Raw genomic sequence first — 113527 nt, 5'->3', positions numbered from 1 at the left:
CGCGGCCATGAAGAAATCGATCTTGCCGGCGATCAGCAGCATCCGGTTGTTCTCGTTGGGCCCGCCGGGGACGATGGTGACGTCGAGGCCGTATTTCTTGTAAGTGCCGTCGGCGACGGCCTGGAAAAAGCCGCCGTGCTCGGCCTCGGCGACCCAATTGGTGCCGAACATGACCTTGTCCAGGGTCTCGGCGCGCGCCGGGACGACCGAAACGAGAGCGGCCATCAGGCCCGCCGTTAAGGCTCGCCGCAGATGAGAGGGGCTCATGATGGGACTCCGTCGATCGCTGCTGGCCGATGTCTAATCAACGCGATAGAACCGCAAGACATTCGGGGACGCGAGCCGGTCTGGCCCGCGTCCCCTGATAACCTAAATTACGCAACAAATTCGGGCAAAGAAACTTTGATGACGCCTTCCCGCGACTGGACCGAGATCCGCTGGGCCGACGCCAGCCCAGCCGAGGTTTCGCGCTGGATCGCAGTGCTGCCGCTGGCGGCGACCGAGCAGCACGGCCCGCATCTGCCGCTCGAGACTGACGTGCTGATCGCCGACGCCTATCTGGCGCGGGTGCGCGAGCTCCTGCCCGAGAGCGCTCCGGCCAGTTTCCTGCCCGTTGAACCGATCGGGATTTCCACCGAGCATATCGACTATCCGGGCACGCAGACGCTGCCGACCGACATCGCGTTGAAAAAATGGACCGCGATCGGCGAAGACATCGCGCGCCGCGGATTGAAGAAGCTCGTCATCATCACCAGCCATGGCGGCAACAGCGCGGCGATGATGCTGATCGCGCAGGATCTTCGCGCACATCAGAAGCTGTTCGTGGTGACGACGTCGTGGTCGCGGCTGTCGGGGGCGGACAGCCTGTTCCCAGCCGACGAAGTACGGCACGGCATCCACGGCGGTGCAGTCGAGACCTCGATCATGCTGGCCCGCTATCCCGATCAGGTGCGCGTTGATGCGATCGCGGATTTTCCCGCGAGCAGCATCGCGATGGAGCAGCAATATCGCTGGCTGTCGACGCAGCGACCCGCACCGTTCGCCTGGCAGGCGCAGGATCTCAACCCAAGCGGCGCCGTCGGAAATGCGACGCTGGCCGTGGCCGCGAAGGGCGAGCAGCTGATCGACCAGGGCGCCCGCGCCTTTTGCGACCTGCTTGCCGAGGTTGATAACTTCGACGTGAACAGGCTCGCCAAAGGCCCGCTCGGCTAGCGTCTATCCTCCTGGAATCATTCTGAAAAGAGCCAGACTCGACCTCCGCTTTTGCCGGTTTCGAACCGGACGCGCGGAGCCTCCGTCCAACTCGGTACGCGGGCCACAACGGACCGCCTCAACCCGGATGGAGTTTCACATGTCGATCAAGACCAAGATTTTCGCAGTTGCCCTCACCGCGCTCACCCTGACCGGCAGCGTCGTCGCCACCACCTCGCAGGCGCAAGCCAAGCCGCTCGGCTGGGGCGTCGGCGTCGGCCTGGGCATTGCCACCGCTGCCGTCGTCGGCTCCGCGATCGCCGCCAGCAACGACCCCTATTACAACGGCTATCACCGCTGCGGCTGGGCCGCCCAGTACAACGCCTTTGGCCAGTACGTCGGCCGCGTTCGTACCTGCTTCTGATTTGAGTCCCTGAGGCCGATCTCACGTGGATCCTGCGTCCGACACGGGCGCCTCATCCACCCCGTGTCGTGCCCCGACCCCGCCCGGATGTCCCCCCGGGCGGGGTCAACCGTTTTAGCGCCAGGACCGCTCTGCTACGGCTTGGCCCAGACTGCCCTTCCGATTGCACGTTTCGCGTGTCAGAATGTGAATGGGTAGCTGGAGGGCGAGCGTGAATTGGCGGGTCTTGGTTGGATCGATCCTGATTGCGATCCTGACATCGACGCAAGCATCTTCCGAGACGGCGCCGCAGGCGCATGGAGTGCCTCCGGGCGACAGCCGGCCCGCCGTGGACGTCGAACTCGTCATCGCGGTCGATATTTCCTACTCCATGGAAATGGAAGACCTGGCAGCTCAACGGGACGGCTTTTCCAAGGCCATCGCCTCGCGGGAATTTCTTCAGGCGTTGCGGGCCGGCCCAATCGGCAAGATCGCGCTGAGCTATTTCGAATGGTCAGCCACGAACGACCAGAAGATAGTCGTCCCCTGGCGACAGATCGACGGACCGGAAGCGGCCAACGCTTTCGCAGACGAACTGATGAAGGCACCAATCCTCCGCGGGTCGCGCACGTCGATTTCGAGCGCGATCAAGTTCGCCATGCCGCTGTTCGAGCAGAACCCATACCGTGGCTCGCGCCAGATCATCGACATTTCGGGCGACGGTCCCAACAACGTCGGCGATCCCGTCGACACAGCGCGTAAAATAGCGTTGCAGAAGGGCATCTCATCACCGGCTTGCCGATCTTGATCAATGGGACGCCGAACGGGACGACCGATATCAGTCATATCGAGCAAATCGACTGGTACTACGAGGATTGCGTCATCGGCGGACCAGGCTCTTTCGTCGTGCCGATCACCGATCGCGAAAATCTCAACGAGGCGATCCGGACCAAGCTGGCGCTCGAGGTCGCAGGCCTCACTCCGAAACGATCGACTGTCCCGTCTGTCGACAAGGAGCCGCGGGTTCTCTGCACGATCGGCGAGAAGCTTTGGCAGGAGCGGTGGAATACGATCGTTCCGGCAAGCAAGGATACGAGCAGTCCGCCCATCAAGGATGCCTCCTCGCTCGACAAGCAAATGAGCAAGGACGACGCGATGCTCAACAAGAAGATCAAGGGCATCTGCCGCGGCTGCTAGCAGTCTGATCGTTAGCCGGCAAGCGACCGCCGACCTTTCCGGCTTCTCGCATTTGTCTGCCCTGGATATGTCTCCAACCAGGACCCAGCCCCCTATTCCCAGGCCCAGATTTCTCGCCTCCCGGTCAAACCGATGTTGCAGTCCCGTCACACCGAGGTGGGAACCATCCTCTGCGGCAATCCGCATCAGTTGCTATTGCGAATTAATCGCAATAAGGTTCGCAACAGGCTCAGGGGCTTGGGAAGAAGTCGCGCCGGATCGAGATCATCTCGTTCGATCGCGGAGCATCCAAGCCTGATGACAGGGTCGCCGCGAATCGGCAGGGATAGTGCGGCGAGTGGACACATTCGCGTTTGGGGGCGTGCGTTTTGACGTTGAGGGGTCACCGTTACAGGTATTTGCGGACGGCCGCGGCGATTGCCTCGGGCGTATTGGCTTTTCCCGCCGCCAGCCGCGCGGCCGATCTGCCGCTGAAGGCGCCTGCGCTCAAAGCGGTCTACGACTGGACCGGCCTCTATATCGGTGCGCATGCCGGCTACAGCCTCGGCTCGTCGCGCTTTGCGCTGAACGACGGCACGGGAATCAACGACAGCGGCGTCTTCAGCGGCATGATCGGCGGCGTGCAGGCCGGCTACAATTACCGGCTCAATTCCGGTTGGCTTGTCGGCGTCGAAGGCGATTTTTCGTTTCCGAACTACATCGCCTCGAACTCGATCGTTTCCTTCCTGGCGACACCCGCCAACACCGTCACGCAGCAATGGGACTACACCGCGAGCCTGCGCGGCCGAGTCGGCTACACCAGCGGTCCCTGGCTGGTCTATGCCACCGGCGGCTTCGCGTGGATGGGCGAGCGCTATTTCGACACGCCGGCCTCCGGCGCCGAAGTCCCGAAGATCCTGAACACGCGCCCCGGCTGGACCGCGGGCGCCGGCGTCGAATACGGCTTCGCGCCGCATTGGAGCGCACGGGTCGAATATCTCTACAGCCGCTTCGACGGCGCCAATGTCGCCTTCTCCACAGGCGCCGAATACAATTCGTCGTCTCTCGACTTGCAGTCGATTCGGCTCGGCCTCAACCGCAAGGTCGATTGGCCGGGCATGGCGAGCTATAACCCGAAGAGCTCCCTGATCGACACGGAGTCGGATCGCTGGGAGATCCACGGCCAGAGCACGTATCTACCGCAAGGCTACCCGTCGTTCCCCGCCCTCTACACCGGGCCGAATTCGCTCTCGCCATCAAGGCAGGCCAAGGCGACCTGGAGCAACAGTCTGTTCCTGAACGCGCGGCTCTGGGACGGCGGCGAGGTCTATTACAATCCCGAACTGCTGCAGGGATTTGGATTGAACGACACGGTCGGCGCGGCCGGTTTCCCCAACGGCGAAGCGCAGAAGTCGAACTTCCCCTATCCGCACTACAACACATCGCGCCTGTTCGTGCGCCAGACATTCGGCTTTGGCGGCGAGCAGGAAGAGCTTGCGAGCGGCCAGTTGCAGCTCGGACAGAAGGTCGACGTATCCAGGCTCACGGTGCAGGCCGGCAAATTCCCGGTGGTCGACGTGTTCGACGGCAACGCCTACGCCAAGGACACCCGCAAGGACTTCATGAACTGGTCGCTGTGGGCGCCAGGCGCCTTCGACTATTCCGCCGACAAGGTCGGCCTCACCTACGGCGTCACCGCCGAGCTGAACCAGAAGCAGTGGGCGTTGCGCGGCGGCTACTTCCTGATGGTCGCCGAGTCCAATTCGAATCATTTCGACACCAGGGTCGGCGAGCGCGGCCAGTACGTGCTCGAGCTCGAAACGCGCTTCTCGCTGCTCGGCCAACCCGGCAAGCTCAGGACCATAGGCTGGCTCGACAGCGCCAACATGGGCAGCTTCCGCGAGACGCTGGACAATCCCGCGCTCAACCTCGACATCGCACAGACCCGGCGCGGCCGTCTGAAGTATGGCTACGTGCTCAACCTCGAGCAGGCGATCACCGAGGATGTCGGTCTGTTCAGCCGTTGGAGCTGGAACGACGGCAAGACGGAGACGCTAGCCTTCACCGACATTCACCGCAGCCTGTCCGCGGGATTGTCGATCAAGGGCACGAAATGGGGCCGGCCCGATGACGTGATCGGCGTCGGTGGCGCCGTCAACGCCATCTCGCAGGATTATCGCGACTTCCTGGCTGCCGGTGGCCTTGGCGTTCTCATCGGCGATGGCGCGCTCAACTACCGCCGCGAGCGCATCCTCGAAACCTATTACGCCTACGCGCTGAACAAGAGTCTCACCCTCACCGCCGACTACCAGCTCATCGTCAACCCCGCCTACAACGCCGACCGCGGCCCAGTCTCGGTATTCTCCGGCCGGCTCCACGGCGAGTTCTGAGCCCGCTTCAGAACAACAGCGCGACGCCCGAGACGAACAGCAGCGCGAGCACGATCTTGCGGAACGTGGCCTCGTCGATGCGGCCGAACAGTTTCAGCCCGAGCCACGTTCCCGCAAGGAGAAACGGCAGGCCGAGCGCGAACAGCTTTGCGGTCTCCAGCGTGAACGAACCTTTGGCGCCCAGCAGCAGCGCCGCAATGGCAAACACCACGACCGCGACCGGTTGGAACGTGGCGCGCTGAACATCCTTGGGCAGGCCGCGCAGATTGCACCAGATGGTGATGATGATGCCGGCGAGGCCGGTCAGGCCGCCGAGCAGGCCGTTGACGAAACCGATCGTCATGTCGGCGGCCGGCGGCACGATGGTCGCGACCTTGAGCTGCGGCCTAAAGAACGCGTAGAGGCTGTAGACAATCAGGATCGCCCCAACCGCGATGCGGACGCTCTTTGGATCGGCCGAGGTCAGCAGTGACACGCCGAACGGCACGCCCAGGAGGGCACCGATCATGAAGGGCCACAGCCGGCGCCAGTCGAGCGCGCTGCGCAGCTTCCAGACCGAGTAGCCCTGCACCAGGAGGCCGAAGCCGACGATCAGGCTGGCGCTTTGAAGCGGCGTCAGCACGTAAAGCCACAGCGATGCCGCGACGAGGCCGAAGGCAAAGCCGGAGAGGCCGGCGACGAATGCGCCGGCGAAGGTGGCCAACAGGAAAAGCGGTAGCTCGATCGTGATCCCGTCCATTGCTCGCTCCAAACATCAGCGAGCAGCGCTTGCGTGGGATCACCACTTCACGGGGAGGCTGCGACATCCCCGGTGGCGCGAGCCTAGGTGAAGCCGCTTCCCTCCACAATGACCTTGTTACGCGGCCCGGATCGCGTCCAGGAACTTTCCGACCTCGACCTTGAGACGGCTGCTCTCGCCGGACAGCGACTTCGCTGACGCGAGCACGGTGGAGGAGGCCGATCCGGTCTGGCTCGCGCCGCGCTGCACGTCGACGATGCTGGCGGAGACCTGCTGGGTGCCGCGTGCCGCCTGCTGCACGTTGCGGGAAATCTCCCGCGTCGCCGCGCCCTGCTCCTCGACCGCAGACGCGATCGCCGATGCGATCTCCGACATGCGGGTGATGGTGTCGCCGATCGACTTGATGGCGCCGACCGAATCCTCCGTCGCACTCTGGATACCCGTGATCTGCTGGCTGATCTCGCCGGTGGCCTTGGCGGTCTGCTCGGCCAGCGCCTTGACCTCGGAGGCGACCACGGCGAAGCCGCGCCCGGCCTCGCCGGCGCGCCGCCTCGATCGTTGCATTGAGCGCCAGAAGATTGGTTTGACCCGCGATCTGGCTAATGAGCTCGACCACGTCGCCGATCCGGCCAGCAGCCTTGGCGAGCTCGCCGACATAGTCGTTGGTCCGCGCTGCCTGCTGCACCGCTTCGCTAGCCACGCGCGCGGAGTCCTGGACCTGCCGGCCGATCTCGTCGACCGAGGACGCCATTTCCTCCGCGGCCGCGGCAACGGTCTGCACGTTGCTGGAGGCCTGCTCGGAGGCGGCCGCGACGGTCGCGGTGACCTTTTCCGATTGATCGGCGGTGCTCGTCAGCGTTCCCGCCGACACTTCCAGCTCCGACGATGCCGACGACACGGTGTTGATGACGTCGCCGATCAACGCTTCGAAATCGCGCGCGATCTGGTCCATGCGCTGGCTGCGCCGGAGTTTCGCCTCGGCTTCGACCGCGGCGGCCTCGTCGGCGGCCTTCTTGGCAGAGAGCGAGTCCTTGAAGTGCTGGAGCGAGCCCGCCACCTGGCTGATCTCGTCATTGCGGCCCGTCACGGGGATCTCGACCTCGTGCCGTCCGGCGGCAAGCGTTGCGATCACGTCCGCGAGCCGGCTCAGCGGCGTCACCACGCGCCGGCGCAGCATCATGGTCACACCACCGAGCGTCCCCAGCAACGCCAGCACCGCCACGCCCGCGAGCGCGAACATCGCCAGCGCGCCGTCGCGCGCGGCCGAGGCACGCTCGGCCGCTTCGGCCAGCGCGGCATCGCGCACGCCGTAGAACATCTGGATGGCGGGTACGATGACGCTGGCCAGCTCTTCGGCGTTGATGCCGTACTTGCCGTCGCCACGTGCCGCAGGCATTTCCTTGTCCACGACGAGCGCTGCCTTTCCGAAATAGGAATCCGTCGCCGCCTTCAGCGCGCTGGCGATGCGGGGCGGGCTTCCGAGCTGGTCGATGCCGGCCTCGATGCGCTCGCGGTCGGCCTCGACGCGCCCCTGCATACGATCCATCAGCGAGAATTCGGTCGCCGTGAGCGGACGGCGTGCGCTCAGCGCCGGCGACAGCGTGGCGGCGCGGCTGCCGGCCGAGACGCGCAGATCCTGCGCCGTTCGCGCCAGGCCCAACAGCGCCGCAAGCGAGGAATCGGCATTGATGACCTTCGCTTCGAGCCGGTTCATGATCGGCTCGATATTGCCGATGACCTCGGCAACGCCCGGAAGGAAGCCCTTGATCGCAGCGCTGTCGCGTGTTGCCAGCGGAACGCTCATCGCGCGATCTGCCGCCGTGGTGATATCCCTGAGCCGCCGCGCGGTACGGTCCAGGTTTTCGATCATCGCTCCGGAATCATCCAGCACCATGATGGCGCGCCTTGCCCCCTCGAATGCGGCATCGGCCGCTTTCGCGGCCTTCGCGGCGCCTTCGATCTGGGCCTGCGTCGCAGGGTTCTCCTGGAAAATCGGGGAGATGTAGGGGGCACGAAGGCTAGCAATCTGCTGACTGACCATCAGGGTCGCACCAAAGGCGTCGACCGTCTTGATCGCATCGGAGCGGTTCGCGAAGATGCGCGCCTGGGGTATGAGCACCTCGGCGCCAAGGATGACTGCAAAAACCGTCACCGTCAGCATCGACAGCGCCAAAGAGCTTCCCGATCCGCATCTGATCCCCCGAATACATTCCTGCAAATGTCGAGAACCTAGCTGGTTGCCGCTAAGAGCCCATTAAGCAACCGCATGCCCGTAGTTCCGCGGGGTATTTGAGCTTCGGAGCACCTTTCGGGACGGCGTCGCCGAGGTTCCCTCGCGGTGCCGGATGCGACAGAATCATCGGCATTTCTTCCTCGAATACCTATATCAATGCCTGTGCCGCCATCCGGCCACACTCCCTTACCTCGGAACGTCAATGCTCTCCGCCGAACTCGCCATCGTCGTCGTCCTGATCGTCATCAACGGCTTGCTGTCCATGTCCGAGCTGGCCGTGGTCTCGTCACGTCCGGCCCGGCTGTCGATGCTCGCCGCCAAGGGCGTCCGCGGCGCCGAGCGGGCGCTGACGCTCGCGGCCGATCCCGGCAAATTCCTCTCGACGGTGCAGATCGGGATCACGCTGGTCGGCGTCCTCTCCGGCGCGTTCTCGGGCGCGACGCTCGGACAGCGGCTGACGCAATGGCTGCTTGAGCTCGGCCTGTCTGCAGGAATTGCCGACATCGTCGGCGTGGGCCTGGTTGTCACGCTCATCACCTACGCCACCCTGATCGTCGGCGAGCTGGTGCCGAAGCAGGTGGCGCTGCGCGACCCCGAGAGCATCGCGGTCAGGGTTGCACCCGCGATGCACGTGCTTGCGAAGGTCTCGCTGCCGCTGGTCTTCCTGCTCGATCTCTCCGGCAAGCTGATCCTCACGTTGCTCGGCCATGGCGGCAAGTCCGAAGAGAAGGTGTCGGAAGACGAGATCCATCATCTCGTCAGCGAAGCCGAAAGCGCGGGCGTGCTCGAGTCAGGTGAGAAGGAGATGATCGCGGGCGTGATGCGGCTCGGCGACCGGCCGGTCGGCGCGATCATGACGCCGCGCACGGAGGTCAACGAGATCGACCTGAACGATACGCCGGAGAGCATTCAAGCAACCATCGCCAAGAGTCCGCATTCACGCTTTCCGGTGTCCGACGGCGACCGCGACAAGCCGATTGGCGTGCTCCAGGCCAAGGACCTGCTGGTCGCCTTCATGAACGAGCGCACGCCGGATTTGCGCGTGCTGGTTCGCGAGGCGCCTGGCATTCCCGCCTCAGCCGATGCCCGGGACGTATTGGCGATCCTCAAGGCTGCGCCGGTGCATGTCGGCCTCGTCTACGACGAATACGGCGCCTTCGAAGGCATCGTGACGACGGCTGACATTCTGGAATCGATCGTCGGCGCCTTCCATTCCGAGGAAGGCCCGCCGGAACCGGCCTACGTCAAGCGCGCGGACGATTCGCTGCTGGTCTCAGGCTGGATGCCGGTCGACGAATTCGGCGAGCTGCTCGGCATCGAACTGCCGCCGCACCGCTACAACACGGTCGCCGGCCTCGTGCTGCAACAGTTCAACGTGCTGCCCGGTGTCGGCGACGCCTTCGACTTCGGCGGCTGGCACATCGAGGTGGTCGACCTCGACGGGCGGAGGATCGACAAGATTCTCGCGAGCCGGCGGAGCGAAGTAGAGACGGGTTGAGCGAGCGGCGACGTGTTGCGCTAGACCTTCACCCGAACCTCACCCCAATCCGCTTTTCCTTGCGCCATATCACGGTGCAGGCGAGATGCTTTCCGTCGGCCTGGACGAACAGGCTGAAATGGTCGGGAATGCCGACGGGACTGCTGACGTCGAGCGCGGCGCCGGTATCGGACAGGTTGCGGATGGTGCAGTCGATCGCGCCGCCGCCGCCGAACTCGATCGTTCCGGCCTTCAGCACGCGATGCCTTGCCTTGTCGCGCCGCTCGTCCATGGGGACAATCTACACCCAAAGTTGAACCAAGCGTTAAACGCAGCCCGCGTCGCGATGCCTTTACGCGCGGCCTGCGGCCTTGCAAGTGGACCGGCGCCTACAGCGCCGGCTGGAACGTTTCCGTCCGCGCCATCCGCCAGGCATCGCGGAAGCGCGGGTCTTCGGTGCCTTCGAGCAGCTCGCCCGGACGCAGCGACGGATAGAGCTGCGCGAAAGATTTCACGTCCGTCGTCGAGGTGCGTTGCGAGAAGTGGATCGGGCGCAGCTGCTGCGGATGTTCGAGACCGGCCGCGGCGATCAGCTCGGTCAGCGAGTGCAGCGTGGCAAGGTGATAATTGTGCACGCGGTCGATCTTGAGCGGTACGTAAAGCGCGCGCGCCCGCGTCGGGTCCTGGGTCGCGACGCCGGTCGGGCAGCGGTCGGTGTGGCAGCTCAGCGACTGGATACAGCCGAGCGAGAACATGAAGCCGCGTGCCGAATTGCAGTAGTCCGCGCCGATCGACATGGCGCGTGCCATGTCGAACGCGGTCGCGATCTTGCCGGAGGCGCCGATCTTGATGCGATCGCGCGCGTTGATGCCGATCAGCGCGTTGTGGACGAAACTGACGCCCTCCCGCATCGGCATGCCCAGATGGTCCATGAACTCCAACGGCGCGGCGCCGGTGCCGCCCTCGTTGCCGTCGACGACGATGAAGTCGGGATAGATGCCGGTCTCGATCATCGCCTTGCAGATCGCCAAAAATTCCCAGGGATGGCCGATGCACAGCTTGAAGCCGGTCGGCTTGCCGCCGGAGAGCTTTCGCATCTCGCCGATGAACTGCATCATGCCAACAGGCGTCGAGAAGGCGCGATGCGAGGCCGGCGAGATGCAATCCTCGCCCATGGCGACCCCGCGGATCTTGGAAATCTCCTCCGAGACTTTTGCCGCCGGCAGCACGCCGCCATGACCGGGCTTGGCGCCCTGACTGATCTTGAGCTCGACCATCTTGATCTGGTCCTGGCTCGCGACGCGCGCGAAGGCTTCGGGATCGAAGGCGCCGTCGAGATGACGGCAGCCGAAATAGCCCGAGCCGATCTCCCAGATGATGTCGCCACCCATCTCCGCGTGATAGGGGCTGAAGCCGCCCTCGCCGGTGTCGTGCGCGAAGCCGCCCTTCTTGGCGCCGGCATTCAGCGCGCGCACGGCGTTCGGGCTGAGCGCGCCAAAACTCATCGCGGAAATGTTGAACACCGAAGCCGAATACGGCTTGGCGCAATCGGGGCCGCCGATGGTGACGCGGAATTTCTCCTCGGCGTGCGTCTTCGGCGAGACCGAGTGATGCATCCACTCATAACCCTGGCGGTAGACGTCCTCCTGGGTGCCGAACGGACGCTTGTCGAGCTGCATCTTGGCGCGCTGATAGACCACCGCACGGATGTCGCGCGAGAACGGCATGCCGTCCTTCTCGCTCTCGAAGAAGTACTGCCGCATCTCCGGGCGAATCTCTTCGAGCAAAAAACGGATATGCGCCGAGATCGGGTAGTTGCGCAGAACGGCGTGGCCCTTCTGCATGAGGTCGCGGACGCCCAGCAGCGTCAACGCGCCGAAGATCAGGATCGGGATCAGCAGGATGTCGAAGATCTTGCGGTCGGCGATGCCGATGCCGATCAGCAGCGCGGTGACAACCGCGCAGATCGTCAGGACGATGAACCGTGGGGAGAATGGCAGCAGCAGGGTTTCCATGATCCCCTCTTCCGCCAGCGGCAGTCGTTTGGGCGAAACGTTGGGCGATTCCTGCGTCTTATGCTCGTCGGCCACGATTCCCATCCTCTCGCCAGCATGAGGCGGTACGATACGCCCGCGCCTGTCATACGGATATGACGCGGCGGTTGTTTCACGCTAGCGAATTCGGCGGGGATAAATCAATCAGCCCGATGGGCGGGCTTTTGCAGTGCAGCAGAGGCTGGGCCGACGACCACACTCACCGCGGTCATCCCGGCCCCCGTGCGCAATTGCGCACTAGGCCGGAACGACCAGAGAACGCGGCGATTACCGCTCGACGAACGCCTTTTCGATCACGAAATGGCCGGGCTTGTTGCCGGAGCCCTCGACGAAGTCGCGGCCTTCGAACATCAGTTTCAGCTCTTCGAGCATCCCCGGGCTGCCGCACATCATGATGCGGTCGGTCGCGATGTCGAGTGGACCCTGGCCGATGTCGTTGAAGATCTGCTCGGAGCTGATGAGGTCGGTGATGCGGCCGCGGTTCTTGAACGGCTCGCGGGTCACGGTCGGGTAGTAGATGAGCTTGTCCGCGAGCAACTCCCCGAACAGTTCGTCCTCGCGAAGACCGGCGACGAGCTTCTCGCCATAGGCGAGCTCGGAGACCTGACGGCAGCCATGCACCAGCACGATGCTGTCGAACTGGTCGTAGACCTCGGGGTCCTTGATCAGGCTGGCGAAGGGCGCCAGGCCCGTGCCGGTCGAGAGCAGCATCAGCCGCTTGCCGGGAATGAGATTGTCGGTGATCAGCGTGCCGGTCGCCTTGCGGCCGACCAGGATGGTGTCGCCTTCCTTGATCTTCTGGAGACGCGACGTCAGCGGGCCGTCCTGAACCTTGATCGAGAAGAACTCGAGCTCTTCCTCGTGATTGGCGCTCGCCATGCTGTAGGCGCGGAGCAGCGGGCGGCCCTCAACCTCAAGGCCGATCATCGCGAACTGGCCGTTCTGGAAGCGGAAGCCGGAATCGCGGGTGGCGCGAAAGCTGAACAGGGTGTCGGTCCAGTGCTGGACGGAAAGAACCTTCTCTCGGTAAAACGCGCTCATGATTTTCGATATTCCGAATAATTGCGGTTTTAGGGCAAAAGCGTTGCCCGGCCCCTGGAAGCGGAGCGGACACCATTGCCATGGCGGAGGATTTCGCGTGTGTGATCTACGCCATTGAGACCAATAATCAACCTCGTTCCGGATGCAATTGATGCCGGTCAAACCGGCATTTGCGGCGGAAATGGTCACATCATTAATGGATCTGCTGTCCGGCGCATGCGGAGGGCAATTTCTTTTCCCTCGGGAGTTCGAATACAGCACTTAATTTCCGTGGCGCTCGCGAGAATTTCATTAAGAATAGCTCTGATTTCTCGCCGGTCTGGCGCCGTTTCCCGCATTTTTGCGGCTTTTGGCGCCAAGATCAACCGGAACTGGCGACTGCGACTGGCGACTTAGACACATGGCGAGCGGCGAGCGGATCTTCGTCCAGGCGATCAAGCGCTATTGCGCGAAGCATGGCATCGCGCTCGATGTCCGCGCCGATGGCTGGCTGCTCGCGATGCGCCGGGGCGAGCAGCGCCTCTTCGCGTTCGGCTACGACGTCGGCCTCAACAGCGCCATCGCGCACCGCCTGGCCAACGACAAATCGGCCACCGCCGAGGTGCTCGCCCTCGAGGGCGTGCCCTGCATTCCCCATCGCCTGTTCCTCAATCCCAAGTTGGGCGAGAAGGTTGTCGGCGTCGCCTGGCGAGAGGCAATGCTGGCGCTGCTTCACGCCAATCCGCAAGGCGTGGTGGTGAAGCCGAACGAGGGGACATCGGGGCGATCCGTCTTCAGGGTAACGACGGAAACAGAGCTCGATCGTGCAGTTGGCGAAGCCTTTTCGATGAGCGCCGGACTCGTGATCTCGCCTTATGTCGTGATCGAGGACGAAGTTCGCGTGGTACTGCTCGATGATGTGCCACTCGTCGTCTACAGCAAGCAGCGTGGCTCGGATTGGCGGCACAATCTCGATGCGGGTGCAAAGCCCGTGCTGATACAGGACGGCGATCTTCACACAGCCTGCGCAAAGCTCGCCATCGACGCCGCCAATGCCGTCGGCATCACCTTCGCCTCGATCGACCTCGTGCACGTTGACGGCATCTGGCGCGTGCTCGAAATCAACTCCGGCGTGATGATGGAGACGCTGGCGAAGCTGCATCCGCAGCTGGTGCAGACGACGTACGACGCGGCGCTGGATCGGGTGTTTGGGGGAGAACACTGAGCGACACGTGCGCTGGCGGCTTCAACCAACCGCCAACCGATACGCAGCCTTCGCATTCACGCCGAACGCCTTGTCCCGCACCTGCGGCCCGAGCTTCATCAGGCAGGCCTCCAGCGCACTCTTGATCTCACCATAGCTCCCCGCGAGCAAACATACCGGCCAGTCCGAGCCGAAGATCAGGCGATCTTCGCCGAAGCATGTCGCGGCGTGCGCGACGAACGGAAACAGCCGTTCCGCATCCCAATCGCTCCAAACCGCTTCCGTCGCCAGCCCCGAGATCTTGCACCAGACATTGCCACTCGCCGCGAGTGCCGCGATGCCATTGGACCATTCAGTGCTTCCACCGTCGGCGATCGGCGGCTTGGCGGCGTGGTCAAGCACGAAGCGCGCCTGCGGGAAGGCTTGTGCTGTTGCGATCGCGGCCGGCAGCTCGCGGGTGCGGACCAGGAAATCGTAGGCGAGATCGTGGGCAAACACGGCCGTGAGGCCGCGCTGAACGTCCTCGCGCAACAACCAATCCGGGTCCGCCTCGTCATGGACCTGGTGGCGGATGCCGACCAGCTTGTCGCCGCCGGGCGAAGCACGCAACTGCTCCAGCGTTTCGCCAAGTGCAGCATCAGTCAGATCGACCCAGCCGACGACGCCGATCACCGAGGGCGTCGCATGCGCGATCCGCAAGAATTCCTCGGTCTCCGCGAGCTCCGAGCGGCACTGCACCACGATGCTCGCGTCGATGTCGTTCGCGCTCAAAAGCGGCGCGAGATCGGCCGGACCGAAGGCACGCCGGATCGGCGTGAGCTCGGGCGCGTCCATCCAGGGATAGTCGGCGCGCGCAGGATCCCAGAAATGCTGATGTCCGTCGACGATCATGCCTTACGCTCCGCCCGGTAATGGCGCGCGGGCGTCGACGAATTTTCGCGCACGCAGCTCCTGCCAGAACGCCGCGGGCACCGCCGTCTCCGACATCGCGATGTTATCGGCAACTTCCGCGGCGTTGCGCGCGCCCATCACCGCGACCGTGACTGCCGGGTGGGCCATGCAGAACTGCAGCGCGGCGGCCTTCAGCTCGGTGCCGTGCTTGCGGCAGAGCTCGTCGAGCGCGAGCGCGCGGGCGACGAGTGCCGCATCGGCGTCCTGATAGTTGAACTTCGCGCCCGTGTGCGGATTGGCCAGGATGCCGCTGTTGTAGATGCCGCCGAGCAGGATGCCGATGTTCTTGGAGGCGCAGACCGGGAACAGCGCATCCAGCGCGCCCTGGTCGAGCAGCGTGTAGCGGCCGGCGAGCAGGAAGCAGTCGACCGGAACGGCCTCTGCAAACCGGACCAGCATTTCTGACTGGTTCATGCCGGCACCGATCGCCTTGACGGTGCCCTCAGTGCGCAGGCGCTGGAGCGCACGGAAGGCGCCGGCGACGGCGTCGTCGTAATGATCGTCGGGATCATGCACGAGCAGGACATCGACGCGGTCGAGCCCAAGCCGCGCCAGACTTTCCTCCACCGATCGCATCACGCCGTCATAACTGAAATCGAACACCGGCCGCTCGCGCGACGTACCCTTGTAATGCTCGTCCTCCACGGCAGTGCCATCGGGCGCGCGCAGCAGACGGCCGACCTTGGTCGAGATGGCATAGGAGTCACGGGGCTGTCGCCGCAGGAATGCGCCAAGGCGTCGCTCCGCGAGACCAAAGCCGTAGAGCGGCGCGGTATCGAAGAAGCGGATTCCGAGCGACCAGGCGCGGGCGATGCTTGCTTCCGCATCGGCATCGCTGACTGGGGTGAACAAGCCGCCGAGCGGGGCGGAACCGAGGCCAAGTGAGGTGACATCGAGAGAGCCGAGCCGCGACCTTTTCATTCCCATTGCCTCAACAGTCTTCCCAACAGCCAAAATCATCCCTCCCGCTTGCGAAAAGCGCAAGCGGGAGAGGCACGCGAGGAGCGCGGGGCTGGCGACGCTCCTACTTCAACATCTGCGCAACGTTGTCCTTGGTCACGAGGTCGAGGCCGGTATAAACGATCTCCGGCACCTTCTCGCCTTTCTTGATGGCGAGCAGCGTGTCCATCGCCTTCTCGCCCATCTCGAACGGACGCTGGCCGACCAGCGCATTGGCGTAGCCGTCGCGCAACAGCTCGAGCTGCATTTTCAGCGTATCGGCGACGACAAGCGTGAACTTGCCGGAATCGATATCCTTCTTGTACCTGGACGCGAAGGCCTTGAAGCCTTCGGGGGCGAACATCGGCCAGCCGCCGATGGGAACGATCGCGGCGAGATCGGGCGTCGCGGTGCGCATGTCCGTCATCTGTTGAACCGCCAGCGCGGGATCGTCGTTGCAGAACGTCGGAGAGCCCGCGACCTCGGTCCATTTCGAGCCCTTCAGCGCCTCGCGGACGCCGTCGACGCGTTCGGCGAGGTTCTTGGCGCCGGGACCGCCCGAGACCATGGCGTATTTGCCGCCGTCGGGCCGCAGCTTCAGGAGCTGCTTGCCGAGGGCGACGCCGAACTCCTTGTTGTTGGTGCCGATATAGGCGATGCGCTTGGCGCCGGGCGCATCGGCGTCGAAGGTGATGACGGGGATGCCGGCCGCGGTCGCCGCGTCGATCGACTTGGTCATGGCCGCGACGTCGGCAACCGAGATGGCGAGGCCGTCGACCTTCTGGGTGACGAAGTCCTGGATGATCTGGGCCTGCGTCGCCGGCTCGTGCTCGACCGGCCCCTTGTAGATGCACTCGATATTGCCGAGCTCCTTGGCACGCTTCAGGCAGCCATCTCGCGCGAAGTCGAAGAACGGATTGTTCATCGCCTTGGGCACGATCACGAACCGGTAGTTTGCGGCAAACGCCGGGGTAGCCATCATCGCGACGGCGATTCCGGCAAGAACAAATTTCCTCATCGTCTCCTCCACCCTTCTTTGGCGCCTGTCCTCTTGAGATCGTCCGGGAAGCGGACAGGCGGCATTTTCGTTGCCGTCCCGGAACGACGTCGTTTCAGATCATCCGCGAGCGGATGCGGTCGACCAATACGGCCAGGATGATGATCACGCCCACCAGCGTCTGCTGCCAGTAGGAGCTGACCTGGGCGAGCACGAGGCCGTTGCGGATCACCTCAAGCAGCACGCAGCCGACGATGGCGCCGAGCGGACCGCCGATGCCGCCGGCGAGATTGGCACCGCCGATGACGGCCGCAGCGATCACGTTGAGCTCGTAGGACGTCGCCATGTTGGCCGGCGCCGATCCGAGCCAGCCGGAGATGATGATGCCCTGGAGGCCTGCGGCGAGCGCGCAGATCACATAGACCTCGATCTTCACCCGCACGACCGGGATGCCGGTGAGTTCGGCCGCCTTCTCGTTGCCGCCGAGCGCGAACACGTGACGGCCGAACGAGCTGTGATGCAGCACCACGGCCATCGCCAGCGCGAGGACGATCAGATAAATGAACGGCACGGGCACGCCGAGCACGTCGCCCGAGGTAAGCGCGTAAAAATAACCGGCATCCGGCCCGCCCGGAAAGCTGCCGCGTCCGTTGGAGACGACATAGCCGAGCCCGCGCACGATCGAGAGCATGCCGAGCGTGGTGACGAACGGCGACAGGCCGAGCACCGCGATACAGAAGCCGTTGACGAGGCCGGCGAGCAGCGCGACGCCGAGGCCGGCGAGCAGCGAGACCAGCAGGATCAGGCCGGGGACATTGGCGAGCACGGTCTTGCCGTCGGCCGCCATGTGCACGAACAGGGAGCCCGCGGGCGAGCCGGGCGCCGACAGCTCGGTCATCACCATCGAGGTGACCATGGCGGAGAAGCACATCATGGAGCCTACGGACAGATCGATGCCGCCGGTGATGATCACGAAGGTGACGCCGAGGGTGGCAATGGCGATGAAGGAGAAATTCTTCGCCACATTCTGCATGTTGCCTTCGGTGAAGAAGTACGGGCTGGCGAAATGCATGACCACCAGCAGCACGGCGAGTGCGAGCAGGACATAGCCGGTCTGGGACGCGAAGATGCCGCGCTGCCACCATCTGATCTTGCCGACATTCGAGAAGGTGATCGGGGATTCCATGGGCATGGCCATCACGCCGCCTCCTTCGCGCCGGTGATCAGGGCGGTGACTTCCTCGGGGGAGGTCTGGTGGATGGGCTTGTCGGCCCGCTTTTCACCGCGGCGCATGACGATGACGCGATCGCACACCGCGAACACGTCGGGCATGCGGTGCGAGATCAGCATCACGGCAACGCCCTGCTCCTTCAGCCGGTGGATCAGGCCGAGCACCTGCTCGACCTGGCGGACCGAGATCGCGGCCGTGGGCTCGTCCATCATGACCAGCTTCGCGTTGGAGAGCCGCGTCCGCGCGATCGCAACCGCCTGGCGTTGGCCGCCCGACATCTGCTTGACGAGATCGTCGGGGCGCGTCTCCGAGCGCAGCTCGCCGAACAGCTCCAGCGCACGCGCCGCCATCGCCTTGTGGTCGAGCAACGCGAACGGCCCGATCCTGCGCTTCAGCTCGCGGCCTAGAAAGACGTTGGCCGCGGCGGTGAGATTGTCGGCGAGCGCAAGGTCCTGATAGACCACCTCGATGCCGACGCCGCGGGCATCGACGGGCCGGTTGAAATGAACCGCGCTGCCGGCGAAACGGATTTCGCCGTGGCTAGGGCGGAAATTGCCGGCGATGATCTTGACCAGCGTCGACTTGCCCGCGCCGTTGTCGCCCATCAAGCCGACGACCTCGCCGGGGAGGACCTGCATGTCGACATCATGCAGCGCGCGGATCGCGCCGAACTCCTTGCCGATGCCGGTCAGCTCGAGGACCGGTGTCGCTTGTGCATTTGTCATCAGCGGCCTTCCTCAGACGTAGCGGTTGACGAGGGATTCCAGATATTCTTGCCGGCCCGAGCGCGGCTGCGGGTCAAAGCCCGGGCCATGCGCGCGGTCGGCAAGTTCGGCGAGCGAGCGCTGGCCGCCGAGAATGGCGCGGCCCTCGGACCCAGCCCATCCCTCGTAGCGCTCCGCAAGCGGCGCAGTGAGCACGCCGGAATCGAGCATGTCCGCGGCGGCGAGCAACGCCCGCGCGCAGGCATCCATCGAGCCGACATGGGCATGGATCAGATCGTCGGGATCGATCGACTGGCGGCGGATTTTGGCGTCGAAATTCAGCCCTCCGGAGGTGAAGCCGCCGCGGTTCAGGAGCTCGTGGAACACCAAGGCGAGCTCAGGCACGTTCATCGCGAACTGGTCGGTGTCCCAGCCGAGCAGATCATCGCCGCGGTTGATGTCGAGCGAGCCGAAGACACCCAGCGCCTCCGCGAGCGCGACCTCGTGATGGAAGGAGTGGCCGGCGAGGATGGCGTGGTTCTGCTCGATGTTGAGCTTGACGTCCTTCAGCAGGTCGTAGCGCGCGAGGAAGCCGTAGCAGGTGGCGACGTCGAAATCATATTGATGCTTGGTCGGCTCCTTCGGCTTCGGCTCAATCAGGATCGGTCCCTTGAAGCCGATCTTGTGCTTGTGCTCGACGACCAGCGAGACGAAGCGGCCGAGCTGGTCGAGCTCGCGCTTGAGATCGGTGTTGAGCAGCGTCTCGTAGCCCTCGCGTCCGCCCCACAGCACGTAGTTCTGGCCACCGAGACGGTGCGTCACCTCCAGCGCGGCGCGGACCTGGCCGGCGGCATAGGTGAATATCTCGGGGTCCGGATTGGTGGCCGCGCCCGCCATGTAGCGGCGATGCGTGAACAGATTGGCGGTGCCCCAGAGCAGGCGCACCTTGCTGGAGGCCATCTTCGCTTCGAACAGATCGGCGATGGCATTGAGGTTGGCGATGGACTCACCAAGCGAGTTGCCTTCCGGCGCCGCATCGACGTCGTGGAAGGTGAAGAAGGGCACGTCGAGCAGGCGAAACAGCTCGAAGGCGACGTCGGCCTTGGCGCGCGCCTGCGCCATCGCATCGGCGCCGTGGTGCCAGGGCCTTAGGAACGTCTCGCCGCCAAAGGGATCGCCGCCGGGCCAGCACAACGAATGCCAATAGCAGACCGCAAAGCGCAGATGGTCTTCCATCCTGCGACCATGGACGAGACGGTCCTTATCGTACCAGCGGAAGGCGGGCGTGTTTCCCGCATCCTTGCCGGCGAAGGCGACAGGTACGCTTGTATCGAAGAATTTCGCTGACGCATTCACTTAGGCACACTCCTTCAACGCAGGATAAAGCTCGCGCCAGCGGCGATAGGCCTCGTCATAGGCCGCAGCGACGGATGGGCGAGGCATAAAACTCGCGAGCCGCCGCGGACGGGTGCAAACCGCCGCTGCGTCTTCTCCGGTGGCGGCGAGCCGTCCGAGCCTGGAGGCGCCGAGCGCCGCCCCGACCTCGCCCTCCTCGACGCGGTGGACGGGAATGCCGAGCACGTCGGCGCAGATCTGCGCCCACAGCGGTGAGCGCGAGCCGCCACCGACGAGATCGACCTCCGCAAGCGGCCCACTCGCCGCGCTCAGCGCCGCCAGATTGTCGCGCGCGGCGAAGGCGACGCCTTCGAGCACGGCCTGAACGATCTGGGAGCGCCCGGTCGCACCGCGCAGGCCGACGAAGGCACCGCTGGCGGCGGCATCGTTGTGCGGCGTGCGCTCGCCGTCGAGATAAGGCAGGAATTTGACCGGGCTCGGTCCATCGACGCGCTTGCCGAGCGGCGCCAGCAGCGCTGCGGCCGGAACCTCCATCACGCCCGCGAGCCAAGCCAGCGACGCCGCAGCCGACAGCATCACGCCCATCTGATGCCAGCGGCCGGGCAGCGCGTGACAGAATGCATGGACCGCCGAAGCCGGCGCCGGCGCGAACCGATCCGTGACGCGGAACACCACGCCGGATGTGCCAAGCGACAGGAAGGCATCGCCCGGCGCGATGGCGCCGAGCCCGATCGCGCTCGCGGCGTTGTCGCCGGCGCCGCCGGCGACCACGACATCCCTAGCCATGCCCCAGCGTTGCGCGTAGTCCGGCGCGAGCGTCGCGCTGACCTCGCTGCCCTCGACAAGGCGTGGCATGTGGTGGAGATCGAGCCCGGTGGCATGCAGCAGCAGGGCCGACCAGCGGCGCAGACCGACGTCGAGCCACAGCGTGCCGGCCGCGTCCGACATGTCCTCGATCATCTCGCCGGTCAGGCGATAGCGCACATAGGCCTTCGGCAGCAGCACTTTTGCGACGCGCGCGAAGATTTTGGGCTCGTGCCTGGCGACCCAGAGCAGCTTCGGCGCGGTGAAACCGGGCATCGCCAGATTGCCGGCGATCGTGTGCAGCGATGGGCAGCGCCGCTCCAGCGCGACGCATTCGGCATGCGAGCGACCGTCGTTCCAGAGGATCGCGGGACGCAGCGGACGTCCATCCTCGTCCAGCAGCGTCGCGCCATGCATCTGGCCGGATAGTCCGATGCCCCGCACCCGCGCGACCTCGCGCGGATGGCGGGCGGCAAGATCGTCAACCGCGCCGACCGCCGCATCGACCCAGCCATCGGGATCCTGCTCGGACCACAGCGGCGCGGGATGCGACAGCGCAAGCTCGCGCGCCGGTCCCGTCGCGACAACCGCGCCGGCTTCGCTCACGAGCACCGCTTTCACACCTGATGTGCCGATGTCGATACCGAGATACACGCCATCCTCCCTTTCGCCTGTTGCGGTGCGCGAACTCAAAGTCGCCTTATCCGCAACGGGTCGTTTCGAATTCCACCTGACGCTAAGGCAGATTGTCCCGCATCACGATGTCGATCCTGATCTTCTCCTGTTCGCGCAAGATCGGCTCACCACGGGCGAGCGCGAGCAGCACGCGCACGGCGGCGCGCGCTTCATGTCCGGGGTTCTGCGAGATCGCGGCATGCATCACGCCCTGCAGCAGCAGCCGGCGCGTCAGCGCGGTGACGTCGTGCCCGACGAACACCACCTGCCTGTCGCGGCCGGCATCGCTCAACGCCTTCTCGTTCAACGCGTTGGCGACGCCTTGCGTGCCGGCGCCGACATTGTAAAGACCCACTATGTCGGCATGCCGGCTCAACAGCCGCGCCAACAATTGTTCCGAACGCGCGTCCTCGTCGCGTCCTTCGAGCACCGGCAGCACGCCGAGGCCGGGGAATTCCGACGCCATCACCTGGTTGAAGCCAAAAATGCGCTCGGCATGGTCGCGCAGGCCCTGCGAGCCCGCGACGATCGCGACCTTGCCGGACTTTTGTCCGACCAGCCGCCCGACCAGCGCGCCGGCGGTGCGCCCCGCGGCAATGTTGTCGATGCCGACATAATGGTGCCGGCGCGACGACGGCACGTCCGAGACCAGCGTCACGACACTGGTGCCGGCATCGACGAGATCGTCGATCGCGGCGCGGACGCCGGGATGATCCAGCGCCACCACGGCGACGCCGTCGTAATCATCCGAGAGCCCTTCCAGGGAAGCGGCGAGCACGGACGGATCGAACACGTCGGTTGCGACCGTCTCGACGCCGAGGCGGCGGGACGACAGCCAGCCCGACATCTCGCCGAGATAATCCTGGATTTGCTGCATGAACGGGTTCGGCCCCGACGGCATCACGAAGGCGAAACGGCGGGCGCGGCCGCGGGCGAGCTCGGCGGCGGCCACATGCGGCTGGAACGAATTGCGCTCGATCGCCTCCTTGACGCGCCGGACCGTATCCGGCCGCACGCCCGGACGATTGTGCAGGACGCGGTCCACCGTCGCGAGGCTCACGCCGGCCTGGCGGGCGATGTCCTTCAGCGTCAGCGTGGTCGTGGTGAGCGTATCGGCCATAGCTGAAGGCTAGCAGAGGTGTTTTGAGGTACGCAACTCATTTTGAGGGGCGGCAAGCATTTTCCCGCCGCTGTGCCTAGGAACAGCCTCTTCCGTCCGCCGTTGCTGCCGCGTGCATAACGATATCACCCATGATCCCGGCGAGGGATTGAGCCCGACGCTCGAGCGCAACATCCAGGCCCTGGTCGAGCGCCGCCGCCGCGAGCAGCGCGGTGCCAGGGGTCAGGAAAAACTTGCCGATGCGATCACGGCGTTCACCGGCAGCATGGCGTTCGTCTACCTCCATGTCGCGGTGTTCGGCTTCTGGATCATCGCCAATCTGCATTGGCTGCCGGGAATCCCGGCCTGGGACGAAAGCTTCGTGGTGCTGGCGATGATTGCTTCGGTCGAGGCGATCTTCCTGTCCACATTCGTGCTGATCTCGCAGAACCGCATGAGCGCAGCAGCGGACAAGCGCGCCGATCTCGATCTCCAGATCAGCCTTCTCGCCGAGCACGAATTGACCAAGGTAGCCCGCCTCCTCACGCAAATCGCCGAGCGGCTCGACGTCCAGCCCGATGCGAAGCGCGATCTGGAGGAGGCAAGCCGCGACATCGCCCCCGAACGCGTGCTCGACAGGATCGAGGAGACGCGCTCCTGAGCTATCGGCTCGCCGACAGATCCAGGGTCAGGAACAGGCTGTTGGGATCCTCGACATAGCCCTGGAACGGGCCGCAGAGGACAAAGCCATGCGCCTGGTAGAGCGCGAGCGCCGGCTTGAAATAGTCCCACGAGCCCGTCTCGAGGCTGAGCCGCGCCATGCCGCGCGCGCGGGCTTCCGTGATGATGTGGCGGAGCATCTCGCCGCCAAAGCCGCGCCGCCGCGTGTTCTGGAGCGTATGCATCGACTTCACCTCGCCATGCTCGGCTGACAGCGACTTCAGCGCACCGACAGCCACCAGCGTCTCGCCGTCCCAGCCGGTCCAGAACGCGACGTCGGGCGCGCGCAGCCCGGAGAGATCGAGCGCGTGAGCGCTGCCCGGCGCGGTCTGCGCCCGCGCAGCCGCGACGTGATGATCGAGCAGCGCGATGACGCGCGGATCAAAGGTGTCGCCGGTGCGGATCTGCATCGTCAGGGCCTCACATCTTGCCGTAGGACGCGCCGCGGCGCGTGATGATGACGTAGCGCGCGTCCTGTCTGGTCTCGTTCTCGAAGATCACCGCGCGCATCACATCGAAGTCGAGGCAGTCGCCCTCGCGCAGGCGAACTGCCTTGGCGTCGATATGCACGGCGATCGCGCCCTCCAGCATCAGCAGTTGCTGCGTGAAGGCGTTGCGCCCCCAGGGGCTGTACGGCACCCGCGCGCCGGCCGGCAAATCGACGACGATAACCTCGATGCCGCTCGCCGCGTCCGTCGGCGAGGCGTGTCGGCGGCGATAGCCGCTGTCGGGATCGCGCCAGAGCGGCTGGTCGGCGAGCCGCACCAGCCGCTCCGGCGGCTTCTCGGCCAGCGCGACGACATCGCTGAGCGACACGTCGAGCGCGGCGCAAAGTTTTCCCAGCAGCGCAGCCGTCGCACTGCTCTGCGCCCGCTCCACCCGCCCGATCATCGCCCGGCTGACGCCGGACCGCGTCGCAAGCTCATTCAGCGTCATGCCGGCCTGCGTCCGCAGCGTCTTCAAGCGACGACCGATCGCGCGATCGAGCTTTTGCTGGTCCATGATCTCTGATCCAAACGTTGCCCGGCGCAGGGACCGCATCCGCCGGACGAGAAGATTAGGCCGGAGCAGCGGCGTATGCCGGGATCGAGGGGCTAATATATTGGAATCTTTGCGCGCCGGGCAGCAACGTTTAGGATGGGCGCAATCACGATGCAGCGGGAGGTGTGGCATGAACGGACCGACGCAACGGATCATCAAGGCCAACGGAATCAGCCTCAACGTCGCCGAGCAGGGCAAGGGGCCGATGGTACTGCTCTGCCACGGCTTTCCGGAAGGTTGGTACTCCTGGCGTCACCAACTCGAGGCGCTGGCGGCGGCCGGTTTCCACGCGGTCGCCCCTGACATGCGCGGCTACGGCAATAGCGACCGGCCCGAAGCGATCGACCAGTACACGATCCTCCACATGGTCGGCGACCTCGTCGGCGTGCTCGACGCTTTCGGGGCGAAGGACGCCGTCATCGTCGGGCACGACTGGGGCGCGACGATCGCCTGGCACACGGCGCGCCTGCGGCCCGATCGCTTCCGCGCCGCCGCCATTCTCAGCGTGCCCTATCGACCGCGCAGTCCGGTGCGGCCGACGAGTGTGATGCCGCAGACGGCGGATGCGCAGTTCTATCAACTGTATTTCCAGGAGCCGGGTGTCGCCGAAGCAGAATTCGAAGGGGATCCGCGCGCAACACTCGGCGCGATGCTCTATGGCGGTTCCGGCGAAGGCGCGGCGGTGATCCGCGCAAATGCCGGGCGTCAAGGGCGGAGCGCCGGTGTCGGCATGGTCTCTCGCAAGGATGGCATGCTGCCGAAGGTGCAGGTGCCGCTGCCGTCGTGGCTGAGCAGCGCCGACCTCGACTATTACGGCGCCGAATTTGCCCAAAGTGGGTTTCGCGGACCGCTCAACTACTATCGCAACATCGATCGCAACTGGGAGCTGATGGGTGCCTTCGAGGGCGTCAAGGTGGTCGTGCCCGCGCTCTTCATCGCCGGCGACCACGACATGGTCATGGCCTTCCCTGGCGCCGCCGAGCACGTTGCCAACATGAAGCAATGGGTGCCGCAACTGCGCGAGATCAAAATGCTACCTGGGTGCGGACATTGGACGCAGCAGGAACGGCCGGCGGAGGTGAACGCGGCGATCGTGGAATTTCTGCGGAGCCTGCCGAACTAAAGGATGGAGCGGGCGAAGGGAATCGAACCCTCGTATGCAGCTTGGGAAGCTGCCGTTCTACCATTGAACTACGCCCGCGGATGCGCAGCCTGCGCCCGCTCTGATTAGCCGAGACGGCGCATCTCGCCAAGCGCTTTGGCGCAGCCCGCCCGCCCCTTCTTAAGTTTCCGGTAAGATTTTGGGTGCGCGCCGGATTGTGGCGGTGTTATGATCGCCTGTCTGGGGAGACGTGCACTGAGTGGGGCGTGTGCATGGTGTGGCGTGGCTACGCGATATTCGACACGACCATAGGGCGCTGCGGCATCATCTGGAGCAGCACCGGTATCGTCGCCGTGCAATTGCCGGAGGCGCGGGAGATCGACACCCGCCGCCGGATATTCCAGGTCCATCCCGAGGCGCGCGAACAGCGGCCTTCCGCGAACGCCGAGTTCGCGATCGAGGGCATTGTGGGCTTGCTGCAAGGCAGCGATGCTGATTTTTCCGGGGTCAGCCTGGACGCGAGCGGGGTGCCCGGCTTCAACCGGCGGGTCTATGAAGCCGCCTGCGCCATCCCGCGCGGAGAGACGCGCACTTATCACGAGATCGCCAAGACGCTGGGCGCCTCCGGCGCCGCGCATTCGGTGGCCCAGGCGATCGCGAAAAATCCCTATATGCTGATCGTGCCCTGCCACCGGGTGCTGGAGGCCGGCAATTACACCGACCGGCTTTCGCCCTATGGCGGGGTGATCTCCAAGCGGCGGTTGCTGTCGCTGGAGGGCGCCCATCCGATCGCCAGCAAGACGTTGTTCGACGTGCTGCTGCCCGTTGCCCCACCGAGACCCTCCACCTAGATAGGTGGCATGGACGCGACCACGCTGCTGACGACCCCCTCGATGACCGTCTCCGAGTTTCGCTGCGACGCGGGACCGGACGACAGCCCGTTTGCGGAGTGCCGCACCGGCCATTCCATCGCCTATGTCCGCGCGGGCAGCTTTGGCTGTCATTGCCGCGCCGGCTTCTTCGATCTGGTCGCGGGCTCGATGCTGGTCGGTGCGCCGGGCGAGGAATACACCTGCACGCATGAGCATGTCGCCGGCGACGTCTGCCTGTCCTTTTTCCTCAGCGACGATCTGGTCGACGCGCTCGGCGGTCGGCGCGACGTCTGGCAGGTCGGCGCAACGCCGCCGCTGCCCGAGCTGATGGTGCTGGGCGAGCTCGCCCAGACGGCGGCAGATGGCAACAGCGACCTCGGTCTCGACGAGGTCGGCCAGATCCTCGCGGGCCGTTTCGTCGATGTCGTCTCGGGCAAGGCGCGCAAGCCGACGAGGCCGACCGCGCGCGACCGCCGCCGCGCCGTGGAAGCCGCGCTGTGGATCGACGCCAATTCGCATGCCGAGGTCGACCTCGAACAGGCGGCGCGGCAGGCAGGCCTCAGCCCCTTCCACTTCCTGCGGCTGTTCTCCGCCGTGCTCGGCGTCACCCCGCATCAATACCTGGTGCGCTCGCGGCTGCGGCACGCGGCGCGGCTGCTTACCGACGATGACATCGCCGTCACCGACATCGCCTATGACGTCGGGTTCGGCGATCTCTCCAACTTCGTCCGCACCTTCCACCGCGCCGCCGGCGTGTCGCCTACCAAGTTCCGTCAGGCCTCGAAGGGCGAGCGCAAGATTCTCCAAGAACAGCTTGCCCTCAACTGACTAGATTCGTCTCCGGCGCGCGCCGATTGCGGCGCGCTTTGGAAATGGAGACGACCATGTACGACCATATCGGATTGCGCGTAGCCGACCTCGACGCCGCCACGCGCTTCTACACCGCGGTGCTGGCGCCGCTCGGTTATGTCCTGTGCTCGAGCGGTGACGGTTATGCCGGCTTCGGGCCCAAGGGCGAACCCGGGCTATGGCTGCACCTCAACAAGGGACGCAAGGCCGATGGCGCCCATATCGCCTTTCGCGCCGGGGATCATGACGCGGTGAAGGCGTTCCACAGCGAGGGCTTGAAGAGCGGCGGCCGCGACAATGGCGGCGCCGGCCCGCGCAAGGATTACAGCCCGACTTACTACGCGGCATTCTTGATCGATCCCGATGGCAACAATGTCGAGGCGGTCTGCACGTGAGTACGGCAGCCCTCACCACACACATTGTCATGCCCCGGCTTGACCGGGGCATCCAGTACGCCGCAGCTTCTCGATTTCATCACAGCGGCCACTGGAATACTGGATCGCCCGATCAAGTCGGGCGATGACAGCTGAGATGACGGCGCTATCGCTCGCTTCTCTACACAGGACTCAACCAGGATTCAACAATGGCCTCCATCCACAACGACATTCCCCTCTCCGCCCCGGCGCGCGACGTCTGGGATGCGGTGCGCGATTTCGGCGCGCTGCATCGGCGGCTGGCGCCGGGCTTCGTCACGGCCTGCACGCTCGACGGCGACGCGCGCGTCGTCACCTTCGCCAACGGATCGGTGGCGCGCGAGATGCTGGTCGATTGCGACGATGCGCGGCAGCGGCTGGTCTACGCGATCAACAACGAGCGTCTGAAGCACTACAGCGCCTCGGTGCAGGTGATCGCGGAGGGCGAGGCGAGATGCCGCCTGGTCTGGATCATCGACATGCTGCCGAACGAGCTCGCGCCCTATGTGCAGGGACAGACCAAGGACGCCGTCGCCGCGATACACCGAGCGTTCCCGGCAGCTGCTGCGTGATCTTTCTCACAGAGCCCAGCCCTCGTCCGCAATAACCATGGCGGCGTGCGCCCGGTTGGCTCCGCTCTCCCGGCGGCGCCACGCACGCGAGGAGCAGGCCATGAGAGGTGCGGACAAGGTGATCTGCCAGGCAGCCGCCGTGCTGCTGATGTTTTCGATTTCGAGCGCGCCGGCAAAGGCGCAGTTCCTCGGCGGCGGCGGTGCCGGCGGCGAGGACATGATGACGCAGATGGCACCGATGCTGGAGATGATGAAGGCCAAGATGGGCAAGCGCCGCTTCGGCATGATGATGCAGACCATGGGCCCGATGATGAGCCGCATGATGGAGAATGGCGGCGGCGGAATTGGTGGCCTCGGCGGCGGCAATCTCGGCGGCGGTTTCGGTGCACCCAATTACGGTGGCTACGCGCCGATGGGCGCAGGCGGATACATGCCGACCGGAATGGGCGGCATGGGTGGCGGCGATATCATGGGCATGCTCGGCGGCGCCGGTGGCGGCGACATGATGGCGATGATTCCGCAACTGATGCGGCTCACCAACGTCGGTGGCGGCCATCGCCGCCACCGGCACCGCTAGTCCGCAGCGGCCGACAGAGCCGGCCTGATCGCAGGTTTGGTTTGGCGCGGTCCCCAGCGTGTCAGCACCACGCTGGAGGACGAGAGCAGGCCGAGCACGACCATCGAGCTCGCCGCCAGCCAGAAGAAGTTTTGCGCGGTGGCATCATGCGTCGACAGCCACCAGCCGACCGCCGCGATGTAGATCAGCCGCGCGGTCTGCGCCAGCACCGGCCCGATCACCTTCGCAGCGCCCTGCGACGAGAAATACATCGTCGAGGCGAGGCCGATGAAGGCGTAGAACGGCGCCACCGTCGACAGATATTGATGGCTGGTCGCGCGCACGGTCGCGCTGTCGGTGAAGATGTTGACCCAGAGATCGGGGAAGATCGCAACCAGGCACGCCGGTGCACCGACGGCGACGAAGGCGCTCGCCGCCGCGATCCAGGCGATGCGCCGGGCGCGGGCGATGCGGCCGGCGCCGACCGCCATGCCGATCATCGGCACCGAGGCGATGCCGAACGAGAACGCGATCGAGGTCAGCAGGAATTCCAGCCGCGCACCGATGCCGTAGCCGGCGAGGATCGCGGTGCCGAATTTCGCAAGCATGTGGGTGAAGATCGAGATTGTCAGCACCGATTGCAGCGGCGAGAAGCAGGCAACGGCGCCCACTTTGAGGATGTCGAAAAACATCGCCCATTGGATGCGAAGTCCGCGCAGCTTCGGCGTCACGCGGGCGCGGCCGGAGAACAGGTACCAGCCCATCACGCCGATGTTCATGCAATAGGCAATCAGCGCGCCGGCGGCGACGCCGCGCATGCCGAATTGCGGCACCGGACCGAGCCCGAGGCCGAGCGTGCCGCCGAGCACGATCTGCCAGGCCGCAGAATTGAGGATCAACAGCGACGGCAGCTTCATGTTGCCGGTGCCACGCAGGACCCCGGCCATGGTGTTGAGCAGCCAAGGCAGCACGGCGCCGCCGAAAAACACCTGGGTGTACGCGATCGCATGCGTCAGCACCTCGCCGCGGCCGCCGAGCATCTCAAGCACCTTGGGTCCGAAGATCAGCATGCCCAGCATGAAGACGAGGCCGAAGCTGATGCCGATCAGCAGCGCGTGCGCGGCGAGCGTCCCAGCACGCTCGCGATCGCCGGCGCCGAGCGCCCGCGCGATGGCGGAGGCTACCGCGCCGCCCATCGCACCGCCCGACATGGTCATGGTCAGGATCACTGTCGGAAACACCAGCGCCATCGCGGCCAGCGCTTCCACACCAAGACGTCCGATATAGGAGGTCTCCGCAATCACTGTGCAGGTACCGGCGGAGAGCGCGACAACGTTGGGCCACGCCAGTCCGAGCAACGTGCGCAGGATCGGCCCGTCCGTCAGCGCGCTCCTCACGGGGCGCGGGGGCGGCGGCAGCGGACGCTCTTGTTCATCGACCGGGATTTCGGCGATGTCTGACATGTCCTCTCCGGGCGAAGCGCCATTTGCGGCGCAGCAATGCTTAGGTGTGCCAATGAATTGGTTCGCGCGCAGGGCGCAACGAGAGGCTTGTTAGCACGACGCGCAGCGATTCCTCCTGCGCCAGGTGCAGGCGTGCCCTGCGGCAGCGCATTTCGTGGAGGAATTAACCGATGCGCCAGAGCAACGGCGGACGGCCGCCCGGTGTCGGGGACAGGTGCACGCCGATGTGCCGCCCGCATCCGGCGGCAAGCCCCTCGAACAACCCCGCCAGCACCTCGGCGCAAGCTGGGTGGTGATCGGCGACGCCGTCCATCAACTTCCAGCTCTGCTGACGGATTTCAAACGTGCCTTCGGATTGTGTCGTCTCAGCCGCATCGTCCTGCGCGACCAACAGCGCGTTGAGGAACGTCGCGAATTCGCTCGCACCGCCGCGGCCCATCGACAGCGCCGCAGCGACCTCATCGAAATATTGCATCCCGATCAGCTTGCCGGTGAGGTGCAGGAGATAACCCGCATCCTCCGGACCGAACAGCTGCACCATTACGGGCGCGGCAGTGCGCACATATTCCATGGCGTAGTTGCGATAGGCTTTTTCCAGTCGCGGTCTCGGCCAGCTTGCGACCGGCAATGCCGGAGCCGCGGCGGCATCGAACAGCGGCGCTTCGAGATGCCGCGCGAACACGAGGCGCTGGTCGAGTTCGAGCGGCTGGTCATATTGATAATAGTAGCCTTCGAGCCCGTCCTGGCCGTCGACGCTCTGCTTGGTGCAGACGAACCCCAATCTGATATCGCCGAGCGCGACACCGTTGTTGGCGTGCCAACCGCGCAGCATTGCGCGTGAGACTTCGCCCGGCACTCCGCAGATCGCGGTGCCCTTCCAGATCCAGCGCGGCGGCGGATAGCGGATCCAGGCTTTGCGGTCGCTCTCATACATGTATTCGACGTGCACCCCGCCGATCCAGTTCGAGAGGTAGTGATATTGCGCGGCCGCCACAGCGGGCGGCAGATGGCTCAGCCCGAGCTTCTCCAGCCCCGGCAGGAAGCGCTCCTGCTGCTGGCGGCGAAACACGCGAAACACGAACTCCGCAGCATCTGCCGTGCCGCGCCGCGTGACCACGGTGAGGATCAGGCCGGTAAAATAGGCGTGATAGAGATCGGCAACCGCGCGCCAGCGTTTCCATTGAGCTTCCTGCGCGGGGTCTGATGCGGCGGCCATGTTCGCTCCCGATCGTTGTTTTGATCGAGTGTGTCACTGCATCCGGTGAGGGACAAGCTGAGCCGCACGCAGGGCGCCCTGCACACCGGCTCGCCAATTCCGCATCACGAAGTTTGCGCAGGCCTAATTTTGCGCAGCTTTGGCGGCACGCTCGCGCTCGACGCGCTCGGTGACGTCGCGGGCTATCGCCACCGATCCCTGCACCACTCCAGCGGCATCTCGCACCAGCGCGAAGGTCATTTCGATGTAGAGTTTGCGTCCGTCCTTGTGCAGCGCGCGGGTCAGTGTCGGCTTGCCCGCAAGCTTCATCGCGCCGCTGGCAAGCGCGGCTTCAAAACCCTTCCAGTGCGCGGCGCGCAGATGTTCGGGAATGATCAGGTCGAGATTCTGGCCCAGCGCTTCGTCCGCGGAGAAGCCGAACAGTGCGGACGATGCGCGATTCCAGCGCATGATCGTGCCGGAGCGATCCGAATAGATCAGCGCGTCGGCGACATCGTCGAGAATATGTGCGTCCAGTTGGGATTGATCTGTCATTTCGCCACCTCGGACGTAGCCCGGATTTCGCTTCTCATCCTGACACAGATTCGGTGTCATCGCCCGACTTGATCGGGCGATCCAGTATTCCAGAAGCGGATGTCATCGAACGGATAGGTTGCGGCGTACTGGATGCCCCGGTCAAGCCGGGGCATGACAGCGGAGGGTGAGGCTATCGCTACACCCGGAAATGCTTGCTCAGCTTCAGCCCCTGGGCCTGGTAGTTTGAGCCGATGCGCTGGCCGTACATGGCGTCGGGACGGGCCAGCATCTTCTCGTAGACGAGGCGGCCGACGATCTGACCGTGCTCGAGGATGAACGGCACTTCGCGCGAGCGGACTTCGAGCACGGCGCGCGAGCCCAGCCCGCCGGCACCGGCATAGCCGAAGCCGGGATCGAAGAATCCGGCATAATGCACGCGGAACTCGCCGACCAGCGGATCGAACGGCACCATCTCCGCGGCGTAATCGGGCGGCACCTGCACCGCCTCTTTCGACGCCAGGATATAGAACTCGCCGGGATCGAGGATCAGGCTGCCGTCGGGACGGGCCGAGATCGGCTCCCAGAACTCGTCGACGGAATAGCCGGCGCGACGATCGACGTCGATGACGCCGGTGTGGCGCTTGGCGCGGTAGCCGACGAAGCCCCCGCTCTTCTCGCCGGAAAGGTCAACAGAGACGGCGACGCCGCCGGTGAGATCGGCATCGTCGATATCGACGAGACGCTCGGTCGCGTGCAGCGCCTCGAGGTCGTCGATGTTGAGGATGGCGTCGCCGGTGCGGAAGCGCACCTGCGACAGGCGCGAGCCTTCGCTGACCAGCACCGGGAACGTCTTCGGGCTGATCTCGGCATAGAGCGGGCCGTGATAGCCGGCACCGATCATGTCGAAGCGGCGGGTGCCGTCGGCGATCACGCGGGTGAAGACGTCGAGCCGGCCAGTCGAGCTCTTCGGGTTGGCGGCCGCAACGATCTCAGGCGGCAGCGCGAGGCTTTCGAGCAGCGGCACGATGTAGACGCAGTTGGTCTCCAGCACTGCGCCGTCGGCGAGGCTGAACTCGTGCAGCTTCAACCCGTCGATGCGCTCGGCGACGGTGGCGCCGGGACCGGGCAGGAAGCTGGCGCGAACGCGATAGGCGATGTCGCCGAGGCGAAGGTCGAGGCTCGCCGGCTGGATCTGGCTCTCGACGAAATCGTATGCGGGCAGGATGAGACCGCCCTCCGCCATCGCCGCGATCATGCGGTCGGGCAGGATACCATTGGCGTCGGCGGCAACCGTGAACGTCAACCGGGGGTCCTCATAGGGGTCCAATTCATCCCGACATACGGGGAAATAATAGCGTTTTACGGCTATCCGATGGACGTCTTGACGGAAAGGGCATTGCGGAATATGAGCATGACTTATCCCGTGGTGATTTGAGCCGGCCGGCTTGCAGCCACGTTAAATAAGTCGCTAAACAGGCCGGGGACCTCTGTGATCCCGGCCCGTGGAAATATTCCAGGCCGGTTTTTTTGTGACCATTTCGATGGTCACTTCAGGAGGTCCTATGTCGAAGTCCCCGGCGCCCACTGCGTCCTACCGTCCCGAAACCCGCCTGGTCCATTCCGGCACCCTGCGCTCGCAATATGGCGAGACCTCGGAGTCGCTGTTCCTGACCCAGGGCTACGTCTACAACAGCGCCGAGGAGTGCGAGGCCCGGTTCAAGGGCGAGGACCCCGGCTTCATCTATTCACGCTACTCCAATCCGACCATTGCGATGTTCGAGCGCCGCATGATCGAGCTCGAAGGCGCCGAAGCGGCACGTTCGGCCGCGACCGGCATGGCCGCGGTGACGACCGCGATCCTGGCGCCGCTCAAGGCCGGCGATCACGTCGTGGCCTCGCGCGCGCTGTTCGGCTCGTGTCTCTACGTCGTGCAGGATTTGCTGCCGCGCTATGGCATCGAGACCACGCTGGTGGACGGCCTGGATCTCGACCAGTGGCAGCGCGCACTGAAGCCGAACACCAAGACGTTCTTCCTGGAGAGTCCGACCAATCCGACGCTCGACGTGCTCGATATTCCCGGCATTGCCGAGATCGCACACAGCGGCGGCGCGCGGCTCGTCGTCGACAACGTGTTCGCCACCCCGATCTGGCAGAGCCCGCTCGCGCTCGGCGCCGACGTCGTGGTCTATTCCGCGACCAAGCACATTGACGGCCAGGGCCGCTGTCTCGGCGGCATCATCCTGTCCTCGGAAGCGTTCATCGCCGAGCACATCCACAATTTCATGCGCCAGACCGGCCCGTCGATCTCTCCGTTCAACGCCTGGGTCCTGCTCAAGGGCCTGGAGACGCTCGCCGTGCGCGTGCGCGCGCAGACCGAGACGGCGGCGCGCATCGCGGACGTGCTGGCGAGCCATCCGAAGATTTCGCGGCTGGTGTTTCCCGGCCGCGCCGATCATCCGCAGGCTGCATTGGTGAAGAAGCAGATGCGCGGCGGCTCGACGCTGGTCGGTCTCGAGGTCAAGGGCGGCAAGCAGGCGGCGTTCCGCGTGCTCAACGAGCTCAAGCTGGCCAAGATCTCGAACAATCTCGGCGACGCCAAGAGCCTCGTCACGCATCCGGCAACGACGACGCATCAGCGCCTGAAGCCGGAGGATCGCGCCGCGCTCGGCATCAGCGAGGGTTTCATCCGCTTCTCGGCGGGGCTCGAGCACGCGGACGATCTGATCGAGGATCTGACTGCGGCCCTGGAGAAGGCGTGAATTATTGTCGTCCCGGCGAAGGTCGGGACCCATAACCACAGGAAGCAGTTTGGAAGACCCAGAGTTAAGGGGCGCGGTACGAACACCGCGCACCATTGATGGATCACGCGGTATGGGTCCCGGCCTTCGCCGGGACGACAAGTCACATCGGCCGGTACGTCCGCACGTCCCCGGGCACGTTGACGCCGAGCTTGATCTGGCCGACGGAGCGGATGATGTCGTCGCCGAGGAGCTGGGCGAAGCAGGCATAGCCCCAATCGTTCATGTGCAGGCCGTCGGCGATCACAAAGCTCTCGACCGGAATCGATTGCTTCTCATGCCAGTCGCGCATCACCTCAAAGCGCGGGAAGATGCCGACGTGACGGAGCTCGGCGACCTTGCCGAGCAGCTTCACCATCTTGCCGGCGCTGTCCGCGCGCTGGTTGACGGCGGGCGAATATTGCGGATCGACCAGCACGACGTCGGTGCCGCCGGCAGCCTGGATGCTGGCGATGCCGTCCTCCACGAGCTTGGCCGTCTCGCCGGGATCGAGATTGCGCAGCACGGCATTGGTGCCGACCTGCCAGATCACCAGATCCGGATGCACATCGATCACCTCTTTCTGGAGGCGCTTCATCATCTCGGGCGCGTCCTCGCCGCCGACGCCGGCATTGACGACGGTGATGTCCGCGGTCGGATAGTGCCGGTGCAGCTGTGCGGCAAGGCGATTGGGATAGTTGAACTCAGGCGAACTCGCGCCGAATCCCGCGGTCGACGACGAGCCGAATGCGACGATGACGACGGGCTGGCCGGCGACGAGCTTGCCCGCGACATGCGGCAGCGAGCCCATTGCCTTCGAGCCGCCCTTCGGCGACAGGCAGGGGACGCGGCTGAAAATGTCGCCGGCGGATTTCGCGACCTGCTTCACCTTGTCGATGGCGCGCGCCGTAATGCCACGCTGATCGGGGGACGTCGCTGCGACGGTGGTCTGGGACGGCGAAGCGGGAGCCGGATTAGCCGACTGCTGCGGGGCCGGCGTTGCCTGCGCGGCCTGCGTCTGCGCGTGCGACTGCGAGGCCGGACTCAGCACCAGCAGCAGCGCTGCTGCGGGCACAGCCAGCCATGCCGTCAGGCAAAAAGGGCGGAGAGAACTCATTAACGCTAGACCTCAATTTTGCTGCTGGGCCGGCTCCAGATGGGCAGCGTCGATCACGAACTGTGCCAACGCCCGGCCAAGGCAATCATGGACCTGTTTCGCCAGCTCAGGCCCGCGCGACGGGCTGAACAGGTCGAACTGCCCCTGATCATTCCACTGCCGCATGATCGCGAAACGATCGAACAGCGGAATATCGTGCTCCTGCGCCACCACCCGCATATTGTCGAGGTATGGCGGCGCCGAAATCATGGTTTCGGTACGCGGACTGTACTGCAAATTCATCAAGACGACGTCAGCCCCTGCCTTTTGCAACGCAACAACCCCTTCGGTCACCGCGCCACGAAAATCGTCGGGATCAATGGCTCGGATAGCATCCACGGTCCCGGTCTGCCAGATGACCAAAGTAGGCGCTTTTGCTTCCATCAGCTTAACGAAGCTGGCGGCCGCCTCCTCCGCCGTTTTCTTGCTCTGTATTTCTACGGAGACGTGCACCGCCTCGGACGGCGGCAGCTTGTCCTTCAGGATAGCTTGCATCCGCGCGGGATAAGAGGCGTCCTCGGAAGCCGGAATCGTGGTCGAACGGCTGCCGATGACCAGGATTTCGAGCGGCTTGCCGGCCTTGATGGCATCGGCGACCTTGGGAAGCTGGCTTTCGCTGCTGAGCAGATAGGATGGCAATTCACAGGCTGCAGGCGCGGCTGAAGCAGCAGACGCAGCATCGCCCGCGCGCGCCGGAGGCGCGGCGAGACCACCGCACAGCAGGATCAGGCTCAGGAAAACCTTCGCCTTCATCAGCCCCCTCCCGCCATATCGGCGCTGCCGACGGCGCTTTTGGTTTTCGAACCGCTCTTATCAGCCACCCGCTTGTACCACGAAATCAGCCAGGCCATGGCCCACATGATCAGGATTCCGGAGAGACTAATTAGCGCATGCATGACCGGGCCGCCCGAGACCTCGGCCAGGATGAAATGGCCCGCAAAGGCGAGGAAGACGCCGAGACAGAATATCTCCAGGGAATGCGAGCCGCACAGGATCAGCGGCCGCAGCCAGGGCGATTTCAGGCCCGGCCAGTCCCGCGGCAGGACGCGCACGGTGAGCGCGGCCAGCGCCAGGAAATGCGTGAAGCGCAGCACGTCGAGGTCGGCCTTGTCGATCGGATACATCCACTGCTCGAGCCGCTTCGGCATGAAGTGGGAGAGCTGCGGCACATACCAGGTCAGCGTCACGTAGAATGCCGCGACCAGATAGGCGATCGCGATCCACATCGTCACCCGCGAAGCCAGAATGCGCGACATGCGTCGCGCACCTCCAAGCGCGCACCATGCCCCGAACACGAACAGCAATTGCCAGGCGAAGGGATTGAAGGCCCAGAAGCCGTTCGGATAGGCCGACAGATAGAGGTCGTATTCCCAGGTCACCGCGTAGAGCGCGACGGAGAGACCGAGCGTCACATCGGGGCGCCATTTCATCAGCCACAGGATCAAGGGCAGCGCCAGCATCAGCACGATGTAGAGCGGCAGCACGTCCATGTTGACGGGACGGAAGCGCAGCAGCAGCGCCTGCACGATCGTGACGTCGGGCTGCTTGAGGAAATCCATGATGCCCATCTCTTCGGTGTAGAGCGGGTTCTCGAACCTGGTCGCGACGTAGGAGATTTCGGCGAGGAAGATCGTGAACAGGAAGACGTGGGCGACATAGATCTGCCAGACGCGCCGCAGGATGCGCGCGGTGGCGACGACGATGCCGGACTCCAGCATCGCCCGACCGTAGACGAAGGCGGCGGTATAGCCGGAGATGAAGATGAAGATCTCGGTGGCGTCGCTGAAGCCATAATTGCGAATCGTGAACCAGGTCAGAAGGCTCGGCGGCAAATGGTCGATGAAGATCAGCCACAGCGCGAGGCCGCGGAACAGGTCGAGCCGGAGCTCGCGCTCGCCGATGGCGGGCAGCGAAATGGCCGGCGCGGCCGCGCGCCGCTTTGCCCCCGCGGACTTGGCCTCCACAGGCTTAGCAGTTCCCGCGATCGTCGATCCCGTCACTTGGTCGGCAATGGTCATCGGGGGCCTAAAAACCCTTCCGCAAATCGCGATGTGGCAAGGAGTGTACCGGTCCGGCCGTCATCTCGCAAAGCGACCGGATCACATGCAAATACATTTGCAAGTACATTTGGACGTGTACTTCCCTGCGAATTCTGGCGGGACGATGTCGCTAAAGCCGCCTCCGGCGTTTGGTTCCCGGGCGGATTTCGGTATGATGGCAATCATGTACCGCGCCGTGACCCGCCAGATCGAAGTGACCGTCGAGCCGAACTTTGTTCCGGAGCAGTCGTCGGCCGACCGCTCCCGTTATTTCTGGGCCTACACCATCGTCATCACCAATTCCGGCGACGAGACCGTGCAGCTCAAGACGCGACACTGGATCATCACCGACGCCACCGGGCGGCAGCAGGAGGTGAAGGGCGAGGGCGTGGTCGGCGAGCAGCCGACGCTCGCCCCCGGCGAACGCTTCGAATACACCTCCGGCGTACCGCTCACGACCGCCTCGGGCTTCATGACCGGCCGCTACCAGATGGTCAGCGCAACCGGCGAGCGCTTCGAGATCGACGTGCCGACGTTCTCGCTGGACAGCCCGGACAACAAGCGGGTGTTGAATTAGGAGGGATTAGTGGGCACGCTTCGCTTCGCCCGCCCGACGGCAGCGCGCTAAGCGTCCTCGACGCCCGCCTCATCCGGTGTGAACTCGTACACCGAGCTGCAGAACTCGCAGGTGACGACGACCTTGTCGTCCTTGACCATCGCGGCACGGTCGTCGGACGAAAAGCTCTTCAGCATCGATGCGACCGCATCGCGCGAGCAGGAGCATTGCGCCTTCAAGGGCAGCGGATTGAACACGCGCACGCCGCGTTCGTGGAACAGGCGGTAGAGCAGCCGCTCGCCGGAGAGCTCGGGATCGATCAGCTCGACGTCTTCGACGGTTTCGATCAGCGAGCGCGCCTCGACCCAGGCATCGTCTTCAGCGACGGCATGCACCTCGACGCCTTCGGGCGCATCGCCGGGATGCAGGTCGGCCTGCCGCGCGCGCTCGGGCGCCTTCGGCAGGAACTGCATCAGCATGCCGCCGGCGCGCCAGCGATGCTTGCCGCCGTCGTTCGATCGCCACTCCTCGCCCACGGCGAGGCGGACGCGGGTCGGGATCTGCTCGGAGCGCAGGAAATATTCGTGAGCGGCGTCTTCCAGGCTGCCGCCGTCGAGCGCGACCAGGCCCTGGTAGCGGCTCATGTCGGGGCCCTGGTCGATGGTCATGGCGAGATGACCGTGGCCCAGCAGCGCGCCGGAATCTTTTGCATCGCCGAGGCGCGTAGCGTCGTAGCGGGCATAGGCGCGCAGGCGATCCGGCGCCTGATAGTCCACGACCAGGAACGACACCGGACCGTCGGTCTGGGCCTGGAGGATGAAGCGGCCCTCGAATTTCAGCGACGAGCCGAGCAGCGTGGTCAGCACGATGGCCTCGCCGAGCAGCTTGCCGACCGGCGCCGGATAATCGTGCTTGGTCAGGATCTCGTCGAGCGCCGGGCCAAGCCGCACCAGCCGACCTCGCACGTCGAGCGCGTCGACTTCGTAGGGCAGCACGGCGTCATCGATCGGAACCGCCGATGGCGCGCGAACCGGGCCTTCGGGCCCGGTTTTCATGTCAGGGGATTGGGAAACCATGGCGCTTTATCTGGGGTCGGAAGGCGGAATTGGAAGGGGGGCGGGGCTGAGTGTTCCAGGCAACGATTGGATCGCAAACAAGCGCGGCACACTCAGTGTCGTCCTGGCTTTCGCCAGGACGACGATCCAAACCTGCTTCAGCGCCCGCATTACTTCACCGCGTCGAAGCACCAGGCCAGAATGCCCTTCTGTGCGTGCAGGCGGTTTTCGGCCTCGTCGAACACGACGGATTGCGGACCGTCGATCACCTCGTCGGTGACTTCCTCGCCGCGATGGGCGGGCAGGCAGTGCATGAACAGCGCATCGGGCTTGGCCAGCGACATCAGCTGGGCATTGACCTGATAGGGCTTGAGCACGTTATGGCGGTGCTCGCCTTCCTTGTCGCCCATCGACACCCAGGTGTCGGTTACGACACAATCGGCGCCGCGCACGGCGGCTTCGGCATCCGTACCGAGCATGATCGGCGCGCCGGTCGCCTTGATGAAGTCGCGCATCGCCTTTTTCGGCGCGAGCTCCGGCGGCGTCGCGACATTGAGCTGGAACTTGAAGCGCTCGGCGGCGTGCGCCCAGGACGCCAGCACGTTGTTGTCGTCGCCGGTCCAGGCCACGGTCTTGCCCTCGATGGGGCCGCGATGTTCCTCGTAGGTCATGAGGTCGGCCATCACCTGGCAGGGATGCGAGCGCCGCGTCAGGCCGTTGATGACGGGGACGGTCGCGTTCGCCGCAAGCTCCAGCAGCGCATCGTGATTAAGGATGCGGATCATGATGGCATCGACATAGCGCGACAGCACGCGCGCGGTGTCGGCGATGGTCTCGCCGCGGCCGAGCTGCATCTCGGCGCCGGTGAGCATGATGGGCTCACCGCCGAGCTGGCGCATGGCGACATCGAAAGACACCCGCGTCCGCGTCGAGGGGCGCTCGAAGATCATCGCCAGCGTCTTGCCTTCGAGCGGCCTGACCGGCTGATGCGCCTTCTGCTTCGCCTTCATCGCGGTGGACGCGGCCAGCATGCGCTTGAGCTCCGACAGCGGCAGCTCGTTGATATCGAGGAAGTGCTTCGGTGTTTTCTTGGGTGTTTTATCGGGCGACTTGTTCATCAGCTTGCCGCCCGCTTGTTGCCGGACAACGCCGTGCAGGCGCGCTCGAGCCGCCCGACGCTGTCCTCGATCTCAGCTTCGGTGACGATCAAAGGCGGCAGGAAACGCACGACATTGTCGCCGGCGCCGACGGTGAGCAGCTTTTCGGCGCGCAAGGCGGCAACGAGATCGCCTGAAGGCACCACGGCCTTGATGCCGATCAGGAGGCCCTCGCCGCGCACTTCGCTGACGACATCGCCATGACGGTCGATCACGGAGGCGAGCTTCTGCTTGAGCAGCAGCGACATCCTCTGCACGTGGTCGAAGAAGCCGGGCTTGAGCATGACGTCGAGCACGGCGTTTGCCGCCGCGATCGCGAGCGGATTGCCGCCGAAGGTCGAGCCGTGGGAGCCGGGCCCCATGCCGGCAGCCGCGTCCGCAGTCGCGAGCACCGCGCCGATGGGGAAGCCGCCGCCGAGCGCCTTCGCCAGCGACATCACGTCGGGGGTAACGCCGGTGCGGCGATGCGCGAACAGATCGCCGGTGCGGCCCATGCCGGTCTGCACCTCGTCGAAGGCGAGCAGCAGGCCCTTGTCGTCGCAGAGCTGGCGCAACGCCCTGAGGAAGGCGGGCGTTGCCGAACGCACGCCGCCCTCGCCCTGGATCGGCTCGATCAGGATGCCGGCGGTGTGCGGACCGATCGCCTTTTTCACAGCCTCGATATCGCCATGCGCAACCTGGTCGAAGCCCTCCATCGGCGGACCGAAACCTTCGAGGTATTTGGCCGATCCCGTCGCCGCCAGCGTCGCCAGCGTGCGGCCGTGGAAGGCGCCTTCGAAGGTGATGATGCGATAGCGCTCCGGATGCCCGTTGGAGAAGTGATGATGGCGGACCAGCTTGATCACACCTTCCAGCGCCTCGGCGCCGGAATTGCAGAAGAACACGAAGTCCGCAAAACTTTCATTGCACAGGCGCGCGGCGAGCTTTTCACCGTCCGGGCTCTGGAACAGGTTCGACATGTGCCAGAGCTTCGTGGCCTGCTCCTGCAACGCCGCGACCAGCGCCGGATGGGCATGGCCAAGCGCATTCACCGCCACCCCGGAGGTGAAATCGAGATAGCGCTCGCCATTGGTCGCGATCAGCCAGCAGCCATCGCCACGCTCGAAACCGAGGTCGGACCTGGCGAAAACGGGGAGCAAATGCGGCGCGACGCTGTTAGTCATGACGATCACTTGAATGTTGCGGACGGTGTGCGTGCATTGCGCAACGCACCATCGACCGGCCCGGAAAACGAAACGTGCCGCCTCTTGAGGGCGGCACACACGACTATCTTAGGCCCGGTGAAACCGGTGTCAATGCCGCCCGGAAAGCCTCGCGAAACGCTGATCCGTAGTCTTGCGGTGCCGATTTTGCGGGATTTCACCACGGAACATGTGGAAGCGAGTCGGCGGACTCTTGCGCGGGAGTCACGCCATATTGTAGCGTTTGGATTGTCAGATACGACATCTCGTGCAGTGGTTCTGATCTTTAAGTCCTTATGTACCGGCGTAAACGTTCGGGCGTTCTAGTCACGCCCGGCGAGCCTTAAGGGATTCTGGCGGCACGGGTTTTTGAAGGCTTAGGCATTCGCTGCGAGGCCCCAGGATGGCTGGCGCGCAGCGAGGGAAAGGGTGCAATGACGGTTTTGACCTGGTCCGATGATCGCGTCGAGCAGCTGAAAAAGCTCTGGGAGGCCGGACTTTCGGCCAGCCAGATCGCGGCGGAGCTCGGCAATGTGACCCGCAATGCCGTGATCGGCAAAGTGCACAGGCTCGGCCTTTCGGGCCGCGCCAAGAGCCCATCATCGGCAGCGCCCCGGCCGCGCAAGGCGCGCCCCGCGCAGCACATGATGCGGGTGAGCCGCCCGATCTCGCGCGGCAACACCGCGCTGGCGCAGGCCTTCGAGGTCGAGGCTGAGCCCGATCCGGTCACCTACGACAACGTGGTGCCGATGAGCCAGCGGCTGTCGCTGCTGGAATTGAACGAGGCGACCTGCCACTGGCCGGTCGGCGACCCCTCGAGCCCGGACTTCTTCTTCTGCGGTGGCCGGGCGCTGTCCGGCCTGCCCTATTGCGCCCAGCACTCGCGCGTCGCGTATCAGCCCGCGTCGGATCGGCGCCGCGCACCGGTGAAGCCGGGTCCGCGGTAAGTCAGTTTCGATTTCAGGATCGAGCCGTGACGCGATGACGGCTCAAAAATAATGAATGTCGTCCCCGCGAAGGCCGGGACCCATACTCCGAGCACGTAGTTGTTGTGCGAAAGGGTAACTCCGAGTCTTCGCCAAACCGCGCCCTGTGGTTATGGATCCCGGCCTTCGCCGGGACGACATCGGAGATTGTGGCGGCAGCGCGCTAGATCACCTGCCAACATCACACCACAAACTCTCCTACACCTGCTCCGCCTTGGCAAACCGATCATCCAGCGCGTAACCGGCGCCGCGGACGGTTCGGATCGGGTCCTGCTCGCGGCCGAGATTGAGCAGCTTGCGCAGGCGGCCGATATGCACGTCGACCGTACGCTCGTCGATATAGATGTCGCGGCCCCAGACGCTGTCGAGCAGTTGCTCGCGCGAGAACACCCGACCCGGATGCTCCAGGAAGAACTCCAGCAGGCGATATTCGGTCGGACCGAGATCGATCGGCCGGCCCGAGCGCGCGACGCGGCGCTTGTCGCGGTCGAGCTCGATGTCGCCAAAAGCAAGGACGGTGGCGAGCCGCTCGGGACTCGCGCGCCGCAGCAGGCCCTTCACGCGCGCGAGCAGCTCCGGCACCGAGAACGGCTTGACGATGTAATCGTCGGCGCCGGTCGCAAGACCCCGCACCCGCTCGCTCTCCTCGCCACGCGCGGTGAGCATGATGATCGGAAGCTGCTTGGTCTCGGGACGGGTGCGAAGCCGCCGGCACAATTCGATGCCTGACAGGCCCGGCAGCATCCAGTCGAGCACGATCAGATCGGGGATGTGCTCCTTGAGGCGGGTGTCGGCGTCGTCGCCGCGCATCACCGTCTCGACGTCATAGCCATCGCCTTCGAGGTTGTAGCGGAGAAGCTCGGTCAGAGCTTCCTCGTCCTCAACCACCATAATGCGTGCGCCCATCGGGTCGTCGCTCCTTAAGTCTTCAGGTGTTCGGTACCGTGTTGGCGAAGGTCGTCATGTCGCCCTTCGGCCGCTTGTCGGTGATCGCCTGGCCCTCGATCATGTAGAACACGGTCTCGGCGATGTTGGTGGCGTGGTCGCCGATCCGCTCGATGTTCTTGGCGCAGAACATCAGGTGAATACAGAACGAGATGTTGCGCGGATCCTCCATCATGTAGGTGAGGAGCTCGCGGAACAGCGAGGTGCAGATGGCGTCGACCTCCTCGTCGCCCTTCCACACCGCCATCGCCGCCGGCAGATCATGCGCGGCATAGGCGTCCAGCACCGACTTGACCTGCTGCTGCACGAGGTCGGTCATGTGCTCGAGGCCGCGGAACAGCTTGAGCGGATGGAAGTCCGTCTCCAGCGCCGCGACGCGCTTGCCCATGTTCTTGGCGAGGTCGCCGATGCGCTCGAGATCGGTCGCGACGCGCATGGCGCCGACGATCTCGCGCAAATCGACCGCCATCGGCTGACGGCGGGCGATAGTGAGCACCGCACGCTCCTCGATGCGCTTCTGCAGCGCGTCGAGCTCGGTGTCGATGGCGACGACGCGCTGGCCGAGCGGGACGTCGCGGCGGATCAGCGCGTCGACGGACTCGACGATCATGCGCTCGGCGATGCCACCCATCTCGGCGACCAGGCGGGTGAGTTCCTGGAGGTCGGTATCGAAGGCCTTTGCGGTATGTTCAGAACCCATGTCGCGTCTCCTAGCCGAACCGGCCGGTGATGTAATCCTGCGTGCGCCGGTCGGTCGGCGACGTGAATATCTTGCTGGTGTCGTCGAACTCGATCAGCTCGCCGAGATACATGAAGGCGGTCTTGTCGGAGACGCGCGCCGCCTGCTGCATGTTGTGAGTGACGATCGCGATCGTGTAATCCTCGGACAGCTCCTGGATCAGCTCCTCGACCTTGGCGGTCGAGATCGGGTCGAGCGCCGAACAGGGCTCGTCGAACAGGATCACCTCGGGCCGCACCGCGACGGTGCGGGCGATGCAGAGGCGCTGTTGCTGGCCGCCGGAGAGCGACAGGCCGGAGGCGTTGAGCTTGTCCTTAACCTCGTTCCACAGCGCGCCGCCGCGGAGCGCCTTTTCGACGCGGCCGTCCATCTCGGACTTCGAGATCTTCTCATAGAGACGGATGCCGAACGCGATGTTCTCGTAGATCGTCATCGGGAACGGCGTCGGCTTCTGGAACACCATGCCGACGCGGGCGCGCAGCAAATTGAGGTCCAGCTTGCCGTCAAGGATGTTGGTCTGATCGAGCATGAGCTGACCGGTGGCGCGCTGGCCGGGATAGAGGTCGTACATCCGGTTGAAGATGCGCAGCAGGGTCGACTTGCCGCAGCCCGACGGGCCGATGAACGCCGTGACGCGATTGGCGCCGAGCGTCAGGTTGATGTTCTTCAGCGCGTGGTGCTCGCCGTAATAGAAATTCAGGTTGCGCACGGTCACCTTGGGAGGCGCCTCCGGCAGCACCGGCGCGTGGGGCAGCCCACCGGCCGCGCTCATCGATACGGAAAGATCACTCATTTTGCGGTCCTCTCGGCGCCAAGGATGCGCGCGCCAATATTAAGGGCAAGAACGGTCAGGGTGATGAGCAGCGCCCCGCTCCAGGCCAACTGCTTCCAGTAGACATAGGGGCTCTGCACGAAGTTGTTGATGGTGACAGGCAGGTTCGCCATCGTCTTGTTCAGGCCGAGGCTGAAGAACTGGTTCGACAGCGCGGTAAACAGCAGCGGCGCGGTCTCACCGGCGACGCGAGCGGTCGCGAGCAGCACGCCGGTGATGAGACCCGATCGGGCAGCCCGATAAGCGATCCGCTTGATCACCAGCGAACGCGGCAGGCCGAGCGCCGAGGCCGCCTCGCGCAACGCGTTCGGCACCAGCAGCAGCATGTCCTCGGTCGTGCGCAGCACCACCGGGATCACGATGACCGCGAGCGCGAGCGAGCCTGCGATCGCCGAGAAGCCGCGCATCGGCACCACCACCGCGCCGTAGATGAACAGGCCGATGATGATCGAGGGCGCCGAGAGCAGGATGTCGTTGATGAAGCGGATCACCGAGGTGAGCCGGTCGTTGCGGCCATATTCGGCGAGATAGGTGCCGGCGAACATGCCAAGCGGCGCGCCGATGCCGACGCCGATCACGGTCATGATCAGCGAGCCGACGATGGCGTTGAGCAGACCGCCCTCGTTCGATCCCGGTGGCGGCGTGTTCTCGGTGAACAGCTGGACGTTGAGTCCCGCCACTCCGTTGTACAGCAGCGTGATCAGGATCAGCGCGAGCCAGGTGACGCCGAAGGCGGTCGCGGCGATGCAGAGCCCGCGGACGACGATGTCCTTGCGGCGGCGGCTTGAATAAATCGGGTTCATGGCGCTAGTTCCCCGCCTTCTTTTCCAGCCGCATCAGCATCAGCCGCGCCGCTGCGAGCACGAAGAACGTCAGTACGAACAGCAGCAGGCCGAGCAGGATGAGGCCGGACTGGTGCAGGCCGTCGCTCTCCGCGAACTCGGATGCGATCGCCGCCGAGATCGTGGTGCCGGGGGCGAAGATCGACGACGAGATCCGGAACGAGTTGCCGATGATGAAGGTCACCGCCATGGTCTCGCCGAGCGCGCGGCCCAGCGCCAGCATGACGCCGCCGATGACGCCGACGCGGGTGTAGGGGATCACCACGCTGCGGACGACTTCCCAGGTGGTGCAGCCGACGCCGTAGGCGGCTTCCTTCAGGACCGGAGGCACCGTCTTGAACACGTCGACCGAAATCGAGGTGATGAAGGGCAGCACCATGATGGCGAGGATCAGCGCGGCATTGAACAGGCTGAGATAGGATGGGGGACCCGCGAAGATCGCGCCCAGCACGGGCACGCCGTCGAAGATCTTGATCATGAAGGGCTGGAATGTGTTGGCCAGGAACGGACCCAACACGAAGAAGCCCCACATGCCGTAGATGATCGAAGGGATGCCGGCGAGCAGCTCGATCGCCATGCCGATCGGGCGGCGCAGCCATTGCGGGCACAGCTCGGTGAGGAAGATGGCAATGCCGAGACCCACGGGAATGGCGATCAGCATCGCGATGAAGGAGGTGACGAGCGTGCCGTACATCGGTCCGAGCGCGCCGAGCACCGGCGGATCGGCGGACGGCGCCCAGCGCTGCGTCCACAGGAACGAGACCCCGAATTCCTTCATCGCCGGGAAGGCGCCGACGATCAGCGAAATGATGATGCCGCCGAGGATCAGAAGCACCGAGATCGCGGAGAGCCGCGTGATCCAGTAGAAGGTGACGTCGCCGAGCTTGAACGCGCTCAAGGCCTTGGCGCGATCATACGGTCCGGCGTCGTCGATTACATCGCTCTGAACGGCCATCTCTGCCACGCCGATCCCCTGTTCCAAATAGTATACGTTTTTTGTTGGTCCGTGCCCCGGATGCGGCGCAGCGCATCCGGGGCACGAGCGTCGCGAACCTAGCTCTTGATTTCGGCAGCCCAGGTCTTCTCGATCAGCTGAACGACCGGGTCCGGCATCGGGATGTAGTCGAGCTCTTCAGCCGCCTTGCCGCCGCTCTTGAAAGCCCAGCGGAAGAACTTGATCGCTTCCTGCGAGGCCGCCTTGTCGGTGGCATCCTTGTGCATGAGGATGAAGGTCGCCGCCGTGATCGGCCAGGACTTCTCGCCGGGCTGGTCGGTCAGGATGACGTAGTAGCCGGGAGCCTTGGCCCAGTCGGCGTTGGAGGCGGCCGCCTGGAAGGCTTCGACGGTGGGCTGCACCGGCTTGCCGGCCTTGTTGACGAGACCGGTGTAGGTCAGCTTGTTCTGCTTGGCATAGGCGTACTCGACATAGCCGATCGAGTTCTTGGTCTGGCTGATGTTGCCGGACACGCCTTCGTTACCCTTGGCGCCGACGCCGACCGGCCACTCGACGGCAGTACCTTCACCCACCTTGCTCTTCCAGTCCGCGCTGGCCTTGGCGAGGTAGTTGGTGAAGTTGAAGGTGGTGCCCGAACCGTCCGAACGGCGGACCACGGTGATGGCTTCCGAGGGCAGCTTCACGTTCGGGTTCAGCTTCTTGATCGCGGCGTCGTCCCATTTGGTGATCTTGCCGAGATAGATGCTGGCCAGCGTCTCGCCGTCGAACACCATCTCACCGGGCTTCACGCCCTCGATGTTGACGACGGGAACGATGGCGCCCATCACCATCGGCCACTGGACGAGGCCGTCCTTCTCGAGCTGCTCGGCCTTGAGCGGCGCGTCGCTGGCGCCGAAGGTCACGGTCTTGGCCTGGATCTGCTTGATGCCGCCGCCGGAGCCGATCGACTGGTAGTTCAGACCGTTGCCGGTCTCCTTCTTGTAGGCGTCGGCCCATTTGGAATAGATCGGGAACGGGAACGTCGCGCCGGCTCCGGTGATATCGGCAGCAAAGGCCGCCGTCGTCGATGCGGCGACCATGCCAGCAGCGACGAGTGTTTTGAGGAAATTCATGCTGGTCTCCATACAGGGGAGCGAAGCGCCATCCGCGCCCGATCGCGCTCCCCGTGCCGCCCCTTTAGGAGCGGACAGCTGAGCTTTTACGAAGGTTTGGTGACAGTCGGATGACAGTGTTAAGCAGCTGAAATCGCTGGAATTTAGCTCAGAGCCGCGGGCTTGCCCTGGGGAAAACAGGCGGTGAAAATGGCGCCCTGTTTGGGCACGCTTTCGATCAAAAGCCGGCCGCGGTGGCGGTTAAGGATATGTTTCACCAGCGATAATCCGAGGCCCGTGCCGCCCTGCGAGCGGCTGTCGCCGACATCGACCCGGTAGAAGCGCTCGGTCAGCCGCGGCAGGTGCTCCGGCGCGATGCCGGGGCCGAAATCCCGGACCAGGACCCGGATTTCCTGAGTTCCATCAGGGGCGGCGCCTGATATCAGCGACACGATGACGCGACCGCCCGAAGCGCCGTATTTGAGCGCGTTCTCGATCAAATTCTCGAACAGGCGGAGCAGCTCCTCGCGGTCCCCCGCGATCAGCACCGGGCTCTCGGGGAGCTGGGTCTCGACCTCGACCTGGCGTTCCCGCGCCAGCGGCTCGAGCCCATCGGCGACCTGCAAGATGATCGGCAGCAGGTCGACCAGGGTGTCGGGCCGCACATGGGCCGACAGCTCCACCCGCGACAGCGACAGCAGATCGTCGATCAGGCGTGCCATGCGGGTCGCCTGGTTATGCATGATGCCGAGGAAGCGCTCGCGCGCCTTGGGATCGTCCTTGGCTTGGCCCTGGAGCGTGTCGATAAAGCCGGACAGCGCGGCCAGCGGCGTGCGCAACTCGTGGCTGGCATTGGCGACGAAGTCGGCTCGCATCTCCTCGACCCGGCGCAGCGGCGTCTGGTCGTGGAAGGTCATCAGCATGCATTTGTCGGCGCCGCCGAAGGTGGTGGGCACCGGCACCGGCGTGATGGTCAGCTCCATCCAGCGATCGACCGGGACATGGTCGAGGTAGGTCGCGCGCCGCGGCTCGGTGGTCGCGATCGACTCGCGGAGCGCCGTGATGATCTCGGGCGAACGCAGCGCGAACTGCGCGAGCTCATTCCGGCGTAGCGCCGGCGCGAGCTGGGCGGCCGCGGCGTTGAGATGGATGACTCGGCCGGCGCGGTCAAGCAGCACCGCGGGATCGGGCATGCCGGCGACCACCGCGGCCACCGCCGCGCTCTCGACCGGGTTGACGCGGCGGGTCTCTTCGCGGGAGGCGGCGGTATCGTGCAGGCGCCACGGGATCAGCGCCGCGGCCGCGATGCAGAGGAACACAGCAATCGCATGCAGCGCCAGCAATTCGCCCAGCGAGACCACCACCGACAGCGCCAGCGCCGCGGCGATCAGGATGACGGTCGAGTGCCGCAGCCGGTCGGACCAGGGCTGGGAGGAGGGAGAAGATGGGGCGTCGATCGCCATCGGGGCGGGCTTCTCCAAAAGGATCTTGCGCCGGTCAGGCGCCGCTGTCGCTGCGCTTTCTCACGTAAGCGGCTTCAGGCGCGGGGCCGGGGTCAAGCTTGAGCGCGGCCTGCTGCAGGCGTTTCGATCGTGCGCCGATGATAACTTCGCGAAACGTCAGCAAGATTACAGATATGACGAAAGGGGACAGATAATAGAGGACGCGGAACAGCAGCATCCCGCCCAGCAGCTCCTCGCGATCCATCTGCCAGAGACCGACCAGCATGGCCGCGTCGAACACGCCAAGGCCTCCGGGCGAATGGCTGGCAAAGCCGAGCAGCGTGGCCGAGACGAAGATCACCGCGACCACCACGAAGCCGAGATTGGGCTCGTCCGGGACCAGCACGTACATCGCGAGCGCGCAGAAGCCGAGATCGATGATGCCGATCGCGATCTGGAGCAGCGTCAGCGGACCGCCCGGCAGCATCACGGTCCAGGGCCCGCGGCCGACCATCCGCGGCTGGGTCCAGACCCAGACCACGTAAGCGACCAGCCCGACGATGATCATCATCGCCAGCGTCCGGTTCAGCCAGGCCGGAAGCTGGTCAATCGAGGCCGCAGCCTCCGGATGATAGGAGATGCCGAGGCCCAGCACCGCGGCATTGCCGAGCCAGAAGGTCAGGCCGGCGAGGAAGCAGATTTTTGCGACGTCGATCGCGTTCAGGCCGTAAGCAGAATAGATGCGGTAGCGCACCGCGCCGCCGGTGAAGACGCTGGCGCCGACATTGTGGCCGATCGAATAGCTGGTGAAGGCGGCGAGCGCGTTGATCCGATAGGGCACGTGGGCGTGGCCGATCGCGCGCACGGCGAACAGGTCGTAGAAGGTCAGCGTGAAATAGCCCGCGGCGACGAACAGCGCCGCCATCGCAATCTGGCTCGGCTCGGTGCTCTTGATCGCTTCGAGGACTTCGTTGACATCGATGCCGCGCAGCATGTGGTAGAGCACATAGCAAGCGATGCCGATGACCGCGACGCTGATCACAACTCCAAGCTTATGCAGGATTTGCTTCTGGCGCAGAAACGACATCGCCCTGCGTATGGCTTCCAGCATCTAAACCTCGAACAACGCTTCAGCGGCCAGGGTGGCCGGCGAACAGGCGAACGACACGCAGGCACCCGACCAACCCTCGCTGCGGGTCCCGGCATCGCGCATACCTACTATCTCTCCACTAGCGCGTTTCCGGGCGGAGTGGAATTCGGCAATTCGAACAAAAACTCGTGCCTTCAATATTTTAGGCACGGTTGCGGGCTCCTGATGCACGGTTTGGCGCTTTCGGCGGCAAGACTGACGCGAATCTCCATGGCAATCCTGCGCAGTGGCCATGAAGTTTTGATGATTTCGACCGCACAATGTTCCGTCACGACTTAAGCCGACGTCAATCTATGGGCCGGATTCCCCTGTTGAAAGAGGGGCGGCGCGGCGCGAGGCCGCTGCGGCCCGCACGATTACGTGGCCGACGCCTCGCACCCGATCCATCCGGTTGCACTGCGACATCACAGACGTCATCGCGGCCGCCCGCCAGCGGCCGCGATGAGCATGTCGTTCGGAGGTAGCGATCTGCTCAGGCCGCAAGCTGCGGGCGCACCGCCTCGATCCCCGCGATCCAGCCGGCCACGGAGCGCCCGATCGCCTCGGGGTGATCCTCCTGGAGGAAATGCCGGCCGGCGCCGAGACGAACCAGCGCGCAGTGCTTCAGGGAGGCTGCAAACCGTTCGGCAAATTCCGGCGCGACCAGAGCTCCAGGCTCGGCCGTGAACAAGAGTTTTGGATAGGACGACGCGGCCAGCGCCGCATGCGCGGATTGGAGCGCGCCATAGACGTCAGCAGGCTCGCCTGCGATCGGCAGTTCGCGCGGAAGCGCAAGAACGGGCCGGCGGCTCTCCGGTGTCGGGAACGGCGCGCGATAGGGCGCCATCTCGTCGTCGCTGAGCTTGCGGACGATGCCGCCGGGGAGCACGCGCTCGACGAAAGCATTCGCCTTGAGGATCATCGCCTCGCCCTCGCCCGGCGTCCTGAATTTGCGGAAGGCCGCCCGTGCCGCCTCGGCATGCTCCTGCTCTGCGGCAACCTCGGTGTAGTGGAAGTCCTGCCAGGTCGGCATCGGACGGATGAACTCCATGAAGGCGACGCCGCGCACGAAATCCGGTCGGCGCGCCGCAAGATGAAATGCGAGCGCCGTGCCCCAATCCTGCGCGATGAGATAGGCCGACGTGATACCGCGCTGTTCGATGAAGGCATCGAGATAGCGGACGTGGTCAAAGAAGCGGTAGGCGATGTCGGGCTTGTCGGACTGACCGAAGCCGACGTTGTCGGGCGCGAGGCAATGCGCGACCGGTGACACCAAGGGCATGATGTTGCGCCAGATGTGCGAGGAAGTCGGATTGCCGTGCAGGAAGAGCGCGACCGGCGCGTTCTGCGCGCCCGTCTCACGATAAGCCATGCTGCTTCCGAGGACGGACGCTTTGCGAATCTTGATCTCGATCTGCTTGGTCATGTCAGCTCCTTGAACACGGTTTGGAATGCGATAGTCTTGAAACGTTCGAGCGCTTTCGGATTGCGGTCGACCTTCATGCGCAGGATCGCGCCCTGCCAGGACGCGAGCAGGAAGTCGGCGAGCTCCTCAGGCTCGAAATCGGATGCGATCTCGCCGCGGGTCTGCGCCTCGGCGATGCAGGCGGCGAACGGCACGCGCCATTCGGCAAAGATGTCGGCGAGGCGCACGCGCAGCATCTCGCTGCTGCCGGTCGCTTCCAGACTGAGATCGCCGATCAGGCAGCCGCGACCAAAGCCGTCGGCTTCCAGCCTGCCCGTGATGATGTCGAGGTAGCGCTTGAGCCGCGCGCGGGGGCTCAGCGAAACATCCTGCAATGCCTCCGCGACCAAGCCCCTGGTGATGTCGAAATAGCGGTCGAGCACCTCGGAGGCGAACGCCTCCTTGGAGCGGAAATGGTTGGTGAAGGACCCCTGCGGCGCGCCGGCGGCGGTGGTTACATCGCGCACGCTGGTGCCGTGATAGCCGGTGCGGAACATGACATTGAGGCCGGCGTCGATGATGGCGTCTTTGAGCGATGGCTTTGGCATGACTTCATAATACGTACGTACGTATTAATGTCAAACACCACTCGACTCCCTGGCAATCTGATGGTGGCGCAAGTGATGAGCGCGTTTGCCCCTCAGCTCAGCCGCTCAGGCCGGCGGCATGCTGCGCGCAACCACCCGGTCGCGCAGCCAGGCGCCGATGGCGCCGCCGACGAGATAGCAGGCGAACATGATCAGGCCGAGGTCGAGCCAGTAGCCGAAGCGGCCGGGGACCACATGCGCGAACGAGGCCGCGACCAGGCCGGCAGCAAGCACGGCGAGCCAGCGCGCGGTCACCTTCGAGGTGCCGTTGCCGCGTTGGACCACCGAGATCCAGCCCATGCAGAAGCCGAGCAGCAGCGAGCCTATCAGCCAGCCCAGATGGAACGAGACGAGATAGGGCATCGTCACCTCACCAGAAATTCGATGCGGCGGTTCTGCGCCTTGGCGTCTTCGCTGTCATTGGTGGCGACCGGCTGCGTGCTGCCGTAGCCGACAGCGGTGAAGCGACCGGCAGGCAGGCCGGCCTTGACCAGATAGTCGATCACCGCCTGCGCGCGCTTCTCCGAGAGTGCCTGGTTGGAGGAATCCTCGCCGTCGGCATCGGTATGCCCGGCGACCTCGATATTGGTGGTGGGGCATCGCAGTGCCGTCTCGATCAGATGATCGAGAATGCCGGCGGAATCCGGATCGATGTCGGCGCGCTTCGCCGCGAAACGAATCTTGGCCTTGGCCAAGAGCTCCGAGAACAATTGCTGGCACACGGTGCCGTCGACCGGGCCGGCCGCGGGTTTCACCGTGATTTCCGGCTTGTACTGCCAGTTCTTCGGGAAATCCTTGCCGAGGCCTGCGCGGATGTCGTTGGCGGCACCTTCATACAGCGCATCGCCCGACAGCTTCACCTCGCGGTCGGACACGACCAGCGTGCCGGTCGACAGGCGCGACAGCGCGCCGAGCGCTGCGACCACGGCGGGGCTGAAGGAGCCGGGCGCGCCGACGCTGGCCTTGAGATTGTCGACGACCTTTTCGTTGAAGAATTTCCGGGACGCGCTAGTGGCGATGGCCGCGTGGACGTTGTTGTCGGGAACATAGCCGGTCAGCGTCACCGTCGCGGCCACCGGATCCTTGTAGGCCTGGAAGACGTAAGGCGGCGCCTTGACGTCGTTGGCGGCGATCGAAAAGCCCTCGGGCAGGTTTTTCAGCGCAGCTACGACCGCTTCGCGGCCGCCGAGATCGCGCGCCATCCCCGACAGAGTGACCTTGGTGTCTGTGATCGTGATCTTGCCGTCCTTGAGCTTGCCGATCTGGTCGAGCAGCAGCATCGCAGCCGCCTCGAACCGCGGCGGTGCGCCGCGCGCCAGCCCCATCTGATCGGCCACCTCTGTACCGGCGACCTCCTTGCGGGCCGCCTCGGTCAGCCGGCCCTTCATCGATGGCAGGGGCGCGGAGCCCGACAGCGTCACCCGCACCACGTCCCGTTCGGCGTTCCAGACGAAGGGCTTTGCCTCGGGAACGAGGCGGGTCCGGTCGTCGACCAGGCGCACGCCGGGCACGGTCTCGACAGCCACCACAGCGTCGCGGCGACCCTCCTCGGAAAACGCGTCCGCAGCCAGGCTGACGTCGCGGCCGTCCACTGCGATCCGGGTCTTGTCCAGAACGGTATCCTTTAGCGCCGCCGAGCTGCGGGCGGAAAGGTCCGCCTCGACCGGCGAAGTATTATTCCAGGCCGCAAATCCCCACATGACGGCCAGGGGAATCAGCCCTGGCCACCATTTGCTGGCCCACCTGAAAAGCTTCTGCATTCGACGACCCGAACTCTGGAACCGGAGACAAAACAAACCCTTGGCGGGCTGTCAAACCGGAAATGACGCCCTTCCGAAGGCCGGGCGTGGACAATTGGAATAACTTTTTCTTCAAGGGTTCTTCCGTAAGTTGAAGACGGAATGCCAAAGTCCGCCAGCGGGTCATGAAACAACTTCGTAACAACGTCATCCGCGCCGGGCTGGAAGCACTCTATTTCAGCGGCGCCCACCACCTGTTGCGCCCGCTTTTGTCGGGCGTCGGCGCCATTTTCATGCTGCATCACGTGCGGCCGGCCCGCGACGCGGCGTTCCAGCCGAACAGGCATCTCGAAGTCACCCCCGAATTTCTGCGCGCGACACTGTGCCATCTGCGCTCGCGCGAGATCGACATCGTCAGCATGGACGAGCTGCATGAGCGGCTGGTGCGGCGCCGGTTCGACCGGCGCTTCGCCGCCTTCACGCTCGACGATGGCTATCGCGACAATCTCGATTTTGCGCTGCCGATTCTGCGCGAATTTGACGCGCCTCTGGCGGTCTATGTCGCCAGCGATTTCGCGGAGGGCACGGGTCGGCTGTGGTGGGAGGCGCTGGAGGCCGTGATCGCCAAGGCCGAGCAGATCGAGGTGACAATCGGTAATGCCGCGCTGCGGCTCGATGCCACGACGCCAGCCGCCAAGCAGGTGGCGTTCGACCGCCTGCACGACTGGTTGCGCGCACTGCCCGGCGAGCACGATCTCAAGCGCGAGATCGAGGCGCTCTGCACGAAGTACGGCGTCGATATGGCCGCGCTGTGCCGCAGCCTCTGCCTGTCCTGGGACGAGGTGAAGACATTTGCCGCCGATCCCCTTGTCACGATCGGCGCGCATTCCATCAGCCATTGCAATCTCGCCAAGCAAAGCGAAGAGATCGCCACGCAGGAGATGGCCGTAAGCCGCGCGCGAATCGAGCAGGCGCTCGGCCGCAACGTTCAACATCTTGCCTATCCCTATGGCGATCGCGAGGCGGCGGGAGAGCGTGAATTCGTGCTCGCTGCGTCCGCCGGCTTCAAGACTGCGGTGACGACGCGGCCCGGAATGCTGTTCGCCGAAAACGCCGGCCACATGACCGCGCTGCCACGGGTCTCGCTCAACGGCAATTACCAGGACACGCGGATTCTGCCGGTGCTGACCTCGGGCGCCGCGACCGCGATGTGGAACGGCTTCCGCAGGATCGCGGCGGCTTAAATCTCTCCGTCTTCGCTGCCCGAACTCGGACGTCGTCCTGGCGAAAGCCAGGACCCATTACCACCGCTGTCCATTTTGCGACGCGCTCGGGCCGCAGCTCATTCAAACAACTCTTTCTTGGGGTAATGGGTCCTGGCTTTCGCCAGGACGACGATGCAGCGCTTTCCTTGACTCCCCTCCCCGCCCGCGCTCAAAACGTCGCCAACAAAGGGAGGCACCATGTTCGACGATCTGTTCTCGCTCAAAGGCCGTGTCGCGCTGGTGACCGGCGGTTCGCGCGGCATCGGCAAGATGATCGCGGCGGGATTTCTCAGCGCAGGGGCTGCGAAGGTCTACATCACCGCGCGCAAGGCCGGGCCTTGCGAAGCGACCGCGAACGAGCTCTCCGCGCAGTATGACGGCGAATGCATCGCGTTGCCGATCGACATCTCGACGCTGGCCGGCGCCGAGCTGCTTGCGAGCGAATTCGGAAAGCGCGAGCCAAAACTCGACATCCTCGTCAACAATGCGGGCGCGGCCTGGGGCGCGGAGTTCGACGAGTTTCCGGAGAGCGGCTGGGACAAGGTGATGAACCTCAATGTCAAGGCGCCGTTCTTCCTGACCAAGGCGCTGGCGCCCACGCTGCGCGCGGCGGCATCAGCAGAGCGGCCGGCGAAAGTGATCAACATCGCCTCGATCGACGGCATCTTCGTCAATCCGGGCGAGACCTATTCTTACGCGGCAAGCAAGGCGGGGCTGATCCATTTGACGCGGCGCATGGCCGTGAAGCTGATCGGCGACCACGTCGTGGTCACCGCGATCGCGCCGGGCCCGTTCAAATCCGACATGAACCGCGCCGCACGCGATCATGCCGACGAAGTCTCGACCCGCGTGCCTGCGGGCCGCATCGGCACCGACGAGGACATGGCGGGCGCTGCGATCTATCTCGCCTCGCGCGCGGGGGACTATGTGGTTGGCGCGACCATCGCGGTGGATGGTGGCATTGTTTATGCGAACCCGGGGATCAAGGGGAGCGGGTGGGATAGTTGAGGCAACGGCCCGCGCCTCAAATTCCGGCGTCGTCCCGGCGCAGGCCGGGACCCATACCGCGTGATCTATCGGTTGCGGTTGGTAGGAGTACCGAACAACTAGCCCGCCGCCAAACTTCTCCCTGTGGTTATGGGTCCCGGCTTTCGCCGGGACGACATGGGAGGCTTTGCGCTCCCTCGCGTGTATCAGCCGGCAGAGAACCAGCTCCTACGACTCGATCCTCACATACTCGAAATCGCCGGGCTTGTTGTCGATGCCGACTTTCGGCGGCGAGATCCAGGAGGCGAACTGGCCGGTCTCGGTGACGGGCTGCATCAGCGAGGTGATGAAGTCGCCGTCCGCGGTGGAGGGCAGCCATTCGTCCTTGCGCCGGGCCCAATTTGCGTCATCGATCAACAGACCATCCGGCGTCGCGTGGATGCCCTTGAACTCGCCGATATGGCGATGGAAGGCGACGTTGGGCAGCTTGAGCTCAAACTGGTAGCCCGCGGTCGAGATCACCTTGTTCCAGCGCAGCATGCCCTTGACGCAATCCTGGCTGTAATCGTCGCGCAGACGCATGTTGAGCGCGGTCAACGCCGGCTCGTCCACCAGTTTGATCTCGCCGTCGATGAACTTCAGCACCGGATAGGTGGCGTTCTTGAGCTGATGATCGTCGTCGATCTGGGTCTCGTGATAGCGACCCTTGATGCCGGTGTTGAAGGCGTTCGCCGCGTTGGTCGAGACTTCCGAGCCAAACAGATCGAGCGACAGCGTATAGTGCAGGTTCAGCTTCTTCTGGATGGTCGGCAGATCGATCACACCGAGCGCGCGGACCTTTGCGATGTCGGTGGGATCGGTGATACCGGCTTCCCGCATCGCATCGCAGGTGCGCTGCACGACACGGGTGATACCGGTCTCGCCGACGAACATGTGGTGCGCTTCCTCCGTCAGCATGAAGCGGCAGGTGCGCGACAAGGGATCGAAGCCGGACTGCGCCAGCGAGTGCAGCTGCATCTTGCCGTCGCGATCGGTGAAATAGGTGAACATGAAGAAGGACAGCCAGTCCGGCGTCGCCTCGTTGAAGGCGCCCAGCATGCGCGGCGAGTCGGCGTCACCCGAGCGGCGGCGCAACAAATCGTCAGCCTCTTCACGTCCGTCGCGTCCAAAGTACTTTTGCAGCAGGTACACCATCGCCCAGAGGTGACGGCCTTCCTCGACATTGACCTGGAACAGATTGCGCATGTCGTACAGCGAGGGCGCTGTCTTGCCGAGATGGCGCTGCTGCTCGACCGAGGCAGGCTCGGTGTCGCCCTGGATCACGATCAGACGGCGCAGCATGGCGCGATATTCACCGGGGACTTCCTGCCAGGCCGGCTCGCCAAAATGCTCGCCGAACGGCACGACGCGGTTCTCTTCCTGGGGAGCCAGGAGAATGCCCCAGCGATACTCGGGCATCCGCACGTAGTCGAATTTGGCCCAGCCGCGCGGGTCGACCGAATAAGCGGTGCGCAAGTACACCAGCGATTCCTGGAAGCCTTCCGGCCCCATGTCTTTCCACCAGTCCATGTAGCCGGGATGCCAGCCTTCCAGCGCCTTGAGCACCTGGCGGTCTTCGGCCAGATTGACGTTGTTCGGAATCTTGGTCGAGTAGTCGACGTTCATGATGTTCATGGAGGACCTCCCGTGTGGGACTGGCTTACTTGATCGCTGTGATCGAATTGTTCGCTCGCGAATGGCGAATGGAAGTCCCCTATTCGCTATTCGCCACTCCCTATTCGCTACACTCTGGTCATATCGAATTTCGGCTTCTGGCCGCTGCCGTAGCGGCGCAGCGCGCCTTCCTCGCCGACCGCGTTCGGGCGCTGGAAGATCCAGTTCTGCCACGCGGTGAGGCGCGAGAAGATTTTCGATTCCATCGTCTCGGGGCCGACGAAGCGCAAGCTCGCTTCCATGCCGGTGAGGCTGTCGGGCGAGAAACTGGCGCGCTCCTCCAGGAACACGCGGACCTCGTCGTCCCAGTCGATGTCGTCGAGCGCGAAGGTGACGAGACCGAGCTCTTCGGCCTGCTCGGCGTCCAGCGCCGTGCCCATCGTGGCTTCCGCGCGTTCCACATCCGACGGATCAGCCTGGAAGCGCGATTGAAGCCGCGTCAGGCCATGGCTCATCGGATACGGGCCGAAGTTCATGGCGGAGAGTTCGATCGACGGCGGCGGGCGGTTGTCGCCCTGGCGCGTGCCGATCAGCATGTAGGAGCGGTCGGCAGCGAATACGAGCTCGGCGAGCGTGCCGGCGAAGCAGGAGCCGGGCTCGACCAGCGTCACCAGCGTCCGCGAGGTGACGTCGATGCGCTTCAAGACGCGCTTCCAGTAGTGCCTGATTTCGTTGACCAGCCAGTGCGTCTTGTTGGCTTCGAGGAAGGCGTCGCAGGCGAGCACATGCGCGCGGTCGCCATGGCTCTTGAACACCAGCATGGCGATCTCGAGCTCGTTGATGCGCAGATGCAGGATCGCGTCGTCGAGTTCGCGCGCGACCTGGAGCGGCCAGAACGCGACACCCTGCGCCATCATGCTGTCGATGTCGGCGGGCGGCGCGGCTTCAGGCGCCTTGATCGAGATCGTGGCGATGCGCGCGGCGCGATCGATGTCGACGGTGACAAAGCCGTAGCGGATGCTGGTCTCATCGATGATGCGCTTGAGCGGCGTCAGCGCGATGCCCTTGCCGCTGCCCGCGCGCTTCGAGGCCTGGGCGAATTCCCTGGCGCGCTCGGCAACCTTGCCTTCGAGTTTGCTGTTCGGCGCGATCTCGTCGACCAGGCGCCATTGCACGGCGCGCTTGCCCTTCACGCCTTCCTCGATGGTGCAGAAGAAATCGGCGTGATCGCGGCGCACCTTGCGCTTGTCGACCACACGCGTGAGGCCGCCGGTGCCCGGCAGCACCGCGAGCAGCGGCACTTCCGGCAAGGCGACGGCGGAGGCGCCGTCATCGGCGAGCATGATGTAGTCGGTGGCGAGCGCGAGCTCATAGCCGCCGCCCGCGGCCGAGCCGTTCACGACGGTGATGAAGCGCTGGCCGGAATTCTCCGACGAGTCTTCCATGCCGTTGCGCGTCTCGTTGGTGAACTTGCAGAAATTGACCTTGTGGGCATGCGTCGAGCCCGCAAGCATACGGATGTTGGCGCCGGCGCAGAACACGCGGTTCTTGGCCGAGCGCATCACCACGACCTTGACCTCGGGGTGCTCGAAGCGCAGCCGCTGGACGACGTCGGCAAGCTCGATGTCGACGCCGAGATCGTAGGAGTTGAGCTTGAGCAGATAGCCCTCGAACAGGCCGCCGTTCTCATCGACGTCCATGGTCAGCGTCGCGACATCGCCGTCGACCGCGAGCTTCCAGTGCTTGTAGCGGGACGGTTCGGTCTGGAAATCGATGAATGTCGCGCCGCCTGCGAGGCGCCGATCTTCCCCGGCCATGGGCCACCCTTGAGTTCGTCCTGGTTTTACCGTTAGATGCACAATAATGCATATTATTGCGCGCGTCTAGTCCTTAGCGGCTCGTACATGCATTTTGTTGCATGTCATCTCGTAGGGCCGCTGCTGCAAATTGCTCAATCGCATCAAGCGTCGCCGCCGGAGCTTCGCGATGCGGAGAATGCGCCGCGCCTGACATGACTTTCAAATCGACCGGGCAATAGCATTCTTGCTGCGCGATCTCGGCCTGACGCAGCGTCCCGTATTGGTCGTCGACGCCCTGCAGGATCAGGACAGGAACGCGGATATAGGCGAGATATTCCGAGATATCCCAGTCGCGGAACTTTGGATCGAGCCAGGCGCCGTTCCAGCCGTAGAAGGCGTGGTCGACGTCCTTGTGCCAGCGCGCGAGCTTTGCCTTCAGGTCGGTGGTCTCGAAGGTACTCTTGATCGCGGCGATGGATTTCACCGAGATGTCCTCGACGATGAAATGCGGCGCGATCAGCACGAGGCCGTTCAGGCGATGATCCTGATGCGCGCCGGCATAGATGGTCGCGATCGAGGCACCGTCGGAATGGCCGAGCAGCAGGCCGCGCTTGAAGCCGATCGCAGCGAGGATCTTCGGCAGCACGTCCAGCGCCTCGCGCTGCATGTAGTCGAGCGGCCGCGGCAGCGCGACCTTGCTCGACTGGCCGTAGCCCGCGCGCGAATAGACGAAGATGCCGGCGGAGGTCGCCTGGTGCAGCTTCTCGGGGAAGTCACCCCAGAGCCCGACCGAGCCGAGGCCTTCATGCAGCATGACGATGGTGGGTGCATCGGCAGATTGCGGCGCCAGCCATTTGTATTCGAGGCTGGCGCCATCGATGCTGAGAAAGCCGGTGGGGGTGAGATTGGTCATGTTCTGTCGCTCTTCTCTCAGTCGTCATGCCCGGGCTTGACCCGGGCATCCACGTCTTCCCTCAATTGCAGACGCACGTGGATGGCCGGGTCAAGCCCGGCCATGACGACCTGTTGTCAATTCGTCCCGTCCCGCAGCTTGAACCGCTGGATCTTGCCCGTCGCAGTCTTCGGCAGCGAGTCCACCACGTCGATCCAGCGCGGATATTTCCACGGGCCGATCTTCTGCTTGACGTGGTCCTTGAGCATCTCCTGCAGGCCCGTCGTGGTCGCGCCGGGGCGCAGCACGACGAAGGCCTTCGGCTTCAGCAGACCTTCCGGATCGGCTTCGGGCACGACGGCAGCTTCCAGCACGGCGGGATGCGTGATCAGCGCGCTCTCGACCTCGAAGGGCGAGACCCAGATGCCGGAGACCTTGAACATGTCGTCGGCGCGGCCGCAGAAGGTGTAGCGGCCCTCGGCGTCCCTGACATATTTGTCGCCGGTGCGGGTCCAAGGTCCCTCGAACGTGCGGCGGCTCTTGTGGCGCTGATTCCAGTAGCCCTCGCCGGCGGAGGGCGCATCGACCAGGAGCTCGCCGACCTCGCCGTCGGCGACATCCTGTCCGGCCTCGTTGACGAGCCGCACCGCATAGCCCGGCACCGGTTTGCCGGAGGAGCCGTATTTGATGTCGCCGGGCGCGTTCGACAGGAAGATGTGCAACAGCTCGGTCGAGCCGACGCCGTCGAGAATGTCGACGCCGAAGCGCGCCTTCCAGCTGTTGCCGACGGACTCCGGCAGCGCCTCGCCGGCCGAGGTGCAGATGCGCAAAGACTTGCCGCCGCGCTCGCCCTTCATCGCCTCGTCGTTGAGCATCGCCGCGAACAGGGTCGGCACGCCGTAGAAGATCGAGGGATTATAGCGGTTCATCAGATCGAACATGCGCGCCGGCGTCGGCCGTTCGCTGTTGAGAACCACGGTGGCGCCGACCGACATCGGAAAGGTCAACGCATTGCCGAGGCCATAGGCGAAGAACAGCTTTGCCGCAGAAAGACAAACGTCGTTCTCGCGGATGCCGAGCACCTGCTTCGCAAAAGTGTCCGCGGTCGCCTGCATGTTCGAATGGATGTGGCGTACGCCCTTGGGCATGCCGGTCGAGCCTGACGAGTACAGCCAGAACGCTGGCTCGTCCGGATGCGTCGCAGCGGTGGTAAACCGCTCGCTCTCGTCCGCAATCTCCTCGGCGAGCTGCTTATGGCCGTTCTGCTTGGCGCCGGACACCACGACATGCTCGAGGTCCGGCATGCGGCCGACGACGTCCTTGATGACGGGATAGAGCGCTTCCGAAACGAACAGCACGCGCGCGCGGCAATCGGCGAGGATGTAGGCGTATTGATCTGATGTCAGCAGCGTGTTGAGCGGCACCGGCACGATACCGGCGCGGATCGCGCCCAGGAACAGAAGCGGGAAGTCGACAGTATCCAGCATGATCATGGCCACGCGCTCTTCGCGGCGGACACCGAGTCGGCGCAGCATGTTGGCGGCGCGCCGCGTTTCGCGCTGGAGCTCGCCATAGGTGAGCCGTGAGACGGTGTCGTCGAAGGCGAGCTTGTTGCCGCGTCCCTCCTCGACATTCCGGTCGAGCAGCCAGGTCACCGCGTTATAGGATCCCTCGCTCACGGACTTCTCCCCTGAATTTAGAATTATAATTCATAGAAAGACACCGCATCGGCTTGCTGTCAATGCCAGCAGGCACTATGTTTCATTAATACGCGCCGCAGGACACCCCTAAAAGAAGACCTCCGCACAAGAAGCCCGTGATCCGTAGTCCATGACCGACAGTCCCGACGCCGAATCCCGATTTCTCGAACAGCTCGGCCAGCGCGTGCGCACCATGCGCGCGCTGCGCGGCATGTCGCGCAAGGTGCTCGCCAAGGTATCAGGGATTTCGGAGCGCTACATCGCGCAGCTCGAAAGCGGCAAGGGCAATGTCTCCATCGTGCTGCTCCGCCGCGTCTCGGACGCTATGGGCGCGCATCTCGAAGATCTGCTTCCCTCGGTCGATCCGACCCCGGACTGGCAGATGTTTCGCGATCTCTTGCGCAAGGCGACGCCGGCGCAGATCGCGCAAGCCAAGGATTTACTTGCGGGCGGCAGCGCAACCGCGCCGCGGCGCGCGCCGTTCTGCGGCATCGCGCTGATCGGCCTGCGCGGCGCCGGCAAATCGACGCTCGGCAGGATGCTGGCGAAGAAGGTCGGCTGGAGTTTTGTCGAGCTCAACAAGGAGGTCGAACAGCAGAACGGCCTCTCGGTCGCCGAGATCATCGCGCTCTATGGCCAGGAAGGTTTTCGCCGCATGGAGCAGGCGGCGCTGCAGCAGCTGCTCGCGCGCAACGAGCTCATGGTGCTGGCGACCGGCGGCGGCATCGTCTCGGAGCCCTTGACGTTCGACCAGATCCTGTCGTCGTTCTACACGATCTGGCTGAAGGCCGAGCCCGAGGAGCACATGGCCCGCGTCCGCCGGCAGGGCGATCTGCGCCCGATGGCCGACGACCGCTCCGCCATGGCGGAGCTGCGCAACATCCTCTTGAGCCGCGAGCCGCTATATGCGCGCGCGACGGCGGTGGTGGACACGGCGGGACTGTCCGTCGATGCCGCCGCCGCGCGCCTGATCGATGCGGTGCGTCCGGTGCTGCAGAACGAAGCGCGCAGCTTCGGGCTGCGCAGCGTGGCGCTGTAGGTCTGAACGTCCATGGCCGATAGCGACGTCGCACTCTCCATGTTCGAGCGGATCGGCGGCAGCGCCACGATCAATCGACTGGTCGATCGTTTCTATGAGCGGATGGATACGCTGCCGGAGGCGAAGATCATTCGCGCGATGCATGCGGACGACCTCGGCCTCATCAGGGATGTGCTGAAGCGCTATCTCACCGAATGGACCGGTGGCCCGAAACTGTATTCAGTCGAGAAGGGCCACCCGCGGCTGCGCCAGCGCCACATCGGCTTTGCCATTGGCGACGCCGAGCGCGACGCGTGGATGCTTTGCATGCGCGGCGCGCTGGAGGAGACGGTCGTCGGCACTGCCGCGCGGCAGGATCTCGAGCGCGCTCTGACCCGCCTCGCCGATTGGATGCGCAACCGGTAGCGGCGCTGTAGCCCGGATGGAGCGCCAGCGTAATCCGGGAAGGTCTCGCCTGCGATGATATCCCTGGATTTCGCTTCGCTCCATCCAGGCTACAACAGTTGCGACCGCACCGCCTCCGCGCCCTCACGCAACAGCGGCAAAAATCGCTCGATCAACTCCTGCTCCGGCACGCGGTCGACATGGGCGCCCATGTTGATGGCGGCGACGATCACGCCGTCGTAGCGGCGGACGGGGACCGAGATCGAGCGGAAATGCGGCTCGGCCTCGCGATCGACCAGCGCGTAACCCTGCGCGCGGTCGGCGACGATGCGCGCGAGCAATGCCTTGGGGTCGGTCACCGTCTGCGGCGTCAGCGCCTCGCGCTTCATCGCTTTCAGTCGCGCGGCGAGCTCGGCGTCGTCGAGCTGGCCGAGCATGGCGCGACCGACGGAGGTGCAAAAGGCTGGAAGCCGGTAGCCGATGTCCAGCCCACCTGAAAACATCCGCGCCGGACTGCTGCGCGCGATGAACACGACCTCATCGCCGTCGAGTACCGCAAGCGAGGAGATTTCCTTCGCCGCTGTCGCAACGCGGTCGAGCACCGGTTGCAGGACCGTGACGAGCTGGCTCGACCGCAGATAGGACGCGGCGAGTGTCAGCACATGTGGCGTCAGCGAGAACAGCTTGGCGTCGCCACTGACGAAGCCGCCGCGCTGGAGCGTGAACAGCATGCGCCGCGCGGTGGCGCGTGGAAGCTCCGCGGCACGAGCGAGATCGCTCAGCGTCATCGGGCCCGCCGTGGTGCCGAAGCATTGCAGCAGGCGCAGCCCGCGATCGAGGCTCTCGACGAAATCCGTCGCGCGCTCGTCGCTCTCGCTTCGTTTCAGCTTGGGCATGGGTGTCGGGATCCTGCAAAAAAGTGCTTGCTGCCGGATCGAGGCATGTCATAATTCGCCCATTCGTTCAATAGGCGAACAGACGCCACTCCACAAAGGATGCACTCGCCATGATGAGCCAGGAGCAGAACGACCTGATCACCCGCACCGGGCCGAAGGACCCATGCGGCAAGCTGATGCGGAGCTACTGGCAGCCGGCGGCGCTGGTGGACGAGCTCGACGGCGATCGTCCGATCCGTCCCGTCAGATTGCTCGGCGAAAACCTGGTTCTGTTCCGCGACGAGACCGGGCGCTACGGCCTGATCGATCGCCACTGCGCGCATCGCGGCGCCGATCTCGCTTTCGGACGGCTCGGGCACGGCGGCCTGCGCTGCGCCTTTCATGGCTGGCTGTTCGACGCCACCGGCCAATGCATCGAAACCCCGGCCGAGCCGAAGGACTCGAAGCTCTGCCAGAACATCCGTCAGCGCTCTTATCCCGTGGTGGAGAAGAGCGGCATCCTCTGGGCTTATCTCGGCGAAGGCGAGCCGCCGGCATTTCCCGAGCTCGATTGCTTCGTCGCCCCCGGCACGCACACATTCGCGTTCAAGGGGCACATGGCCTGCAACTGGCTCCAGGCGCTCGAAGTCGGCATCGATCCCGCACATGCCTCCTATCTGCATCGCTTCTTCGAGGACGAGGACACCTCGACGGCCTACGGCAAGCAGTTCCGCGGCGCATCGGCAGGCTCCGACTTGCCGATGACGAAGATTTTGCGCGAATACGATCGTCCGATCATCAATGTCGAGCACACCGAATACGGCCTGCGGCTGATCGCGCTGCGCGAAATTGACGAGGAGCGCACCCATGTGCGCGTCACCAACCAGCTCTTCCCGCACGGCTTCGTCATCCCCATGAGCACGGAGATGACGATCACGCAGTGGCACGTGCCGGTCGACGACGAGAACTGCTACTGGTACGCGATCTTCACCAGCTATTCGAATCCGGTCGACAAGAAGAAGATGCGCGACCAGCGGCTCGAGCTCTATGAGCTGCCGGACTACAAATCTCGCAAGAACAGGACCAACGATTACGGCTTCGACCCGCACGAGCAGCAGACGGCGACCTATACCGGCATGGGCACCGACATCAACGTGCACGACCAGTGGGCGGTGGAATCGATGGGCGCGATCCAGGATCGCACCAAGGAGCACCTCGGCACGAGCGACAAGGCGATCGTGCAATACCGCCGCCTGCTGCGGCAGGAGATCGAGAAAGTCGCAGGCGGCGAGAAGCCGATGCTGCATCTCGACGAGGCCACCGCACGTTCGATCCAGGGCCCGGCGACCATGGACGGCATCGGGCCGACACGAGGCTGGGAGATCTACTGGATGGAAGTCGACGTCAAGCGCCGCCGCAGCGCGCCGTGGACGGCGCCGGTGCCGAAGGAGATCGCGGACAACGTGCATCGGCTGACGGCGGCGGAGTAGCACGGAATGCAGGTGCCTCCTTCGTCATTGCGAGCGCAGCGAAGCAATCCAGATTGTTTCCGCGGAGGGAATCTGGATTGCTTCGCTGCGCTCGCAATGACGGAATGTGTTGCAGCAGCGTCGCGCCTAACGACCAAGGAGCAATCAAAGTGACTTTCGTCGCGCGTCATGCGCTGTGGTCGGATGAGCAGACGGACGCTGCATCGCGCATGCGCCGCATCGTCGAGGAGAAGAACCTCGAGGTCATCCGCCTCGCCTTCCCGGACCAGCACGGCATTTTGCGCGGCAAGACCATCGTCGCCGCCGAGGCGATCGCGTCGCTTGAGAGCGGCTGCTCCATCACCACCACCATGCTCGCCAAGGACACCTCGCACCGCACGGTGTTTCCGGTGTTCACCTCGGGCGGCGGCTTCGGCATGAAGGAGATGGAGGGCGCGGCAGACGTGCTGATGGTCGCAGATCCCACCAGTTTTCGCGTTTTGCCATGGGCGCCGACCACGGGCTGGGTGCTGTGCGACCTCTATTTCAATGACGGCCGTCCCGTGCCATTCGCGACGCGCGGGCTGTATCGCAAGGTGCTCGACGAGCTCGGCACGCGCGGCCACGATTTCGTGGCGGGCCTCGAGGTCGAATTCCACATCTTCAAGCTCGAAGACGCGCATATGCGCCCGGAAGATGCCGGCCAGCCCGGCACGCCGCCTTCGGTGAGCCTGCTCAGCCATGGCTATCAATACCTCACCGAGCAGCGCTTCGATCAGATGGAGCCGGTGCTGGAGATCCTGCGGCGTGACATCGTCGCGCTCGGATTGCCTTTGCGCTCGGTCGAGGTCGAATTCGGGCCGAGCCAGTGCGAGTTCACCTTCGCGCCGAAGAAGGGTCTGGAGCCTGCCGACAACATGGTGCTGTTCCGCTCCGCCGTGAAGCAGATCGCGCACCGCCACGGCTATCACGCCACCTTCATGTGCCGGCCGAAGCTGCCGAATTTGTTCGCGAGCGGCTGGCATCTGCACCAATCGGTCGTCTCACGCGCGAGCGGCGAGAACCAGTTCATGGCCAAGGGAACGGCCAAGGAGGGCGGCGAGCCGCTCAGCGCGTTCGGCCGGGCCTGGCTTGCGGGCCTGCTCGACCACGCCCGCGCGTCGACCGCGTTCACCACCCCGACCATCAATGGCTACAAGCGCTACCGCTCCTATTCGCTGGCGCCGGACCGTGCGATCTGGGGCCGCGACAATCGCGGCGTGATGATCCGCGTGCTCGGCGCTGCCGGCGATGCGGCCACGCGCCTGGAAAACCGCATCGGCGAGCCCGCCGCCAATCCCTATCTCTACATGGCCTCGCAGATTCTCTCCGGCCTCGACGGTGTCGACCGCAAGCTCGATCCCGGCCCGTCGGCCGACACACCCTACGAAACCAAGGCGCCGCTCTTGCCGAAGTCGCTGCGCGACGCGGTCAGCGCGCTGAAGGACGATCCGTTTTTCCGCGAAAAGCTCGGTGCAGAGTTCGTCGATTACTACACCCACATCAAGAATGCCGAGATCGACCGCTTCCTGTCCGAGGTGACCGACTGGGAGCACCGCGAATATTTCGAGGTGTTTTGAGCCGCCGCCAACCGGCCGCTGATCCCCGCAACACGGCCGGATTTTCCAGGAGTACCATGATGCGGTTGCGCCCGGCGGTCCTGCTATTTTCCCTGACCCTGTCCGCGCCAGCCCTGTCCGCGCCAGCCCTGGCCGACTGGCAGGCGGGCACCGTGCGCGCCCCCGGCCGCGTCAGCGAAATTGACTTAGCGGATAGCGACGTCCGAATTGCAATCGGCACGAATTGGTACCAGTTCGACGCGAAAGCGATGCGCATGGTGCCGGCCGCGGCGCTCGAACGTCCGGCGCCGCCGCCCGGGGCCCTTGCGGATGGGCGCGTCGCGACAGGCCGCGATACCGTCGCGCGTGCCTGGCTCGCTGAGCCGACCGAACGCTATCACCACGGCGTCCTCGGCGATGCCATCGAGGCCGGTAGCCTGGTGATCGAGCCGCGCGGGGGCGGACAACGCACGCTGCGCCTGGATGGTGACGCCGTGTTCGAAGACCTCGAGCCGCGCGTCGCTGCGATCGGCGGCCGCGAAAGGATTGTGCTGGTCAAATCCTATCTGAAGCGCGGCTCCGCGCTGGCTGTCATCGATCCCACCTCGGCGGCCATCGTTGCGGAGACGCCTCCGATCGGCCACGCCCATGCTTGGCTCAACCCGGCCGGCATCGCCGATTTCGACGGCGATGGCACCACGGATATCGTGCTTGTCCGCCAGCCTCATGTGGTCGGGATTCTCGAAATGTGGTCGTGGCGGCATGATCGTTTGGAAAAATCGGCGGAAATTTCCGACGTATCGAACCATTTCATCGGCTCGCGGTCGCTGCACATGAGCTTTACGGCCGATTTTGATGGCGACGGCCATCCAGATCTCGCGGTGCCGGACCTCGAACGGCGAACGCTGCGGCTCATCGGGTTCGTCGCCGGCCCGCATGACATCGCGCGCATCAGGCTTCCGGCAAGGATCGCGACGAATATCGGCGGCGTGAAATACCGGGATCGTCCCGCACTCGTGTTCGGCCTCGAGGATGGCCGGCTGATGTTGGTCCACGATTAGGATCGCCGGGGGGCCGAGCCCACGATCGTTACCGACAGGCCCTCACGCCGGCGTGAGCCGGTTTCGCGCCGGTGCTTCCGACGAAACCTTTGACCTTGCCGACGAAGTCATTTTTCCGCCCCCGCGAAGATGGCCGGAAACGATGGAGGGTCACAATCCTCGGACTGATCAACAACGGAGTTCGATCATGTGGGGCCATCTGTTCAGCTTGATCTATCGCCTGTCCTGCCGTGCCACCTTGATCGAAATCGGGATGGGCCGCTCGCCGCGATAAAGGCAAGCGAGTTAGGTAAGACGGATTGTCCAGATAACGGAGGGTGTCATGCGAAAGATGATTCTGATCGCGGCAATGTCGCTGCTGGCAAGCCAGGCCGTTGCCGGCGGACCGCGGAGCCTTAGCCTTGCAGCGACAAATGCGAGCCACCAGACCGCCGACCCGGCAACGACAGCAGCCACGCCGCCACAAGCTCCGGCGGCAGCGCCTACGAATGTCCAGACGGCGACCACCGCCCCAGCTTCAACACCTCCGGCAGCGACTGCCACAACAAGTGCGGCCGCTCCGGCCGCAACTCAGCCCAGCGCCGCGCCGGTTGCCAGCGCGAGAGAAACGGCAAAGCCGAAACGTCGCCAGCCATCCACCGAGGCACGCGTGATCCGCGAACTGCATCGGCATGGGATTTATTGGTGATTGCCAACGTCGTCCTGGCGAAAGCCAGGACCCGTTACCCCAAAAAGGGTTTGGCGAAGAAGGTTGTTCGGTACTGATACTGCCCTCATAGGGAGACCTCGCGGTATGGGTCCTGGCTTTCGCCAGGACGACACCATCGGAAGCGGCCACGGCGTACCTCACCTCACCGCCCAGCCTCAGATTCCCAGATATTTGTGCTGCAGATCCGGCTCGGCCATTAGCTCTTCAGAGGTGCCGCTCCACACCGTCTTGCCGCGCTCGATGATGGTGTGGCGGTCGCAGATGCGGGCAAGGTGGTCGACGTTCTTGTCGACGACCAGGATCGACTGTCCCCGACTCTTGAGCAGCGACAGGCAGCTCCAGATCTCTTCGCGGATCAGGGGCGCCAGGCCTTCGGTGGCTTCATCCAGGATGAGGAGCTTCGGGTTGGTCATCAGCGCGCGGCCGATTGCGAGCATCTGCTGCTCGCCGCCGGAGAGCTGGTTGCCCATGTTGGAGGCGCGCTCGGCCAGGCGCGGAAACATCACGTAGATCGCCGCCAGCGTCCAGGGGTTGCTGCTATCGAAACGATCGGCGGCGGCCGCGACCAGGTTTTCGCGCACGGTGAGGTTCGGGAAGATCTGCCGCCCCTCGGGGACGAGGCCGACACCGAGTTGCGCTATCCGGTAGGACGGTTGCGTCCGCACTTCCGAGCCCGCAAAGCGGATGCTGCCTGCGCGCGCCGGCGTCAGGCCCATGATGGAGCGGATGGTCGTGGTCTTGCCCATGCCGTTGCGGCCCATCAGCGAGACCATCTCGCCTGATTTGACCGACAGGGACAAGCCGAACAGCACCTGGGACAGGCCGTAGCAGGTCTCGATGCCGTCGACCTCGAGCAGCGTGTCAGCCACCATATTTTCAGCCATGGTGCGTCACCACATGCGCCTCGCCGAGATAGGCGCGCTTGACGTCCTCGTTCGCCCGGATCGCGGCCGGATCGCCGGAGGCGATGACGCGGCCATAGACCAGCACCGAGATACGGTCGGCCAGCGCAAACACCGCCGGCATGTCGTGCTCGACCAACACGATCGAGACCTCTTTGCGCAGCTCCTGGAGCAGCTGCACCATGCGCTGGGACTCGGTGACGCCGAGGCCCGCCATCGGTTCGTCGAGCAGCAAAAGCTTCGGCTTGCTTGCCAGCGCAACTGCCAGCTCGATCTGGCGACGCTCGCCATGGCTGAGCCTGGACACCAGGACATCGGCACGATGGGCGAGACCGACGCGGTCGAGCGCGGCATGCGCGGCATCGCGCAGGCCTTTCTCCTTGCGCGCATTGGCAAAGAAGCGGAACGAGGTGCCGGCATGCGCTTGCGCCGCAAGCGCGACATTGTCGGCGGCGGTGAAATCGAGCAGCAGCGAGGTGATCTGGAACGAACGTGCCAGGCCCAGCGCGCAGCGGCGATGCGCCGGCAGATAGGTGATGTCGCGCCCCGCCAGCGAGACGCTGCCGGAATGCGGCTCCAGATGCCCGGTGAGCTGGCTGATCAGCGTGGTCTTGCCGGCGCCGTTCGGGCCGATGATGGCGTGCAGCTCGCCTGCGGCGACGTCGAGCGAGACGTTGTCCGTCGCAATGATGCCGCCGAAGCGGCGCACCAGCCTGTCGACGCGGAGCAGCGGCTCAGCCACGATTGAGCCTCCCGAGCAGGCCCATGATGCCGCCGCGACCAAACAGCACGATCAGCAGCAGCATCGGGCCCATGATCAGCGCCCAGTATTCGGTGAGCTGCGACAAAAACTCTTCCAGCAGCAAATACACCACCGCGCCGATGACCGGGCCGACCAGCGTGCCCATGCCCCCGAGGATCACCATCACCATGAGGTCGCCCGAACGCGTCCAGTACATCACGGCCGGGCTGACGAAATCGGTGTTGTTGGCGAGCAGCGCGCCGGCGAGGCCGCACATCATGCCCGAGATGACGAAGCAGACCAGCTGGTAGCGTTTCGAGGGAAAGCCGATCGCCTGCATGCGCTGCTCGTTGGAGCGCAGGCCCTGCAGGACGAGGCCGAAGCGCGAATTGGCGAGGCGCCAGATCAGGAAGACCACGCCGAACAGGCAGGCGAGGCAGAGATAATAAAACTGCGTCCGGTTCGACAGATTGATCAGCCCGGAGAAGTCGCTGCGCTTGTAGACGGTGAGGCCGTCATCGCCGCCATAGCGCGCCAGCCCCGAGGCGACGTAATAGGCCATCTGCGCGAAGGCGAGCGTGATCATGATGAAGTAAACGCCACGCGTGCGAAGCGAGAGCGCGCCTATCACCAGCGCGTAAGTCGCGGAGGCCGCGAGCGCGACCGGAAACTGGATGAAGCCGCTTCCGACGCCTTCCTGCGCCAGCATGCCGACCGCGTAACCGCCAATGCCGAGATAGGCGGCGTGGCCAAAACTCATCATGCCGCCAAAACCCATGATGAGGTTGAGGCTCGCGGCCGCCAGCGCCAGGATGACGATGCGGGTGAACAGCGTCAGGATGAAGATGTTGCCTGAGAGTTGCGAATAGAGCGGCAGCAGCACGAGGCCCGCCAGCATCAGGGCCGTCACGGCCTTGCTCACAGTGAATGACTTCATCGACGGTTGGCCGGAAACAGCCCCTCCGGCCGCACCACCAGCACGATCGCCATCAACAGGTAGATCAGCATGGACGACAGCGCGGGCGCGGCGGTGGAGGCCGCGGCGCCGCTCAGCACCTGCCGCAGCAGATTGGGCAGGAAGGCGCGGCCGAGCGTGTCGATCATACCGACGAAGATCGCGGCCAGGAACGCGCCGCGGATCGAGCCGATACCGCCGATCACGATGATGACGAAGGCGAGGATCAGGATGTTCTCGCCCATGCCGATCTGCACGGTAAGGATCGGCGCCTGCATCAGACCGGCAAGGCCCGCGAGCGCGGCACCGAGGCCGAACACCAGGGTGTAGAGCAGCTTGATGTTGATGCCGAGCGCGCCGATCATCTCGCGGTTGGAGGCGCCGGCGCGGATCAGCATGCCGATGCGGGTGCGCATCACGCCGAGATAGAGCAGCAGCGCAACCAGCAGCGCCACGACGATGATGGCCAGGCGATAAGCGGGATAGTGAATGCCCGGCAGGATCGGCACCGGCACCGTGAGCCAGGCCGGGAGCGGCAGCGCCAGCCCGGCAGGACCCCAGATCAGCCGCACGGCCTCGTTGAAGAACAGGATCAGGCCGAAGGTCGCGAGCACGTGGTCGAGATGGTCGCGTCCGTAGAGATGCCGCAGCGCGGTCATCTCGAGCACGATGCCGAGCACCAAGGTCGCGCCGAGCGCCAAGAGCGCGCCGAGCAGGAAGCTGCCGGTCCAGGCTGCGAAGGTCGCGGCGAAATAGGCGCCCATCATGTAGAGCGAGCCGTGCGCGAGGTTGACGAGATCCATGATCCCGAACACCAGCGTCAGGCCGGCGGCGAGCAGGAACAGCAGCAGGCCGAACTGCAAACCGTTCAAGAACTGTTCGACGACGAGCAGCATCAAAACTCTTTCAGGCGCACGCAGGTTCGCGCCGATGTTCGAACACGGTCGCCATCAGTGAAAGAGCTCCCCCTGCCTGTACAAGGCGGAAAAATGGGTAATGGCAGTATCGTTCCGAGGCAAGAGCGATTCGACATCCAACATGCACTTTGTTGCATGCCGATGCATGCGATCGATCCTGGCCCTCTAATCGGCCCTTGCAAGAAGACTGCCGCGCAGGATGGGTCAACCTGCCGCACCCAAACGGATCACCCTCCCTCCGTTGCCGGAGAGAGGGTGTGAAAATCGTCGCAACGTTGGGAAGGAGACGCCTAGTGCGACGTCATCTGCCGGGAATGGTCATCCGGTTCGGCGAGCACGCTGTTGGCTGTCGAGGCCTCCAGCGCCGCCATCCGGAAAAGATAGGCGAGCGTCGCCAATCCGGTGTCTTCCGCCATCTCCGCGAGTTCGAGCGCCATGTCGGACATGTAGCCGAGATTTTCGTCCTTGATTTGCGCCATGATCTGGCTGTCCCGCATCATATTCGACATCTCAGGCGCTCTTTCGTTGCGCGGCAGCGAGGCCGCAGAGGTTGGCAAGGGCGATGCAATCGATACGCGGACCGTCCTGATGCATGACGTTTGTCATTCCGATACGGTCACACACGGCATCCAGCGACTCTTGACGGATCTCGATCGTGGCCGCCATCGTCCAGGAATTCTCGACCAGCGCCGGCAATCCCAGCGGCGTGACGATGAATCCGATCTCGTGGAAGCGCGGCAGCCACCAGGTCTCCATGACAAGACAGAGACGCTCGATGCCCTGATCGAGACAGAACTCTTGCGCCGCTGCCATCAGTTGCCAATTGAACGCACCGTCGCGGCGCTCCCGCGAAACGAAGAAGCGTGACCACTCCCAGACGAGCGGGTTGGAGGGGCAACCGCGCACCGCGGCGAGATGCGGGAAGACCTCGCTCATCATCGTCGGCTTGGTGGTGGGATACAGGCGGGAGCCGCCGAGCACCCGGCGATTTTCGAGAGCCAGCAGGTAGATCGCGTCCTCATTGTCGTAGCTATCGAGTTCGCGGCCATCGGGCTTGCGCAGCGCCTCCCATTTCCGCTCCTCGACAAAAATCGGGTGACGCATCCTGAAATGTTGCTCGAGAACATCCTCGTAGAGGTGCCGGTTGGCGGCAGAAATCACATGAATCATTTATTCCCCCATTGTTCGAAATAAGGGGAACACTCACGGAAAACGGACAAAGCGACTATTGGGAAATTTCCCAGTAGGCGCGGATTTCAGGGGGTGATGATTCTGTGGCGGATCGCGATCGCAACCGCATGCGTCCGGTTGACGGCACCAAGCTTGCGCGCGGCAGTTGCAAGATGCTCTTCAGCGGTGCGCTGCGTGATGTGCAGGATCTCGCCGATTTCCCAGGCCGACTTGCCCTGCGAGGCCCAAGCGAGCACCTCGCGCTCGCGCGGGGTAAGGCGCATCGATCGATGCGGCGCCGGATGGAGCAAGCGGCGAATGTGCTCGAAGCCGTACATGCCGATCAGGTGCAGCGCCGGCTTGCTGCGCGCATTGAGGTCGAGGTGAACGCCACCGAGCGAGACGCCGGCCTCGTAGCCGGTCAATCCGTGGATCGGCACGACGAAGCCGCGCGACATGCGGAAATCGGCAGCGCGCCGCATCACCTCCACTGCGCCCGGCTCCAGCTCTGGATCGTACGGCGCCTCGGACCACTCGAAAGGGTTCACCGTCTGCCGGCATTTGCGGATTACGGGATCGACGCGGTCGTAGCCTTTCTGGGTATAGAGGCTGAACCACTCCGCCGGCCACTTCTTGGCGAGCACCATCTGGGAGAAGCGCTGATCGGGATTCGGCAAGCCGGTTACGATGATGTGCTCGAAGCCGTAGCGCCCGAACGCGGTCGCAAGCGCGTCCATGGCGTCAGGAACCTTGGTATAGGCTCCAAGCCCCTCAATGAAGTCGAGCGCTTCCCGGCCATAATCCACGGCGGACATCGGTGCGTTTCCTGACCCTCGCTGTCCGTTATAGCACGTCTTTGGGCACTGCCTCAATTCAGCGTTTCCGTAGTTTCCCGGTATCCCATTGACCCCGAAGGTTTAATCTACTTGTGGAAGAAGTGACGTCAAGATACACCTACGATGTCGAAGCGGGAACACCACGATGGAAGACGAGGACATCGCCCTCAACAGCGTGCTCGGCCTGGAACTCAACCGCGTGTTTTTTGCTGTCCGCGAAACGGCAAACAAGCAGAAGATCATCGAGTTCGCACGCGGAGTGCTGCAAAGCGAGCGCAGCAAGCCGGCGGAGAGCGCCTCGCCGGACGGACCGGCGAGCTAGAACGCAATTGAGGCAACCGACGCCGCTACAACAGATCGCGCGCCTTCCTGACCGCTGGCCGTCGTTACCGCTGGCTGACATCATGGCTCTCGTGAGATAATCGCCGCCAACGATTATCTTTCGGATGCCCGGGACATGATGACGCTGCGCCAGGTTGAAGTGATCCGTGCCGTGATGGTGACGGGCACTATCGGCGGCGCGGCGAAGCTGCTGAACGTTTCGGCGCCGGGTATCAGCCGCCTCGTCAAATACACCGAGCGCTCGCTCGGCATCCGCTTCTTCCAGCGCCAGAACGGCCGCTATTTCCCGACGCCGGAAGCCGAGAACATCTTCGAGCAGATCAACGGCGTCTACAAGAAGGTCGACGACCTCTCCGAGATCATCTCCAAAATCGGCCGCGGCGGATTGTCGGAGCTGCGGATCGGCTCGGTGCCGAGCATTTCGCAAGTCATGGTGCCGCGCGCGATCGAGCGGGTCCGGCGGCGCTATCCGGATCTCGGCATCGACATCAACATCCTCAAGCTCGAGGAAGCCATCGACTATCTCCTGCTCGGCCGCGGCGAGTGCGTTGCGATGAGCTACCGGCTCGAACATTCCGGGCTCGATTTCTTGCCGCTCGCCTCCGGCGAACTCTATTGCATCGTGCCGCCGGGCCACGAGCTCGCCGGCCGCAAGCAGGTCTCCGCGGCCGAGATCACGCGCTATCCGCTGATCGGCATCGATCCCAACGATCCCTACGGGCGGATCATGGCCGAGATCTTCGCGCGCCACCGGCTCGCGTACAACATCACCATCCGCGCCCGCTTCGGCACGACGGTCTGCGCGCTGGTGAAGGCGGGGCTCGGCATCGCCATCATCGACCAGTTCACGGTGGCCCATGGCGGCTATCCCGGAATCGAGCTGATCAAGATCACCGAGCCGACGCGGTTCGACACCTATATCGCGGTGAAGCGCGGCGCGCCGTTGTCGCTTCACGTCGAGTATTTCATCGAGGCCCTGCGCGCCGAGATGCGCGCGGTCGAGCCGTCGCGGGGCAAAGGCAGAGCCGCGCCGCCACGCGGGCGGAGGAAATAACATTATGTTAGGTTTGCAGGACAAGAGGGTAATTGTGTTAGGCGGGGGAAGCGCTATCGTCGCACGCGGAAGCCCCCTTGGAATTGCGCGGATTTCTCCGCTAATGGCCGGGACCGAACGCTCCCAACGAGACGATAGCGAACCATGTCAAAGCCCGGACACGCCGCCAGCAAAAAGCTTCTCACCGGCTTGATCGGCGCTCCCATTGCGCATTCCGCATCCCCCGCCATGCACGAGCGCGCCGCCGAGGCGCTGGGCTTGCGCGGCCATTACCAGCTCATCGAGGTGGCCGGCGCCGGCTCGGCCGAGCTCGCCATGATGCTGGAAGGCGTGCGGCGCCTCGGCTTTGCCGGCGTCAACGTCACTTTTCCCTACAAGGAGGCGGTGGTCCCGCTGCTCGATGAACTGGCACCGGGTGCGGCCGTCATGGGGGCGGTCAACACCGTCGTCGTCAGCCACGGCCGGCTGATCGGCCACAACACCGACACGACGGGCTTTGCGCGCGCCGTCGCGCCGCTGCTGGCTCCCTCTGGAAACGCGGTCGCCGTGATCGGCACCGGCGGCGTCGGCAAGGCGATCGCCTTTGCGCTGGCGAGCCTTGACGTGACCGACATCCGCATCTTCGACAGCGAGCCGGCACGCGCCGAAAAACTCGCCGCGCTGCTCGTCAAGCAGGGAGGCGCCAACGTCGCCGCAAGCGTCGAGGCCGCGCTCGACGGCGCAACGGGCCTCGTCAACGGCACGCCGGTCGGCATGCTGCCGAACCGGGAAACGCCGGTCGCGCCGACGCTGCTGCGTCAAAACCTATGGGTCGCCGATGCCGTCTACTCGCCGCTGATCACGCCGCTGCTGGCAGCCGCCCAAGCCAAGGGCGCGCGGATCATGACCGGGCGGGAGCTTGCGATCTACCAGGCCGCCGACGCTTTCGAACTGTTCACGGGCCTCGCCCCATCGACCGAGGTCATGGGAGAGGCATTCGACGAGGTGATGGCGGCACGAAGCTCGGCCCATCAGGCAGCGTAACCGAAGCGGCCGGACACAAGGCCGCGCACAACATCAACGAAAAAATCGGAGGAGAGACCATGAAATCGACCATTCTGGCAGGCGCCCTGCTTGCCTTCGCGACCGCAACCAGTGTCCACGCCCAGGCGATCAAGCTCGCCGACGTCGCCGAGTTGTCCGGCGGCGGCGCCACCGTCGGCACCAACTGGAAGAACGGCATCGACCTCGCAATCGAGGAGATCAACGCCAAGGGCGGGGTACTCGGCCGCAAGCTCGAAGTCACTCATGCGGACTCGCAATCCAACCCGGGCGTCGCGCGCGCGCAGGTGCAAAAGGCGCTCGACGCCGAGCCCTATGTGCTGCTCGGACCCGGCTATTCCGGCTCCGTGAAGGTCACCGCGCCGCTGGCGGCAGAGGCCGGCATCGCGCAGATCATGGGCGGCGAAGCCGCCGAGCTGACGCAGGCCGGGAACAAATTCCTGTTCCGCACCTCGTTCGGCCAGCAATCCTCGATGCCGAAGGTCGCCAAATACATTCACGACGACATGAAGGCGAAGTCGGTCGCTGTGGTCTGGGTCAACAATGACTTTGGCCGCGGCGGTCGCGATGTCATCGTCAAGGAGCTCGACCGCCTCGGCTCCAAGGTGGTCGCCGATCTCTCCACCGAGGCGGGCCAGGCCGATTTCGCCGCCGACGTCGGCAAGATCAAGGCTGCCAATCCCGACGCCGTGTTCGTCTATCTCAACGAAGAAGAGAGCGCACGCATCCTGAAGGAGCTGAAGCGCCAGGGCGTCACCGCGCCGCTGATGGGCGAGACCACGCTGATCGGGCAGAAGGTGATCGAACTCGCGGGCGATGCCGCCAACGGCGCGCGCGGCCATGTCGGTCTCACCACCGACGCGCCGGTCGACCTGATCAAGGCGTTTCGCGACAAGTTCGCGAAGAAGTACAATTACGTGCCCGACCATAACGGCCTGAAGGGCTATCTCGCGGTCTACATGGTGAAGGCCACGACCGATAAGATGGGCAAGGTCGATTCCAAGGCGTTCGCCGACAATCTGCATGGCCTGACCATCAAGGCCGCGGACGAGCCGGGCATCCTGATGGACGTCACCTTCAGCGACACCGGCGACATCGACCGCCAGAGCTTTCTGGTCGAGGTGGTCGAAGGCAAGCAAGTGGTGAAGCAGGTGCTGCCGAAGGTGAAGTGAGGTCTTTGCCCCTCGCCGCGCCTGTCCGCCGAAGCTTTAGCGAAGGCGGATCCGGGGGGAGATCTTTCGTCTCCCTCGCCCCGCTCTTCGCGGGGAGAGGGAGAAAAAGAAGGGCGGTGAGAGGGAGAGGAAAGAGGGGAAAATGTCCAATCTGTTCGATCTTCTGGTCGCGGGACTTGCCACCGGCGCGATCTATGCGCTGGTTGCGGTCGGCTTCACGCTGCTATGGCAGACCTCGCAGACCATCAATTTCGCGCAAGGCGAGTTCGTGATGCTGCCGGCGTTCCTGATGCTGGCGGCGATGCATGCCGGCGCGCCGTTCTGGCTCGCGATCATCCTCGGCATCCTGCTCTCGATGCTCCTGCTCGGCCTCGCCTTAAAGATGCTGCTGGTGGATCCGATGATGCGCCATGGCGTGCTGCCGCTCGCGATCGCGACGATGGCGCTCGCGATCGGCCTCAAGGAGGCCGTAAAACAGTTCTTCAGCGCCGAAGCCTCACCGTTCCCCTCGATCGTGCCGACCGGCGACGTTTCCATCCTCGGCCATGCCGTCTCGCTGCAAAGCATCGGCGTCCTCGTCCTCGCCATCCTTGCCGTCTTCGGCTTGACTGCGCTTCTCAACCGCACCTCGCTCGGCCACCAAATGCAGGCGGCGGCGCAGAACCCGACGGTGGCACGCATCATCGGCGTTCCCGTCGAGCGCATGATCCTCCTGACCTTCCTGATCAACGCGTTCCTGGTCGCTCTCGCCTCGCTGTTGATCACGCCGATCTACCTCGCGAAGTTCACGTCCGGCGAGGTGCTGGGCCAGGCCGCGTTCATCGCCGCGATCGTCGGCGGGTTCAACCAGGTGCGCGGCGCGATCGCAGGCGGTCTCCTGATCGGCGTGCTCGACAATCTCGCGGCCGCCTATGTCTCGACGCAGTACCGCACCGCCGTGCCGATGATCTTCCTGATCGCCGTCATCCTGTTCCGGCCACAGGGCCTGCTCGGCCGCGCCGAGGAGCGCACCGTATGAGCGGCTTCGCCAAACCTCTGAAGATCGCGTTCGGCCTCATCGTGATCGCTGCGCTGATCGTCGTTCCCATGAATTTCAACCGCTATGGCCTGTTCATCCTGAGCCAGTGGGCGGTGATGGCCATCGCTGCGATGGGCCTCAACCTCACGCTTGGCTATGCCGGCCAGGTCTCGCTGGCGCAGGGCGCCTTCGTCGGCATCGGCGCCTACGCCGCGGCGATCATGACCACGCATGGCTGGCCGCTGCCGGCGGCGATCGTCGTCGCGATCGCCTTGAGCTTCGCGGTCGGCTGGGTGCTCGGCTATCCCGCGCTGCGGGTGCAGCACCACTACCTCGCTTTCGTCACGCTCGCCTTCTCCACGCTGGCCTTCCTGGTGTTTCGCAACGAGAGCTGGCTCACCGGCGGCATCTACGGCATCTCCAACATTCCGCGCCCGCACATCTTCGGCATCGCGACCAACAAGCCGCTGCCGTTCTACTATGTCTGTCTCGGCTCGCTCGCGATCGTGTCGCTCGCGGTGTGGTGGCTGATCCGCTCGCCCTGGGGCCGCGCCTTCATGGCGCTGCGCGAAAACCCGCTGCGGGCGCAGTCGCTGGGCGTCGACACGCGACGCTATACGCTGATGGCGTTCGCGATCGGCTCGGCGCTCGGTGGGGTCGCCGGCGCGCTCTATGCGCCGCTGACGCAATATATCGATCCCGTGCCGTTCAACCTGTCGCTCTCGCTCGACCTCCTGATGATCGTAATCGTCGGCGGCGCCGGATTCTTCCTGGGTCCGTTCCTCGGCGCGATGATCGCGGTGCTGCTGCCGGAATGGCTGCGCTTCACCGAGGGCTATTATCTGATGCTCTACGCGATCGCGGTGATGGGGCTGCTGATCTGGTCGCCGACCGGCATTTTGGGAATCCTCGACCGCTATCTCGCCGAGCGGCGAACCAAGGCGGCCTCGGCCCAGCGCGCCGTCGCAAAGTCCCGGCTGGAGACGGTGCAATGAGCGCGGTCCTCGAAGTCACCGACATCAAGAAGAATTTTGGCGGGATCAGCGCCGTCGGCGGCGTCTCTTTCGACGTCCGCGAGGGCGAGATCCTCGGCCTGATCGGCCCGAACGGCTGCGGCAAGTCGACCCTGTTCAACTGCATCCTCGGCCAGCTCACGCCGAGCGGGGGCGAGGTCAAGCTCGACGGCAAGGTCGTCACGGGGTTGCGACCCGCCGAGCTCAACAAGCTCGGGGTCAGCCGCACCTTCCAGCTCCTGCAGGTGTTTCCAAAACTCTCGGTGCGCGAGAACCTGATCCTCGCGGGACAGGAGCACCAGGGCAGCATGGCCTCGCGGCTGGTCGGCCGCTCCGACGCCGGACTGACGGAGGCCGCCAACCAGATGATCGGCTTTTTCAAGCTAGATCATCTCGCCGAAGAGCCCGCCGGCGGGCTCTCCTATGGCCAGCAAAAACTGCTCGACGCCGCCATGGCGTTCATGGGCGGACCACGGCTGGTGCTGCTCGACGAGCCCGCCGGCGGCGTCAACCCGTCGATGCTGACGGACCTGAAGGAGCGGCTGGTCGCGATCAACCGCGAAAAGAATGCCACCTTCGTCGTGATCGAGCACAACATGGAATTCGTGATGTCGCTGTGCTCGCGCGTGATGGTGATGGCGGAAGGCACGGTGCTGGCGATGGGACGGCCGGACGAGGTCCGCAAGGACCCCGCCGTGATCGAAGCCTATCTCGGACACTAGGGAGAGACATCATGAGCGATCCGATCCTCTCGGTTCACAATCTCGTCGGCGGTTACGGCAAAATGACCATCCTGAACGGCACCACCTTCGCCGTGCCGCAGGCCACCATCACCACCATCATCGGCCCGAACGGCGCCGGCAAGTCCACCGTGTTCAAGGCGATCTTCGGCCTGCTCAAGCTGCGCGAGGGCAAGGTCAGCTTCGCCGGCCGCGACGTCACCAGTTTGAGCCAGCGCGCGCTGCTCAATGCCGGAATCTGCTACGTGCCGCAGGGCCGCAACATCTTTCCCGAGCTGTCGGTACGCCATAACGTCGAGCTCGGCGGCGTTTCCGCAGGCAAGGGCATCGACCTGCAGAGCCGGATCGAGGCTGCGCTCGACCTGTTCCCGGCGCTGCGGCGAAAATCGACGCAGCAGGCCTCCACGCTATCCGGCGGCGAGCAGAAGCAGCTCGAAATCGCCCGCTCGCTGCTGATCGAGCCAAAGCTGGTGCTGATCGACGAGCCCTCGATCGGCCTGTCGCCGCTGATGGTGCAGCAGACTTTCGACATCCTGAAATCCTTGCGCGACCGCGGCGTCACCATTCTGATGATCGAGCAGAACGCACGCTCGGCGCTGGAGATATCCGACATCGGCATCGTGCTCGAGCTCGGCCAGACCCGCATGGTCGACGGCGCGAAGCGCATTTTGAATGATCCCCGCATCGGACAATTGTTCCTCGGCGGCGCGATGGAGGACAACGCAGCATGAGTAAACGCTCGATCGCAACGGTCTCTCTCTCCGGCGCCCTTGACGAAAAGCTCCGCGCCATCGCCTCCGCCGGCTTCGACGCGGTCGAGATTTTCGAGAACGACCTGCTGTCGTTCGGCGCAAGCCCGCGCGAGGTGGCTCAGCTTTGCAAGGACCTCAATCTCGAGATCTGCGCGTTTCAGCCGTTCCGCGATTTCGAGGGCATGCCGGAGCCGCAGCGTTCGCGCAACTTTGCCCGCGCCGAACGCAAGTTCGACCTGATGCAGGAGCTCGGCACCGATCTGCTGCTGATCTGCTCCAACGTGTCGCCGGCCTCGCTCGGCGGCATCGACCGCGCCGCGGATGATTTTCGCGAGCTTGGCGACCGCGCGGCCAAACGATCTTTGCGCGTCGGCTACGAGGCATTGGCCTGGGGACGCCACGTCAACGATTACCGCGATGCCTGGGAGATCGTGCGGCGCGCCGATCACCCCGCGATCGGCGTCATTCTCGACAGCTTTCATGCGCTGGCCCCCGGCTTTCCGGTCCGCGCGATGGCCTCGATCCCCGGCGACAAGATCTTCCTGGTCCAGCTTGCGGACGCGCCGAAGCTCGAGCTCGACATCTTGTCCTGGAGCCGGCACTTCCGCTCCTTCCCCGGCCAGGGCGATCTGCCGGTCGGCGAGTTCATGGCGGCGATCGCGGCGACCGGCTATGCCGGGCCGCTATCGCTGGAGATCTTCAACGACCAATTCCGCGCCGGCTCGGCGGTACAGACCGCGGTCGACGGCCTGCGTTCGCTGATCCTGCTGGAGGACCAGCTTGCACCGGATTGGCCAAAGCTCATCAGCGAGCCCTTGGCACCGAAGCCCAAAAGTCGCGGGACGGGCTTCATCGAGTTTGCCGTCAACGAGACCAAGGCCGGCGAACTCGCCCACCTACTTTCGCAGCTCGGTTTCCGAAAGACCGGCAAGCATCGCAGCAAGGCGGTGGAGCGCTGGTCGCAGGGCAAGGTCGAGCTCGTCGTCAACTCCGAGACCGATGGCTTTGCGCATTCGCACTACGTGACGCATGGCCCCGGCGTCTGCGCCATCGCGCTCGACGTCGACAATGCCAGCCTCGTCATGCAGCGCGCCGAGACGCTGAAAGCGCGCACCTTCTACCAGCCGGTCGGGCCGGGCGAGCTGGAGATTCCCGCAATTCACGGCGTCGGCGGCAGCCTGCTGTATTTTCTCGATCAGGCCGGCAAGAACTGGGACACGGATTTCGAACAGGTCCCGAGCGACGCTCGCGCGGACGCCCTGCTCGCTGTCGATCACATCGCGCAGTCGATGCCCTATGACGAGATGCTGTCGTGGCTGCTGTTCTACACCGGCATCCTCGACCTCGAGCGGCTGCCGCAGATGGAGATCGCCGATCCCAGGGGCCTCGTGCAAAGCCAGGCCGTCATCAACGGCGACCAGAGCCTGCGCTTCGTGCTCAACGGCTCATCCGCCAACCGCACGCTGCCGGCCCGCTTCATCTCGGAGTTTTTCGGCTCGGGCGTGCAGCACGTCGCGTTCACGTGCCCGGACATTTTCGCGGCGGTCGCGGAGATGCGCAAGCGCGGCGCGGATTTCCTCGATATTCCGGACAATTACTACGACGACATCGAAGCCAAATACGACCTCGCGCCCGACCTGATGGCGCAGCTGCGCGCCAACCACATTCTCTACGACCGCGAAGGCGACGGGGAGTTCTTCCAGGTCTACACCCACATCTTCGACGAGCGCTTCTTCTTCGAGATCGTGGAGCGAAGGGATTATCAGGGATTTGGTGCAGCCAATGCCGGCATCAGGCTCGCGGCGCAAGCCCGAGAGGTGCGGCCTGTGAGCATGCCGCGGGTGTAGCTGCCTCCACGCCGTCATTGCGAGGAGCCCTTGCGACGAAGCAATCCAGAATCCCTCTGCGGAAAGATTCTGGATTGCTTCGCTGCGCTCGCAATGACGGGAGAGAGAGCTGAGAACCCTCTCCCCGCGAGCGGGGAGAGGGAAAGCAGAGATCTCACTTCATCGCGCATTTGTCGTGAAAGCGATCCTGGTCGTTTTCGACGATGGTCGCGACCGTCTTCAGCGAGAGTTGGCCTTCGCCATCCTTGACCACGTCCTGGAGGTAGAAGTTCTGCACCGGGATGTGGTTCTTGCCGTACTTGAACGGGCCGCGCAGCGACTTGAAGTTGGCCTTCTCCATCTCGGCCTTCATCGCGTCCTTCTTGCTGGTGTCGCCCTTCACCGCGACCACCGCGCTGTTGATGAGCTGGGCCGCGTCGTAGGCTTGCGCGCCGTAATAGGTCGGGCGCAGGCCGGGGTACTTCTTGCGGTAGTCGGCGACGAAGCGCTTGTTCTGCTCGTTGGGCAGATCATTCACCCATTCCTGCGCGCCGGGAACGCCGAGCGCGTTCTCCTTTTGCAGCGGCAGCGACAGCTCGTCGACGGTGAAAGCTGTGTAGAGTGGCATCGTGCTCTTCAGCCCGGCCTGCGCATATTGGTTGAGGAACTGCACGCCGGCTGCACCCGGATAGAACACGAAGATCGACTCGGCACCCGAGGCGCGCGCCTTGGACAGCTCGGCGGAGAAGTCGAGCTGGCTCGGCCAGACCGTGTATTCCTCGCCCTTGACCTCGCCCTTGAACGTGCTCTTCACGCCTGCGAGCATGTCCTTGCCGGCGGCGTAGTTCGGGCCGATCAGGAACACGCTCTTGACGCCCTTCTGGTTCATGTAGAGACCCATGGCGGCCGGGGTCTGGTCGTTCTGCCAGGAGGTCGAGAACACGTAAGGCGAACAGAGCTCGCCCGCGAGCTGCGACGGACCGGCATTGGCCGAGATCAGGATGGTCTGCGAATCCACGGCGGTCTTGAGCGAGGCCAGCAGCACGTTCGACCAGATGTAGCCGACGATGAAATCGACCTTGTCGGACTGGACCAGCTTCTCGGTCTTCTGCTTGCCGACGTCGGGCTTCTGCCCGTCGTCCTCGTAAATCACCTCGACCGGCTTGCCGTCCATCTTGCGGCCGATGTGATCCAGCGCGAGCTCGAACGAATTGCGCATGTCGTTGCCGATCACGGCGGTCGGGCCGCTGAAGGTCGAAACGAAGCCGATCTTGATGGTGTCGCCGGCGGATGCCGGGCTTGCCAGCACCAGCGCCGCTGCGCCCGCCAGCCAGAATGCCGTCCTCATAACAACTCCCCTCCATATTATTACGCCCGGAAGCGGGGTGATTGCCGCCCCGGGTCATCTCTATTGAACGCAAAATCTTGCGCGCCGCCAATGGCTCAGCGCCCGCCCCTGCACCATATTTCGCCCCGATCGGCGATAGCAAGAAATATAATTCTACTTACTTAGACGGAGGCTGCGGCGCTTTTTCGCGGGACGGCGATACACTCGATGCCCTTGGCCTATCCGTCCATTGATGATGGCTATTGGACCGCCACGCCCAATCCGCACTTAAATGAGAGAATAGAGCAGCGAGATTCGAGGGGCGCATCATGACCACGACACCGCATCGCGTCGTCATCGTCGGAGCCGGCTTCGGCGGGCTGGAGACGACCCACCGGCTCGCCGGCAGCCCGGTCGAGATCACGCTGATCGACCGCCGCAACCATCATCTGTTCCAGCCGCTGCTCTACCAGGTCGCGACCGCTTCGCTCGCCACCAGCGAGATCGCATGGCCGGTCCGGCACCTGATGCGCGACCGGCGCGATGTGACGACGCTGTTTGCGACCGTCAGCGGCGTCGATGCCGACAGGCGTTGCGTGCTGATCGACGACGGCAGCGAGGTTCCTTACGATACGCTGGTGCTCGCCACCGGCGCGCGGCATGCCTATTTCGGCCACGACGAATGGGAGCAGTTCGCGCCCGGCCTGAAGACGCTGGAGGACGCGACCACCTTGCGCCGTCATATCCTGGTGGCGTTCGAGCGTGCCGAGCGCGAGACCGATCCGGCCAAGCGCGCGGCGCGGCTGACCTTCGTCATCGTCGGCGCCGGTCCCACCGGCGTGGAGCTCGCGGGGACCATCGCCGAGATGGCGCACCACACCTTGCCAGCCGACTTCCGCAACATCGACACCAACAAGGCGCGCGTGGTGCTGATCGAGGCCGGTCCGCGCGTGCTCGCAGGCTTTCCAGATGATCTCTCGGCCTATGCCCAGGCCTCGCTGGAAAAGATCGGCGTCGAGGTCGTGCTCGGACAGGCCGTCACCGAGATCAATCGCGAGGGCGTGGTGTTCGGCGGCAAGCTGCTCGAGGCCAAGACGAGAATCTGGGCCGCCGGCGTGCGCGCCTCGCCCGCGGCCGAGTGGCTGGGTGCGCCGGCCGATCGTGCCGGACGCGTGCAGGTCGAGGCGGACCTGACGATACCGGGGCATCCCGAAATCTTTGCGATCGGCGATACCGTTCTGATCAACGCCTGGGACGGCAAGCCCGTGCCCGGCATCGCGCCGGCCGCCAAGCAGCAGGGCCGTCACGTGGCCGAGACCATCAAGGCCCGGCTGCGCCAAGAGCCGACAGGCCCGTTCCGCTACAAGCACTCCGGCAGCCTCGCGCAGATCGGCAAGCGGCTCGCGGTAATCGACTTCGGTCGCATCAAATTGCGCGGCACCATCGCGTGGTGGATCTGGGGCATCGCCCACATCTACTTCCTGATCGGCTTGCGCCACCGCCTCAGCGTCGCGCTGAGCTGGCTCTGGATCTACGCCCGCGACCAGCGCGCCGCGCGGCTGATCACGCAGGGATCGAGCAAGGTGGTGTAGGGGCGTTCCTCTCGTGTCCCGAACGCGGCGCGGCATGAAATGACGCGACGCAGAGCCGGGACCCAGCAGCCATGGGACTCAGAAGTCATGGGACTCAGAAGTCATGGGCCCCGGCTCTGCAGCGCAGCGCTACGCGCCGCACTGCGTCCGGGGCACGAGACTTACTTCACCAGCTCGCAGCCGCCCTCCGTCAGCGGGCGGAACGCCTGCTCCGCCGAGATGGTCGAGACCAGCTTGTAATAGTCGTACGGATATTTCGACTCCTCCGGCTTCTTCACTTCGAACAGATACATCGGATGCACGACGCGACCGTCCTGGCGGATCGTGGTGTTGCCGAACAGCTTGTCCTTGCCCTTGAACTTCTTCATCTCGGGCACGGCGTCCTTGGCATTGTCGCTGCCGGTCGCGGCGACCGCGTTGAGATAGGCAAGCGTGGAGGCATAGACCCCGGCCTGGTTGCCGCTCGGCATCTTGCCGTTCATGCCGGGCCGCGCGGCGAACCGCTTGGCGAAGGCGCGGGTGTCGTCGTTCATGTCCCAGTAGAAGGCTTCCATGAGCTGGAGCCCTTGGGCCACCTTGATGCCCATGCCGTGGACGTCGTTGATGAAGAGCAGGAAGGCGACGAGTTTTTGTCCGCCCTGCTGTATGCCGAACTCCGCCGCCTGCTTCACCGCGTTGATGGTGTCGCCGCCGGCATTGGCGAGCCCGATCACCTGCGCCTTCGAGCTCTGCGCCTGCAACAGGAAGGAGGCGAAGTCGGACGTGCCGAGCGGATGCTTGCTCGAGCCCAACACCTTGCCGCCATGCGCCTCGATGTATTTCTGGGCTTCCGCCTCGATGCCCTTGCCGAGCGCGTAATCGACCGTGAGGAAATACCAGTCCTTGCCGCCGCGCGACATCATCGCGGCTGCCGTGGTGTTGCCGGTCGCCCAGGCGTCGTTCACCCACTGGATGGTGTTGGGCGAGCAGGCCTTGCCGGTGAGATCGGAACTCGCGGTGGACGACGCCAGGAACGTCATGCGGCTGTCGCGCAGCAGCGTGTTGATGGAGAGACCGACGGCCGAGTTCGGCACGTCGACGATGGCGTCGACGCCCTCGACATCGAGCCATTTGCGCGCGATGGCGTTGCCGACGTCGGCCTTGTTCTGGTGATCGGCATAGACGATCTCGACCTTGATGCCCTTGCCGCCGCCGTTGAAATCCTCGGCGGCCATGCGCGCGGCCTCGACTGAACCCATGCCGTTGGTATCCTGGAAGATGCCTGAGATGTCGTTCAGCGCGCCGACGCGCACGACATTGTCCGAGATCTCGGCATTTGCCGCGCCGCCAATCAAGCTCGCGGCCAGCGCAAGCGTCCACTTCAAGTTCTTCATTGTTCCCTCCCCTGTTGTTTTCGATGCCGCCAGCGTCAGACCGGCGTGATGCTCACAGGCAGGCTGTCGAGCCCGCGCAGCGTGTTGTTGAAGCGGCGCTGTGGCTCGCCCGTGATCTCGATTTTCGCGATCCGGCGGGCCAGCGCCGCGAGCATTGTCTCGCCTTCGAGCCGCGCGACCAGCTGGCCGACGCACATGTGAATACCTGAGCCATAGCCCACATGGCCGGACGTGCGGCGGGTGATGTCGTAGCTGTCCGGCTTGTCCCAGCGCCGCGGATCGCGATTGGCAGCCGCCAGAAACATCAACACCTTCTCGCCCTCACCGATGGACGCGCCTGACAGTTCGACCTCGCGCGTTGTCGTGCGGAAGAAGGTCTGCACCGGGCTTTCAAAACGAACCGCCTCCTCGAAAGCGTTGCGCGCCAGCGTGAAATCGCCGCGCAGGCGCTGCCACTGCTCCGGGAAGCGCGCCAGACAGTAGACCGCTGCACCGATGCCGTTGACGGTGGTGTCGAGGCCCGCCGACAGCAGCGAACGCACCAGCAGCGGCGCTTCGGTGGCGGTGATGGCACCCTCGTCGACATGGGCATGGATGCAGGCGCCGATGCCGCCGGGCGTGAGGTTGTCCCGCTGGCACTGATCGGTGACGTAAGCCTGGTGCGGCGCCGAGCGCGCGATCGCTTCCTGGCGCAGCTCGTTCGGCGGGCCGAAGGCGTTGAACACGACGCTCGCATAGGGAATCAGATGTTCGCGGCCCTCCGGCTTCAGCCCGAGCGCATCCGGGAAGATCGACAGCGGATAGGCCTCAGCGAGGTCCGTGACGGCATCGAAGCTGCGCTTCTCCAGCAGCGCGTCCACACGCTTTTCCGCTGCCGCGGCAAAGCGGTCGCGGAGCCCCTTCATCACCGTCGGCGACAGCACCTTCGAGAGCACCGCGCGGGTGCGGGTGTGCGCGGGAGGATCGGCTTCGAGGATCAGGCTCGGCGGCCTCCACGGCGTCTCCTTCTTGAAGTCGGAGAGGCCGACGCCGCGGCTGGAGCAGAAGGTCGCGGGGTCGTTCAGCACGGCATGAACCTCGGCATAGCGCGCCACTCCATAGACGCTCCACTTGTCGAGATAGACGACAGGTCCCGCCTCCCGCAGCAGCTCATGCGTGGGATAGGGGTCGGCGAAAAAATCCATTGCGAAGGGATCGACGTCGAGATGCGGGACGGCCGACGAACCGTTAATTTCCGGGGAGCTGGAAGCGCTCATGGAAGTCCTCCCTTATTTTGATCTTGTGAAAGGGCGGCGCTTACCATTAGGTCTTTCGACACGCCGCGAGACAGAATCCCGATATGCCGCCGTCCTCGACCAGAGCCCGCCAAAAACCTGCGCCCGCCGAGACGGGACCGACGCTCGATCTCGATCGTTACGTCCCCGCGTTCATCACCTTCATCGCCAACAAGCTCTCGAACAGCGCCACCGCGTTCTATCAGCGGCAGTTCGGCGTCAACGTCACGGAATGGCGGATCATGTCGCTGCTGGCGATCGAGCCCGGCATTCCAGCCTCGCGCATCTGCCACGTCATCGGCTTCGACAAGGGCCCGGTGAGCCGGACGCTGGCCGGTCTGGAGAAGCGGGGGCTGATCTCGATCCGTACCGATCCAAACGACGGGCGCACCCATTCGATCTCGCTGACGGCGAAGGGCCGCGCCATCCATGACAAGGTAATCGTCGCGGCATTCGAGCGCGAACGGCGCCTGTTGTCCTGCCTGGACAAGGACGAGCGCGAGGTGCTGATCGACCTGTTGCGCCGCCTCCACGAGAATCTCGGCGCGGTGACCGGCAGCACCGAGACCTGACCGGCCACGCAGCGGTCGCCGACCTCTGTCAGTTCCAGGCATGCGCCGGCATTCGCCCGCGGCACCCTCTCTGCCGAGCATTGCTTCCTCCGATCCGACGCGGCGGTTCCTCCGCCGTCATCCTTGTCTGGAACGGTTCGCACAAATTAGTTGCTTAAGCAACAAAAGAATCATGCAGGATAATGCGGCAGCGTGGCTGGCCTAACGGCGAGCTGTTTCAGCCCCGTCATTGCGAGCGCAGCGAAGCAATCCAGAATCCCTCCGCGGAAAGACTCTGGATTGCTTCGCTGCGCTCGCAATGACAACAGGGAGAGAGGCCTACGGCCGCCCACCTAACGCGAAGAGCTGCCGTTTCAACTGCTACAGACCAATCCATTCACCCGAGACATCGTCATTCAACCGCGCCAGTGCATCGGCACGGCGCGTCAGTACCGTGCGCTGGTTGATGTAGCCCTTGTCGGTGATCTCGCCGCCGTCCACTGACGGCGGCTCGGCGAGCAGCAGCGCGCGCGTGGCATGGCCGGAGGAGTTGGGACCGTGTTGCTTCAGTTTCGCCAGCCCCTGCGCGATCGCAGCTCTGACCTCGTCATGCGCGAGCACGTCGTTGACGCCTGCGGTCTCGGGCAGGCCGGCATGCGCGCGGCCCGCAGCGATGTTCGGGAAAACCAGAAAGCGCACCTCGTCGCCGCCGTGGCCTGTGACGACGATGTCCTGCGCGAGCGGCGCCAGCGCGGCGATGCCGGCGAGGCGCAGCGTGCCGACGCTGACCCAGGTGCCGGAATTGAGCTTGAAGTCCTCCGCGACGCGACCGTCGAAGAACAGGCCGCGCTCGGGCCGCTTCGCATCGGCGAACTTCACGGCGTCACCGATGAGATAAAAGCCCTCGTCGTCAAAAGCCTGCCTGGTCAGCTCCGGCGCCTTCCAGTAGCCCGGCGTGACGTTGGGGCCGCGCACGCGCACCTCCAGCTTGTCGCCGGAGGTGACGAGCTTCAGTTCGGTGCCCGGTATGGGCACGCCGATATTGCCCGACCGCTCCGCGAGGAAATGGCAGTCGGTGGCCAGCGGCGACGTCTCGGTCGAGCCCCACGCCGAGACCATCGGCATCGCGCGGCCAACGGTCTTGACGGAAAGCTCTTCGAGCGCGTCCCACAGATTCTGCGGCAGCGCTGCGCCTGCGTAGAACGCGAATTTCACCTCGCTGAAGAAGCGGCGGCGCAGTTCCTCGTCGCCGCGCAACGCCGCGATCAGCATGTCGAAGCCGCGCGGCACGTTGAAATAGACCGTCGGCATCACGCTCTTCAAATTGGCAAGTGACGTCGCAAACAGGCCGGGCGCCGGCTTGCCGCCGTCGATATAGAGCGAGCCGCCATTGCGCAGCACGAGATTGAAATTGTGGTTGGCGCCGAACGTGTGACTCCAGGGCAGCCAGTCGAGAATGACGAGATCGTCGCGCCCCTGTTCGAGAAAAGTCCAGGTCTGCGCCTTGGCCTGCTGGCTCGAGCACAGCATGCGCTGGGTGTTGATGACCGCCTTCGGCGTGCCGGTCGAACCCGAAGTGAACAGGAGTTTTGCGATCGTCGCGGGCGTCACCGCGGCGAAGGCCTTTGCGACGTCGGGGCTCTCGGGCGTTGCCGCGATGGTGCGGAAGGCCAGCGCATCGGTATCGTCCGCATTGCCACTGATGATCTGCGCGCTATGCAGCGGCTTGATCGCGGCCAGCGCCGCCGCAAACGGCCGCGTCGCGGAGACATAGATCGCGGCGGGCTCAAGCAGCGTGATCATGCTCTTGAGCTTGTCGAAATCCTTGGACATCAACGAATAGGCCGGCGAGATCGCCGCCGAGGGCACGCCGACATGCTGGGCCGCCAGCGCCAGGAGCGCATGATCGATGCTGTTGTCGGAGAGGATCGCGAGCGGGCGCTCCGTACTGAGACCTTGCGCCAGAATCCACGACGCTGCCGCGCGCACCTGGCGCAGCGCCTGCGCGTAGGTGACGGTGGTCCACGGCGACTCGGCACTGCTGCGCTCCGCGAGGAAAATCGCATCAGGCCTCTGCCGCGCCCATTGCTCCAGCCAGTCGCCGACGCAGCGCGCGCTATCGCGCAGGGGCTCCGGCGAGCGCAGCAGAATGCTGCCGTCCGCGCGATACTCGGCAACGGTTCTGGGTGTCGCGAACAGGCTCGAAGCATCACCGCGAGGGGCGGCTGTCATGGTTTCCTCCTCACCCGGAAGCCGGGATCGTCGCAGCCTCGTCGCGGACCGCGTTGGCCGGCATGTTGGCCACGACAATTGTTGGGGCGCAAGCTCAAGGCCGGTGAGCTGCCCGTTATTTGTGCAAATGCTCGCAACAGGGCGCTGACACGAAGGTCCGCCGGCGCTCGAAATATCCCACAAGCCACTGATCGCTCGATAATATCCGCAGCGCTGGTCCTGCCCGGATTCTGTACACAATGGCACATCGCTTGCTTCGATCCGGGTGAAGAGGCGTAGCCGGAGTTTTGTCGCCATGGGGGCTGAAATGGGGGCTGAGCAGCCTGAAACGATTGCCGCGATCGTGGCCGCGCATCGCGCGGGCACGCTCACGCCGGCGCAGACGGTCGCGCGCACCTATCAGCGCATCCGCGACCACAACGATCCCGCCGTCTTCATCAGCCTACGCGACGAAAAGGACGCGATCGCCGAGGCCGAGAAGCTCGCCACCAAGGAGGCCGCCACCCTGCCGCTCTATGGCGTGCCGGTCGTGGTGAAGGACAATATCGACGCGCTGGGATTTCCGACCACCGCTGCGTGCCCGGCCTTCACGTATACCCCGACACACGACTCGACCGCGGTTCAGCGGCTGCGCGCCGCCGGCGCCATCATCATCGGCAAGACCAATCTCGACCAGTTCGCGACCGGCCTTGTCGGCGTGCGCTCGCCCTACGGCATCCCCAGGAACGCGATCCGCGATGACCTCATTCCCGGCGGATCGAGCTCGGGATCGGCCACCGCCGTCGGCGCCGGGCTGGTCCCGCTGTCGCTCGGCACCGACACCGCCGGCAGCGGCCGCGTGCCGGCGATGCTCAACAACATCGTCGGGCTCAAGCCAAGCCTCGGCATGATCTCGACCGCTGGCCTCGTGCCGGCCTGCAGGACGCTCGACTGTATCTCGGTATTCGCTTTGACGGTCGACGACGCCGCTCTCGCACTGTCGGTGATGGCAGGTCCAGATCAGGCCGATCCGTTCTCGCGCGACCGGCCGCTTGGCCCGATCACCCCGCTCCCGGCAAACCTGCGCCTGGGCGTGCCGCGCAGCGGACAGCTGATCTTTTTCGGCGACAAGAAGGCGGAAGCGGCTTACGCCGAGGCGTTGAAGCGCTGGACCGCGCTTGGCGCAACGCTCGTCGAGTTCGATCTCGAGCCGTTCTACGAGACCGCGCGGCTGCTCTACGAGGGACCGTGGGTCGCCGAGCGCTATCTCGTGATCCGCGACCTGCTGGCGTCCGCGCCGGATGCCATCCATCCCGTGACGCGCGAGATCACCGCGGCCGGCGCGCGGCTGACGGCGGCGGACACCTTCTCCGCGCTCTACCGCTTGCAGGGCTTGCGCAAGATCGCCGAGCGCACCTTCACCAATATCGACGCGCTGGTGCTGCCGACGGCGCCCACGGCCTATACGACCGCGCAGGTGCTGGCCAATCCGATCGAGCTCAATAGCCGGCTTGGCACCTATACCAACTTTGTCAATCTGCTCGACCTCTGCGGCCTGGCGCTGCCGGCGGCAATGCGCGCCGACGGTATCCCGTTTGGGATCACACTTCTTGCACCCACGGGTCACGACGCGCTGCTCGCGAGTATCGGCCGCGTATTCCATGCCGATACCAAACTGACGCTTGGCGCAAAGGGCGTGGCGCAACCCGCGCTGGCGCCGCTTGCCGCAAGCGGCATCGACGAGGTTCCAATCGCCGTCGTCGGCGCACATCTCTCCGGCATGGCGCTGAACGGCGAGTTGAAAGCGCTGAACGGCCAGCTGATCGAGGCGACCAGGACCGCGGCTGACTACAAGCTCTACGCATTGAAGACCACGCCGCCGAAGCCGGGCATGCTGCGCGTCGAGGCCGGCAAGGGCGCGTCGATCGAGCTGGAGATCTGGTCGCTGTCGTCGTCCGCCTTCGGCAAGTTCGTCAACGCGATTCCCGCGCCGATGGCGATCGGCACGGTGCGGCTGGCGGATGGCCGCAGCGTGAAGGGATTTCTGGTCGAGCCCGAAGTGCTGGGCGAGGCGCGAGATATCACGGCGTATGGTGGGTGGCGGAGGTATATGGCGGAAACTGCTACGGCGTAGGTCTCGTAGGGTGGGCAAAGCGCAGCGTGCCCACCATCACCGTCAGCTTGGGTAGGTGGTGGGCACGGCGCTTTGCGCCTTTGCCCACCCTACGGCACCGTGCGCGCGGCCCTACACCGACACCGCGTAGATCTCGTACTCTCCGCGCACCAGCTCGATATGCGCGCGCATCGCGGCGGCGGCGCCCTGCTTGTCGCCACGCATGATGGCGACGACGACGCGGTCGTGCTCGGCTTGCGATTTGGCGAGGCGGCCGAGATTGCGGAACTGGGCGCGGCGGAACGGCTGCACACGCACCCGCGTCGCCAGCGTGATCTCGGCGATGTAGCCGTTCTGCGATCCCGCATAGATCGCATTGTGGAAGCGCTCATTGACCTCGTGGAAGCGATCGGGATTGCCGGCGTAGCTCAAGACCCGCAGCTCTTCGTGAATGGCTTCCAGGCCGTGGCGCTCGGCGGCCGACATGCGTTCAGCGGCCAGACCCGCGCACAACGCTTCCAGCTCCGCCATCGCCTCGAACATGCCCGTCAGCCGTTCGAATGAAGGCTGCGCCACCACCGCGCCGCGATGGGCGCGCGCTTCGACGAGGCCGCTTGCCACGAGCTGGCGCAGCGCTTCCCGCACCGGCGTGCGCGAGACGCTGAAGCGGCGCGCGATGTCGGTCTCGTCAAGCGGCGCGCCGGGCGGCAGAGCTCCGCGCACGATCTCGTCGGCGAGCTGCAGGCGCAGCTCCTCGGCGCGCGTGACCTTGTGCGCTGATGGCGACGCCCGGTCGACACGCGGCACCGCCGGTTCGACTGGCAGCGTTCCGGGCGGAAGATCGTCAAGCGTCATACGGTCAGGTCTCTTTCGACTCGTCGATGATGCTGACATGGGCCGCGACGACGCGCCAGCCCTCCGGGAATTTTACCCAGGTCTGCATCTGCCGGCCGACCTTGCCCGGCATCGTGTCGCGATAGAACAGGGTGGAGGCGACCGCCGTGTCGCGGCCATAGCTGGTGATCACGGTTTTCGCGGTGCGGCGATTGAGGCCGACCGGCGAGCGCCCAGCGCGGAATCCGGAGATCGCCTCATAGCCGTAGAGGTTCTCGCCGATGCCATAGCGCAGCGTGCGGGGATCGTTGCGGAAGAGCTCGCCGAGCACCGCGACGTCGTTGGTGATCAGGGCCTGCTCATAGCGCTCGAACGCGGCTTTGACGTCCGCGATCACGTCGGGGAGATCGATCTCCATCTCAAAATCCTTTTGGGCTGGGCGCGGCGGCGACGCCCATCTTCTCCAACGCGTACGCAACGCGCAGCGCGATGTCCTCGCGCCATGGCGCGGCGATGATCTGCACGCCGATGGGCAATGGCTCGAGCGGCACGGGGACTGCGACCACTGGCAGGCCGATGAAGGAGATCGGCTGGGTGTGGATGCCGATATTGGCGCGCACCGGCAGCTCGACGCCGCCAAGGTTGAAATTGACCTGGCCGAGCTTCGGCGCGGTGCAGGGCGTCGCGGGCGCAATCAGCACGTCGACGGATTTGAAGATCTCCGCGAGTTGCGCGCGATACCAGCGGCGGAATTTTTGCACGCGGTCGACCAGCGGCGCCGGCACCATGGCGCCCGCGATCAGCCGGTCGCGCACGGCGGGATCGAAATCGTCCGGCCGCTTGCGCAGCCGATCGAGATGCAGCGAGGCGCCTTCGGTGGTGGTGATGACATAGGCCGCGGCGCGGGCGCGCGCGGCTTCGGGCACGTCCACCACCCGCGTTGCGCCCAGTGCCTTGGCGACCCGGCTGACGGCTTCGACGGCTTCCGGAAACAGATTGGTCTGGAAGTACCCGCCGGCGATCGCAATGCGCAGGTCCGACACCGGATTGGCAAGCAGCGGCGTCGTCGGCTCCAGACCACGTGTGGCGGTGCAGGCGGCATCGTCGGGATCCGGTCCCTGCATGGCGTCATAGGCCAGCGCGAGATCGGTGGCGGAGCGCGCGAACGGACCGAGATGATCGAGGCTTGCGACGAACGGGAAAGAGCGCGCACGCGAGAGCCGGCCATAGGTGGGCTTCAGGCCGAAGATGCCGCAGAACGAGGACGGCACGCGGATCGAACCATTGGTGTCGGAGCCGAGCGCGATCGGCACCAGCGCGCCGCCGACGGCACTGCCGGATCCGCCCGAGGAGCCGCCGCTCATCCGTGTGGTGTCATGCGGATTGCGCGAGGGACCGTCGTGGACGTTCTCGCCGGTGAAGTCGTAGGCGTATTCGCCCATGTTGAGCGCACCGACCAGCACGGCGCCGGCCGCTTCCATCCGCTCGATCAGTGTGGCGTCGCGGTCGGCGGGTGCGCGATCGCGGTTGATCTTCGAGCCCGCGCGCGTGGCGAGGCCGGCGACGTCGAACAAGTTCTTCACCGCGAAGGGCACGCCGGCCAATGGGCCGACGGTCTTGCCGGCGGCGATATCGGCATCGATCGCGCGCGCTTTGGCACGGGCGCGATCGGCGGTGACGTCGGTGAAGGAGTTGAGGATGGCGTCGTGCTGCGTGATGCGCGCAAGCGCTGCTTCGGCCGCATCGAGCGCGGACATCTTGCGGCCCGCAACCGCGCTCGCGATCTCGGAGGCCGTCATCTCTGGCTTGGTCGTCATGGCGGCGTCAGACCGTGAACACGGGCGCCGGCTCGGTCTCGTCCGGCAGCGCGAATTCGTCGACGAGGCGGCCGAGCCGCAGCGAGACCTCGAGATTGGCGCGTATGGACGACCTCCATGCTTCCTCGACGGGCAACGCCAACGCTTTCGTGACAGCGTCGATATAATCGTCCAGCGGTTCGGCCATCACGCTCCCAAACAAGTTCTCAGTGTGCGCCCAGGGTCTGCAGCGGCGGGTGCGGGATCGCCGTCAACAGCTCCTTGGTGTAATCGTCCTGCGGATCGCTCAAGACCCTCTCGGAAGATCCTTCCTCGACGATTCGACCCGACCGCATGACAATGACACGATCGCACAACAAGCGCACTACGTTCAAATCATGCGAGACGAACAGATAACTCATACCTAGCCGCGCCTTGAGGTCCTGGAGCAGATTGAGGACCACGGCCTGGACCGAAACGTCGAGCGCGGCGGTCGGCTCGTCCAGGATGACGAGTTTTGGGTGCAGGGCGATGGCGCGGGCAATGCCGACGCGGGCTTTCTGGCCGCCCGACAATTGGTGCGGGAAGCGATCCAGCAGATTGTGCGGCAGGCCCACCATGGTGGCGAGCTCCTCGCAGCGGGCGCGGAGCGCGTCGCGCCCCCTGATGTCGCCGAGCTGCATGATGGGATCGGCGATGGCGCGCACAGCAGTGAAGCGCGGATTGAGGCTGTCGGTCGGATCCTGGAACACCATCTGGATGCGGCTGCGCTGCGGCAGCCGGGCAAAGCCGGCGGGCGCGATGGCGCCGATGTCCTCGCCGTCGAACTGGATCAGGCCGGAGGTCTGGTCCAGCAGCCGCATCACCATCATCGACGTGGTCGATTTGCCGCAGCCGGACTCGCCGACCAGACCGACGCTCTCGCCGTGACCGACCGAGAAGCTGATACCGTCGACCGCGCGGAACACATCCGGCTCCACCGGCGGCTTGCGGCCGAACAATTTGCCGAGCGTGGCGGTCGCGCCCTGGCGGGGATATTCCTTGACCAGCTTGTCGATGAGGAGAAGGGGCTGCCCGCTCTTCCTGGCCTCGTCTTGCGAAGCCTGATGGATGGCCGGGCCAGGCCCGGCCATGACAGCTGAGCCCTCCTCCTCCGGCAACAGATCCCGCAACGACACGCCGAGACGCGGCGTCGCGCGCATCAGCTTCTTCGTGTAGGGGTGCTGCGGGTTGGCGAAGATGTCGGCGGCCTTGGCGGTCTCGACCACCCTGCCCTTCTCCATCACCACGACGCGGTCGCAATAGGCTGCGGCAAGGCCGAGGTCATGCGTGATCAGGATGGTGGACATCGCCTTGCGCTTGGTCAGCTCGACGATCAGATCCATCACCGCCTTCTGCGTGGTGACGTCCAATCCGGTCGTCGGCTCGTCCGCGATCAGCAGCTGCGGATTGCAGGCGAGCGCGAGCGCGATGACGACACGCTGGCACATGCCGCCGGACAATTCGAACGGATAGGCGTGATAGCGTTCGCGCGGGCGGGCGATCTTGACCTGCTCCAGCGCCTCGATCGCCTTTTCACCACGGTCTGAAACCATGGCCTGCTGGACATGGGTGCGCAGCACGTCCTCGATCTGGTCGCCGACTTTCCGGATCGGGTTGAGCGCGGCGCGCGGATTCTGGAAGATCATCGAGACTTCGCGACCGCGCAAATCGCGCATCTGGTCTTCGCTCGCGCCCTTGACGTCGATGCCCGAGAACATCACCGAGCCCTCGGCGATCCGCCCTGCACGGTCGAGGATGCGCATCACCGCATACGACGTCACCGACTTGCCGGAGCCGGACTCGCCGACGATCGCCAGCGTCTCGCCCTTGGCGACGGAGATGTTGACGTGCTGCACCGCTTTCACGATGCCGCGGCGGGTGGTGAATTCGACGGTGAGGTCCTGGACGTCGAGCAGGGGCTGGGCGGTCATGGGTGCCTCCCAAACAAAAATGTCGAAAACAACCCCATGCACAGTAGAACGCGATTGATTTCATTGGAGAATTTCGAGCGCAAATTTGCGCGGAATCCAGCCATCACGTCCTCCGTTGGGGGTCGACGATGTCGCGCAGGCCGTCGCCGAGGAGGTTGAAGCAGAACACGGCGATCATCAAAGCGAGGCCCGGGAATAGCGCGATCCACCATTCGCCTGACACCATGAAGCCGGCGCCTTCGGCGACCATGATGCCCCATTCCGCCGTCGGCGGACGGACGCCGAGGCCGATGAACGAGAGACCGGCGGCATTGAGGATGGCGTAGCCCATGGTCAGCGACATCTGCACGATCATGATCGGCATGATGTTCGGCAGGATATGCACGAGGAGAATGCGGAATTCGCCGTTGCCGGACAGCCGCGCCGCCTGCACGAAGCCGGCGTTGCGGCGAACATTCGCTTCAGCGCGCGCGACGCGGGCATAGAGCGGGAAGTTCACGATGGCGGTGGCCAGGATGATGTTCTGCACGGTGTTGCCCAGCGCTGCGACGATGCCCATCGCCAGCACGAACAGCGGAAACGCCATGATGGTATCGGCGATGCGGCCGACGATGCGGTCGGTCCAGCCGCCGAAATAGCCGGCCGCGATGCCGGCAAGCCCGCCCATCAGGAACACCAGCGCGACGGAGGCGACGGCGATGAACGTATCGAGCCGCGTCGCGACGACAACGCGGCTGAAAATATCGCGGCCCAATTGGTCGGTGCCGAACCAGTGCGCGGCCGATGGCGGCTTCAGCGACGCCGCAGTGTCGGACGCCAGCGGGTCATACGGCACCACATAGGGGCCGAAGATCGCGGCAAGGAGGATCACGATCAGCAGCGCGAAGGCAAAGCCGGTGACCTTGTTCTCGCCGAGCACGTAGCGGGTCTGGTCGAGCAACGCGACGAACCCTGACGTCCGCGCAGGACCGACGGGCTCAACAGCAGGTGCAACGGAGCTCATTGTGTCCCCCTACCCTTCCAGCCGCACGCGCGGATCGATTACGCCATAGAGAATGTCGATCACGAGATTGAGCAGCACGTACATGACAGCCATGGTCAGCACGAAACCCTGCACCGGCGCGAAGTCCGACGAGATCAGCGCTTCGACCGCATAGGAGCCGATGCCGGGCCAGGCGAACACTTTTTCGACCAGCACGTTGGCGCCGAGCAGGAAGGAGAACACCATGCTCAGCGTGGTGATGACCGGGAGCATCGCGTTGCGGAAGGCGTAGGTGACGATGACGGTCGCGGGCGACAGGCCGCTGGCGCGCGCGGTGCGCACGAACTCGGACGACAGCACCGCCAGCATCGAGGCGCGCGTCATGCGCGCGATCGGCGCCAGCGAGAAGATCGCAAGCGTCGTTGCCGGCAGGATGAGCTGGCTGCATGCCGAACGGAACGCCTCGAAGTCGCGCGCGATCAGGGTGTCGATCAGATAGAAGCCCGTGACCGTCGGCGGCGCGCTGTAGAACACATCGAGCCGGCCGAGCGGCGCGGGCGACCAGCCGAGCCGGAAATAGAACACATAGACCAGCACGAGGCCGGTGAAGAACACCGGCAGCGAGACGCCGGCCGTGGTCGTGACGCGACAGAGATGATCGACCCACGATCCCGGCCGCGTCGCCGCCAGCACGCCGAGAGGGATTGCGATGACGACCGAGACGATGAGGCCGAGCAGCGTCAGCTCGGCGGAGGCCGGCAGTCGATTGCGGATCTCGGCCGCAACCGGCTGGCCCGTGGTGAGCGAGTTGCCGAAATCGCCATGGGCGAGATCGTTGGTGTAACGGAAGAACTGCTCGATCAGCGGCTTGTCGAGGCCGAGCTTCTTGCGGATCTGCTCGACGGCTTCTTTCGTTGCGGCGGGGCCGGCGAAATACGCGGCGGGATCACCCGGCAATGCGCGGGTCAGCAGGAAGGTGACGATGACGACCCCGATCAGCGAGGGAATCGCGAACATCAGGCGCTTGCCGATCATGGTCAGCATGGGGTGCTCCTTCTGCTCTGCGTTTGTGGGCAGGTTCGCGCCACCTGCTCCGCTGCGCCCCCTCTCCCCTTGTGGGAGAGGGTTGGGGTGAGGGGTAGCCCCAAGCGAGGTCGGAGTTCGTGGCTACCCCTCACCCTGCCCCTCTCCCACAAGGGGAGAGGGAATGAGAGAGCGGTGGCCACCTCACTCAGAAAGAGAGTCGACGACGCGACCATCTCGCCCGCCACGCGCCCTCACCCCTTCGCCATCGCGCGATAATCCAGGCGGCGGTGGAACCAGTATTGGTAGCCGCTGATGTTCTGCTGCATCGCGACGTTGACGAAGGGCTGGTACAGCGGGATGCGCGGGATGTCGCTGTAGGCGAGGTCGACGAAGCCCTTCACGTCGGTGTCGTAAGTCGCGGTGTCGCCGGTCGCGGCGGCCGTGCGTGCGCCGTCGATCAGCTTGTCCATCTCCGCCGACTTGTAGCTCATGGTGTTGAAGACGGAATTATTGCCGTGATAGCACCAGTAGAAGAAGTATTCGGGGTAATCGAGCCAGCCCGAGAACACGTTGGTGAAGAGCGGCATCTCCTTCTTGTTCAATTCGGTACGCCAGTTGGCGCCGGGCACCTTGTTGATGGTGGTTTTGATGCCGATCTGGGCCAGGCTCTCCTGCACCAGCACGCAGAGCGGCTCGTTGACGCCGGCGAAATTCAGGTCGAACGAGATCGTGGTCTCGAAGCCGTTGGGATAACCGGCTTCAGCGAGCAGCGCCTTCGCCTTGTCCATGTCGGTGTTGTATTTGTGCGGCTGCGGCCAGGCGACTTCGGTCGGCTTGTCCTTGGCGGCCCCGAACATGGGGTTGGCCAGCCCGAACATCACCGCGTCCATGATCTTCTGATAGGGAATCGCGTAGGCGACCGCCTGACGTACCTTGGGATTGTCGAACGGCGGCTTGGTCACGTTCATGCCGATATATTGGATGCCGTTGGAGAACGGCAGCGACACCACGTTGAGCTTGCCGCTCGCCTTCATCTCCTGGAAATCCTTGAACGGCAGCTCGTAGGAGATGTCGGCGTCGCCGCGCTCCAGCAGCGCGCGGCGATTGCCGGCCTGCGGCACCATGCGCCAGATCACGCGCTTGATTTTCGGCAAGGGGCCGCCGACCCAATCGTCGTTGCGCTCCATGACGACTTCGGTACCGGCGGTCCACTTCGTCACCTTGTAGGCGCCGGAGCCCGCGGTCTGCTGCTTGGTGTACTCAAGACCCCACGGATCTTTTTCGCTGGCATTTTTCTTCACAAGCTCGGAGTTGACGATGCAGGGCACGATCACCGCGAGATCGGGAATCGTCAGCTTGTCCTTTTTCAGGAAGTCGATGCGCACCGTGTAGTCGTCGATCACGACGAACTGCTCAGGCTTGGTCAGCGAGCCCGCGCTCATCTGGAAGGTGGGAAAGCCGCCGACGCTGACGGCGCGGTCGAGCGACCACTTCACGTCCTTGGCGGTCACGGGCGCGCCGTCGTGGAACTTGGCGTTCTTCTTCAGCTTGAAGGTGACCGACATGTCGTCGATCTTGAAGTCCTCGGCGAGTTCACCCTTGAACTTGTCGCGGTCGTAATAGGGCACGCCGCCGGGGCCGGTCTTCATCTCGTGGCTGATCAGGCGGTCGTAGCAATTCCAGGACACCTCATAGCCGGGCACATTGGTGCCGACGCCGTGGATGTCGAGATTGTTGGGCCCACCCTCCGAGACGATCAGCAGCGTCTCCGACCGCGCATCGGCATAGGCGGAAGAGATCACCGACGGCATGGCCGGAAGCGCCGCGCCTGCGGCCAATCCGGAAACGGACTTGAGAAAATCGCGGCGCTTCATGAAATGGCTCCAACACAAAGTTTTCTGGTTGGAACTGGATTCGCAAGGTTCGTGCCAAGGCTTAATGAGAGTTTACCTCTCGGCATAACATGCTGAAGTTACAAGTAAATTTCCCAATGCGCGCGACGTGATCCTGGCGCAAGGCGCTTGGTATTGCATACAAAGAGGTGTATTTGCCCATAAAATGAGCTGCATGGAGCAGCGGCTTACTTGGTGGGCGGTGAATTCCACTGCCGTCATCCTGGCGCAAGCCAAGGACCCATTACCCCAGGGCGAACTGCGGCGCGAAGCCGGCAACCACGAGTCTTCGCAAAACCCCTCCTTGGGGTAATGGGTCCTGGATCAGCGCTGCGCTTGTCCAGGACGACAGCGTTGATGAGGTCGGCAGCGGTGAATTACTCCGCCCAGATCACGTCCTGGAGTTCGACCAGATCGTCCGCCTGCTCCTGCCAGCCCTCGATGCAGATGTGGCTGTTGAGGTCGCTGGCGCGATGCAGCAGCATCAGCGCCATCAGGCGGCGCTTGAGCGGGAAGTCGGGCTTGGCGTAGCCAAAGCCTTCGAGCAGGCTGCGCACGCGACCCGGCCGGCCCGCTGCCATGAAGGCGCTGGGGCCGAGCAGATCATAGTCGCGGCATCCCGCCAGCACGTCGCCGAAGTCGAACAGGCCGGCGAGCGACCATTGATCGTCGTTGCAGGTGAGCAGGAAGTTCTCCGGAATGTATTCGCCGATCAGGATCACCGGCGGCGCATCCATCGGAATGAGCGCGGCCGCATCACGCAGGAGGTCGTCGAGGCCGGCGAGAAATTTTGGCGCAAGGCCAAGACGCGTGTGCCGCGCCTTGCAGCCCTGCATCTGGGCGCCCATGAAGTCGTCCCAGCGCGGCTCGATCTGCGCGAGCGGGCCGAGGGGCGCGCGCTGCACGGACGCGATAGTCTCGCCGATCTGGCGCAGCACGCGCTCCTTCTGCGCTTCCGGCAATTGCGGCCAGACCTCCGAACCGAGCGTGCCGGCAAGGCGTGTGATGATGAGATAAGGCCAGCCGTCGCGCTCGCCTTCCGCGACGATCTCGGGGATCGGCAAACGGAGGCGGCCGGCAAGCTGCGTCAGCGAGCCGCGCTCGGAGACGAATTGCGCGCGAAGCAGCGGCGGGAAGATTTTCAGGATCAGCTTGTCGCCGAGCCCGACGACGAGATTGGTGCCGGTAGCAAACACGTGCGGCGCATTGACATCGAGACCGTGGCTGCGGGCGATGTCGATGGCGATCGGCAGCCATCGCGGAGGGTCGGCGCGAAAGGCGCGAAAGGCAGCAGCGTCGGTGAAAGTTGCCAGGATTTGCGATGGAATGCTGGTCATGCGCGCCCGATCAGGCAAGCGGGTTTTGGTTGATTTGATGCGCGCCAAGCAGACGGTGCACATCTCCCGCTTGCGGGGGAGGTCGGCGCGAAGCGCCGTGTGGGGGTTCTCTCCTCTAGGGGATTGTCCCTTTGCGGAGAGACCCTCTCCCCAACCCTCTCCCGCAAGCGGGAGAGGGAGCGCACTTCCTTCGCGGTTAAAGAGAGGTCCAATCTGAGAACTCTACCTATCCGGGCTGGCGCGCTCGAACTGGCGCAGGATCTTGTTGCCGCGTTCGACCGCGGCATCGAGCGCTGCTTGCGCGCTCTTGCGGCCGGCAAAGGCCTGCTCGAGCTCGTCCTCGATCGCGCCGCGGATCAGCACGAAGGAGCCGAGCCGGATGCCCTTGGAATTCTCCGTCGGCGGATGCAGCGTGATCTCCTCGAACGAGATCGCCGAGCCCGGATTGCGCTCGTAAAAACCCTGCGCGCGCGTCAGCTCGAAGGCGGCGCGGGTGACAGGCAGATAGCCGGTGTTCTGGTGCCAGGCGGCCTGCACGCCGGGCTGCGACAGATAGGCGAAGAATCGCGCCACGCCCTTGTACTCCTCGCGCGGCCGGTCGCGCAGCACCCACAGCGTGGCGCCGCCGATGATCGAGTTCTGCGGGGCGCCCTTCACGTCGGGCCAATACGGCATCATGCCGTAGCCGATCTCGAACTTCGAATTCGCCTTGATGTCGGCGCGCGTCGCCGAGGAGCCGATGAAGATGCCGCATTCGCCGTTCTGGAAGCGCGGCTCGGCCGACTGGCCGCGGCCGCTATAGTCGAACACCTTCGTTTTCTGCCACTCGCTGAGCTCGGCGACATGACGCACCAGAGACGGATTGTTGATGCTCAGCTCGGCATCGAGCGCGGCGAAGCCGTTGGTCCGCGTCGCCAGCGGCAGGTTGTGGAAGGCTGAGAAATTCTCGACATGGATCCAGGACGGCCAGGATGTGGTGAAGCCGCACGCCGCGCCGCGATCGCGCAGGCGCTTTGCAGCGGCACCAAGCTCCGGCCAGGTCTTCGGCGGCGTCTCCGGATCGAGGCCCGCGTCGCGGAACATGGTCTTGTTGTAATAGAGGATGGGCGTCGACGAATTGAACGGGAAGGACAGGAGATTGCCGGCCGCATCGGTGTAGTAGCCGGAGACCGCGGGAAGATAGTCATTGAGCGAGAACGGCTCGTTCATGTCGCGCATCAGGCTGAACACGGGATAGATCGCGCCCTTGGCCGCGGTCATGGTGGCGGTGGCGACCTCGTTGACCTGGACGATCGCGGGCTGGCTGCGCGAGCGAAAGGCGAAGATCGCGGCCGTCACGGTCTCGGTGTAATTGCCCTTGTAGGTCGGCACCACGCGATAGTCCGGCTGCGAGGCGTTGAAGTCGGAGGCGAGCTTCTCGAGCTGGCGGCCGAGCTCGCCGGACATGGCGTGCCACCACGCGATGTCGGTCGCGGCACGCACCGGCGCGGCCAGTAAGAGGGCCGCAACGGCGGCGGCGACCTGCAAGAAGCGCAATGCTGAAATCACGATGGCTCTTTCCATGCCGCACGACGAAAGCGGCTGTCCCTGCTTAAGGCGCGGCATTTGCGGTTTCAACCGGGAATGAGCCCCGGCCGCGACGCACAATCACGCAGCAGTGCCGCGCGGGATGGCCTTCCCACGACCATCTGCTAGATTGCATTGAACCTTTTCCTCCCGCCATAGACTCCACCACTGAGGGGTTGAGTGTGCCAGTGTTGAACCGTGCCGAACGCTCGCGGACCGGGGTGGTTTTCGTCGCGCTTCTGATCGCCATCTGCGCGACGGGAGCCGCTGCGCGGGAGTTCCGCGCCGCCGACACCCAGACCGAGGATTATCCGACCGTGCAGGCGCTGCGCTACATGGGCGCCCTGATCGCCGAGCGCAGCGGCGGCCGGCACGAGGTCAAGGTGTTCCACTCCCGCCAGCTCGGCGAGGAGAAGGAGACCATCGAGCAGACCCGGGTCGGCGCGATCGATCTCAACCGAACCAATGTGGCGCTGATCGGCAACTTCGTTCCGGCGATGAACGTGCTGGCAATGCCGTTCCTGTTCCGGTCCATCGAGCACATGCAGAAGGTGCTGGACGGGCCGGTCGGCAGCGAGATTCTCGGCAGCTTCGAGCCCTACGGCTTCGTCGGCCTCGCCTTCTACGATTCCGGCGCGCGGTCGATCTACAACGGCGCCCGGCCCGTGCGGAGTGTCGCGGACCTCAGGGGATTGCGGATTCGGGTGCAGCAATCGGAGTTGATGAGCCAGATGATCCGCTCGCTCGGCGCGGAGCCGGTCGAGATGCCCTATGGGCAGGTGCTTGCCGGGCTTGCCAACCATCTGATCGACGGCGCCGAGAACAACTGGCCATCCTACGTGACGACGGACCATTACAAACATGCCGGCTACCTCGCCCTCACCGAGCACACGATGAGCCCCGAAGTGCTGGTGATCTCGCTGAAGGCCTGGAAAAGCCTGTCGGCCGACGACCAGACCATCTTCCGGGAAGCCGCGCAGCGCTCCAGCCGGTTCATGCGCGAGAAATGGCGCGACCTCGAGGAGCAGTCGCAGCGCAAGGCGGAAGCAGCGGGCGTCACCATCGTCAGAGATATCGACCGCAAGCCGTTCGAGGACGCGATGGTCGCGATCTACGCCAAGGCCGGGCAGGATCCGGCCGCGGCCGCGCTGATCGAACGCATTCGCAAGGTGGAGTGAGGCCACTTGCCCGGGCTTGGACACAGCGAGCATGCAGACAGGTCGCCCGGCCCGATGGGGCGGCTGCGCGCGCGGCTGGTCGGCGTGCTCCGGGCGGTGCCGATCCGCTGGCGCATCCTGTCGATCGCGGCGCTGAACTCCGCCGTGGTCATCGTGCTGGTCGGGCTGATCTGGAACGGGTCGCAGGTGCTCGGCTCGGCCTGGGACGACGTGCGCCAGGTGCGCGAGTCCGACCGGATCCTGGCGCTGCTCGAAAGCGAGACCGGGCGGCTGCACAATCTGATCCACCGCTACATCAACCAGCCGAGCCCCGACCTGTTCGCCGAGATCCTGCTGCTGCGCGAGGCGGTGCTGGGGACGCTGACCAACCGCGCCGCCAAGGACCCGATGCTGTCGGGCTCGGTCGAGGAGCTGGAGCGCACCACCGACCGCTTCCTCAACGGCTTCGGCGAGCTGCGCGGCGTGCAGGCCACCATCGCCAGGACCTATGAGGATCAAGTGCAGGGACCGGCCAGGGATATGGCCGGCCTTTACTCCATCATCGAAGGCGCCACCGGCCATCGCGACGCGCTGATCTGGCCTTCGCTGGGCAAGTCGCGCGAGGCCTTCACCGCGATGCTGGTCGCGGCCAATTCCTACTATCTGTCGCTGTCACCGGGTGCGGCCGACGACGCCCGCCGCAACACTGAGACGATCGAGAAGACCATCCCCGTGATGATCGATCTCGCCGACAACGACCTCCAGCGCATGGCGCTGCGACGGCTGGCGGCCCGGACCGCCGCGCTGCGCGAGGGCTTTGCAAAGCTCTCCGAGCAGCTCATGAACCGTACCGAGCTGCTGCGCAACACCATCGACGCCAACCAGGCCGAGGCGATCGGCGCCATCGACGACCTCTCCACCAAGATGCGCCAGCGCGAGCAGAAGGCGCAGGAGACGTTCGACCGCACGCTGGCGGACATTTCCCGTCGCGTTCTTTCCATCGCCGTGATCTTCCTCGGCATCATCCTCACCGCCGGCGTGCTGATCGCGCTGTCGATCCGGCTGCCGCTGCAGCAGATCATGGCGGCGATGCGCGCGATCACGCTCGGCGACCTCGGCCGCGAGGTACAGGGCACGCGCGCGCGCGACGAAGTCGGCGCCATGGCCCGCGCGGTGGAAGTGTTCCGCGAAAACGCGATTGCGAAACGTGAGACCGAGGACGAGCTGCGCGCGTCCAAGGAGAAGGCCGAAAGCGCGCTACTCGAGCTCAACGCCGCGCAGCAGAATCTGATCGATGCCGAGAGGCTCGCAGCCCTTGGCGGCCTCGTCGCCGGCGTTGCGCACGAGGTCAACAATCCGATCGGCATCAGCCTCACCGTTGCGTCGAGTTTTGCCCGGCGCACGGAGATCTTCGAGGCGCAGCTCAAAGGCGAAGGCGGCCTGCGCCGCTCGCAGCTGGAGGAATTCGTGCAGTCCTCGCGCGACGCCTCGCAGCAGCTGGTCGCCAATTTGCAGCGCGCCGGCGAACTGATCCAGTCGTTCAAGCAGGTCGCGGTCGACCGCTCCCATGCCGAACGGCGGCAGTTCTCCCTGAGCGAAGCCACCGACCAGATCATCGCGAGCCTGCGCCCGGTGCTGAAGCGCTCGCCGATCACGCTCCATGTCGACATGCCCGAGGGGCTGCTGCTCGACGGCTATCCCGGCTCCTATGGCCAGATCCTGACCAATTTGTTCCTCAACGCCGCCAACCACGCCTTTGCCGACGGCCGCGCCGGCACGATCACGATCTCGGCGCGGCCCCGCGGGGCCGACGACGTCGAGATCATCTTCACCGATGACGGGGCCGGCATGACCTCCGACGTGCAGCGCCAAGCCTTTGACCCATTCTTTACCACCAGGCGCAATGAAGGTGGCACGGGACTCGGCCTCCATATCGTCTATAACCTTGTCACCCAGCAGCTCGGCGGTCGCATGATGCTGGAATCCAAGCTGGGACAAGGCACTACATTTCGCATTATCATGCCCCGGGTCGCCAGGGGCGGCGGGCAAAGCACAGAGACTGACGGGACTTCTCAATGGCCGAACAGGACGATGTCCTCCACCTGATCGACGATACCGGTACCGCATCGGAGGATGTTGACGCCCGGAAATGGAAGATCGCCGTCATCGACGACGATCCGGCCGTGCATGACGGCACGCGCTTTGCGCTCTCGGACTATTCCCTCAACGGCCAGGGCCTGGAGATCCTCTCCGCCCATTCCGCGGCCGAAGGTCGCAAGCTGATGGCCGCGCACAACGACATCGCCGCCGTGCTGCTCGACGTCATCATGGAGACTGATGTCGCCGGCCTCGAGCTGGTCGAGTTCATCCGCAACGAGCTCAAGAACGAGACCGTGCGCATCATCCTGCGCACCGGACAGCCGGGCCAGGCGCCCGAGCGGCGCGTGATCGTGCAGTACGACATCAACGACTACAAGGCCAAGACCGAGCTCACCGCCGACAAGCTGTTCACCTCGCTGACCGCGGCGCTGCGCTCCTACCAGCAACTCGAGCGCATGCTGCAGACAAGGCGCGGGCTCGAGATCATCATCGACGCGGCTTCCACGCTGTACGACTTCAAGTCGATGCAGCGGCTCGCCGAGGGCGTGCTGACCCAGCTCGCCTCGCTGCTCAACGTCGATTGCGCCGGCATCCTGGTCTTGCGCGACAATGGCGGCATCGACCCGGAGCTCTCGGTGCTCGCCGGCAGCGGCTGCTATAGCCGCTTCATCGGCACGACCTCGTCGAAGGCGCTCGACCCCGATCTGCGCGCGATGGTGGAAGCCGCTTTCCAGGGCCGCAAGAACGAATTCGCCGACCACCGCAGCGTGATCTATTTGCGCACAGGAAGCGGCCGCGAGGTCGTGGTGCTGCTCCAGGCCGAGCGCGAGCTGTCCGAGACCGACCGCTCGCTGGTCGAGATCTTCTCCAGCCGGCTCTCGATCGCCTTCGACAACGTCATCCTCTACCAGCAGCTCCAGGCCGCCAACACCCAGCTGGAAGACCGCGTTGCCCAGCGCACCCGCGCGCTGATGCAGGCCAACCGCCGCCTCTCGGCGCAATGGCTGCGGCTGCAGCGCGCCAACGGCTTCAAGAACGAGATCCTCGGCACCGTTGCCCACGATCTGAAGAATCCGCTCGGCGTCATCCTCGGCCGCACCGAGATGCTGAAGGAGCTGATCTCGACCGGCGCGTCGTCAAGCGGCGTGGTCGCCCAGGTCGATCACATCCGCGATGCGACCAAGCGCCTGACCACGATGGTCGATCATCTGATCTCGGACGCGATGGCCGATGCCTTCGACATCACCATCCGCCGCGAGCCGGTCGACGTCGCGGCCCTGGTCAAGGAGGTCGCCGAAGCCAACCAGCCGCTCGCCGTCAACAAGCAGCAGGCAATCAGCGTCACCGCGCCCGTCAACATCGTCACCATGTGCGACACCGACCGCATCCGCGAGGCGATCGACAATCTGATCAGCAACGCCATCAAATACTCACCGATCGGCGGCAAGATCGGCGTCATCGTGAACCATGAGGGCGGCGACACCATCGTCCGCGTCAGCGACGAGGGCGCCGGCCTGTCGCCGGAGGATCTCGGCCGCCTGTTCGGCCGGTTCCAGCGGCTGTCGGCAAAACCGACCGCCGGCGAGAGTTCGACCGGCCTTGGGTTGTCCATAGTCAAGCGTATCATCGACATGCACGGCGGCGAGGTGACCGCCGAGAGCGAGGGCCCCGGCAAGGGCTCGACCTTCACCATCACCCTCCCCGCGACCGAAATTCCGTGATCTCAGGACCATGACCCAAAGCCAGCACATCATGATCGTCGACGACGAGGCCCCGGCCCGGGAGATGGTCGGCGATTACCTCAAGATGCACGGCTTCACCGTGACGCTGTGCGACGGCGGCAAGTCCTTGCGCACGGCGATCGACGGCAGCATGCCGGACCTAGTCGTGCTCGACCTCAACATGCCGGAGGAAGACGGGCTCTCGATCATCCGCGACCTCAAGAGCCGCATCAACGTGCCGGTGATCATGCTGACGGCGACCGCGAGCCCGATCGACCGCGTCGTCGGCCTCGAACTCGGCGCCGACGATTACGTGGCCAAGCCGTGCGAACTGCGTGAGCTGATGGCGCGCATCCGCTCGGTGCTGCGCCGGAGCGTGCCAGCGAAAGCCGTGGCGGCGGAAACGGCGGCTGCGAAGTCGGACAAGGAGCAACTGGTACGGTTCGGGACGAAGTGGCTCGATCTCGAAGCGCAGGCCTTGCGCGACGACGAGGGCAACGAGCACCCGCTGACCGCATCCGAGTTCGGACTCTTGAAAGTGTTCGCGGCCAATCCGAAGCGCGTCCTCTCGCGCGAGCGCCTGCTGGAATTGGCCAACGCGCGCGACGCCGAAGCCTTCGACCGCGCGGTTGATCTGCGCATCATGCGGATCCGCCGCAAGATCGAGCCCGATCCCACAAAACCTGCCGTGATCCGCACCATCCGCGGCGGCGGCTATTTGTTCTCGCCGGCGGGCGAGAAGGCGTAGCAACCCCATCGTCGTCCTGGCGAAAGCCAGGAGCGATTACCCCAGGCAGATCTTGCTGCGCGAGGCTGGCAACCACGCGTCTTCGCAAAACGTCTCCCTGGGGTAATGGGTCTTGGATCGGCGCTCGCCTTGCTCGCTTGTCCAGGACGACACGGTGAGTGCGAACGCAACCCCTCGGAATTCGTTCCCGACACCTCGGTCCGCCTCCAATTCCCCAGCCCCGTATTTTCCGTACATTGAAATTCCACGCTTTTTTGCCCCAAATGTTTCGTCGCGGCTAATCCGACGAAACAATTTGATGGCGCACGAAACCATTTTCCCCTTTTCGTGCAGACGTCCCGAAACGTTGGCTCATTAACACTTTGGTCCAAGGAAACGCCGCTCGGTTGCGGCGCTACGGGGAGCCAAGTCAATGCCGAACGTCATCGCCATCAACGCCCAAGCCAGCCAGAGCATCATTGCCGCTCAGGCGACCTCGGACGACATGCTTCTCGAAAGCATTGCCGACGGCAACCGGACGTCGATGCACATCCTTTATTGCCGGCACAATGTGCGCGTCTACCGCTTCATCCTGCGGATCGTGCGCGACGCCACCACCGCGGAAGACCTCGTCAGCCAGGTGTTTCTGGACGTGTGGCGGACCGCCGGCCAGTTCCAGGGCCGGTCGCAGGTTTCGACGTGGCTGCTTTCGATCGCCCGCTTCAAGGCGCTGACCGCGATGCGCCAGCGCCGCTTCGAGGACATCGACCAGGAAGACGTGCGCCAGATCGCCGACGGTTGCGACACGCCGGAGACCTCGCTCGACCGCAGCGACACCAGCGCAATCCTGCGCGCCTGCGTTCAGAAGCTGTCACCCGCGCATCGCGAAATCATCAACCTGGTCTACTACCATGAGAAGTCGGTGGAGGAGGTCGGACAGATCATCGGCATCCCGCAGAGCACGGTGAAGACCCGGATGTTCTACGCCCGCAAGCAACTGGCCGAATTGCTTAAGTGCGCCGGCGTCGAGCGCTTCGCCGCCTGAAGTTCAGATATTTCAATGGGATAGGACATTTGTTTTGGCCCTATCCCGGACACGGAAGTGTTACCGCCGACGAAACAATTGAAACAAAGCACAACATCAGGCGGAAAAACTTCCCTCCTATAAAGCTCACATACGGTTTCGTTAAACCTCCCAAGACCTCCAACGACCCGGACGGGATGCCCCCCTCCGGGTCGTTTTGTGTCTGGGGTAACGCACGCGGCGCCAGCGGTGCTGGGCACGGCGCTTCCTTGTCATGGCCGGCCTTGTGCCGGCCATCCACGACTTCCCCGCGGTACAAAGACGAGGATGCCCGGGACAAGCCCGGGCATGACGCCCCCCCTGCGAATTCGTGTCCCCGTCACGAACGTGTGACGGCGCGTAAC

103 protein-coding genes, 1 tRNA gene, 2 pseudogenes and 1 riboswitch (1 of these 107 only partly in view) are annotated in these 113527 nt (G+C 64.7%); of the genes and pseudogenes, 41 read left to right on the top strand and 65 right to left on the bottom strand.

Going from position 1 to position 113527, the window contains the following annotated elements; all coding sequences use genetic code 11:
• Nucleotides 1-267, bottom strand: the 5' portion of a protein-coding gene (locus ABIC03_RS31955) for an ABC transporter substrate-binding protein (RefSeq protein ID WP_354064012.1). Its footprint begins 756 nt before the window's first position; 267 of the gene's 1023 nt are visible here — the first part of the coding sequence; the start codon lies at nucleotides 265-267; its stop codon lies off the left edge, out of view.
• A 138-nt stretch (nucleotides 268-405) separates the two neighbouring features.
• Here ABIC03_RS31955 and ABIC03_RS31950 point away from each other — a divergent pair, with 138 nt between their 5' ends.
• The 4 genes and pseudogenes from ABIC03_RS31950 (at nucleotide 406) to ABIC03_RS31935 (ending at nucleotide 5160) form a co-directional block, all read left to right on the top strand.
• Complete coding sequence (locus ABIC03_RS31950) at nucleotides 406-1212, top strand: creatininase family protein (RefSeq protein ID WP_354064010.1); 807 nt, start codon at nucleotides 406-408, stop codon at nucleotides 1210-1212.
• A gap of 139 nt (nucleotides 1213-1351) precedes the next feature.
• Entirely contained in the window at nucleotides 1352-1615 is a 264-nt protein-coding gene (locus ABIC03_RS31945; RefSeq protein ID WP_007597808.1) for a hypothetical protein, read from the top strand.
• A gap of 211 nt (nucleotides 1616-1826) precedes the next feature.
• Nucleotides 1827-2659: pseudogene (locus tag ABIC03_RS31940) on the top strand (DUF1194 domain-containing protein); the annotation flags it as partial.
• A 530-nt stretch (nucleotides 2660-3189) separates the two neighbouring features.
• The gene (locus ABIC03_RS31935; protein WP_354064154.1) at nucleotides 3190-5160 is read left to right on the top strand and encodes a carbohydrate porin; all 1971 of its coding nucleotides are present in this window, start codon (nucleotides 3190-3192) and stop codon (nucleotides 5158-5160) included.
• 7 nt (nucleotides 5161-5167) lie between these two features.
• On the opposite strand, the gene ABIC03_RS31930 is transcribed toward ABIC03_RS31935, so the two are convergent.
• Nucleotides 5168-5899, bottom strand: coding sequence for a sulfite exporter TauE/SafE family protein (locus ABIC03_RS31930; RefSeq protein WP_275168417.1), 732 nt, complete (start codon nucleotides 5897-5899; stop codon nucleotides 5168-5170).
• Between the two features lie 117 nt (nucleotides 5900-6016).
• A pseudogene (locus ABIC03_RS31925) lies at nucleotides 6017-8091 on the bottom strand (methyl-accepting chemotaxis protein).
• A 243-nt stretch (nucleotides 8092-8334) separates the two neighbouring features.
• Between ABIC03_RS31925 and ABIC03_RS31920 the strand changes: the two are divergent.
• On the top strand, nucleotides 8335-9630 hold the full coding sequence (locus ABIC03_RS31920) for a hemolysin family protein (protein ID WP_275168419.1): 1296 nt from the start codon (nucleotides 8335-8337) through the stop codon (nucleotides 9628-9630).
• A 28-nt stretch (nucleotides 9631-9658) separates the two neighbouring features.
• On the opposite strand, the gene ABIC03_RS31915 is transcribed toward ABIC03_RS31920, so the two are convergent.
• The 3 genes from ABIC03_RS31915 to ABIC03_RS31905 all read right to left on the bottom strand — a co-directional run bounded on the left by ABIC03_RS31915 (nucleotide 9659) and on the right by ABIC03_RS31905 (nucleotide 12704).
• Complete coding sequence (locus ABIC03_RS31915) at nucleotides 9659-9901, bottom strand: PilZ domain-containing protein (RefSeq protein WP_027565868.1); 243 nt, start codon at nucleotides 9899-9901, stop codon at nucleotides 9659-9661.
• A gap of 97 nt (nucleotides 9902-9998) precedes the next feature.
• Nucleotides 9999-11708, bottom strand: a complete 1710-nt coding sequence (locus tag ABIC03_RS31910; RefSeq protein ID WP_354064007.1) for an FMN-binding glutamate synthase family protein — start codon at nucleotides 11706-11708, stop codon at nucleotides 9999-10001.
• A 222-nt stretch (nucleotides 11709-11930) separates the two neighbouring features.
• Nucleotides 11931-12704: a ferredoxin--NADP reductase gene (locus ABIC03_RS31905; protein WP_354064005.1), complete on the bottom strand. Its 774-nt coding sequence runs from the start codon at nucleotides 12702-12704 to the stop codon at nucleotides 11931-11933.
• Nucleotides 12705-13104: 400 nt separating this feature from the next.
• Between ABIC03_RS31905 and ABIC03_RS31900 the strand changes: the two genes are divergently transcribed.
• Entirely contained in the window at nucleotides 13105-13908 is an 804-nt protein-coding gene (locus ABIC03_RS31900) for an ATP-grasp domain-containing protein (RefSeq protein ID WP_354064003.1), read from the top strand.
• A gap of 21 nt (nucleotides 13909-13929) precedes the next feature.
• Here the strand turns inward: ABIC03_RS31900 and ABIC03_RS31895 are convergent, their stop codons facing one another.
• The 8 genes from ABIC03_RS31895 to ABIC03_RS31860 all read right to left on the bottom strand — a co-directional run bounded on the left by ABIC03_RS31895 (nucleotide 13930) and on the right by ABIC03_RS31860 (nucleotide 22664).
• Nucleotides 13930-14778, bottom strand: coding sequence for an amidohydrolase family protein (locus ABIC03_RS31895; protein ID WP_354064001.1), 849 nt, complete (start codon nucleotides 14776-14778; stop codon nucleotides 13930-13932).
• Between the two features lie 3 nt (nucleotides 14779-14781).
• Entirely contained in the window at nucleotides 14782-15759 is a 978-nt protein-coding gene (locus ABIC03_RS31890; protein WP_354063999.1) for an aldo/keto reductase, read from the bottom strand.
• 103 nt (nucleotides 15760-15862) lie between these two features.
• Complete coding sequence (locus ABIC03_RS31885) at nucleotides 15863-16795, bottom strand: sugar-binding protein (RefSeq protein WP_275168425.1); 933 nt, start codon at nucleotides 16793-16795, stop codon at nucleotides 15863-15865.
• 94 nt (nucleotides 16796-16889) lie between these two features.
• The gene (locus tag ABIC03_RS31880) at nucleotides 16890-17972 is read right to left on the bottom strand and encodes an ABC transporter permease (RefSeq protein ID WP_354063996.1); all 1083 of its coding nucleotides are present in this window, start codon (nucleotides 17970-17972) and stop codon (nucleotides 16890-16892) included.
• Nucleotides 17972-18730 (bottom strand): ATP-binding cassette domain-containing protein, encoded by a 759-nt coding sequence (locus ABIC03_RS31875; RefSeq protein WP_007597833.1) that lies wholly within the window; start codon nucleotides 18728-18730, stop codon nucleotides 17972-17974. The genes ABIC03_RS31880 and ABIC03_RS31875 overlap by 1 nt, the downstream gene beginning before the upstream one ends.
• A 12-nt stretch (nucleotides 18731-18742) precedes the next feature.
• Entirely contained in the window at nucleotides 18743-20065 is a 1323-nt protein-coding gene (gene xylA / locus ABIC03_RS31870; protein WP_354063994.1) for a xylose isomerase, read from the bottom strand.
• A complete protein-coding gene (gene xylB / locus ABIC03_RS31865; RefSeq protein WP_354063992.1) occupies nucleotides 20066-21523 on the bottom strand; it encodes a xylulokinase in 1458 nt (485 codons plus the stop codon). It lies immediately after the preceding gene.
• Between the two features lie 82 nt (nucleotides 21524-21605).
• Nucleotides 21606-22664 carry a LacI family DNA-binding transcriptional regulator gene (locus ABIC03_RS31860; protein WP_354063990.1) on the bottom strand — a complete coding sequence of 353 codons (1059 nt, stop codon included), beginning with the start codon at nucleotides 22662-22664 and terminating at the stop codon, nucleotides 21606-21608.
• A 112-nt stretch (nucleotides 22665-22776) separates the two neighbouring features.
• Between ABIC03_RS31860 and ABIC03_RS31855 the strand changes: the two genes are divergently transcribed.
• A complete protein-coding gene (locus tag ABIC03_RS31855) occupies nucleotides 22777-23304 on the top strand; it encodes a DUF1003 domain-containing protein (RefSeq protein ID WP_275168430.1) in 528 nt (175 codons plus the stop codon).
• Between the two features lies 1 nt (nucleotide 23305).
• On the opposite strand, the gene ABIC03_RS31850 is transcribed toward ABIC03_RS31855, so the two are convergent.
• Together ABIC03_RS31850 and ABIC03_RS31845 are read right to left on the bottom strand one after the other, a co-directional pair.
• Nucleotides 23306-23773 carry a GNAT family N-acetyltransferase gene (locus ABIC03_RS31850; RefSeq protein WP_354063987.1) on the bottom strand — a complete coding sequence of 156 codons (468 nt, stop codon included), beginning with the start codon at nucleotides 23771-23773 and terminating at the stop codon, nucleotides 23306-23308.
• A 10-nt stretch (nucleotides 23774-23783) separates the two neighbouring features.
• A complete protein-coding gene (locus tag ABIC03_RS31845) occupies nucleotides 23784-24365 on the bottom strand; it encodes a helix-turn-helix domain-containing protein (RefSeq protein WP_354063985.1) in 582 nt (193 codons plus the stop codon).
• Nucleotides 24366-24534: 169 nt separating this feature from the next.
• Between ABIC03_RS31845 and ABIC03_RS31840 the strand changes: the two genes are divergently transcribed.
• Nucleotides 24535-25527, top strand: coding sequence for an alpha/beta fold hydrolase (locus tag ABIC03_RS31840; RefSeq protein ID WP_354063983.1), 993 nt, complete (start codon nucleotides 24535-24537; stop codon nucleotides 25525-25527).
• A gap of 4 nt (nucleotides 25528-25531) precedes the next feature.
• Here the strand turns inward: ABIC03_RS31840 and ABIC03_RS31835 are convergent.
• Nucleotides 25532-25605 (bottom strand) — tRNA-Gly (locus ABIC03_RS31835).
• Between the two features lie 173 nt (nucleotides 25606-25778).
• Between ABIC03_RS31835 and ABIC03_RS31830 the strand changes: the two genes are divergently transcribed.
• The 5 genes from ABIC03_RS31830 to ABIC03_RS31810 all read left to right on the top strand — a co-directional run bounded on the left by ABIC03_RS31830 (nucleotide 25779) and on the right by ABIC03_RS31810 (nucleotide 28789).
• Nucleotides 25779-26357 carry a methylated-DNA--[protein]-cysteine S-methyltransferase gene (locus ABIC03_RS31830; RefSeq protein ID WP_354063981.1) on the top strand — a complete coding sequence of 193 codons (579 nt, stop codon included), beginning with the start codon at nucleotides 25779-25781 and terminating at the stop codon, nucleotides 26355-26357.
• A 9-nt stretch (nucleotides 26358-26366) separates the two neighbouring features.
• Nucleotides 26367-27206 carry a helix-turn-helix transcriptional regulator gene (locus tag ABIC03_RS31825; protein ID WP_354063979.1) on the top strand — a complete coding sequence of 280 codons (840 nt, stop codon included), beginning with the start codon at nucleotides 26367-26369 and terminating at the stop codon, nucleotides 27204-27206.
• A gap of 56 nt (nucleotides 27207-27262) precedes the next feature.
• Nucleotides 27263-27622: a VOC family protein gene (locus tag ABIC03_RS31820; protein WP_354063977.1), complete on the top strand. Its 360-nt coding sequence runs from the start codon at nucleotides 27263-27265 to the stop codon at nucleotides 27620-27622.
• Nucleotides 27623-27810: 188 nt separating this feature from the next.
• Complete coding sequence (locus ABIC03_RS31815) at nucleotides 27811-28212, top strand: SRPBCC family protein (RefSeq protein ID WP_354063975.1); 402 nt, start codon at nucleotides 27811-27813, stop codon at nucleotides 28210-28212.
• Between the two features lie 100 nt (nucleotides 28213-28312).
• A complete protein-coding gene (locus ABIC03_RS31810; protein WP_354063973.1) occupies nucleotides 28313-28789 on the top strand; it encodes a hypothetical protein in 477 nt (158 codons plus the stop codon).
• Here ABIC03_RS31810 and ABIC03_RS31805 read toward each other — a convergent pair.
• The 4 genes from ABIC03_RS31805 to ABIC03_RS31790 all read right to left on the bottom strand — a co-directional run bounded on the left by ABIC03_RS31805 (nucleotide 28786) and on the right by ABIC03_RS31790 (nucleotide 33266).
• Nucleotides 28786-30231 (bottom strand): MATE family efflux transporter, encoded by a 1446-nt coding sequence (locus tag ABIC03_RS31805; RefSeq protein WP_354063971.1) that lies wholly within the window; start codon nucleotides 30229-30231, stop codon nucleotides 28786-28788. The two genes, ABIC03_RS31810 and ABIC03_RS31805, sit on opposite strands and share 4 nt — an antisense overlap.
• A gap of 163 nt (nucleotides 30232-30394) precedes the next feature.
• Entirely contained in the window at nucleotides 30395-31447 is a 1053-nt protein-coding gene (locus ABIC03_RS31800; protein ID WP_354063969.1) for a hypothetical protein, read from the bottom strand.
• A gap of 123 nt (nucleotides 31448-31570) precedes the next feature.
• Nucleotides 31571-31981 (bottom strand): PAS domain S-box protein, encoded by a 411-nt coding sequence (locus ABIC03_RS31795; RefSeq protein ID WP_354063967.1) that lies wholly within the window; start codon nucleotides 31979-31981, stop codon nucleotides 31571-31573.
• Between the two features lie 178 nt (nucleotides 31982-32159).
• Nucleotides 32160-33266: a 2'-deoxycytidine 5'-triphosphate deaminase gene (locus tag ABIC03_RS31790; RefSeq protein WP_354063965.1), complete on the bottom strand. Its 1107-nt coding sequence runs from the start codon at nucleotides 33264-33266 to the stop codon at nucleotides 32160-32162.
• 110 nt (nucleotides 33267-33376) lie between these two features.
• Nucleotides 33377-33456, top strand: a riboswitch (SAM riboswitch).
• A gap of 69 nt (nucleotides 33457-33525) precedes the next feature.
• Between ABIC03_RS31790 and ABIC03_RS31785 the strand changes: the two genes are divergently transcribed.
• A complete protein-coding gene (locus tag ABIC03_RS31785) occupies nucleotides 33526-34722 on the top strand; it encodes an O-succinylhomoserine sulfhydrylase (protein WP_354063963.1) in 1197 nt (398 codons plus the stop codon).
• A gap of 142 nt (nucleotides 34723-34864) precedes the next feature.
• On the opposite strand, the gene ABIC03_RS31780 is transcribed toward ABIC03_RS31785, so the two are convergent.
• The 3 genes from ABIC03_RS31780 to ABIC03_RS31770 are packed head-to-tail and all read right to left on the bottom strand — an operon-like array spanning nucleotide 34865 to nucleotide 37914.
• Nucleotides 34865-35857 (bottom strand): SGNH/GDSL hydrolase family protein, encoded by a 993-nt coding sequence (locus ABIC03_RS31780; RefSeq protein ID WP_275168443.1) that lies wholly within the window; start codon nucleotides 35855-35857, stop codon nucleotides 34865-34867.
• Nucleotides 35858-35869: 12 nt separating this feature from the next.
• A complete protein-coding gene (locus ABIC03_RS31775; protein ID WP_275168444.1) occupies nucleotides 35870-36649 on the bottom strand; it encodes an SGNH/GDSL hydrolase family protein in 780 nt (259 codons plus the stop codon).
• Nucleotides 36649-37914: an OpgC domain-containing protein gene (locus ABIC03_RS31770; protein ID WP_275168445.1), complete on the bottom strand. Its 1266-nt coding sequence runs from the start codon at nucleotides 37912-37914 to the stop codon at nucleotides 36649-36651. Before ABIC03_RS31770 ends, ABIC03_RS31775 begins: the two co-directional genes overlap by 1 nt.
• A gap of 205 nt (nucleotides 37915-38119) precedes the next feature.
• Here ABIC03_RS31770 and apaG point away from each other — a divergent pair, with 205 nt between their 5' ends.
• Nucleotides 38120-38512, top strand: coding sequence for a Co2+/Mg2+ efflux facilitator ApaG/CorD (apaG, locus tag ABIC03_RS31765; protein WP_027514422.1), 393 nt, complete (start codon nucleotides 38120-38122; stop codon nucleotides 38510-38512).
• 47 nt (nucleotides 38513-38559) lie between these two features.
• Here the strand turns inward: apaG and ABIC03_RS31760 are convergent, their stop codons facing one another.
• From ABIC03_RS31760 to ABIC03_RS31750, 3 genes are all read right to left on the bottom strand, one after another.
• Nucleotides 38560-39567 carry an Hsp33 family molecular chaperone gene (locus ABIC03_RS31760; protein ID WP_354063960.1) on the bottom strand — a complete coding sequence of 336 codons (1008 nt, stop codon included), beginning with the start codon at nucleotides 39565-39567 and terminating at the stop codon, nucleotides 38560-38562.
• A gap of 149 nt (nucleotides 39568-39716) precedes the next feature.
• Nucleotides 39717-40664 carry an ornithine carbamoyltransferase gene (gene argF / locus ABIC03_RS31755; RefSeq protein WP_354063958.1) on the bottom strand — a complete coding sequence of 316 codons (948 nt, stop codon included), beginning with the start codon at nucleotides 40662-40664 and terminating at the stop codon, nucleotides 39717-39719.
• Nucleotides 40664-41866: an aspartate aminotransferase family protein gene (locus ABIC03_RS31750; protein WP_354063956.1), complete on the bottom strand. Its 1203-nt coding sequence runs from the start codon at nucleotides 41864-41866 to the stop codon at nucleotides 40664-40666. Before ABIC03_RS31750 ends, argF begins: the two co-directional genes overlap by 1 nt.
• 452 nt (nucleotides 41867-42318) lie before the next feature.
• Between ABIC03_RS31750 and ABIC03_RS31745 the strand changes: the two genes are divergently transcribed.
• A complete protein-coding gene (locus ABIC03_RS31745) occupies nucleotides 42319-42831 on the top strand; it encodes a GcrA family cell cycle regulator (RefSeq protein ID WP_007597869.1) in 513 nt (170 codons plus the stop codon).
• Between the two features lie 237 nt (nucleotides 42832-43068).
• Here the strand turns inward: ABIC03_RS31745 and phoB are convergent, their stop codons facing one another.
• From phoB to ABIC03_RS31685, 12 genes are all read right to left on the bottom strand, one after another.
• Entirely contained in the window at nucleotides 43069-43776 is a 708-nt protein-coding gene (phoB, locus tag ABIC03_RS31740) for a phosphate regulon transcriptional regulator PhoB (protein ID WP_007597871.1), read from the bottom strand.
• Between the two features lie 22 nt (nucleotides 43777-43798).
• Nucleotides 43799-44515, bottom strand: a complete 717-nt coding sequence (phoU, locus tag ABIC03_RS31735) for a phosphate signaling complex protein PhoU (protein ID WP_018456067.1) — start codon at nucleotides 44513-44515, stop codon at nucleotides 43799-43801.
• A gap of 10 nt (nucleotides 44516-44525) precedes the next feature.
• The gene (gene pstB / locus ABIC03_RS31730) at nucleotides 44526-45347 is read right to left on the bottom strand and encodes a phosphate ABC transporter ATP-binding protein PstB (RefSeq protein WP_007597875.1); all 822 of its coding nucleotides are present in this window, start codon (nucleotides 45345-45347) and stop codon (nucleotides 44526-44528) included.
• Nucleotides 45344-46189 carry a phosphate ABC transporter permease PstA gene (pstA, locus tag ABIC03_RS31725; protein WP_275168449.1) on the bottom strand — a complete coding sequence of 282 codons (846 nt, stop codon included), beginning with the start codon at nucleotides 46187-46189 and terminating at the stop codon, nucleotides 45344-45346. Before pstA ends, pstB begins: the two co-directional genes overlap by 4 nt.
• A gap of 4 nt (nucleotides 46190-46193) precedes the next feature.
• Nucleotides 46194-47183 (bottom strand): phosphate ABC transporter permease subunit PstC, encoded by a 990-nt coding sequence (gene pstC / locus ABIC03_RS31720; protein WP_007615692.1) that lies wholly within the window; start codon nucleotides 47181-47183, stop codon nucleotides 46194-46196.
• Nucleotides 47184-47281: 98 nt separating this feature from the next.
• Nucleotides 47282-48295, bottom strand: coding sequence for a phosphate ABC transporter substrate-binding protein PstS (pstS, locus tag ABIC03_RS31715; RefSeq protein WP_275168450.1), 1014 nt, complete (start codon nucleotides 48293-48295; stop codon nucleotides 47282-47284).
• 143 nt (nucleotides 48296-48438) lie between these two features.
• Nucleotides 48439-49737, bottom strand: a complete 1299-nt coding sequence (locus ABIC03_RS31710; protein WP_275168451.1) for an ATP-binding protein — start codon at nucleotides 49735-49737, stop codon at nucleotides 48439-48441.
• Nucleotides 49738-49771: 34 nt separating this feature from the next.
• On the bottom strand, nucleotides 49772-50827 hold the full coding sequence (locus ABIC03_RS31705; RefSeq protein ID WP_275168452.1) for a lysylphosphatidylglycerol synthase domain-containing protein: 1056 nt from the start codon (nucleotides 50825-50827) through the stop codon (nucleotides 49772-49774).
• A 511-nt stretch (nucleotides 50828-51338) separates the two neighbouring features.
• Nucleotides 51339-52271: a haloalkane dehalogenase gene (locus ABIC03_RS31700; RefSeq protein WP_354063951.1), complete on the bottom strand. Its 933-nt coding sequence runs from the start codon at nucleotides 52269-52271 to the stop codon at nucleotides 51339-51341.
• The gene (locus tag ABIC03_RS31695; protein ID WP_354063949.1) at nucleotides 52268-52858 is read right to left on the bottom strand and encodes a TetR/AcrR family transcriptional regulator; all 591 of its coding nucleotides are present in this window, start codon (nucleotides 52856-52858) and stop codon (nucleotides 52268-52270) included. The genes ABIC03_RS31700 and ABIC03_RS31695 overlap by 4 nt, the downstream gene beginning before the upstream one ends.
• A 105-nt stretch (nucleotides 52859-52963) precedes the next feature.
• Nucleotides 52964-53260, bottom strand: a complete 297-nt coding sequence (locus tag ABIC03_RS31690; RefSeq protein WP_275168455.1) for a hypothetical protein — start codon at nucleotides 53258-53260, stop codon at nucleotides 52964-52966.
• A 2-nt stretch (nucleotides 53261-53262) separates the two neighbouring features.
• Nucleotides 53263-54657 (bottom strand): OmpA family protein, encoded by a 1395-nt coding sequence (locus tag ABIC03_RS31685; protein ID WP_354063947.1) that lies wholly within the window; start codon nucleotides 54655-54657, stop codon nucleotides 53263-53265.
• A gap of 164 nt (nucleotides 54658-54821) precedes the next feature.
• Between ABIC03_RS31685 and ABIC03_RS31680 the strand changes: the two genes are divergently transcribed.
• Together ABIC03_RS31680 and ABIC03_RS31675 are read left to right on the top strand one after the other, a co-directional pair.
• Nucleotides 54822-55880 carry a polysaccharide deacetylase family protein gene (locus tag ABIC03_RS31680; RefSeq protein WP_354063945.1) on the top strand — a complete coding sequence of 353 codons (1059 nt, stop codon included), beginning with the start codon at nucleotides 54822-54824 and terminating at the stop codon, nucleotides 55878-55880.
• Between the two features lie 219 nt (nucleotides 55881-56099).
• The gene (locus ABIC03_RS31675; RefSeq protein ID WP_354063943.1) at nucleotides 56100-56909 is read left to right on the top strand and encodes an SDR family oxidoreductase; all 810 of its coding nucleotides are present in this window, start codon (nucleotides 56100-56102) and stop codon (nucleotides 56907-56909) included.
• Nucleotides 56910-57116: 207 nt separating this feature from the next.
• On the opposite strand, the gene boxB is transcribed toward ABIC03_RS31675, so the two are convergent.
• The 4 genes from boxB to ABIC03_RS31655 all read right to left on the bottom strand — a co-directional run bounded on the left by boxB (nucleotide 57117) and on the right by ABIC03_RS31655 (nucleotide 62911).
• Nucleotides 57117-58553 carry a benzoyl-CoA 2,3-epoxidase subunit BoxB gene (gene boxB, locus ABIC03_RS31670; protein WP_354064151.1) on the bottom strand — a complete coding sequence of 479 codons (1437 nt, stop codon included), beginning with the start codon at nucleotides 58551-58553 and terminating at the stop codon, nucleotides 57117-57119.
• Nucleotides 58554-58669: 116 nt separating this feature from the next.
• Nucleotides 58670-60358 (bottom strand): 2,3-epoxybenzoyl-CoA dihydrolase, encoded by a 1689-nt coding sequence (boxC, locus tag ABIC03_RS31665; RefSeq protein WP_275168459.1) that lies wholly within the window; start codon nucleotides 60356-60358, stop codon nucleotides 58670-58672.
• Nucleotides 60359-60431: 73 nt separating this feature from the next.
• Complete coding sequence (locus ABIC03_RS31660; RefSeq protein ID WP_275168460.1) at nucleotides 60432-61253, bottom strand: alpha/beta fold hydrolase; 822 nt, start codon at nucleotides 61251-61253, stop codon at nucleotides 60432-60434.
• Between the two features lie 116 nt (nucleotides 61254-61369).
• Nucleotides 61370-62911 (bottom strand): benzoate-CoA ligase family protein, encoded by a 1542-nt coding sequence (locus ABIC03_RS31655; protein WP_354063940.1) that lies wholly within the window; start codon nucleotides 62909-62911, stop codon nucleotides 61370-61372.
• Between the two features lie 151 nt (nucleotides 62912-63062).
• On the opposite strand from ABIC03_RS31655, the gene ABIC03_RS31650 reads away from it, so the two are divergent.
• Together ABIC03_RS31650 and ABIC03_RS31645 are read left to right on the top strand one after the other, a co-directional pair.
• The gene (locus ABIC03_RS31650) at nucleotides 63063-63971 is read left to right on the top strand and encodes a helix-turn-helix transcriptional regulator (RefSeq protein ID WP_354063938.1); all 909 of its coding nucleotides are present in this window, start codon (nucleotides 63063-63065) and stop codon (nucleotides 63969-63971) included.
• A gap of 12 nt (nucleotides 63972-63983) precedes the next feature.
• Nucleotides 63984-64376, top strand: coding sequence for a group II truncated hemoglobin (locus ABIC03_RS31645; RefSeq protein ID WP_354063936.1), 393 nt, complete (start codon nucleotides 63984-63986; stop codon nucleotides 64374-64376).
• 89 nt (nucleotides 64377-64465) lie between these two features.
• Here ABIC03_RS31645 and ABIC03_RS31640 read toward each other — a convergent pair whose 3' ends face one another.
• Nucleotides 64466-65251, bottom strand: a complete 786-nt coding sequence (locus ABIC03_RS31640) for an IclR family transcriptional regulator domain-containing protein (protein ID WP_354063934.1) — start codon at nucleotides 65249-65251, stop codon at nucleotides 64466-64468.
• A 110-nt stretch (nucleotides 65252-65361) separates the two neighbouring features.
• Between ABIC03_RS31640 and ABIC03_RS31635 the strand changes: the two genes are divergently transcribed.
• From ABIC03_RS31635 to ABIC03_RS31620, 4 genes are all read left to right on the top strand, one after another.
• Complete coding sequence (locus tag ABIC03_RS31635; RefSeq protein WP_354063932.1) at nucleotides 65362-66720, top strand: aromatic ring-hydroxylating dioxygenase subunit alpha; 1359 nt, start codon at nucleotides 65362-65364, stop codon at nucleotides 66718-66720.
• Between the two features lie 149 nt (nucleotides 66721-66869).
• Nucleotides 66870-68318: a glutamine synthetase family protein gene (locus ABIC03_RS31630; RefSeq protein WP_354063930.1), complete on the top strand. Its 1449-nt coding sequence runs from the start codon at nucleotides 66870-66872 to the stop codon at nucleotides 68316-68318.
• Nucleotides 68319-68383: 65 nt separating this feature from the next.
• Nucleotides 68384-69358 carry an FG-GAP repeat domain-containing protein gene (locus ABIC03_RS31625; protein ID WP_354063928.1) on the top strand — a complete coding sequence of 325 codons (975 nt, stop codon included), beginning with the start codon at nucleotides 68384-68386 and terminating at the stop codon, nucleotides 69356-69358.
• A gap of 322 nt (nucleotides 69359-69680) precedes the next feature.
• The gene (locus tag ABIC03_RS31620) at nucleotides 69681-70046 is read left to right on the top strand and encodes a hypothetical protein (RefSeq protein WP_354063926.1); all 366 of its coding nucleotides are present in this window, start codon (nucleotides 69681-69683) and stop codon (nucleotides 70044-70046) included.
• Nucleotides 70047-70222: 176 nt separating this feature from the next.
• Here the strand turns inward: ABIC03_RS31620 and ABIC03_RS31615 are convergent, their stop codons facing one another.
• The 7 genes from ABIC03_RS31615 to ABIC03_RS31585 form a co-directional block, all read right to left on the bottom strand.
• Nucleotides 70223-70951 (bottom strand): ABC transporter ATP-binding protein, encoded by a 729-nt coding sequence (locus ABIC03_RS31615; protein WP_275168469.1) that lies wholly within the window; start codon nucleotides 70949-70951, stop codon nucleotides 70223-70225.
• Nucleotides 70944-71711, bottom strand: a complete 768-nt coding sequence (locus ABIC03_RS31610; RefSeq protein WP_354063924.1) for an ABC transporter ATP-binding protein — start codon at nucleotides 71709-71711, stop codon at nucleotides 70944-70946. The genes ABIC03_RS31615 and ABIC03_RS31610 overlap by 8 nt, the downstream gene beginning before the upstream one ends.
• On the bottom strand, nucleotides 71704-72648 hold the full coding sequence (locus ABIC03_RS31605; protein WP_354063922.1) for a branched-chain amino acid ABC transporter permease: 945 nt from the start codon (nucleotides 72646-72648) through the stop codon (nucleotides 71704-71706). Before ABIC03_RS31605 ends, ABIC03_RS31610 begins: the two co-directional genes overlap by 8 nt.
• Nucleotides 72645-73562: a branched-chain amino acid ABC transporter permease gene (locus ABIC03_RS31600; RefSeq protein WP_007615745.1), complete on the bottom strand. Its 918-nt coding sequence runs from the start codon at nucleotides 73560-73562 to the stop codon at nucleotides 72645-72647. The genes ABIC03_RS31605 and ABIC03_RS31600 overlap by 4 nt, the downstream gene beginning before the upstream one ends.
• Before the next feature lie 311 nt (nucleotides 73563-73873).
• Entirely contained in the window at nucleotides 73874-74092 is a 219-nt protein-coding gene (locus tag ABIC03_RS31595) for a hypothetical protein (RefSeq protein ID WP_275168472.1), read from the bottom strand.
• Between the two features lies 1 nt (nucleotide 74093).
• Nucleotides 74094-74753 (bottom strand): acyl-homoserine-lactone synthase, encoded by a 660-nt coding sequence (locus ABIC03_RS31590; RefSeq protein WP_354063919.1) that lies wholly within the window; start codon nucleotides 74751-74753, stop codon nucleotides 74094-74096.
• Nucleotides 74754-74839: 86 nt separating this feature from the next.
• Nucleotides 74840-75568, bottom strand: a complete 729-nt coding sequence (locus tag ABIC03_RS31585; protein ID WP_354063917.1) for a helix-turn-helix transcriptional regulator — start codon at nucleotides 75566-75568, stop codon at nucleotides 74840-74842.
• 166 nt (nucleotides 75569-75734) lie between these two features.
• Between ABIC03_RS31585 and ABIC03_RS31580 the strand changes: the two genes are divergently transcribed.
• The 9 genes from ABIC03_RS31580 to ABIC03_RS31540 all read left to right on the top strand — a co-directional run bounded on the left by ABIC03_RS31580 (nucleotide 75735) and on the right by ABIC03_RS31540 (nucleotide 84568).
• Entirely contained in the window at nucleotides 75735-75911 is a 177-nt protein-coding gene (locus tag ABIC03_RS31580) for a hypothetical protein (RefSeq protein ID WP_007597932.1), read from the top strand.
• A 135-nt stretch (nucleotides 75912-76046) separates the two neighbouring features.
• Nucleotides 76047-76985 carry a LysR family transcriptional regulator gene (locus ABIC03_RS31575; RefSeq protein WP_354063914.1) on the top strand — a complete coding sequence of 313 codons (939 nt, stop codon included), beginning with the start codon at nucleotides 76047-76049 and terminating at the stop codon, nucleotides 76983-76985.
• A 144-nt stretch (nucleotides 76986-77129) separates the two neighbouring features.
• Entirely contained in the window at nucleotides 77130-78008 is an 879-nt protein-coding gene (locus ABIC03_RS31570) for a shikimate dehydrogenase (RefSeq protein ID WP_354063912.1), read from the top strand.
• Between the two features lie 59 nt (nucleotides 78009-78067).
• Entirely contained in the window at nucleotides 78068-79198 is a 1131-nt protein-coding gene (locus ABIC03_RS31565) for an ABC transporter substrate-binding protein (protein WP_354063910.1), read from the top strand.
• Between the two features lie 142 nt (nucleotides 79199-79340).
• A complete protein-coding gene (locus ABIC03_RS31560; protein ID WP_354063908.1) occupies nucleotides 79341-80216 on the top strand; it encodes a branched-chain amino acid ABC transporter permease in 876 nt (291 codons plus the stop codon).
• Nucleotides 80213-81211: a branched-chain amino acid ABC transporter permease gene (locus ABIC03_RS31555; protein ID WP_354063906.1), complete on the top strand. Its 999-nt coding sequence runs from the start codon at nucleotides 80213-80215 to the stop codon at nucleotides 81209-81211. The genes ABIC03_RS31560 and ABIC03_RS31555 overlap by 4 nt, the downstream gene beginning before the upstream one ends.
• On the top strand, nucleotides 81208-81951 hold the full coding sequence (locus ABIC03_RS31550) for an ABC transporter ATP-binding protein (RefSeq protein WP_275168480.1): 744 nt from the start codon (nucleotides 81208-81210) through the stop codon (nucleotides 81949-81951). The genes ABIC03_RS31555 and ABIC03_RS31550 overlap by 4 nt, the downstream gene beginning before the upstream one ends.
• A gap of 11 nt (nucleotides 81952-81962) precedes the next feature.
• A complete protein-coding gene (locus ABIC03_RS31545) occupies nucleotides 81963-82700 on the top strand; it encodes an ABC transporter ATP-binding protein (protein WP_354063905.1) in 738 nt (245 codons plus the stop codon).
• Entirely contained in the window at nucleotides 82697-84568 is a 1872-nt protein-coding gene (locus ABIC03_RS31540) for a bifunctional sugar phosphate isomerase/epimerase/4-hydroxyphenylpyruvate dioxygenase family protein (protein WP_354063903.1), read from the top strand. Before ABIC03_RS31545 ends, ABIC03_RS31540 begins: the two co-directional genes overlap by 4 nt.
• A gap of 154 nt (nucleotides 84569-84722) precedes the next feature.
• Here the strand turns inward: ABIC03_RS31540 and ABIC03_RS31535 are convergent, their stop codons facing one another.
• On the bottom strand, nucleotides 84723-85895 hold the full coding sequence (locus ABIC03_RS31535; RefSeq protein WP_275168483.1) for an ABC transporter substrate-binding protein: 1173 nt from the start codon (nucleotides 85893-85895) through the stop codon (nucleotides 84723-84725).
• A 308-nt stretch (nucleotides 85896-86203) separates the two neighbouring features.
• On the opposite strand from ABIC03_RS31535, the gene ABIC03_RS31530 reads away from it, so the two are divergent.
• On the top strand, nucleotides 86204-87466 hold the full coding sequence (locus tag ABIC03_RS31530; RefSeq protein ID WP_275168484.1) for an NAD(P)/FAD-dependent oxidoreductase: 1263 nt from the start codon (nucleotides 86204-86206) through the stop codon (nucleotides 87464-87466).
• Between the two features lie 161 nt (nucleotides 87467-87627).
• Here the strand turns inward: ABIC03_RS31530 and ABIC03_RS31525 are convergent, their stop codons facing one another.
• Both ABIC03_RS31525 and ABIC03_RS31520 read right to left on the bottom strand, forming a co-directional pair.
• Nucleotides 87628-88839, bottom strand: a complete 1212-nt coding sequence (locus tag ABIC03_RS31525) for an ABC transporter substrate-binding protein (protein WP_354063900.1) — start codon at nucleotides 88837-88839, stop codon at nucleotides 87628-87630.
• A 35-nt stretch (nucleotides 88840-88874) separates the two neighbouring features.
• Complete coding sequence (locus ABIC03_RS31520; RefSeq protein ID WP_354063898.1) at nucleotides 88875-90095, bottom strand: cytochrome P450; 1221 nt, start codon at nucleotides 90093-90095, stop codon at nucleotides 88875-88877.
• Nucleotides 90096-90178: 83 nt separating this feature from the next.
• Here ABIC03_RS31520 and ABIC03_RS31515 point away from each other — a divergent pair, with 83 nt between their 5' ends.
• On the top strand, nucleotides 90179-90685 hold the full coding sequence (locus tag ABIC03_RS31515; protein WP_027514461.1) for a MarR family winged helix-turn-helix transcriptional regulator: 507 nt from the start codon (nucleotides 90179-90181) through the stop codon (nucleotides 90683-90685).
• Between the two features lie 360 nt (nucleotides 90686-91045).
• Here the strand turns inward: ABIC03_RS31515 and ABIC03_RS31510 are convergent, their stop codons facing one another.
• Nucleotides 91046-92896 (bottom strand): feruloyl-CoA synthase, encoded by a 1851-nt coding sequence (locus tag ABIC03_RS31510; RefSeq protein ID WP_354063895.1) that lies wholly within the window; start codon nucleotides 92894-92896, stop codon nucleotides 91046-91048.
• Between the two features lie 307 nt (nucleotides 92897-93203).
• On the opposite strand from ABIC03_RS31510, the gene atzF reads away from it, so the two are divergent.
• Nucleotides 93204-95009: an allophanate hydrolase gene (atzF, locus tag ABIC03_RS31505; RefSeq protein WP_502916966.1), complete on the top strand. Its 1806-nt coding sequence runs from the start codon at nucleotides 93204-93206 to the stop codon at nucleotides 95007-95009.
• A gap of 111 nt (nucleotides 95010-95120) precedes the next feature.
• Here atzF and ABIC03_RS31500 read toward each other — a convergent pair whose 3' ends face one another.
• From ABIC03_RS31500 to ugpB, 10 genes are all read right to left on the bottom strand, one after another.
• Complete coding sequence (locus ABIC03_RS31500) at nucleotides 95121-95843, bottom strand: GntR family transcriptional regulator (protein ID WP_354063891.1); 723 nt, start codon at nucleotides 95841-95843, stop codon at nucleotides 95121-95123.
• Between the two features lie 4 nt (nucleotides 95844-95847).
• Nucleotides 95848-96240, bottom strand: coding sequence for an oxalurate catabolism protein HpxZ (gene hpxZ, locus ABIC03_RS31495; RefSeq protein WP_007615793.1), 393 nt, complete (start codon nucleotides 96238-96240; stop codon nucleotides 95848-95850).
• A gap of 1 nt (nucleotide 96241) precedes the next feature.
• The gene (locus ABIC03_RS31490) at nucleotides 96242-97639 is read right to left on the bottom strand and encodes an AtzE family amidohydrolase (protein WP_354063889.1); all 1398 of its coding nucleotides are present in this window, start codon (nucleotides 97637-97639) and stop codon (nucleotides 96242-96244) included.
• Nucleotides 97640-97646: 7 nt separating this feature from the next.
• Entirely contained in the window at nucleotides 97647-97826 is a 180-nt protein-coding gene (locus tag ABIC03_RS31485) for a DUF4089 domain-containing protein (protein ID WP_007615797.1), read from the bottom strand.
• A gap of 19 nt (nucleotides 97827-97845) precedes the next feature.
• Nucleotides 97846-99591: a dipeptide ABC transporter ATP-binding protein gene (locus ABIC03_RS31480; RefSeq protein WP_354063887.1), complete on the bottom strand. Its 1746-nt coding sequence runs from the start codon at nucleotides 99589-99591 to the stop codon at nucleotides 97846-97848.
• Nucleotides 99592-99694: 103 nt separating this feature from the next.
• Nucleotides 99695-100594, bottom strand: coding sequence for an ABC transporter permease (locus tag ABIC03_RS31475; protein WP_247357577.1), 900 nt, complete (start codon nucleotides 100592-100594; stop codon nucleotides 99695-99697).
• 9 nt (nucleotides 100595-100603) lie between these two features.
• Nucleotides 100604-101617, bottom strand: a complete 1014-nt coding sequence (locus ABIC03_RS31470; RefSeq protein ID WP_018456013.1) for an ABC transporter permease — start codon at nucleotides 101615-101617, stop codon at nucleotides 100604-100606.
• A 233-nt stretch (nucleotides 101618-101850) separates the two neighbouring features.
• Complete coding sequence (locus ABIC03_RS31465) at nucleotides 101851-103473, bottom strand: ABC transporter substrate-binding protein (RefSeq protein WP_354063884.1); 1623 nt, start codon at nucleotides 103471-103473, stop codon at nucleotides 101851-101853.
• 395 nt (nucleotides 103474-103868) lie between these two features.
• On the bottom strand, nucleotides 103869-104828 hold the full coding sequence (locus ABIC03_RS31460; protein ID WP_354063882.1) for an aminoglycoside phosphotransferase family protein: 960 nt from the start codon (nucleotides 104826-104828) through the stop codon (nucleotides 103869-103871).
• A gap of 222 nt (nucleotides 104829-105050) precedes the next feature.
• Nucleotides 105051-106391, bottom strand: coding sequence for a sn-glycerol-3-phosphate ABC transporter substrate-binding protein UgpB (ugpB, locus tag ABIC03_RS31455; RefSeq protein ID WP_354064149.1), 1341 nt, complete (start codon nucleotides 106389-106391; stop codon nucleotides 105051-105053).
• Nucleotides 106392-106576: 185 nt separating this feature from the next.
• Between ugpB and ABIC03_RS31450 the strand changes: the two genes are divergently transcribed.
• The 5 genes from ABIC03_RS31450 (at nucleotide 106577) to ABIC03_RS31430 (ending at nucleotide 113144) form a co-directional block, all read left to right on the top strand.
• The gene (locus tag ABIC03_RS31450; RefSeq protein WP_354063880.1) at nucleotides 106577-107572 is read left to right on the top strand and encodes a TRAP transporter substrate-binding protein; all 996 of its coding nucleotides are present in this window, start codon (nucleotides 106577-106579) and stop codon (nucleotides 107570-107572) included.
• A gap of 54 nt (nucleotides 107573-107626) precedes the next feature.
• Nucleotides 107627-109657, top strand: a complete 2031-nt coding sequence (locus ABIC03_RS31445; protein ID WP_275169138.1) for a sensor histidine kinase — start codon at nucleotides 107627-107629, stop codon at nucleotides 109655-109657.
• Entirely contained in the window at nucleotides 109627-111372 is a 1746-nt protein-coding gene (locus ABIC03_RS31440; RefSeq protein WP_354063878.1) for an ATP-binding response regulator, read from the top strand. Before ABIC03_RS31445 ends, ABIC03_RS31440 begins: the two co-directional genes overlap by 31 nt.
• A gap of 10 nt (nucleotides 111373-111382) precedes the next feature.
• Entirely contained in the window at nucleotides 111383-112120 is a 738-nt protein-coding gene (locus ABIC03_RS31435) for a response regulator (RefSeq protein WP_354063876.1), read from the top strand.
• Between the two features lie 412 nt (nucleotides 112121-112532).
• Nucleotides 112533-113144: a sigma-70 family RNA polymerase sigma factor gene (locus tag ABIC03_RS31430; RefSeq protein WP_354063874.1), complete on the top strand. Its 612-nt coding sequence runs from the start codon at nucleotides 112533-112535 to the stop codon at nucleotides 113142-113144.
• Nucleotides 113145-113527: the final 383 nt, after the last annotated feature.

Origin of the sequence: Bradyrhizobium sp. RT6a (genome assembly GCF_040547675.1) — a bacterium.
In the GTDB taxonomy this organism is placed as follows: domain Bacteria; phylum Pseudomonadota; class Alphaproteobacteria; order Rhizobiales; family Xanthobacteraceae; genus Bradyrhizobium.
Note: the sequence above shows the minus strand (reverse complement) of the source record. Positions and strands in the feature narration are given on the sequence as shown.

Bases quoted from the DNA above. Each gene is read 5' to 3' on its own strand.
- ABIC03_RS31435 (WP_354063876.1), top strand. From the start codon at position 111,383: ATGACCCAAAGCCAGCACATCATGATCGTCGACGACGAGGCCCCGGCC.
- ABIC03_RS31640 (WP_354063934.1), bottom strand. From the start codon at position 65,251: ATGCCCAAGCTGAAACGAAGCGAGAGCGACGAGCGCGCGACGGATTTC.
- ABIC03_RS31745 (WP_007597869.1), top strand. From the start codon at position 42,319: ATGACGGTTTTGACCTGGTCCGATGATCGCGTCGAGCAGCTGAAAAAG.
- ABIC03_RS31830 (WP_354063981.1), top strand. From the start codon at position 25,779: ATGGTGTGGCGTGGCTACGCGATATTCGACACGACCATAGGGCGCTGC.
- ABIC03_RS31750 (WP_354063956.1), bottom strand. From the start codon at position 41,866: ATGACTAACAGCGTCGCGCCGCATTTGCTCCCCGTTTTCGCCAGGTCC.
- ABIC03_RS31890 (WP_354063999.1), bottom strand. From the start codon at position 15,759: ATGAAAAGGTCGCGGCTCGGCTCTCTCGATGTCACCTCACTTGGCCTC.
- ABIC03_RS31490 (WP_354063889.1), bottom strand. From the start codon at position 97,639: ATGACGACCAAGCCAGAGATGACGGCCTCCGAGATCGCGAGCGCGGTT.
- phoU (WP_018456067.1), bottom strand. From the start codon at position 44,515: ATGGGTTCTGAACATACCGCAAAGGCCTTCGATACCGACCTCCAGGAA.
- boxC (WP_275168459.1), bottom strand. From the start codon at position 60,358: ATGGCCGGGGAAGATCGGCGCCTCGCAGGCGGCGCGACATTCATCGAT.
- boxB (WP_354064151.1), bottom strand. From the start codon at position 58,553: ATGAACGTCGACTACTCGACCAAGATTCCGAACAACGTCAATCTGGCC.
- ABIC03_RS31520 (WP_354063898.1), bottom strand. From the start codon at position 90,095: ATGAGCGCTTCCAGCTCCCCGGAAATTAACGGTTCGTCGGCCGTCCCG.
- ABIC03_RS31590 (WP_354063919.1), bottom strand. From the start codon at position 74,753: ATGATTCATGTGATTTCTGCCGCCAACCGGCACCTCTACGAGGATGTT.
- ABIC03_RS31535 (WP_275168483.1), bottom strand. From the start codon at position 85,895: ATGAGGACGGCATTCTGGCTGGCGGGCGCAGCGGCGCTGGTGCTGGCA.
- ABIC03_RS31905 (WP_354064005.1), bottom strand. From the start codon at position 12,704: ATGAGCGCGTTTTACCGAGAGAAGGTTCTTTCCGTCCAGCACTGGACC.
- ABIC03_RS31825 (WP_354063979.1), top strand. From the start codon at position 26,367: ATGGACGCGACCACGCTGCTGACGACCCCCTCGATGACCGTCTCCGAG.
- ABIC03_RS31585 (WP_354063917.1), bottom strand. From the start codon at position 75,568: ATGTCCGCCGTGGATTATGGCCGGGAAGCGCTCGACTTCATTGAGGGG.
- ABIC03_RS31600 (WP_007615745.1), bottom strand. From the start codon at position 73,562: ATGCTGCTCGTCGTCGAACAGTTCTTGAACGGTTTGCAGTTCGGCCTG.
- ABIC03_RS31820 (WP_354063977.1), top strand. From the start codon at position 27,263: ATGTACGACCATATCGGATTGCGCGTAGCCGACCTCGACGCCGCCACG.
- ABIC03_RS31545 (WP_354063905.1), top strand. From the start codon at position 81,963: ATGAGCGATCCGATCCTCTCGGTTCACAATCTCGTCGGCGGTTACGGC.
- ABIC03_RS31915 (WP_027565868.1), bottom strand. From the start codon at position 9,901: ATGGACGAGCGGCGCGACAAGGCAAGGCATCGCGTGCTGAAGGCCGGA.
- ABIC03_RS31880 (WP_354063996.1), bottom strand. From the start codon at position 17,972: ATGGCCATGCCCATGGAATCCCCGATCACCTTCTCGAATGTCGGCAAG.
- ABIC03_RS31710 (WP_275168451.1), bottom strand. From the start codon at position 49,737: ATGGCGATCGACGCCCCATCTTCTCCCTCCTCCCAGCCCTGGTCCGAC.
- ABIC03_RS31875 (WP_007597833.1), bottom strand. From the start codon at position 18,730: ATGACAAATGCACAAGCGACACCGGTCCTCGAGCTGACCGGCATCGGC.
- ABIC03_RS31795 (WP_354063967.1), bottom strand. From the start codon at position 31,981: ATGACAGATCAATCCCAACTGGACGCACATATTCTCGACGATGTCGCC.
- ABIC03_RS31675 (WP_354063943.1), top strand. From the start codon at position 56,100: ATGTTCGACGATCTGTTCTCGCTCAAAGGCCGTGTCGCGCTGGTGACC.
- ABIC03_RS31885 (WP_275168425.1), bottom strand. From the start codon at position 16,795: ATGAGGAAATTTGTTCTTGCCGGAATCGCCGTCGCGATGATGGCTACC.
- ABIC03_RS31605 (WP_354063922.1), bottom strand. From the start codon at position 72,648: ATGAAGTCATTCACTGTGAGCAAGGCCGTGACGGCCCTGATGCTGGCG.
- ABIC03_RS31775 (WP_275168444.1), bottom strand. From the start codon at position 36,649: ATGAAGGCGAAGGTTTTCCTGAGCCTGATCCTGCTGTGCGGTGGTCTC.
- ABIC03_RS31445 (WP_275169138.1), top strand. From the start codon at position 107,627: ATGGGGCGGCTGCGCGCGCGGCTGGTCGGCGTGCTCCGGGCGGTGCCG.
- ABIC03_RS31770 (WP_275168445.1), bottom strand. From the start codon at position 37,914: ATGACCATTGCCGACCAAGTGACGGGATCGACGATCGCGGGAACTGCT.
- ABIC03_RS31485 (WP_007615797.1), bottom strand. From the start codon at position 97,826: ATGGCCGAACCGCTGGACGATTATATCGACGCTGTCACGAAAGCGTTG.
- ABIC03_RS31440 (WP_354063878.1), top strand. From the start codon at position 109,627: ATGGCCGAACAGGACGATGTCCTCCACCTGATCGACGATACCGGTACC.
- ABIC03_RS31460 (WP_354063882.1), bottom strand. From the start codon at position 104,828: ATGACCAGCATTCCATCGCAAATCCTGGCAACTTTCACCGACGCTGCT.
- ugpB (WP_354064149.1), bottom strand. From the start codon at position 106,391: ATGGAAAGAGCCATCGTGATTTCAGCATTGCGCTTCTTGCAGGTCGCC.
- ABIC03_RS31800 (WP_354063969.1), bottom strand. From the start codon at position 31,447: ATGGCCGCCGCATCAGACCCCGCGCAGGAAGCTCAATGGAAACGCTGG.
- ABIC03_RS31515 (WP_027514461.1), top strand. From the start codon at position 90,179: ATGCCGCCGTCCTCGACCAGAGCCCGCCAAAAACCTGCGCCCGCCGAG.
- ABIC03_RS31695 (WP_354063949.1), bottom strand. From the start codon at position 52,858: ATGCCAAAGCCATCGCTCAAAGACGCCATCATCGACGCCGGCCTCAAT.
- pstB (WP_007597875.1), bottom strand. From the start codon at position 45,347: ATGAGTGATCTTTCCGTATCGATGAGCGCGGCCGGTGGGCTGCCCCAC.
- ABIC03_RS31815 (WP_354063975.1), top strand. From the start codon at position 27,811: ATGGCCTCCATCCACAACGACATTCCCCTCTCCGCCCCGGCGCGCGAC.
- ABIC03_RS31930 (WP_275168417.1), bottom strand. From the start codon at position 5,899: ATGGACGGGATCACGATCGAGCTACCGCTTTTCCTGTTGGCCACCTTC.
- ABIC03_RS31785 (WP_354063963.1), top strand. From the start codon at position 33,526: ATGTCGAAGTCCCCGGCGCCCACTGCGTCCTACCGTCCCGAAACCCGC.
- ABIC03_RS31920 (WP_275168419.1), top strand. From the start codon at position 8,335: ATGCTCTCCGCCGAACTCGCCATCGTCGTCGTCCTGATCGTCATCAAC.
- ABIC03_RS31650 (WP_354063938.1), top strand. From the start codon at position 63,063: ATGACCGACAGTCCCGACGCCGAATCCCGATTTCTCGAACAGCTCGGC.
- ABIC03_RS31560 (WP_354063908.1), top strand. From the start codon at position 79,341: ATGTCCAATCTGTTCGATCTTCTGGTCGCGGGACTTGCCACCGGCGCG.
- pstS (WP_275168450.1), bottom strand. From the start codon at position 48,295: ATGAATTTCCTCAAAACACTCGTCGCTGCTGGCATGGTCGCCGCATCG.
- ABIC03_RS31690 (WP_275168455.1), bottom strand. From the start codon at position 53,260: ATGCCCTATCTCGTCTCGTTCCATCTGGGCTGGCTGATAGGCTCGCTG.
- ABIC03_RS31805 (WP_354063971.1), bottom strand. From the start codon at position 30,231: ATGTCAGACATCGCCGAAATCCCGGTCGATGAACAAGAGCGTCCGCTG.
- ABIC03_RS31620 (WP_354063926.1), top strand. From the start codon at position 69,681: ATGCGAAAGATGATTCTGATCGCGGCAATGTCGCTGCTGGCAAGCCAG.
- ABIC03_RS31430 (WP_354063874.1), top strand. From the start codon at position 112,533: ATGCCGAACGTCATCGCCATCAACGCCCAAGCCAGCCAGAGCATCATT.
- ABIC03_RS31895 (WP_354064001.1), bottom strand. From the start codon at position 14,778: ATGATCGTCGACGGACATCAGCATTTCTGGGATCCTGCGCGCGCCGAC.
- ABIC03_RS31700 (WP_354063951.1), bottom strand. From the start codon at position 52,271: ATGACCAAGCAGATCGAGATCAAGATTCGCAAAGCGTCCGTCCTCGGA.
- ABIC03_RS31570 (WP_354063912.1), top strand. From the start codon at position 77,130: ATGTCAAAGCCCGGACACGCCGCCAGCAAAAAGCTTCTCACCGGCTTG.
- ABIC03_RS31470 (WP_018456013.1), bottom strand. From the start codon at position 101,617: ATGCTGACCATGATCGGCAAGCGCCTGATGTTCGCGATTCCCTCGCTG.
- ABIC03_RS31565 (WP_354063910.1), top strand. From the start codon at position 78,068: ATGAAATCGACCATTCTGGCAGGCGCCCTGCTTGCCTTCGCGACCGCA.
- ABIC03_RS31810 (WP_354063973.1), top strand. From the start codon at position 28,313: ATGAGAGGTGCGGACAAGGTGATCTGCCAGGCAGCCGCCGTGCTGCTG.
- ABIC03_RS31705 (WP_275168452.1), bottom strand. From the start codon at position 50,827: ATGCTGGAAGCCATACGCAGGGCGATGTCGTTTCTGCGCCAGAAGCAA.
- ABIC03_RS31575 (WP_354063914.1), top strand. From the start codon at position 76,047: ATGATGACGCTGCGCCAGGTTGAAGTGATCCGTGCCGTGATGGTGACG.
- ABIC03_RS31595 (WP_275168472.1), bottom strand. From the start codon at position 74,092: ATGTCGAATATGATGCGGGACAGCCAGATCATGGCGCAAATCAAGGAC.
- ABIC03_RS31860 (WP_354063990.1), bottom strand. From the start codon at position 22,664: ATGGCCGATACGCTCACCACGACCACGCTGACGCTGAAGGACATCGCC.
- ABIC03_RS31555 (WP_354063906.1), top strand. From the start codon at position 80,213: ATGAGCGGCTTCGCCAAACCTCTGAAGATCGCGTTCGGCCTCATCGTG.
- hpxZ (WP_007615793.1), bottom strand. From the start codon at position 96,240: ATGGAGATCGATCTCCCCGACGTGATCGCGGACGTCAAAGCCGCGTTC.
- ABIC03_RS31760 (WP_354063960.1), bottom strand. From the start codon at position 39,567: ATGGTTTCCCAATCCCCTGACATGAAAACCGGGCCCGAAGGCCCGGTT.
- ABIC03_RS31900 (WP_354064003.1), top strand. From the start codon at position 13,105: ATGGCGAGCGGCGAGCGGATCTTCGTCCAGGCGATCAAGCGCTATTGC.
- ABIC03_RS31465 (WP_354063884.1), bottom strand. From the start codon at position 103,473: ATGAAGCGCCGCGATTTTCTCAAGTCCGTTTCCGGATTGGCCGCAGGC.
- ABIC03_RS31475 (WP_247357577.1), bottom strand. From the start codon at position 100,594: ATGAGCTCCGTTGCACCTGCTGTTGAGCCCGTCGGTCCTGCGCGGACG.
- ABIC03_RS31635 (WP_354063932.1), top strand. From the start codon at position 65,362: ATGATGAGCCAGGAGCAGAACGACCTGATCACCCGCACCGGGCCGAAG.
- atzF (WP_502916966.1), top strand. From the start codon at position 93,204: ATGGGGGCTGAGCAGCCTGAAACGATTGCCGCGATCGTGGCCGCGCAT.
- ABIC03_RS31845 (WP_354063985.1), bottom strand. From the start codon at position 24,365: ATGGACCAGCAAAAGCTCGATCGCGCGATCGGTCGTCGCTTGAAGACG.
- ABIC03_RS31685 (WP_354063947.1), bottom strand. From the start codon at position 54,657: ATGCAGAAGCTTTTCAGGTGGGCCAGCAAATGGTGGCCAGGGCTGATT.
- phoB (WP_007597871.1), bottom strand. From the start codon at position 43,776: ATGGGCGCACGCATTATGGTGGTTGAGGACGAGGAAGCTCTGACCGAG.
- ABIC03_RS31950 (WP_354064010.1), top strand. From the start codon at position 406: ATGACGCCTTCCCGCGACTGGACCGAGATCCGCTGGGCCGACGCCAGC.
- ABIC03_RS31615 (WP_275168469.1), bottom strand. From the start codon at position 70,951: ATGGCTGAAAATATGGTGGCTGACACGCTGCTCGAGGTCGACGGCATC.
- ABIC03_RS31780 (WP_275168443.1), bottom strand. From the start codon at position 35,857: ATGAGTTCTCTCCGCCCTTTTTGCCTGACGGCATGGCTGGCTGTGCCC.
- ABIC03_RS31480 (WP_354063887.1), bottom strand. From the start codon at position 99,591: ATGACCGCCCAGCCCCTGCTCGACGTCCAGGACCTCACCGTCGAATTC.
- pstA (WP_275168449.1), bottom strand. From the start codon at position 46,189: ATGAACCCGATTTATTCAAGCCGCCGCCGCAAGGACATCGTCGTCCGC.
- ABIC03_RS31530 (WP_275168484.1), top strand. From the start codon at position 86,204: ATGACCACGACACCGCATCGCGTCGTCATCGTCGGAGCCGGCTTCGGC.
- ABIC03_RS31550 (WP_275168480.1), top strand. From the start codon at position 81,208: ATGAGCGCGGTCCTCGAAGTCACCGACATCAAGAAGAATTTTGGCGGG.
- ABIC03_RS31910 (WP_354064007.1), bottom strand. From the start codon at position 11,708: ATGGGAATCGTGGCCGACGAGCATAAGACGCAGGAATCGCCCAACGTT.
- apaG (WP_027514422.1), top strand. From the start codon at position 38,120: ATGTACCGCGCCGTGACCCGCCAGATCGAAGTGACCGTCGAGCCGAAC.
- ABIC03_RS31850 (WP_354063987.1), bottom strand. From the start codon at position 23,773: ATGCAGATCCGCACCGGCGACACCTTTGATCCGCGCGTCATCGCGCTG.
- argF (WP_354063958.1), bottom strand. From the start codon at position 40,664: ATGAACAAGTCGCCCGATAAAACACCCAAGAAAACACCGAAGCACTTC.
- ABIC03_RS31500 (WP_354063891.1), bottom strand. From the start codon at position 95,843: ATGACGCTTGACGATCTTCCGCCCGGAACGCTGCCAGTCGAACCGGCG.
- ABIC03_RS31540 (WP_354063903.1), top strand. From the start codon at position 82,697: ATGAGTAAACGCTCGATCGCAACGGTCTCTCTCTCCGGCGCCCTTGAC.
- ABIC03_RS31945 (WP_007597808.1), top strand. From the start codon at position 1,352: ATGTCGATCAAGACCAAGATTTTCGCAGTTGCCCTCACCGCGCTCACC.
- ABIC03_RS31840 (WP_354063983.1), top strand. From the start codon at position 24,535: ATGAACGGACCGACGCAACGGATCATCAAGGCCAACGGAATCAGCCTC.
- pstC (WP_007615692.1), bottom strand. From the start codon at position 47,183: ATGGCCGTTCAGAGCGATGTAATCGACGACGCCGGACCGTATGATCGC.
- ABIC03_RS31510 (WP_354063895.1), bottom strand. From the start codon at position 92,896: ATGACAGCCGCCCCTCGCGGTGATGCTTCGAGCCTGTTCGCGACACCC.
- ABIC03_RS31645 (WP_354063936.1), top strand. From the start codon at position 63,984: ATGGCCGATAGCGACGTCGCACTCTCCATGTTCGAGCGGATCGGCGGC.
- ABIC03_RS31660 (WP_275168460.1), bottom strand. From the start codon at position 61,253: ATGACCAATCTCACCCCCACCGGCTTTCTCAGCATCGATGGCGCCAGC.
- ABIC03_RS31525 (WP_354063900.1), bottom strand. From the start codon at position 88,839: ATGAAGAACTTGAAGTGGACGCTTGCGCTGGCCGCGAGCTTGATTGGC.
- ABIC03_RS31580 (WP_007597932.1), top strand. From the start codon at position 75,735: ATGGAAGACGAGGACATCGCCCTCAACAGCGTGCTCGGCCTGGAACTC.
- ABIC03_RS31680 (WP_354063945.1), top strand. From the start codon at position 54,822: ATGAAACAACTTCGTAACAACGTCATCCGCGCCGGGCTGGAAGCACTC.